The following is a 105,880-nucleotide window of genomic DNA, read 5'->3' on the forward strand; positions in this document are numbered from 1 at the left end:
AGTGGCCGGTGCTGAGCTCATGGAACAATTAATCGACCCCGATAAGCCTCAAATTATTGGTATTGGTTCAGGTAGAACATTACGCAGTATTATTGATGCCCTTCCTTACCTAGAAACCTCCCAGCACCAATGTGTTTCATTAATAGGCGCTATTGCCCGTGATAGCTCAGCAACACGCTATGATATTCCATTACGTTTTGCAGAAAAATTACAATGCCGACACTATATTCTACCTGCGCCACTGTACGCCGATAGCCCAGAAGATAAAGCAATGTGGTGCCAACATCGCGTGTATAAGGAAGTCACGGAAAAAGCCCTGAATGCAGATATTACCTTTATTGGTATTGGTGAAGTCGGCAAAGGCTGTCCACTCAATTCCGAAGGTTTTGTCACAGATGAACAATTGGAAATGCTATTAGAAAAAGGGGTAGCCGCGGAGTTATTGGGGCATTTTATCCAAGCTAATGGCGAGCGACTTTCTACAACTTTGGATGACACTCACACCAGTGTACCACTGTTCCCCTCCCCGAATAAGCCTGTGATCGCATTTGCGGGTGGCGCGCACAAAACAAAAGCAATTCAAGCTGTTATGAATGGCAGTTGGGTAACAGGCTTAGTGACCGATGAAGCCACTGCACATCAATTATTAGCAAATAAATAAATTATCCCTGTGTCAGCCAGTTATGGCACAGCATACCGAGTAAGGTAAAAATCAACGCCCCAATTACGTGGATGGCGATGGTACTAATGGCGAAGCCCAATTTACCTTCTTGGATTAGCACCAGCACTTCGAGTGAAAAGGTCGAAAAGGTGGTAAATGCACCACAGAAGCCCGTCACAATGAATAATTTATAGGCAGGACTAATATTTGCATTGGCAAAATACGAAATGGCAAAGCCAATGACAAAGCCACCAAGCAAATTGACCGCGACAGTGCCTAGTGGAATGTTTGGGTAAAGGTGATTGAGTCTTAAGCTAACAAACCATCTTAGCCATCCGCCAAGCACTGAACCAATCGCTATTGCAAATAATGAGGCATACATAGAAACTTCCTTTAATGTTTGGCGGGATAAATGAAAGGAAAGTCTCCCAGTTATACTCGAAGTATGACGAGTATAGATCATTTATGCCCTAAATTAGGGCACATAATACCTACGTACCCTATCTAATCAATAGGTTAACGTAGGCATCATTAGCCCTCTACGGGCGGTTTTGTAAAAAGGAGGAATGCCATCTCCCATATATATTTTAAAATAATAAGGTAACTCATTAGGTTATGTAAACCCATTTTATAATAGATGGCATGAATGATTCTAATTACACAAGTGAATGAGTCGTTAGGAGCATACACAAGTATGTGACTAATGCGAATGAGCGTAGTCAACAACGCGACAGCTTGAAGTATGACGAGCTATTGGGACATCTTCAAAATCGTCCGCACATTACTCGCACTCGTTGCGATAATATCAATCGCTCCCGTACGCAGTGCCCCCATAATGGCCATAGCCTTAGAGGATTCGGAAGCAATCGCTATTACACAAGGGATTTTCTTGAGTTCGTCTATGCTTAGGCCAATCACTCTGTCATTCATCACTGTATCAACATGCTGCCCTTGCGCATTAAAAAAATCATAACCGGCAATATCGCCAATTACCCCTTGATTTAAACTCGCATCAACAATTTCACGCGGTGTAAACCAACCTAGTTTGACCATATAGCTGTCTTCATTCATATCGCCAATACCAATTAGGGCTATATCCGCTTTACGGGCGCGATCGAGCGTTTCCTTAATCGTGCCGTTTTTCATAAATGATTGTTTTAATTCATTATTTTCAACATAAGCAGGCGCATATAAAGTTTCACTGGTTCCACCAAATTTCTTCGCTAAGCGGCGGCTGATATGGTCCGCATTGATGGAATCTCCCGGCCGGTGGGTTCCGCCAATTCCGCAAATAAAACGGCAATCTTTTTCAGGAACTGCCCCACCGCTATCAGCCACTACCGCAACATTGCGGCCTTGGCCGACCGTGACTATCATGTTGTCTCGTAATGTTGTTGATAAATAATTAGCGACTAATGTGCCAACTTGGTAGCGTTGTTCTTCTTCATCGGGATGGTCGAGGGCAATTAACGCACGGGAAATCGGGAAGCGAGAAAGTAGCTGTTGCTCTAGCTGAGTGCTAAAAATAGGGTGATAGCGAACATTGATCTCAACAATCCCTTCTTCTTTTGCTCGCTTAAGTAAGCGCCCTACCTTAATTCGCGATATACCAAACTTATTGGCGATCTCTTCCTGAGTAATTTCATCACGATAATAAGCTATCGCAATTTCAGTCAGTAGCTCGATTTCGGAAGATGTTTGTGATCTATCCATAAGATAGTGGTTTCCTCTTTATTGGTGTTAATCGCAACAAGGATGATAAGGTTTTAGTATAGCGTTTCTAGTGGCAATTAATAAGTGAGTTATAAAAGAGAGTGGATATATAGCAATAGTTTTTGTCTATATATCCACGAAAAGAGTTATATAAAACAATTATGCATTGGTTAATGTGCTTTGTTTTTCAACACTTTGCGCTAATTGACATAATAATAAACAACAAGAAGTCGCGCCTGCATCTAACACGCCCCTTGAACGCTCACCAAGGCGGCTTGCACGGCCAATTTTAGCCACTAAATCTACCGTGGAATCACGGCCTGCAACGGCGGCGGCCTGCATCGCATCAAGCGCTTGTTTAAAGTTTTTTCCTGCTTTTGTTGCCTCTTCAAAAGCATTAACTGCGGGGATCAATGTATCCATTAAGCACTTGTCCCCCACTGTCGCGCTACTGATATCTTGCAGTTCAGATAACCCATTTTTTAACATAGCGAGGAAGTCTTGTTGTGATAACGCATTTTTCCCTGAAATGCTGTCTGACATCCCCATAAAGAAGCTGCCATAAAGTGGCCCCATTGAACCACCAATGCCTTCCATCAATGCATCAGAAATTTCTTCAAACCCTTCACTGAGTGATAATTCACGGTCTGCAATTGCTTTCGCACATAAGTTGAAGCCTTTCGCCATATTGATGCCATGGTCTCCATCCCCTATTGCACCATCAATTTCGCTTAGATATTCACGGTTAGAAACAATAATGTTCACTAAATCAAGGGTAATTTCCTTACCGTTGCCCATTGAAATAACTTGCATAGTTGTCTCCTTATTTGACCTGTGTTAAACCCAATGAATACGCAGGAACATCCATCAACGTTTTCAATTCATCATCCACTTTCATTAATGTCAGTGTTACCCCCATCATTTCTAATGAGGTAAAGTAGTTACCAACATAGTTACGAACAATACGCACACCTTTCTCACTGAGTTGTTTTTCAACCTCTGCATAGTAGATGTACAGCTCCATCACGGGAGTGGCACCTAACCCTGAAACTAATACGACAACTTCATCACCTTGCTTTGCCTGCATATCATCTAAAATTGGCGTTAACATAGTTTTTGCCATTTGCGCTGCGGATTGAATTGGCATAATTTCAATGCCTGGTTCACCATGATGACCAATACCGAGCTCCATCATCCCATCTTCAATATGAAAATTGGGATGACCCACCGCAGGTATGGTACAAGACGTTAGCCCAACACCAATAGAGTGGCAGTTATTAATCGCTTTTTGTGCCGCATTAATCACACCGTCTAAATCATAGCCTTTACTTGCTGCGGCAGAACCCACTTTCCACATAAGAATTTCACCCGCAACGCCGCGACGCTTTTCTTTTTCACTGGCAGGTGCTGAAGCGACGTCATCGGTAGCGACCACGGTTTTGACTTGCATACCCGCTTTTTCGGCTTTTTTCATCGCCATCTTAACGTTCATGTTATCGCCCGCGTAATTACCATATAAGCAAGCAACGCCCGCCCCACTGTCTGCGGCTTTGAACGCATCTAAAAATGCCCCAGCCGTTGGCGAGGAGAAAATTTCGCCAATCGCCACCGCATCTAGCATATTTTCACCTACGTAGCCTAAAAACGCAGGTTCATGACCTGAACCACCACCAGTGACAATGCCCACTTTCCCTTGTATTGGTGCTTTTGGGTATTTTAGAACCCGCGCGTTATCTGTTTGTGCAAAATATTCAGGGTGCGCTTTCAAATAGCCTTGAATTGCATCTTCAACAACAAGATCAGGTTCATTAATGATTCTGTTCATAATTCCCTCTTTTACTTATTTTCTGGTGTTAGCTGCATCTTTGCCGACTGTTCAAGTAATTCTTCCGGCACAGTAATAAATTTCATCAATATCGCACTAAATAAATAGAGCCCCGAGAAAATCCAAATCACGCCAAACGCACCTACGCTACTAATAAAGAGCCCAACAAGTGCAGGCCCGACAAACGTACTTAAACCGGCGCCTAAATTAAGGACTGACATGGCAGCACCTTTATTTTCAGGCGCTAAACTCGGCATGATGGCTGAAAGTGGTACGTATCCTGCGAGGCACGCACCAAATAAGCCAGCGGCTATCATCATCAGGGTATAACTGTGCCCAAAATAATAAGGCACGTAGTAAAACATTAAGGTACAAAGCATACAGCCGACACAACCAAACCAAATTACAATATTGCGCCAACCGATGCGGTCACTGACAACACCAAAGATCAGATTAAAAGCAATGTTCACTGTCCAAAGTGCTGCGTAGATATGTAACCACTCTGTGCGGGAAAAACCAAAGTCAGCAAGAAACATTGGCATAAAGATCACAAAACCATATGCTGCCGAGGTATTAATGGTACGAACAATGCCACCTAAACCAATTTTTGGGTTCTCAAACGCAATAGTGATCCCTTTGAATACATAGCTGAGCGATACTTTTTCTTTCGGTGCCTCTGGTGTATCTCCCGCTTTGTTGCGGTTAAGTGCAATAGCAATAAATGCCCCGATAGTGACAAAAATCAGTCCACTCCATAACGTTGCCATTTCACCTAACACTGGCAGCGCATAACTCGAATACATCACCCCTAAAACACCCAGCCCGCCGCTATAAACGAACCAGAAGATCCCGACAGCAGAGCCCAATTTTTTAATTGGTGCCTCATAGGCTACCCAAACTAAGAAGCCGTAGGCAAACATGGGATAACCAAAACCACGCAGTGCATAGGTCGGGATCATGATAGACAGGCTGTTACTCGGTAAGCCAACAGATAAGAAAATAACCGAGCCAATCACAAACATCACAAAACCAAAAATCATCACACGACGAGCGGTATAAATTTCAGCTAATACGCCGGATAACCACGCGGCCACAGCAGCAAAAAAACCATACACACTAAATAGTAATGAAGATTCTTCAATACTCATTCCACGGCTAATTATAAAAGGTGACAGCCAGCCTTGTTCTAGGCCTTCCCCCATCATAAAGATCAGGACGCCAAAATAGCCAAGTAGTAACTTTGGTGAAAACCCCGTTACTTTAGACAGTTTATTGATTATCATATTGTTGACCTCAGTGCTTATTCGCTGGGTTAGGACCTGAATAACAAGCCTTGGTAGGGTGACATTTATTCAGGTCCAATTTTTATCGTTATATTTTTAATTTCGTCTTTTTTTCAACCCACGACAGCTCTACAGGTTCGGGTCGAGAACCACTTTAATGTGCGGGTCGCCTTTCGCCATCATTGAAAAACCTTCCGCAAACTTATCTAAAGGTAAAATATCCGTCACCACGCCTTTGGTTGGGAAATCACCATTACCAATACCTTCAATCACTAGTGGATAACAATATGGGCCAAGATGAGAACCTAATAAATCCAGTTCTTTACGGTCACTGATAATGCTCCAGTCCACTGTCACTGGGTCTTTAAATACAGAAAACTCGACAAAAGTACCCAACTTACGGATCATCTTCAGGCCTTGCTCAACCGATTTAGGCGCCCCCGTTGCTTCAATGTAAATGTCACAGCCATAACCTTCAGTCATCTCTTTGACAATTTTGTCGACATCATCACGTTTCGGGTTTAATACGATATCAGCACCAAATTCTTTCGCTAATTCAAGGCGTTTATCAAATAAATCCAGAACGACTAACTTACCAGCACCGGATTTTTTAATTGCCCCAATCATGCCTAGGCCTAATGTTCCTGCGCCAGAAAGCACAACGACATCCCCCAATTTGACATTGGCACGCTGCACGGCATGTAAAGAACAGGCGTAAGGTTCAATCAAAATAGCGTCTTCAATTGGCATCTCGACAGGCACATGGTAGTTGATGGCTTCTTTGGTGAATTTCATATATTGCGCCATACCGCCATTTACATTGTTTTGGAAGCCATACAAGTCATGTTTTTCACACATCCAGTATTCGCCGCGTTTACAGAAACGGCATTCCCAACAAGGTACGATTTGTTCAGAAATAACACGATCACCTAATGCAAAACCTTCCACTTTTGACCCAAAGCCTACGACATGGCCAATAAATTCGTGCCCAGGGATCATTGGCGCCTTGATATAAGCGGGCTGTTCTGCATCTCCCCAAAAACTAGGGGCACCCTCAAAAGCTTTCACATCACCCGCACAGATGCCACAAGCCTCTACGCGAACCAAAATTTCTTCTTCACTAATTTTAGGGACATCGACAGTTTCTAAACGGTAGTCTTTTGGTGCATAAGCAACCACGGCTTTCATTTTTTCTGGAATGCCTGCGCTCATCGTTGCTTTTGAATCACAGTGTTCACACATAGTTCTATCCTCGGCGGTTTGTAAAATGAACATAAGTTCAATGAAGATACAAATTAACCATACCTTCTTTTCTTCATCCTTGCCCATAGTGAGAGTGTCAAAGTGTGATTCAGTGCAAAAATTCTCATAAAATCGCCTTAAAACGACTGTTTTTTACCTTTTTTGCAAAAAAAATTAAATTTAAAGCTGTAGATCACAGAATTCATCATCATAAAAATAAAAACATATGTTCAACTATTGATTATTTGTTCATGAGATCCTATTTTCTAAATAGTACATTTGATTGGTTTATGAACTTTTGTTCAACAATAAGGATCTCTATCATGCTATCTATTGCTATTGGCGCGGATGACGCTGCATTTGAAATGAAAGATTTGATTAAAGCTCACTTAGCAGAACTAAACATTGAAGTGACTGATTACTGTTTAAACACTGGGGTTGCAGACGAAATGTACCCTGATGTTGCCCATGCGGTTGCCACTGCGATCGTACAAGGCAAGCACCAGCGCGGTATTTTAATTTGTGGTACCGGAATTGGTATGTCCATTGTTGCCAATAAAGTCACGGGAATTCGTGCAGCACTGTGCCATGACACATACTCCGCTGAACGAGCTCAAAAAAGTAATGACGCACAAATTATTACCTTTGGTGCACGAGTAATTGGCCCTGAATTAGCAAAAAGCATTATTGATACATGGCTGGCTTCCCATTATGAAGGAGGACGTTCGGCACCAAAAGTGGCTCGAATCAGTGAGTATGAAAATGGGGAACGTTAGTTTTACTTTAGGCGCTTTTACTTTGGGAGCTTTGTAATGTCCACTCAACCACAAAATAAATTAGCCAATGCCATTCGATTTCTTTCAATAGATGCCGTACAACAAGCTAATTCAGGCCACCCCGGAGCCCCAATGGGAATGGCTGATATTGCTGAAGTTCTTTGGCGAGATTATTTACAGCACAACCCCGCGGACCCGCATTGGCCTAACCGTGACCGCTTTGTATTATCAAACGGCCATGCCTCAATGCTGCTCTATAGCTTGCTTCATTTAACAGGCTATGAGTTATCCATTGATGATTTAAAACAATTCCGACAACTCCATTCCAAAACACCGGGTCACCCCGAATTAGGCTATACCCCCGGTGTTGAAACCACGACAGGCCCGCTGGGGCAAGGCATCGCCAATGCGGTTGGTATGGCAATCGCAGAAAAAACCCTAGCAGCTACATTTAATCGCTCTGGTTTCCCCGTTGTCGACCACTATACCTACACATTTTTAGGTGATGGCTGTTTAATGGAAGGGATTTCCCATGAAGTGTGCTCATTAGCGGGAACGTTAAAACTCAATAAGCTCATTGCATTTTATGATGATAACCGCATTTCTATTGATGGTAACACGCAAGGTTGGTTTACTGATAATACAGCAAAGCGTTTTGAAGCCTATGGTTGGCATGTTATTCGCCAAGTCGATGGCCATTCTAGACCCGCAATCAAAGCGGCCATTGAACAAGCTCACCAACAAACTACGAAACCAACACTCATTATCTGTAGAACCACAATTGGTTATGGTTCTCCTAATAAAGCAGGTACAGCGGATTCTCATGGCGCGCCACTCGGACAAGATGAAATAGCTCTGACTCGCCAACAACTGGGTTGGGAGTACCCTCCTTTTGTGATCCCTGATGACATATATGAACCTTGGAATGCCCTAGAACGTGGTGCTGAGCAACAATTACGTTGGGAACAAGCATTACGAGAATACACAAAACAATACCCAGAACTCGCTGAGCAGCTAACTCAACGATTATCTAATCAACTCCCTGAAAAATTTACAGATATCATTGATAATTTTATTCAAAAATTAAATGATAACCCTGCAACGATAGCTACACGTAAAGCATCACAAAATACCTTAAATATTATTGGCCCTATTTTACCTGAGTTAATCGGGGGTTCCGCAGACTTAGCCCCAAGCAACCTTACCTATTGGTCTGGTTCACTGCCGATTAATAAACAACCTGCTGGCAACTATATTCATTATGGTGTCAGAGAATTCGGTATGACCGCCATCGCAAATGGGATTGCATTACACGGCGGTTTCCGCCCTTACACGGCAACCTTTTTGATGTTCTCGGAATATGCACAAAATGCCGTGAGAATGGCCTCATTAATGAAATTACCGCAAGTGCTTATTTATACCCATGATTCAATTGGCTTAGGTGAAGATGGCCCAACACATCAACCTGTTGAGCAACTTGTGTCACTACGTGCAACACCTAATTTGTCAGTATGGCGCCCTTGTTGCCAAGTAGAAACCGCCGTGGCTTGGAAGCAGGCTATCATTCATCAACAGAACCCAACAGCACTTGTGTTATCCCGTCAAAACCTAATACAGTATTCGCGCACTCCCGAACAGCTCACCAATATCGCTCGAGGCGGATATATTTTACGCAGTAATAGTGAAGCCCCTGAATTACTATTAATTGCGACAGGCTCTGAAGTCACGTTAGCGGTTGAAGCATGGAAACAACTGACAGAACAAGGTTTTAATGTGAATGTCATTTCGATGCCATCAACAGATACCTTCGACCAACAACCCTTAGAATACCAGCAGCGTGTTTTACCCAATCACGTTCGCTATCGCATTGCGATAGAAGCCAGTATTAGTGATTACTGGCGTAAATACGTAGGAATTGATGGGTTAGTTATGGGTATGAATAGCTTTGGTGAGTCGGCTCCTGCGGACCAATTATTTAAACATTTCGGTTTCACCGTAGAAAAGCTTATTACTATGTCGCTTTCATTATTAAAACCTAATGATTAATTGATATAGCAATAATTAATATCTGTTATCCTACTTTGTAATTTCCTATTACAAGCCAAATAATACCTATGTTATTTGGCTTATTTTTTATTTAAATAATAATCATGAAACAATAAAAAAGCGAATATCTAATTATACTCGCTTTTTTTATTATTGATTTAATATCATTATTGGATGCTGTAGCCACCATCAATCACTAAATTATGACCTGTAATCATATCGGATGCATCGCTGGCCAAAAATAGTGCACATGCCGCAATTTCAGAAGGTTCGGCAAAGCGTCTTGCAGGGATTTTTCCTTTCATTTCATCTCCTTTTTCACCTTCCCACGCTTTTTTACCTAATTCTGTCATGACAATGGTTGGTGAAATGGCGTTAGTTTGTATGCCTTTCGGGCTCCACTCCAGTGCTAATACTTGGGTTAAACCAATAATTGCCGCTTTACTCGCACAATAGGCCGCATGCTGGTCTAAGGCAATCACCCCCGCTTGAGATGCCATATTAATAATTTTTCCTTTTCCATTATTAATCATAACATTACCCGCAGCTTGGCAAACCAAAAAAGTCCCTTTTAAGTTCACGTTCATGGTTAAGTCCCAATCGGATTCACTTAAATTTTCAGCGGGAGCCAGTGCTACAATTCCAGCACTATTGACGACAATATCTAGCCGACCATAATGCTCAATGACATGTTCTACCATCTGAGAAACCGCCGTAGAATTTGTGATATCACATTGAATACCAATTGAATTGCCTAATTTCTCTGCAGTCGTTATTACGTTATCTGACTTATCGATTAGGGCAACTTTAGCCCCTTTTTCAACATACAGTTGAGCAATCGCCAACCCAATACCTGCTGCTCCCCCGGTAATTAAAGCGACCTTACCATCAAGTGAAAAGTTGGTGTTATAGCCACTAAATTTTTTCATTTTAATTCCTTAACATCATGATGTGATATTGAATATATAGATGAAATAAATATAGTGCTGTCTTAGAGAGACAGCAAAATATTAAACGAAGATTAAATTACTTGGTATTATTAATATAATATTATTGCCGATTAAGTTCTATATTATTCATGTAAAAAAAAGAGATATCTCTCAAATTAAATACCTCACTAAATTCCGAATGGGCATATGTTCAAAATAATAATCTAAATGAATATTTGTACTTTATCTTTAACTGTAAAAATCTTCTAAAAACCCCTCTATGTTGTAACTGCTCCGTAAAAATACATTTTTTCATTCCCCTATAAATTTTTGGTTAATTGGCGCATAATATTAGTTATATCTAAATTGATATTAAACAATATCAGCACTGGGTTATTGAGTAAGATATTGAAATGAATATCATTCACACTAAATACTGCACATTTAATTTATAGGTTATTGATAATATGGAAGAAAGTAACTTACTACTACAACTTAATAACATTGGGTATAGCATTGAGGAAAAAACAATTCTTGATAATGTGCAGATTAACTTACAGGCAAGTGACTTCAAACTGATTACAGGACCTTCTGGCTGCGGTAAAAGTACTTTATTAAAAATAATCGCCTCGTTAATTTCACCAACTCAAGGAACTATTCAGTTTCAAGGGAAAGATATCAATACCATCTCACCAGAAACTTATCGGCAGCAAGTTTCATACTGCACTCAAACGCCCACCTTATTTGGACAAACCGTGTATGACAACCTCGTTTTTCCCTATCAAATTCGAAAATTGCCGCTTAATAAAGAGAAAGTCATCAGTGATTTGCATCAATTTTCTCTGCATGAATCTATTTTAGATAAAGGGATCAACGAACTCTCCGGTGGAGAAAAACAGCGTATTTCTCTTATTAGAAACTTACAATTTCTTCCACAAGTCTTACTGTTAGATGAAATCACCAGTGCCCTAGATGAAGAAAACAAAATTATAGTGAATGAATTTATCCATCATTTAACGAGTGACAAAAAAATAGGCGTGTTATGGGTAACCCATGATCAAGATGAAATCGCTCATACCAATGAAGTTATTACCCTTCCTGTTCATCACAACGAATCATAGGATATCACTGTGCATCAACCAACTATTTCCAATGAATCATTAACCTTTTCTATCCTGTTAGTCCTTGTGGCTATTTTTATTAGTCATAAAGAAAAACTGTCCCTTGAAAAAGATATTATCTGGAGTACTTGCCGAGCGATTATTCAACTATTGATCGCTGGCTACATTCTAAAATATATTTTTAATGTTGATCACGAATTGCTCACGATTGCCTTGGTGATGTTTATTTGCGTCAATGCCGCCTGGAACGCTAAGAAAAGAAGCAAATATATTGATAAAATTTATGTTACCGCATTAATTGCCATTACCTCTGGTACATTTCTTACATTGTTAATCTTAATATTAACTAACGCCATCGCATTTACACCCATGCAGGTAATTCCTATCACTGGAATGATTGCAGGTAATGCCATGATTGCAGTAGGATTATGCTTTAATAACCTCGGCCAACGGTTTTCAAGCCAACAACAACAAATTCAAGAAATGTTAAGTTTAGGGGCAACCCCAAAAATTGCTTCTGCTGCTATTATTCGCGACAGTATCCGAGCATCATTAATCCCAACGGTGGATTCAGCCAAAACAGTAGGAATTGTCAGCTTACCGGGTATGATGTCTGGCCTGATTTTTGCTGGAGTTGACCCGTTACAAGCAGTTAAATACCAGATTATGGTGACTTTTATGCTGTTAGGTACCGCAAGCCTTTCAACCATACTGGCTGGGTATATGACTTATACAAAATTCTATAACCAACGCCATCAATTATTGGTTACCACACTGAATAAATAATAACCTTCCGCCGCTTATTTATCATCAACGATAAGCGGCACTTACTTAACATCACTCTTTAACCACGCCCACAGGTAATACTTCAATTAACTGTGCTTTGCTATTTTCATTATCTATCAACTTAAAAATATGATTTAGCATCGTTGGCACATCCTGTTTAACCATTTCGATGTCATTACCTAATAGTGCAACAAAAGGGTCCCAGTCAAAACAGCCTAAATGAGGTTGACGCGAACCGATATAGCCTTTTTTACCTAACCAATCAATAACCCCTTCTAATGAAATAGTTGAATTAATAAATAAACCACATTTCACTATTTTCTGTGGATCTTCATTATTCTGTTCAAAAAATCGTGAAAGTGCTTTTTCCGCTTTTTCGGGAGCATAACCGCAGGCCAAGATATTTTCTTGTGGAACTGTGATACCTTTTTCATTATGTGCATCAATAAACCCACGAATACGTTCTCGTGTATTGTGGTCATGTTCACGACCACCAATAAAAATTAAAGCTTCATGTGTTGATGTCTGAGATTTATTTTTGCTTAAAATACGTTGTGTTAAATTTTTTGCACCAAGATAGTTGTCTGAAATAACAGAAGGCGCCAACAAGCCTGGTAAGTCTAAATTCAAGGTTGAGACACCGGAAGCTTGGCAAATTTCAGTGATTTTATCCGGATTGGTTGCCCCTGTTGAAACCAACCAATCAACCTGATAAGAAATCATTGCACGTGCGGCTTCTATTTCTAATTCAGGGTCACGCCGCGTGCAGGTAATGATAGGAAATAACCCTCTTTCACGCGCCATTTCCTCAAAATGTTCGACAATAGAACCAAAATAGCGGTTGTCATACTTCGGAACTAACATACCGATTATTTTGGATTTATTACTGCGCAATAAGCTGGCTTGCTTATTGACTGCATAATTTTGTTCTTCGGCGATGCGGATCACTTTTTCAGCAAGTTGTGCACTAATTCGCCTTTTTTGCCAATTACCATTGAGTATTGCACTCACTGCACTCGCTGAAACCCCTGCTAATTCGGCAAGGTCATAGATCGTTGTTTTCTTATTTTGTCTGATCTTTGTCACAGATTCTCATCTCCATTTTTTACTAGCTTGACACCAAAGTCGAAAAGTCGCAATACTGCTACATCGATTGAGCAATATTGAAATTGATGATGCATGAGTTGATATACTGCAAAATAAATACTATCAACCCATCGCATGTAGCCACCTATCCATCCCCGTGACTCATTGCTGTTTCATTAATTTCAGGCGCTTTTCATTCTTACATTTCGCTAAAATATCCGATTGGAGTAAATTATGGCCATTTCTATTGAAAACAAAGTCGCAGCAATTACCGGAGCTGCCTCAGGTATTGGGCTTGAATGTGCACGCACACTGATCAAAGCAGGTGCAAAAGTCGTTCTAATTGACCGCGCAGAAGAGCGATTAAACCAACTTGTTGAAGAATTAGGTGAAAATGCAATTCCATTAGTTATCGATTTAATGAAACCGGAACAAGTTGATGGAATGTTAGATGCCATTTTACAAAAAGCAGGCGGTTTAGACATTTTCCATGCTAACGCTGGTGCCTATATTGGCGGCCCCGTTGCTGAAGGTGACCCTGATGTATGGGATAAAGTTTTAAATTTAAATATTAATGCAGCTTTCCGTTGTGTTCGCGCGGTATTACCTCATTTTATTGCTCAAAAATCAGGCGATGTGTTATTCACCAGTTCAATTGCAGGTGTTGTTCCTGTGATTTGGGAACCGATTTACACCGCATCAAAATTTGCTGTTCAAGCCTTCGTCCATTCAACACGCCGTCAAGTCTCTGAGCATGGTGTGCGTGTTGGTGCGGTATTACCCGGCCCTGTGGTTACTGCCTTACTTGATGATTGGCCAAAAGAAAAAATGGAAGAAGCCTTAGCAAATGGTAGCTTAATGCAACCAATTGAAGTGGCTGAAGCGGTATTATTTATGTTAACTCGCCCACGTAATGTCACTATTCGTGACCTTGTTATTGTGCCTAACAGTGTTGATCTCTAACTTGTCATCTCGCAATTCATTGCAGTTAGCACCTTGGAGGGAAAATGAATAATTCACATGCACCATTAAAAGATAACGATAAAGTCGTTATTGGTATCGATGTTGGCACAGGTAGTGCACGCGCAGGTGTCTTTGATATGTCTGGCAATATGTTAGCGTCTGCCAAACATGATATTACACTATTTCGTGACAACGCCAATTTCGCGGAGCAATCAAGTAACGAAATTTGGGAAGCGGTTTGTTATTGTGTCAAACACGCAATGGCATCATCAAAAGCAAAACCACAACAAGTGACTGGTATTGGTTTTGATGCAACCTGTTCACTAGTTGTCATCGGAACAGATACACAACCAATTACAGTTAGCCCATCGAATGACCCTGAGCGCAATATTATTGTGTGGATGGATCACCGCGCGACAGAGCAAGCTGAACGTATTAATCAATTAAAACATCCGGTTTTAAACTATGTTGGCGGTAAAATTTCGCCTGAAATGGAAACGCCTAAGATTTTATGGCTAAAAGAAAATTTACGTCAATCCTATGATAATGCATGGCAATTTTTTGATTTAGCCGATTTTTTAACTTGGAAATCGACTAATTCTTTGGCTCGTTCAACCTGTACGGTAACCTGTAAGTGGACATATCTAGCCCATGAAAAGCGCTGGGATGCAGATTACTTTCAACAAATTGGGTTATCTGAACTCGCAGATGAAAATTTCGCGCGTATTGGGCAGCTTATTGTCGAGCCAGGAACGCCTTGTGGTGAAGGCTTGACGGAAACCGCAGCTCAGCAAATGGGCTTACTAGCAGGAACTCCTGTCGCCGCAGGTATGATAGATGCTCATGCTGGCGGTATTGGTACCGTTGGTGTTAATGGCGATGCAACCGCTAATATGGCCTACGTATTTGGTACATCTTCATGCACGATGACGACCACCAAAGAACCCGTATTTATACCCGGTGTATGGGGGCCTTATTTCAGTGCAATGGTGCCAGGTATGTGGCTAAATGAAGGTGGCCAAAGTGCGGCAGGTGCTGCAATTGACCAGTTACTTTCCTTGCACCCCGCTTCAGCACAAGCAAAACTCACTGCAAAAGAACAAGGTAAACCCTTGCCTGTTATGTTAGCGGATTTAGTATTAGAAAAAGCATCGTCACCATCGCAGTCTGTTGAGCTAGCTGAAAAAATACATGTTGTCCCTGAGTTTTTAGGAAATCGAGCACCTTTTGCTGACCCTCATGCCAGAGCCGTCATTGCTGGCTTAACCATGGATAACAGCATGGAAAATTTACTTTCTTTCTATGTTGCTGGTGTGTGTGGCATTGGCTATGGGTTACGACAAATCATTGAAGCACAAGCAAAATCCGGTGCAGTTATTGAAAATATTGTCGTCAGTGGAGGTGCTGGCCAACACCCGTTGATCCGCCAATTACTTGCGGATGCGTGCGGTGTCCCTGTGATTTCAACACAAGCCAGTGAGCCTGTTTTACTCGGTTCAGCTATCCTCGGTGCAGTTGCAGGAAAAGTCTGTGACGATGTTGCACAAGCCATGGACCAATTTAGTGCAATTGACCTCACCTACCAAGCCAATGAAGCTTATAAAGCACGCCACGATACAAGATTTACCTCTTTCTTGCATTTACAGCAATGTGCTAGAGAATTAAAAGGCTAATCACGCTAATATGACGTTGAGTCATATTTATACTAAAGAAAGCCGGCTTACGGCTTTCTTTATTTAGGATTCGTATTACCTATTGCGTTTAATTTAATAAAAGGCATACGCTATCACTCAGTTTTAAAAACAATATCTTGCCCATAACGAATCAACCATTTCTTTTGGCATTAAATCGTAATCTCCCTCAACCATAGGAATTGACAAGGATACCTTCCCTTGTTTATCACTATAGGCTTTCACAATGAATTTTTTATACCCTTCTAATCTTGCATTCTTAACCCGAAACACTTCACCACAAACGTAGCCTAAATCACCCTTATCCGCAGTTTGGCGAATAAAATTATATTTCACATTTTTAAATGAAGCGGATTCAGGGAAAGATAAATAGTCTTCAACACTACTTTTTGCCATTTTCACAAGATCAGGTGTAGGGGAATAGTTCAATGTCACCCCTAAAATAAAAGAGCCCCCAGTTAACAATAAAATTGTGAGCAACTTTATAATATTCATATTCTTAAGCTCTCATTTATTCAATAACAAGCCAATTGACCTGGATGACCTAATCACCCCGCCCAAAAATACACTTAAGTAGTTATCATTAGCCAATTGTAAGTAAATAATAATTATTTTAATAATATCCAGCCTTATCTATATAAGAATACCTTATTAGATAGCTTGTTTTTTCTAATTACTATCTCCGATAACCATCACCAACAGAGCAAATAAACACAATTAAATTTATAAAGTCTGTTCGTATTTATACTTTATTTTACACATCACATGAGTAAGTATACCAGTATTAAACTAAGAATATAAATAGTACTTGAAACATTAACTGTTTCAATTTGTATTTTTTTAACTAGAGAAGTTTCATTTACCAAAACACAGAAATAATAATAAGCCTTAATTGTTCATCATAGCTTAACAAAAATAAACCCAAATATGTAATAAAACAATTCAATTTAATAATAGCCATGTCTAAATGTTAATTAACTCACTTTGTGAGTATTTAAACTCAATATAAGCGTAAATTAAAATTAAATTATAATATATTCGTTATTTTCAAATAAGCCATCCTTGCTAGATCTCACCATTAAAAAACAAAAAATATTTAAAATTCAACTTGATATAAAAAATACATTAATTCATGCCATTTGCCATCTTAATTTTTAACCTATTGTTCATTAATCTCTTTTTTCAAACTAAATTAGCCGAGTTATCGCTTCCACCTTAAGCGCAATAACGCACAACAAATTGATTAATAAGATAAAAACAAACAAAGAGTTAATTAATGAAATGTTAATGTTATGATACCAAACAGTTAACATCAATAGTCAACCTCAAAATGCATAAGAATATTTAACAATATCCATATAGTAATTTACTATTAAACTTCTCGATATATCTTCTTTTATCCAATTTTTGATATATACCACCAACCTAAATTACAGAATATTCCTAGTAAAAATTGCTTCTTTTAGCCAATACATAAAATTATCCGGCCAAATTTGACAAAATATTTTTTTTATCTCATGTAGCATTGTTTTCCAAAGAAAAGGGTAAACCATGACAAATATTCAATTACTATTACTTGCAACTAATAACATCAAAAACAACACAGAGCTAAGCCACTCTCAGGAGTCTTATGTATACCAATTTTACTATGCTAACGTCGCAGGCCATTTCGATAGCATTCAAGATTTTCTTACCGTATTTAAGCAGCAGACAGATGCAACATTAGATGCATCGCAACAATTAGCCGAACAGAGTCAGCAAATATACTCAACAGTTGAGTCTTATTTGGAAGTAGCCGAAAAACGGTATATTGAAAGGAAAAAATTGCTAGCCAATTAAGTTAGCATTTACAGTTGAAAAGGCCTACAAACTAAATGAGGCCTTTTATCGATAATTTTTCTGTTAAACTTCTATTGCTCTTGTAGCTCTAATTCAGCAATTATAGGTAGGTGGTCGCTAACACTTGACCATTGAAACTCTTTGCTATCTGTTGGGATTTCCATATTTTTCACATCCCAAACTTGGCCTTTAAATGTAAAAATATGGTCAATATCTATCGCTGGGTTTACCGCTGGCCAGCTACGGTAATCAATACCTTTAAATTCAACTGGGTTCCACATATAACGAATTTCTTGGATAGGCTGTTCATTCGCTGTTGAATTAAAATCCCCTGCTAATATTTTTATTGATGCCGCAATATTATCAAATCCCGTATCCGTATCCCCAATACTTGCATCTAAAATATGGCGAACCTGTCCAATGCGAATGGTTGGATCTTTCTGCCAATCAAGGTGCGTTCCCATCACTATAATTGGCGCATCAAAACCTGGTTTTGATATCTGGGATATTAATACAACACGTTGTTCAGCATCACCCGAAGGTAAATTAACTACTTTAGATTTATCGATTTTATATTTTGATAAAATTCCTACACCATATTCTCCACCATCAAAATCCAATGCCTTACCAAAAGCAAAATCCATCTTATTGGCTTTCGCTATTTCTTCTAACTGGTGAACTTTTTTACTGCGGGCTGTTTTATTATCAATTTCTGTTAAAACAATCACATCAGCATCTATTTTCGCAATCGCCTTATTCAATCCATCGAGATTACTGACATCTGATGCCAACTCATTTTTACCAATGTTATAGGTTGCAACTTTAATTGTCGGTTTGTTTGAAGTGTAAGCTTTATTCGACGTTCCTCCATCCTGTACTTTTAAAACTTCAGAACCCGTCATCGATGCCATCGCACCGCAAGAAACTAAAATTATAGTGGAAATAACTGTTTTTAGTAATTTCATTGTTTTCCCCTGTGAATATCTAATATGACAAAATAGTGCAAGTGTTGAATAAAATTCTAGCTAAGCTGAATTCATTAACTTGCAGTTTTCATACATTAACAGAGAATAAAAAAGATGTAGTGACCAAGTCGACAATCTTATTTCGAGAGAAAAAAAAACCACCATTGTTTATACAAAATAGTGAGTTACCGCACTATTATTCACTAAGGACAAGCAAGATATTCAATAAAACGTGATTAATAACAATAAATTAAATTTTATGCACTTTGTCTTGCTTCAAATTTATAGGGGAAAACAACCCCTTCTTTACGTTCAACAAAATCACAATCGACATCGGCAAGCCATTTTTGTAGCCTTTTCGCTGTTTCTCGAGCCATTTTACTGTAATCAATCCGCACAGAAGTCAGTGATGGATGAATGTGATCACAATTTGAAGAACCTTCAACACAAGCGATCGCTAACATTTTAGGTATCTGAATTAAACGTCTCTGGCACTCAAAAATGACGCCAAGCGCAATCATTTCATGGCTGCAAATCACAGCTTCAAGCTCAGGTTGGCGAGTTAACATCTCACTAATTGCCTGACGACCAAAATCCATCGTTGCAACATACGGCGTTGTAATACTTTGATCTGCACTTTGGTTATACGTCAGCATCGCTCGGTTCCAGCCACTTAATTGTTGGCTTTGCATTTTACTGTCCATTTGAGCGCCAATATAGCCTATCTTCTTATACCCTTTTTGTAACATATAGTTAGTTAAAAAATTAACCGCATCACCAACGTTACTCTTGATATTCAACGTGACTGGATGGTTCGACTCCCCTGCAACACTGACAACTGGAATATCTAAATTCTTTAGATAATTAGACACACTTTCTGAATTTATTGCCCCAAAAATAATCAATGCCGCGGGGTTACTCTGTAATAGTGTCGATAAAACTTCAGACTCTTTTTTTTGCTGGTAATCATGGCTACCAATAACAACTTGATAATTATTTTTGTTCAGCGCTTCTTGTAAAGATTGCAGAAAAACTGAACTGGCATTATCACGCAGAGACGGAATTAAAACAGCAACAGTACGGCTTTGACCAGAAGCCAAAATACCTGCCGCAGAATTAGGTATATAACCAAGTTCTTCAACCGCAGCATTAATTTTTTCACGTAATTTGTCGGATACTAATTCAGGTGTACGCAGAGCTCGAGAGACCGTCATGGACCCAACGCCTGCAAATTTTGCGACATCCTGCAACGTGACTCGCCCTGTATTTTTTCTTTTTCGTATTTTTTGCATGTAATACTTTTACTTAGCCTAAACTCATTATTAACCCTAAGGTTGTTGATCTTCAATGGACAATTTTCATTCGAATCAAGCGTGTTTTTTTTGCTTTTTTCGTGTTCTAGATTAAATGAGCTAAAAATAGCCAATATGGTTCTCTGAAATCTAAAGAAACACTAAAAATCACCAGCTCAGATTAACTTACCACAGGTTGAATTTGTTAATCAGCCGACAAGTGTACTCATTTTGTTTTTGTTCGCTATATTTTCTTAAAATGATAGCGCTATCACGAAAATGAAAGATTCAGCTAGATAGCGCTACCATAGAACACTACTATTCATTCAACCATTACAAAGATAATAATTTCACTCTACCAGGAGCAACCCGATGCTAACGACATTACTGACCCCTAACGTCATTCAAGTCGTCGACAGAGCCAGTGATTGGCAAGAAGCGATAAAAATCGCCTGTAACCCATTAATTAATAATAAACTCATTGAACCGAGATATGTTGATGCAATAATTCAATCGCACGAAAAAATCGGTCCTTATTATGTATTAGGTCCAGGAATTGCCATGCCTCACGCACGCCCTGAAGATGGCGTGAACCAATTATCCCTTGGTTTAACCGTTCTTAAACAAGGGGTTGAATTTGGTTCTGAGGGCAATGACCCAATCAAATTATTAATTGTACTCGCAGCAACCGATAGCAATAGTCATATCGGCGCCATCGCAAAATTAGCTGAACTTTTTGATAATCAAGAAGATATTGACAGCATCATGCAATCAGAAAACGTAGATGACATTCTTAAAATCATCGCTAAATATGAATAATTAGATATTAAGGTAAATATTATGAAAATTACTGTTGTTTGTGGAAATGGCTTGGGCACAAGCTTAATGATGGAAATGAGCATTAAGAATATTTTAAAAGATCTGCAAGTCAGTGCAGATGTTGACCATGTGGATTTAGGTTCCGCAAAAGGCACCGTAAGCGATATCTTTGTTGGTACAAGCGATATTGCAGAACAATTAGTTGCTCAACAAGTTGTTGGTGAAATCGTTGCTCTGGAAAATATGATTGATAAAGTTGCAATGAAAGAGCGCCTGACTGTTGCTTTACAAAAACTTGGTGCGATGTAAGCGGAGGCACTATGTCATTTTTTCGTTTTCTGATGCAGGATGTTTTATCTGAGCCAGCCATTCTTGTGGGCCTAATCGCACTTATTGGTTTGATCGCGCAGAAAAAACCGGTAACTGAATGTATTAAAGGCACCATCAAAACCATCATGGGTTTTGTGATCTTAGGTGCTGGCGCAGGCTTAGTCGTCAGCTCGCTAGGCGATTTCTCAGCCATTTTCCAACATGCCTTTGGTATTAACGGCGTTGTTCCAAATAACGAAGCTATCGTGTCTATCGCACAAAAAAGCTTCGGCCGTGAAATGGCAATGATTATGTTCTTTGCGATGCTAATCAATATCTTGATTGCTCGCTTAACACCCTGGAAATTTATTTTCCTTACAGGGCACCATACTTTATTCATGTCCATGATGATTGCGGTTATCTTAGCTACCGCAGGAATGGAAGGAACCCTATTAGTGACTGTTGGTTCATTAATTGTTGGCTTTTGTATGGTATTTTTCCCTGCAATTGCCCACCCTTATATGAAAAAAGTGACGGGTTCAGATGACGTTGCGATTGGTCATTTCTCAACGATTTCTTATGTTTTAGCTGGGTTCATTGGTAGCAAGTTCGGTAACAAAGAACATTCAACAGAAGATATGAATGTCCCGAAAAGCTTGCTGTTTTTAAGAGATACTCCTGTCGCTATCTCTTTCACCATGTTCATTATTTTTATCATTACATGCTTATTTGCCGGCGGTGATTTCGTTCGCGAAGTCAGTGGTGGCAAGAATTGGTTCATGTTCTCATTGATGCAATCCATTACATTTGCTGCCGGTGTATATATTATTCTGCAAGGTGTGCGCATGGTTATTGCAGAAATTGTTCCTGCGTTTAAAGGTATCTCTGACAAATTAGTCCCTAACGCAAAACCGGCTTTAGACTGCCCAGTTGTCTTCCCATATGCACCAAACGCGGTGTTAGTCGGTTTTTTAAGTAGTTTCGCTGCTGGTGTTTTGGGAATGTTCGTTCTGTATGCATTAAATATGACGGTGATTATTCCAGGCGTTGTACCGCATTTCTTCGTGGGTGCTGCTGCAGGTGTTTTTGGTAATGCAACAGGCGGTCGTCGTGGGGCTATCTTGGGTGCATTTGCTCAAGGATTACTAATTACCTTCCTACCTGTATTCCTATTACCTGTTCTTGGGGATATTGGTATTGCTAATACGACATTCAGTGACGCTGACTTTGGCGCAATCGGAATTTTATTAGGCATTATAGTTCGCTAAGGTAAGACTCCCCATCGCAAATTTGCGAGTGGGGAGTTGTTTGCGGTTACCCTACTTTCCCAGCCAAGCCCCATCTCTAAATAAAAACTCCTGTAGCATAATTAAATCATCCGGTGTTACGTGGATCATACCTTCTCCGGGAACATCAATTTCCGCAATCATAAATAGTGCTAACGTGGTTAATGATGGCAATATGAGTATCAACCAATTTTTCCCTTTTGTTCCGCGTATATTGTAACCAATAAGAATATTTGAACAGATAGCAAAAAAGCTCAGCAAAAACCAAACCGCATTTAGATTTTCATTCAATATATCAATAAAAATTCGTTCAATCTTAAGATGAAGCGCCTCTAACTAAGGATCATACATAGAAATATGTACGACAAAGGACAGCGCTTGTAGCCCCATAGCTCTATTTATCAAATGCCATAATGCAACTTGTTGCAGCTTACATTAATAACGCGGACTAACCTTATCTTAGTTCTATTGACAATTAAAACGGAGACCTGTATTGTCCTTGTTTATAAATAGATGCTTAGGAACTTTAAATAAATGGCACACATTACTGTCAGTGTTGAATATGGTATCCATTGTCTACTTTGGTTTGTTGATAATCCCGAACGCTCTCTTAGCAGTAGAGAACTTGCAGAGTTACAAGGCATCTCTCCAAGTTTTCTAGCAAAAATTTTGCCTCGGTTAGAAAAGGCTGGGATCGTGAGTTCGAATGAGGGAATTAGAGGTGGATATCGATTGGCATTGCCTCCTGAAAAAATTACATTTCTATCTATAATTGATGCAATAGAAGGCTATAAACCTCTTTTCGAGTGCCAGGAAATACGGCGCCGTTGTGCTGTTTTCGAAGAAAATGGTCTACCACAATGGGCTATTTCTGGTACCTGCTCCGTACATAAAGTCATTCTTCAAGCTGAAAATGCAATGAGAGATGTATTAGCTAACCAAACCCTTGCTGATGTGGCGCAGCGTCTATGTCAAATCGCGCCTAATAGCTTTTATAGAGATGTAAACTCCTGGATGGATCAAAAAATTGAGGCTAGAACAGTTCGTTCAAACAAAGGAGGTCGTGGGAAAACATAACATATAATCCTATAGCCTTACCTTAAATTCACATCGTTTGTATTTAATTAATAACATCTTCACTGGTGCGGGTTTTTATTATTTAAAATTTGCAAATGAGCACTTAAAGTTAATCTTCAAAGGAATTCAATAATGACAGCTAAAATTGTTATTGCAGGATCTGGTTTTGCTGGTTTTTGGGCTGCTATTTCAGCAATGCGGGTAATTTCACAAGCTAATAAAGAAAATAGCATCAAAGTTATTTTAATTTCACCAAGGCCTAACCTCACTATACGACCGCGTTTATATGAAGCAAAGCTGGATAATATGTCCCCAGATATTTCAAAGCAGCTAGCTGCCGTCGGAGTTGAATATATTGCAGGTAAAATCCAAAATATCGATACAGATGCAAAATTATTAACCATTAATCTAGCTAATGGCAACCAAACTTCACTAGTTTATGAGCGCTTTATTCTGGCAACGGGTAGCCAATTAAACGTACCTCCTGTTCCTGGATTTGATAAGTATGGCTTTGATGTTGATTCATTAGAAGCTGCGCATCGTCTTGAAACACATTTACAAGCACTAAAGAACAAACCGGAAACTTTAGCTAGAAACACCGTTGTGGTAGTAGGTGGAGGGTTAACAGGCATAGAAAGCGCCGCGGAAATGCCAACACGCCTGAAAAAAATTCTAGGTGGATCTACAAAGAGCCGAGTATTTATAATTGACTCAGAACCCACTGTGGGAGCCGGAATGGGAGCAGACATCTCTCCTGTAATTCAACAAGCTTTAATTGAATGTGGCGTTGAATTACGCGCGGGATTACGAGTCGAAGCACTAAGCCATGATGGAGTTACTCTGTCAAACGGTGAGTACATAGAATCAAATACTGTCGTATTAGCGACAGGAGTAAAAGCAAGTTCTCTAACGGAACAGATTCGCGGTGAACGTGACGCTAGTAATAGGATTATCTCGGATAATTATTTACACGCACAAGCTGTCTCAAATGTTTTCGTCGCAGGAGATACTGTCAAAGCTCCCACTGATAATCAAGGAAATCATAATTTAATGACTTGCCAACATGCCCTAAGTTTAGGCCGTGTTGCAGGGCATAATGCAGCCGCTGAACTGTTAGGGCTTCCTCTTCATCCTTACAGTCAGCCTAAATATGTAACCTGCCTTGATTTAGGGGCTTGGGGGGCTCTTTATACCGAAGGTTGGCAGAGAGAAATACATTATATTAAAAAGGAAGGGAAAAAAATAAAACAAGAAATAAATACTAAGTGGATATACCCGCCTGAATTAGAAAAAAATGAGCTATTTGCTATCGCCGCTCCAGATTATGTCATCGTTCCTTGAGGTAAAATTTAGATTTAATATATTCAAGTAAAATAAATCGGAATAACCGCATAAAAATACAATAAGTATGATTTGTATTGCTTTGTGTCGTTTATTTTTCAATACTGATAAATAACTAAATATTAATAAGGTTTAAATATGTATATTAAAAAAATTATATTTGCTTTTTCATTACTTACTTTTGGGTCAGTATCACAAGCCCAAGTTGTTAATAATAATAACCCTTTAAAATATAGGCATTTTAAAACAGATTACGCTACGATGGTCGAACTAGCGAATAAAGAACGTTTACCTTGGAGAGTCTTCTATGAAAGCCCTAGTGAAGGCGTCAATGCCGAATGGTTTGATGCCGTAAAGCAGGGAGATTTAGACAAAGTAAAACAAATGGTTACTGAGGGGCAAGATATAGAAGCCAAAGACACCGGTAGCTTAGACCAAACGGCTCTGGGATGGGCGGCCTTTATTGGTGATGAAGCAATGGTTGATTATCTTATATCCCAAAATGCTAATCTTTGGGCAACCGATACAGGTGACGTATATAACGTACTAAAATCCGCGGTACTCGGTAATAATGTCAATGTTGTAAAAAAAGTCCATCAGCTAATGAAAGACGAAGTAGACTTGAATAATCAGCAAATTGAAAGTGATGGTGAAACATTAGTCATGATAGCTGCAAGTAATAATAGAATGGAAACGGTTAAATACTTATTATCGCAAGGCGCAGATATTAACCGAAGTACAACGACTGATGATGTAACCATGTTTTCTTATGACCAAAGTGCATTAACTTATGCATGTAAAAATAATCTTCCAGAAATGCAAAAATTCCTTATTGATAATGGTGCACTAAATCATCGTACCGGTAAACCATCTTGTAATTGATTTATAGGAATATTGGGTAATAACAGAATTATTTTCACCAATCATGCAAATAAGTTATTTTTAGCATAACAAAAGTATTGGACGTACCCTTCTATATATTAAATAGCCTGATTCCGATTATATATCGAAATCAGGCTATACAATCAATTGACTAAAAGTGCCCAACTTTATGTGGTTACTTCAAGCTTAATAGAACAGGTTGTAAATGTAGTCATTCTTTTAATGAAAATTACTGGCTATTACGCATATCCATAATCATTTTGCCATCATAGTCTGCACCAACCACAATATTAGGCACCTCACCTTTATATTTGTGAGCTTTAATTTGTTCAATCTCTAACTGTTTCCAATTGATCATTTCACGGGTAATAGTACGTTGTAATATCGCATTAGCTTCAGCTTCTTTCTGTGCAGCATACAATTTTGCATCCGCTTCTTGGCGCATCGCAAATGAACTTGCTTGTGCATTACGTTCTCTAGCGATGGCTTGTTGTTCAGCAGACTCTCTTTCCGCTTCAGCAATAACAACCTTTTTCTGAGCTAATTCACGCTCTTTTTCTGCCTCTGCTTTTGCTTGGTTAATTTGCTCTTGGCGCATTTTAGTATTAACCACTTGCTCTTGTACAACTTCAGGCAAAGTAATATCTTGGATCATAATTTCTTTTATTGTATAGCCATAAGGGGATGCATACCCTTGAATAGCATCACGAATAGATTCTTGTAATTTTCTTTGTGTATCTGCTGTATAAAGATCTTGCGCATTAGCAACATCTTTACCAAATTCCAAAATCGTTGAAATCAATTTTTGGCGTACATATTTATCTAAAGCTTCACTTTCTGTACCACCATTAATACGTAATACCGGAGCTTTAGAACCATCAAACTGAAGCATTACCGTAATATCAACAATAGATTTTAGTTTATCTTGTGAAGGTACTCTTAGCTCTTTTAGTGATACACGAATATCTTTTGTTGAGTACGTATCAAACGTTGTAAACGGGTTAATTGGAAAATGTAAACCTGCATCATAAGCAACTGGATCGACTTTTCCTAAAAATGTTCCTACCTTAACCGAACCATCTTGGACAATGGTATATGAGTTAATACCTACAAGGCCGATAACTAGTAGTAATGCAGCGCCAACAACCAATTTAATCATTGATTTAAATTGCATGAGTTAATCCCTATCAAATAATAATTATAATAAAGCGCCTATTGTCACTACTTGCTTTCTAACTACAAGTCTAATAATCCTAAATTTAAAAACACTAAATTTACTGTTTCTATCTTGGTAAAAATGTATTGATAAGTCATTACAGATAATTTTTTTATAAAGCTAGTTTTATCCTTTTAAATTATTACTGCTTATTTTCAATCATAAAACATATGAATGATTATTTATAATCACCACCTTAATCAGTTGAGATGACGTTCACCCCATCTTAAAATCAATAAATCGTTATTTTCAACCATAAAAACAGCAATTTTAAGCATGTAACGCCGATTAATAATAAAGGGGATTATTGCGATCTTGATCACTGTTGTTTTTGATTGATTAAATATAATCATTTTGACTAAAATAAATCATGGCGGAGAAAACCATGCAAATAAAAAAATCGATTGAACGTATACCTGGTGGCATGATGGTTGTGCCATTAGTACTTGGTGCCCTAATCAACACCTTTGCTCCTCAAGCTCTCGAAATCGGTGGCTTTACGACATCACTATTTAAAAATGGTGCTCCTGCTCTTATTGGCGCATTCTTGCTTTGTATGGGTGCAGGAATTAGTTTCAAGGCAGCACCTCAAGCTTTATTACAAGGAGGTACAATTACCTTAACAAAATTAGTCGTTGCGATTGCTCTTGGCCTAGGAGTCGATTATCTCTTTGGAATGGAAGGGATTTTTGGTTTAACTGGTGTTGCAATTATTGCAGCAATGAGTAATTCAAATGGTGGTTTATATGCCGCTTTAGTTGGGGAGTTTGGTAATAAACGAGACGTTGGTGCTATCTCAATTTTATCTCTTAATGATGGCCCCTTCTTTACGATGATCGCGCTAGGCGCAGCTGGTATGGCAAATATCCCTTTAATGGCATTAGTAGCGGTTCTTGTTCCGTTAATTGTTGGTATGATCTTAGGAAATCTAGACCCACATATGCGCGATTTTCTAACAAAAGGTGGACCAATATTAATTCCTTTCTTCGCGTTTGCACTAGGCGCAGGGATCAACTTAGAAATGCTATTACAAGGTGGGCTCGCGGGTATTTTACTCGGTGCGCTGACTACGTTTGTTGGCGGCTGGTTTAATATTCGAGCAGACCGTCTAGTTGGAGGCTCTGGTATAGCAGGTGCTGCAGCCTCAAGTACCGCAGGAAATGCAGTGGCAACACCACTCGCTATCGCACAAGCCGACCCATCCTTAGAGGCTATCGCGCTTTCTGCGGCTCCATTGATTGCTGCATCCGTGATTACCACCGCTATTCTAACCCCTATCCTGACCTCTTGGGTTGCTAAACGTCAACAAGCAAGACAACCCCAACAAACTGAAGAGTAAGGAGTTATTTATGAAGCTATTAGTTATTGCGGATGACTTTACAGGGGCAAATGATACCGGTGTTCAATTTGCTAAAAAGCATGCGCGTACAGAGATACTTCTTGATAGTACACAAAAACATTCTTGGTTTGCTGATGTCGTTGTGCTTAACACAGAAAGTCGTGCATTAAATGCACAAGTTGCTTCAGAAAACCTACGAAATAGCCTGAAACCTTTTTTATCTCAGAAGGATAAACCTGTCATTTATAAAAAAATTGACTCAACATTTCGCGGTAATATCGGTGCAGAAATAGAGACAATTATGTCAGAAACAGGCTTAAAATTTGCTATTGTTGCCGCAGCTATTCCTGCGGCAGGACGCGTAACGTTAAATGGTGAATGCCTCGTTCATGGAAAAGCACTTGTTGAAACTGAATTTGCTTCTGACCCTAAAACACCAATAGTTTCATCACGCATCCAAACTATCGTCCATCAACAGACTACCCTGCCTGTTATTGAAGTGTATCTAGACCAAATACGTTCAGGCCAATTCGTAACATGGTTACAAGCACAAAAGCCAACGCAAGCCAGTATCATCGTCACGGATGCTGAAAATGATGAAGATCTAACCCTAATTGCTAAGGCTGTATTTTCAATAGCTCAACCTTGCCTACTCGTTGGAGCTGCGGGCTTTGCAAATGCATTGCCTGAGATTATTTTCATGGATAAAAAGCAAGGGCTACCGTTATTTATTGTCGCTGGCTCAATGAGCAGCGCAACAATTGAACAGGTAAACTATGCACAAACGCATTGTGATGCCAGTGTTATTGATGTTGATGTAACGCAAGTACTTGCAGCCACTACACAAGATAACTATATGGCTGCGCTCATCAAAGAAATTAGTCAAACATTAAACCAACAAAAACACACCATCATACGAACCAGCCGAGATGTGCAAGATAGGCATCATATTGATGACCTATGCACTACCTACGGTATGACACGTAATGAATTGGGAAAAAATATCAGCGACTTTATTAGTTTGCTGACCTTAAAAACGCTGTCTGTTTCCAGCATCGGGGGACTTTTTTTAACAGGTGGAGATATTGCGATTGCGGTTGCCAATACTTTGGGAGCAAAAGGTTATCGAATTCAATCTGAAGTAATGCCATGTATACCTTGCGGCACTTTTATTGACAGTGAAATTGATGATTTACCCGTGATCACCAAAGCGGGAGGGTTTGGTCAAATAACCACTTTATGCGAAGCCATCAAATATATTGAGGAAATTTATTGTGAAAAATAATGTTGTTGCTATTACGATGGGAGATCCTGCTGGTATTGGCCCAGAAATTATCGTCAAATCCCTTGCAGAAGGTGAACTTGCAGGAGCCTCTGCCGTTGTTATCGGTTGTGCATCAACAATGCAGCGATTAATTAAATCGGGGTTAGTTCCTCAGGTAAAAATCAATGTGATACAAAATATCAAAGAAGCTCAATTTTCAGCGGATACCATCAATATTATTGATGAACCCTTAGCCGATCCTAGCGCGCTTATTGCGGGCAAGGTCCAAGCTCAAGCTGGTGACTTAGCATTTCGTTGTATTAAACGTGCGACTGAACTAGCACTCGCAGGCGAAGTGAAAGCGATTGCTACTGCACCTTTAAATAAAGAAGCATTACACCTTGCTGGGCACAACTACCCAGGTCACACTGAACTTCTTGCCCAGCTAACCAATACCAAAGATTATGCCATGGTGCTTTATACAGAAAAATTAAAAGTCATCCATGTCACGACACATATTGCATTGCGTAAATTTTTAGATACATTAAATAGCGAGCGTATCATAACCGTGTCTCGTATCGCATCAGACTTTTTAAAACGCGTTGGTTATGAAAAACCGCGTATTGCTATCGCAGGCGTTAATCCTCATGCTGGGGAAAATGGTTTATTTGGTGATGAAGAAATCGTATATTTACAACCAGCTATAGAACAGGTAAGGTCTGAAGGTATTGATGTTTATGGCCCTTGTCCTCCAGATACTGTATTTTTACAAGCCTATCAAGGGCAATATGACATTGTCGTTGCCATGTATCACGACCAGGGTCATATTCCTTTGAAATTATTAGGTTTTTATGATGGTGTTAATATCACTGCGGGTCTTCCGTTCTTGCGCACATCTGCCGATCACGGTACCGCATTTGATATTGCTTGGACGGGTAAAGCAAATCCTGAAAGTATGGCCATCTCACTTAAACTTGCGATGAATGTAGTATAACTAATGAGCACAATGGATAGATTAGATTTAATACTTGAGTATCTTAAACAGCATAACCTCGTCACTGTTGAGGAACTAGTACAAGCACTATCCGTATCAGCGGCTACTATCCGGCGTGATCTCATTAAACTTGATGAAACTGGGGTTATCTCTCGCACACATGGCGGTGTAACCCTCAATCGTTTCATTCCTGTTCAGCCCACTACATCGGAAAAAAACCAGCGTAATCTAAGAGAAAAACGGGCTATTGCGAAAACAGCAGCCCGTTTAATTGAACCAGGTAGCACAGTTTTACTTGACGCAGGAACAACCATGCTTGAGCTAGCGCGGGAGCTCACTCATATGCCCCTGCGTGTTATCACCTCTGACCTCCATATTGCTCTTTTTCTTTCTGAATTCAAACAAATTGAAGTCACAATTGTTGGTGGACGAATTGACGATAGTAGCCAATCTTGTATTGGTGAGCATGGGCGCGTTTTATTACGTAGTATTTATCCTGATATCGCATTCATTAGTTGTAACTCTTGGAGTTTAGAAAAAGGAATTACAACACCAACAGAAGAAAAAGCTGGGCTAAAACGTGATCTAATAACAAATGCTACACGTTCTGTTATGCTTGCTGATAGTAGTAAATACGGTAAATGGTCATTATTTCGTGTCGCTCAAATAGACGAATTCACAGATATTATTACAGACAACCAACTTCCTCTCGATATTCATCAAAAATTTATAGATTCTTGTCGTACTAATCTAATATTGGTTTCCACAAATGCCACTTAATGCTATTGAACGTGATTTCTTTATAAAATAAAGTAGCGCAACCTTCCAACCAAACCGCACCAAACATTGCATTTTATCTGACAACAAAATATGTAAGGAATCACTCATGAGTGAACTGAGATTAGCCTATTACAATTTATCACCTGAAGCTTATAAAGGGCTTATTGATTGCAAAAATGCATTGGATAAGAGCGGGTTAGATAACGAACTGATAGAACTCATCTATTTAAGAGTTTCACAAATCAATGGCTGTGCATTTTGCCTAGATATGCATGCAAATTCATTGCGTTCAAATGGCGTTAGTAACAAAAAAATTGATACTCTCGCTGGCTGGCAGGTCAGTCATCATTTTAATGCATTAGAACGCGCTGCATTAGCTTGGACAGAAGCGGTTGTTAATATAGCTACCAGTAGTACATCAGATGCTCTCTTTAATGAATTAAAACACCATTTTTCTGATGCTCAAATTTCTGATCTAACCATCGCTATTGGTTTAATGAGTGCATTTAATCGTATAGCAATAGCACTGAGACAATAGTAAAAATTTGCATAAAAAAAGCTTGTTACCATAATGGCAGCAAGCTTATAAACTCTATTTTTAACGCTATTTTTCTTCATCGCGTAGTGTTAAAACTTCATAACCATCTTTAGTAACTAATACCGTATGTTCCGATTGAGCAGATAATTTTTTATCTCGCGTTACGACTGTCCAGCCATCTTTTTTTGTTTTAATTTTCATTCCACCTTGGTTGATCATTGGCTCTATCGTAAATGTCATTCCTTCTTTTAATTCTACCCCTTTCCCTCGTACGCCATAATGAAGAACTTGCGGGTCTTCATGCATTTCACGGCCAATACCATGCCCACAATATTCACGTACAACACTATAACCTTTAGATTCCGCATAATGTTGAATAGCAGAACCAATATCACCTAACGTTGCGCCTGGTTTAACTTGCTTTATGCCTTCCCACATAGCGGCATAAGTATCTTTAACTAACTTACGTGCCAGTGGTGAAGCTTCCGGCATCACATACATTTTACTTGAATCGGCAATGAAACCATTTTTCTCTAGCGTAATATCAACATTAATAATGTCTTTTGCTTTTAAAATTTCATCTGTTTTTGGAACGCCATGGCAAACGACTTCATTTAGAGACGTGTTCAAAACATATTGGTAGCCATATTGCCCTTTACTGGCAGGCCTTGCTTGTAACTCATTAACAATATAGCTTTCAACTTTATCATTAATTTCCATCGTAGAAATACCAGGTACGATAAATGAATCCAACATCTTAAAAACACTAGCCAAAAGTCGTCCAGACTCACGCATCAGTTCAATTTCTTCTGCTGTTTTAATTGTAATATTATTCATGAACCTTTCCTTTTAATTCAATTGACTCTTTCTCTAACATTTCATTGATTAACATAGTAAATGTCTTATTCGGGTTTAATTCAGCTTGCATTCCAATTTTAATCCAAAATTCTGCCTGTGAATTAATCGACCGGGACATAACTTGGCTCGCATGGCGTAGATAATCATGCAATTCATCTGAAATTTTTACGATACCCAAAATAACCTCAACAATATGATATGTATACAAACCATGTATAGATCATATAACAGGAAGGTGATGATTCAAAGTACTCACGTTTTGTATAGCACAAAGCGCATGAAAAACAGCCTATAAATATCACCATTAAGTTTCTTAAGTTAAATCCGCCATCAAAGTATTTATTTTGTTGATCCGCTATGATGGAGCCCGAGGTATGTAATTCCTATGTGTAAATTAACATTATTTTGATTGACTCGGCCATTTACTAATTTAACAGCTCTACTCTTTATAAACTAACGACCCGATTACTGCATGAACTCAATAAATAAAAGCTGGAGAAAAATATGTATAATAAGATTTTGGTTCCGATTGATATAACAGAAAAAAGCTTAGCACATTTAGTTATGGCACATATTCAATACCTTGCTGAATATGAAAAAGCACACATTCATTTTTTAGCGATTATTCCTACTATCCCTTTCTATACCACGATGGGATTTGGTTTTGCTGAAAAAGCGGATAGTGAACAAGATAATGTAACAAGACAACTCACTGAGATTATTAAAGAATTTAATCTTTCAAGTGATAAGTACAGCGCGCAAGTTTTAATGGGAACACCAAGAGATGAGATTTTACGCGTTGCTGAAGAAATTTCTGCTGATTTAATTGTAATTGGCTCAAAGCGTCCCGGTATGTCCACATATTTTTTAGGTTCGACAGCATCAATGGTTATTCAAAATTCAAAAATTTCTGTTTTAACGGTTCGATAACCACTATCAATTATAATAACCTAGGTAACCTATTATTGGGTTACCTTGTTTTTTCGTGTTAAGCTTACATATCGACATTATTCACTCTACTAGGCTATATATTACAGGTTTATTTTTCACTCAAGGAATGTAATGAAAAGATACTTTCTCTGGATCAGTATAAGCATCAACATTATTCTTGCTATCGCCTTAATTACATCTATTACCTTGTTTTTTAACATGAAAAATCAGGTAATGACTATCGTTGAGCAAGTAAAAACAGGAAAGTATATCGAGCAGGTACAACAGCAAACCAAGCAACTGATTCCAAATACGCTAAATGAATTAAAAACCTTAGAAATTGATGGTGACTCCTGTGGCCAATTTTATCAAAAAGTTGATGAAGTTATTGAATACTTAAATAATAATCCAGAGATTATTGGGGCACAAACCTACACAGATCAACTGTCTTCAGTAAAAATGGCTATTGATAAAACTCCGACTATATTAAAAGACAAGGCCTGCAAAAAGGGTGTTTCAAGTATTAATTATATCGTTAATGCACTGCAGCCTGATGAGCTATAACGGGTTTATTTATTAATACTATTAGAGCGCTCACAATCTAACCAATTGATAAACTGGATTAGTTTCCCCACGAATTGCTCATCAGCAAACGGAACAGTTCCTTGATATAAAAAATAATTTATCTCAAATTGCCGTTCAGGATAACGTTGGACTAATTTCTGTGTATATTCAGATAATGTTTCTGGCCAGTCATTGTCTTTTTTCCAACGTAAAATGTTGGTCGAACGAATGAGTTTTCTCGATGCCGCCCGATATAATAACTTTAGTTCAGCGTCATCATTACAATGATTAATTTGGTCAATATAATCATTGAGTACATTAACAAAATCACCATTAACTGCTTCTGCTATTTCCCGCGAAGGGATAAGTTGGCTAAAATATGTAGCTAAATCATGCCCATAAATGCAACGGCAATGATGCTTAATCCAATATCCCCAACTATATAAATTAGCCTCACTCATCACATCCGTAAGTATACCAATATCAAAATCAATTTTGCTTATCTCGGTGTGACTAATCGTTAGTTGTAGTTGTATTTCATTAAGTCTGGTTGTCTCAAATTGGGTAAGATCGTCACGTAATATGATGCACAGATCTAAATCTGATTGTTGAGGTTTTGCACAGCCCTTTGCAACACTGCCATAAACATATAGGCTATGGAGCTTTTCTTTTAGTATGTGACTCAGCCAGTAAATAGATTCTGTTATTACTAACTGAAATTCCGATTGAAAAGGCCTTTCCTCAAGAACAGGGATATACGCATAATCTTTTAATTTCATAACCCACTAACTCTCTAAGATAAGTGTTTCTGTTTGTACTAACCATTCATAATAGCCAATAACCTCACGACCATTTAACCAGCGAGACAGCATATCTAGTACTAACATTACACTGACTTCTTGCTTTTCTTTCTGCGAATGATTATTTGGTAAATAGTGAATTCTTTGCACATAACACTTATCTGGGGTTGATAATGCAACGTTTAGATACTGCTCCTGATATTCACCAATCACTAAACCAATAGATAAGGGGTGGTTAATCGTTATATTCTGAGCTCTTTGCGCTAGAGTTTCTAATGTTTGCTCCACATCAAGTGGTAAAATTTGACTGTCAGAAATAACGATTCCTGCTGAATCCAATGTCCAATTTAATAACCCAGCACTATATTGTTCACTAGCTATTACGTTTAATTTCTTTTCTTTTAATAAGTTACCAATTTTTTGTGCTAAACCTTCAGTACCTTCAAATATCAGATTATCCCCTACTCCTTGCTTCACGAGTTGCCAATCTCTCTCCATCAATTCTTTTTGTGATGCAGGCCCCGTCAGTTTTAATTCAATAATAGGCATTGAGGAGCGGTAGCCTAAAACACAATTTTCAGGTAAAGGTAAGCTATCAAATTGCTTCGCAAGACTACTTTCACTACGACCAAAACTGGTTAGACGTAAACAAATTGGTGGCTCTGGCAATGTAAACCGTTCACGTAACCTCGGCAAAATTTGCTCATTCACCATAACTTTAAACTCTGAAGGAACCCCCGGTGTAAAAAAAATTAGACAATCATTCAAAACTAATGAAAAGCCACAAGCTGTTCCGACTGGGTTATCAATTAATTCCGCATTGGCAGGAAGTAGCGCTTGCTTACGATTTGTCTCAGGCATAACTCGCCCTCTGGCAATAAAATAGCGCTCCATAACCTCAATCCACTGTGAATGCTCAACTAATGGAACTCCCGCAGCTTTAGCCGCTGCCAAAGCACTTAAGTCATCACTTGTTGGCCCAAGCCCACCATTAACAATCAGAACATCTGCAGATAAACTACGTTCAAGGAAAGTAGCGACTAAACTATCTAAATCATCACCAACAGTTGTTCGGCTACTCAAAGGGAGACCTTGTTGAAAAAAACAGTCTGCTAACCAAGCGGCATTTGTATCAATTATTTGTCCGTGTAAAACCTCATCGCCAGTACTCAACATTTCAACAACTAACATCCATAACTCCCTTATTATGCAAATTACATTAACTTGCTAAATTACCTTATTATTAAGCTGACTAACATTAATATTTATTCAGCAAAACTGCTCTTCAAAAGTCACCTATAATCTATTAGAAACAAATAGTTTAGGATAACTATCACAATATGTGAGTCATAAAAAGGCTATAGTTTTATATGCAATTGAATCCATTATTTTTTATCGTAATAATAGAGGCTACATTTTCAAGCTAAAACTAATTAAGTCTATCGCACTACTTTCTTTATTTTTATTTCCGGATGTCAACTTGGGGGCTCTACAAATTCCAATTCAAACTCAGATTCAAAATTTGGGGAATTAAATGAGTTAAAAACGATAGAGTTTCCTTCCACAGAAACACCTAAAGATCTTGCTGAAGGCGCATTTGAAACTGAGTACGATAATGGCCAGCCAAAATTCAAAACTTGGGTATCTAAAGGATGTCTGGATAAATACATCAAAACCTACTATGAGAATGGCCGTATCGATATCGAATTAACCGCGCTATAAGGCACCATTTAAAATCTACCATAACACTCCAAGTAAAAACCAAGCATTACTGGTACTTTTAAAAATGGAGAACTTGTTGGCACAGTAACTGAATTTGATGAAAATGGAGCGATTATTTCTAAAACACTGATCCGTGATGGTGAGGCCATCGTAGTAGAATAATTTAATGAACAAAATAAAGCAGAAGCATATGATTTACAAGATAGCTAAAAAAGAAACCCGCAATTAGCGGGTTTCTAAGATATTAACAATCAAGGACAAAGCGACTAAATCAGCTCTTTTACTTCAAAATTCACTTCACCGCTAAGGTCAGCATCATAATCAACACCGTTTAGACCGAAGCCAAACAAACGGAGAAACTCAGCTTTATAACCTTGGTAATCTGTTAGCTCATTGATGTTATTATCATTCAACTGCTGCCAAATTTCACGACATGTATTTTGAACATCATCACGCAATTCCCAATCATCTAAACGTAGACGATGCTTTTCATCGGTATCTGGCACTGCGTCATTGAATAATTTAGTGGCAAATAAGCGTTGAATTTGTTCAATACAACCTTCATGGATCCCTTTCTCTTTCATGATTTTAAAGACAATAGAGATATATAAAGGCATTACAGGAATTGCAGAAGAGGCTTGTGTTACGACAGATTTTAATACAGCAACATACGCTGCCCCACCCTTAGCTTGCAATTTTTGGTTAATTGCATGAGCCGCACGGTCTAAATCTTCTTTTGCTTTACCTAATGTACCATGCCAATAAATTGGCCATGTTAAATCTGTACCAATATAAGAATAAGCCACAGATTGTGCATTATCAGCTAAAACACCTGCTTCATCTAATGCATTCATCCACAGTTCCCAATCTTGGCCGCCCATGACTTTTACTGTATCTGCAATTTCTTGTTCATTTGCGGGCTCAACAACGGCTTCAATTAGCACATCTTTGTTGGTATCCAGAGCAACAGATTTGTACGGTTCGCCAATAGGTTTCAAGGCCGAACGTACGATTTCACCTGTTTCAGGCATTTTACGCACAGGTGAGGCCAGTGAATAAACTACTAAATCAATTTGGCCTAAATCTTGTTTAATTAAATCAATAACGGTTTGACGGCATTCATCAGAAAAAGCATCACCATTAATGCTTTTCGCATACAAGCCTTCTTCTTTCGCTGCTTTGTCAAAACCTGCAGAATTGTACCAGCCCGCAGAGCCTGTTTTACCTTCACTGCCTGGCTTTTCAAAAAATACACCGATGGTAGCCGCACCGCTGCCAAATGCAGCATTGATACGAGAGGCCAGGCCATAACCGGTAGATGCACCAATAACTAAAACTTTCTTAGGGCCGTTTTTCAGTTCACCACGTGATTTCACGTAGGCAATTTGCTCACGCACATTGGCTTCACAGCCTGCCGGATGAGCTGTAGTGCAGATAAAACCACGAATTTTAGGTTTGATAATCATAGTCATTTTTTCTTGGTAGCTAACAATCAGGGTCTAATATACCTGATATTATCCATTTACTTAAGACAGAGTGAAAATAAATAGGGAGAACAGACCAGTTTATGGCTTATTTTCTCATTAATTATCTATTTTAAATCGTTAAGCGCTTCAATAACACGACGTAATGAATCTAATTCCCGCTCAAGGCTAGTTTCTTTTCCTCTAGAATAATGGTCATATATTCTAGTAGCGCCAGAGTGGCTATCATAACACTTATTACTAATTTTATGGATTTTCTTCCTGATTTTGGACACTTTGTTTTTATTACCATGGTATGAAGCGTGACGCAGTTGCTGCTCTAAACTCATGAGCGTTTTTCCGCAATCATAGTATTTTGAGCCTGCTTGCGAAGAAAATGGGATAAATAGCGCCAAGAGAGCGACTAATAACGTTTTTCTCATGATAATTTCCTGATATAACTCATAAAATAATTTCTACTAGTCCAACATTTATGAGTATTTTCATCTACGAGATTTATCTTAGTTAAATAATCATCGCACTTATGTATAAAATATTGAAAGATAGGTGTTCTTGAAACATACACTGTTGAGATGAAGGAATTTATAATCATGTCCCCAGATCAATTCCATGACCGCATGTGGGAAATACTGCAAGATATTAACAAAAATGAATTTCATGCTGTTGCAGCTAAACCTCCTACGGATAAAGCAATTGCCAATTTAGCTACATCCACAGGAATAGCATTACCCAAAGATTTTTTAGCCTTTTCGCAAAAAACTAATGCACTTTGCATCATGGCCCGAGAAGAATTATGGCCTGAAGCTAAATTATTCGATGTTGGCCCAGCGTGGACATTTCATCGAGGTTTAGTCATTTTAGGAATCGAAGCAGAAGATCTTCCTGAATGGGCTAATATACAAAATGCCTATGAAAGTTTAGTTGAACTTTATGAGCTAACCGATGTTTTGCCACTATTAAAAATCATGGGTGACGGTAACCATTATTGGGGCGTAAAACAGGATGGAACTTTTGTTGAAGTTTTCGATGGTGAAGCCACCACTCTCGAATGCAGCTTTATCGACACTTATGCGACAGAAATTAAAGAACTCATCCAGCGGCAAAAAGATATGTGCGAGCTGATAACTAAACGAAATAAAAAACATTAGCGTGTGTCAAATAACTTGATAACCGCTTATTGCGGTTTAGTTGGTATTAAATTATGGATAACCATAACTGAGTAAACAATATCTTTTTTATCGTGAATTTTGCGAAAATGGGCATTACTAACAATACCAACCATAATCTGCATGCCATTTTTTTCATAAACTCGCTTAAATGGCGTTGTTTCGTCATCAGATATTTTATCTAAGAAATAAATATCCCGTTTATAACGCTCGATTGTTTGCTTTGGCAAACCATATGCTTCAAACATTTTCTGGTTAATCGCATCATACTCGGCCAAAATGACTGATTGGTCGCGGCTATCTTTTCCTTGAGAAGAAACTAACATTAATGTATTTTTTTCCCGAGAAAACATCAATAAAAACAGTTTATTTGCTATTTGAGGAGAGTTTTCTGATGAACATAAAGCACCTCCCTCTTCAAATTCAGTGCATTGTAATCCTTTTAAATGCAATTTTTTTATATCAACGGGGGTTTGCCCCCATTTGAACCCATAGGGGGCATCCAATTTTTTCGTTGTACAACCAGAAGCAAACACCAGTATTAACGTAAACAAAATCCCTTTATTCATCACTTCTCAAATTCCAATTAAGTCATCTAATTTGATACTACCAAAAACGAATAATTAATCAAAAATTAACTTTTCTATCATTACATTAAATGACTCAATTGATTTCTGCGTAGTTAAGGCCATCTTATTCTTCTTTACTCTCCTGCTGTTTAGCCTTTGCCATAGCAATTTCTTTCAGCCAATCCGCTAATAAAGGTTTTGTTTTTACTGTGTCTAGTAGTGCTCGTTCGTGTTTCGTTAATCGTACAACAACAACTTCAGTTTTCATGTTAGACATAGCTCGATCCTCTTCAAGAATCAAAATAGTGCCACAAAACATCAACAGAACGGTCTGACTTACGGTTTTTTACACGAATTACGCGTTAGCTGACACAACAAAGCAACTTTTGCGCTCTTATAAAAATAATTCATTGAATATAAAGAAGAAATATAACTAACAAACCGATATTAGTTGAGTAGATACAACGAATTTAAAGAGGATTAGATACAAAAAAACCACCTATAGGTGGTTAATTGTTAATTTCAAATCATCACTGATTGAAATTGAGATGGTGCCCAGGGCGGGACTTGAACCCGCACAGCCTAAAGGCCGAGGGATTTTAAATCCCTTGTGTCTACCGATTTCACCACCTGGGCCAAATTGTCTTTCTCACAAACTTGGATAAATTATTAATTTACCCAACTAACCATATATTCAATAACGATGCATAGTGGTTAGCTAACTTAAAATAAAACACTTAATGGTGTTTAATTACTTTAAGATGGTGCCCAGGGCGGGACTTGAACCCGCACAGCCTAAAGGCCGAGGGATTTTAAATCCCTTGTGTCTACCGATTTCACCACCTGGGCTAAATTTTGGAGGCGCGTCCCGGAGTCGAACCGAGCTACACGGATTTGCAATCCGGTGCATAACCGCTTTGCTAACGCGCCTTATCCGAATTTCTTTCGAAATTTGGAGCGGGAAACGAGACTCGAACTCGCGACCCCGACCTTGGCAAGGTCGTGCTCTACCAACTGAGCTATTCCCGCGTAAAGCTTCACTTTTCAGCTTATGCTTTTCAAACTGGCTGATTTACTTATTTATTTTCGTAAACCATGTTGCCGTTCGATGCGTTGCATTCTACTGATTTCACCTATCGAGTCAATACAATTATTGAAATAATTGGATCGTTCGCTGTTTTTTCAATCATTTCGATCACGCTTCGCTCAAATCGCCCCATGCAGCCTTTAAATATTGGAACATTGACCAAAATGTTAAGATAGCAGCCACATACATAAGTGCAATTGAAAGGTTTTCAATTAATGGTGTTGGGCGCCACAATAAACCGACTAATGACATCATTTGAGCTGTTGTTTTAAATTTCCCGATCCAAGAAACAGCCACACTACTACGTTTACCTATCTCTGCCATCCATTCACGTAAAGATGAAATAATGATTTCACGTGCAATCATAGTTGCCGCAGGTAAAGTCACATACCAAACATCATAACTTTCTGTGACTAACACTAACGCCGTTGCAACCATGACTTTATCAGCAACTGGATCTAAAAAAGCACCAAACTTTGTGGTTTGCTTCCACAATCTGGCTAAAAAACCATCAAACCAATCAGTTACCGCTGCGATAACAAAAATAAGCGCACATGCAAACGGCCCCCAAGTAACAGGGAGATAAAAGGCTAATACAAAAAACGGTATTAGGATGACGCGAAATAATGTCAACCACGTTGGTATGTTTAATTTCATCACGCTCACTAACTTTTTGACCAAGTTGGATATTATGAATATGTTGCCCTAAGACACTCACTGTTTCAATGCATTATAAATCTTTTCTGCAAGGGCGTATGAGATCGAGGGCACTTTTGCGATTTCTTCTATACTTGCATTACGTAAAGGCTGTAACCCACCCATATATTTTAGCAACATTTGCCGACGTTTTGGCCCAACCCCTTCAATAGATTCTAATGCGCTAGTACTTTTGACCTTTGCTCGTCGTTGTCGATGCCCTGTAATCGCATGATTATGCGACTCATCTCGGATATGCTGGATCACATGCAACGCCGGAGAATCTGGTGGTAATGAAAAACCTTCACCTTCAGGTTTTAAAAATAACGTTTCAAGCCCCGCTTTACGGTCGCTTCCCTTAGCTACACCAATTAGCAATGGGTGTTTTTTATCCCAATCGACCTCAAGTGAATTAAATACATCCCTTGCCTGCCCTAGTTGGCCTTTACCACCATCAATAAAGATGATGTCAGGCACTTTGCTTTCATCAATATGTTTACCATAACGACGCGTTAAGACTTGATGCATCGCCGCATAATCATCCCCCGGAGTGATCCCTGTAATATTATAGCGCCGATACTCTGATTTAACTGGCCCTGATTTATCAAATACAACGCAAGAGGCGACGGTTTGCTCCCCCATCGTATGTGAAATATCAAAGCACTCCATGCGGTTAATATTTTCTAAATTAACGACTTTTGCTAGTGCTGCCATGCGTTGTTGTACCGTCGAGTGTTGCGCTAATTTTGTAGAAAGCGCAATTGATGCATTCGTTCTCGCTAATTTTAAGTAACGAGCCCTCACACCACGCGGCTGGCTTTGAATATTAATTTTACGTCCGGCTATCTCAGAAAGAGACTCCGCTAATAATTCTTTTTCTGTTAATGCAAAATCTAATAATATTTCACCCGGTAGCGTTCTATTTTCGCTGCCTTGTAAATAAAACTGACCTAAGAAGGTTTGCACCACTTCCTCAAGCTGAGTATCTGCTGGAATTTTAGGAAAATAGCTACGGCTGCCAAGGACTTTCCCTTGACGAATAAAAAGTACATGCACGCAAGCAAGGCCAGACTCAAAAGAAACGCCAATAACGTCTAGGTCATCGCTGTCCCCAGATACATACTGCTCTTCCGTAACAGCCCTTACCGCTTGAATTTGATCTCTAAAACGTGCGGCATCTTCAAAGCGTAGTTCTAAACTTGCCTTTTCCATACGCTCAACGAGACCCGCCAAAACTTGTTTATCTTTTCCGGTTAAAAATAAACGGACATATTCAACTTGTTGATTATAGTCTTCATCGGAAACCAAGCCTTTAACACAAGGACCTAAGCAACGGCCAATTTGATATTGCAGACAAGGCCTTGAGCGATTTCGATACATGCTATCTTCACATTGACGTATCGGAAATAACTTCTGCATTAACGCCAGTGTTTCTCTCACCGCATAAGAACTGGGGAAAGGGCCAAAGTACTCACCTTTCGCATGTTTCGCCCCTCTATGCATCGAAATTCTAGGATGTGTTTCACTGCTCAAAAATAGGTAAGGATAAGATTTATCATCACGCAGCAATACGTTATAACGTGGTTGATACAACTTAATATAGTTGTGTTCAAGTAATAGTGCTTCTGTTTCAGTATGAGTCACCGTCACATCAATAGAGGCGATTTGCTTAACCAACTGCTCTGTTTTACGACTTCCCACATTTTCACGAAAATAACTGGATAAGCGTTTTTTAAGATCCTTTGCTTTCCCTACATATATGACCGTTTCCCCAGCGTCATACATACGGTATACACCAGGTTGATTAGTGACTGTTTTTAAGAAAGCTTTCGGCTCGAACTGTTCTGACACTCGGATAAACCCTGTTTTGCTGTAATTAAACCATAACTGATGGCTATATGAGTTAATTCTACATCACTACAGATATTAAGTTTACTAAACATTCGATATCGATAGGTATTTACTGTTTTAGGGCTTAAGGAAAGCGACTCTGCCACCCGTTTGATAGGTATCCCTTGAGTAATCATTAACATGATTTCCAATTCACGCCCTGATAATAAATCATATATATCTTGTTGATTGCTATAGATTAACCGCTGGAGAGCAAGGTCTTGCGCGATATCCGGAGAGATAATTCGCCGTTTAACACTCACAATCTGGATAGCTTCAATGAGCTCTTCTTCTGTCACATTGATACTTAATAAACCAAAAATACCGATATCTAGTGCTTTTAAAAAAAATGACGGATTATTTCTGACATTGTAAATAATGATCCCAACATCCGGTTGAGTTCTGCGCAGTGTCTGGACTGTTTTTAGTGAATCATAACGGAAGCTATCACTACTGATTAAAATCATATTTGCTTTCTGGCATCTATTCCATGTAATCGCATGTTCCACACCTGGAAAAGAAGCAACAACCTTATAGCGTATATGACGTGAAAAAACTGCCTCAAAACCACGAATTGCAATATTATTATCGTCAATTATTATAATATTAATCAATTAATTCCCCTATTGGATTTTAAAATTAATTGTGAAAATAATAAATGAATAAATAAAAAAGTCATATACACTTTTTAATTTATCTTTGTTTTATTAAAAATAATATTAAATTATAATTTAGGTGAATGACTCATGGAAATTAATAATTAAAGACCACCTTATTAAGTGGTCTTATTATTAAGAGTTAACTGATGCGTTATTTTTTTCCAACTAAACGACAAATAGTTTCTGATACTAGGTAGCTTTTCTCAAAAGAACTGATTGGTAAAAATTCAAAGCATGAGTGGAAATTAAGTGCGCCAGTAAAATAATTTGGGGTTAAGACGCCTCTTGCTGATAAAGCTGAACCATCCGTACCACCACGCATCGGGATCGCTTTAGGCTCAACCTTTTGAATTTTCAATGCATCGAAAATTAAATCAATCGCTGTACGATCATCACCTAACGAGTCACTAATATTGCTATACACATCTACAATGCTGCATTCAATTTTTGCTCTTGGATGACGTGCTTTTATTAATTCAATAGCTTGTTCTATAAAACGTTTTCGAGCTGCAAAACTATGGCGGTCAAAATCACGGATCGCCATTTTAATTTTAGCATTATCAGGGTTTGCGATTAAATCTGTGACATAAAAATAGCCTTCGCGATGTTCTGTGTGCTCTGGGGTATCAAAACGGTCAAAACAGCCAATAAAATCATGCGCAACCCGAATAGGGTTCAATAATACATTCTTAGCTGACATGGGATGTGCGGTAATACCTTTAATTGAAACTTCGATAGAAGCTGCATTAAACGTTTCATACACAACCTCACCAAGCGCACAGCAGTCAATAGTATAAGCAAAATCAACATTAAAGCGGGTTAAATCCATAATTTTAGAACCGCGTAGACCAATTTCTTCATCAGGTACAAACGCAACGTAGATATCCCCACAATCAAAATCGGCATATTGCAGTTTATGCATTAATTCCATAACAACCGTTACAGCGGCTTTATTATCAGCACCCAGTACGCTGGTTCCATCACTAAAAATAATATCTTCACCAATATAAGGTGCAGCTTCAGGGTGCTCGGCAGTCTTAAACCAAATGTTTTCTTTTTCATTTAAACATAAATCCTGGCCTTCATACCTCAAAGTTTGAGGCTTAATGATGGGAGATAACCCAACATCGACAGTATCTAAATGAGTCACAAAACCTATTTTTGGCGCTGAAGGCTTATTTCCTGGACGCATTGCATATAAGATGGCATGGTCATCAATATAAACATTTTTCAGACCATAGTTTTCAAGCTCTTGAGCTAATAATTTTGCTAGTTCACGTTGCCCTTCTGTACTTGGAACAACTATGCTTGCTGCGTCACTTTGGCTTTCAATAGCGAGATAGCGGTAAAAACGCTGCTCTAATTGTTTACCTAATTCGTTCATTTCATATTCCTTGCATTGACTATATTTACCCTATCTACTTACTTAATAGATAAGGTATTGGCCCTACTTACTGTGCAGGATGCCATATGTAACCGCTGTCGAAACCAATTGGGATATCAAAAGCCCAGAACAAATATAATGTTGAAGTCAAAATAATTAATAACCCAACAGTAAACGGGATCATCATTGAGCACAATGTTCCTATTCCTGCATTTTTATAGTATTTTTGACAATACATCAGGATTAACGGATAAAACGGAAACATCGGTGTGCTCACGTTCATTGCTGAGTCACTGACACGAAATGCCGCTTGTGTTAACTCAGGTGAAATTCCCACTGCCATTAGCATCGGTACCAATACTGGCGCCATGATTGCCCATTTTGATGTCGCTGAAGTAATCATGATATTTAAAATAGCGGTTAATAGAATGACGCCAAAAACAGTCATTCCAGATGGCATATCAAGTGTACGTAATAACTCAGCTCCTGAAAGTGCTAATAATGTGCCTAAATTAGAATGTTGAAATGAATATAAAAATTGGGCAGCAAAAAAAGCAAAAACAATAAATGGGATAAGTGACTTAGTAATATTTTCCATTGCCTTAACAACATCTTTTGTTGACGTAAAAGATTTCGTCATATAACCATAAACAATGCCTGGCAAAGCAAAGAAAATAAACAGTAAAGGCACAACGATTTGCATAATAGGTGCTTTAGGGCTAGTTAAGCTGCCATCAGGCCCGCGTAATGGAGAATTCTCTGGCCATAACAATGCAAATAATCCGATACCTAACGCAATTAGCACTAAACCTGAAATACGAAAAGCACGATTCTCAGTGGCCGTAATTTTACCTAAATCTTTTTCAGAATCAGTATCCACTTCGTTTGAATTGATCGGACAATTTTTATTTAACCATGGTTCAACAATCTTTTCAGTGATAAACCAACACGTGAAAATAACCCCGAATGTACCACCCAAACTAAAAAAATAGTTACATAAAACATTTACGCTATAACCTGGCGCTAGCATTTGTGCGGCATCTTGCGTAAAACTTTGCATTATTGGGTCAATAATTGACGGCGTATAACTTGCAGTAAATCCCCCCGCTAAACCTGCAAATGCAGCAGCAATCCCAGCTAATGGATGACGACCACTCGCATAAAACATCATCGCTGCCACTGGCATTAAAATCACATAGGCAGAGTCTGAAGCAATATGAGAAACAATCCCGACAAACACCACGGTAGGCGTTAACATTCTAGGAGAAATAAACGACAACATTTTTTTCAATGCAGTATTAATAAAACCACTGCTTTCAGCAATACCAATACCTAACGTTGCCACTATCGTTATACCGAGAGGAGGGAAATTAATGAAGTTTTTAACTGCCGCAGTAATAAATAATATTATTTCCTCATACTGAAACATATTAACTATAGCAATTTTTTCTTTTGAAATAGGATGGTAATAACTAAAATCTACGAAAGAAAGTAGATAAGATAAAAACCAACATATAATCAGGGCATAAACAAACAGCATAGTCACATCAGGCATAACATTACCAATGCGCTCAACACGGTTTAAGAACCCTTTTTTCTTGGGAAGTGTTTTAGTTGTCATATTTACAAGCTACTTATGTTATTAGAATAGAAACTTTATAACAGTAAATAACCTATATATAAAAGTAAAATACTTTTGTGATTAGTTTTAACAGGATAAACCAGTTGCAAATTAAAACATTAGAATTATTTATATTAATTTTATATTTCAAATATGCTATATCTTAAATTTTATAAACTTATAGATTTAGATGTAGAATATATCACTTAAGTGTTTGGCTTCGTGGTTACGCATACAAAAAAAGGAATAATAATTACACCTTTTTTTGTATGCAAGTAAATTACACTAATGTATGTTATTCACGCTTTAATTTTTCAGTATTTGCAATATAAAGTGCTACAACAAGAACCAAAATCGCCCCTGCATGTAACAGAGTTGTCATTGGGTCACTATGGTCAACAATAATTAAGCGAATAATTGCGGTAATACCTATATATATAAAATACCTTAGTGGAAAGTGATAGCCCGACATAAAATACTTTATTATCAAAGCAATAAACTCAAAATACAGAAAATAAATGACAATACCTTCTAGTAACTCATAAGCCGTTGCTCCTTTTGAGCTACCAAACATTAATGAAGCCATTGTCACTGTTTCTTTAGCTAAGAAGAATACAAGTACAGCAGCGAGTGCTATCAAGCCTATATTTAATATCCATTGCAGTACCCACGCGATATTACTCGCATGACGCATTCCTTTCATACTGTTCATTTTTTATCCCTCTGAACAACTTCTAAGTCTATTTATTACCTTAATTGTAAAACAAATTTAAGTCATTCGCATGACAAATAAGAACTTAATTTAACCAATAAAATCAAAAAATACAGTCTGAATAGCTACTGCCGAATTGCCTATTTCTTGCTATTAATACTATAACTAGAAACTTTAGTCAGATGATGGGGACATCATTTCCATAATATCCTTCTCTGTCAACATAGGTGTTTTTTCTACAAAGTTATAATACTTAGGCTTGCTATCGATGTAAATTTGCATACTCATTTGCGCATCTTGGCTCTCTTTAAATAAAGCGGCTGATGCATAATATGTTGAAGGTGAAAGTAAATGATAAAAAAGGTGTGAACCACAATTTTTACAAAATGCACGTTCTCCCCATTGAGATGACGCAAAAATTGTCACAGCTTCTTGCCCCTCAATTATTAAATCGTTACCACAATCAACACTAAAACCTGGGCCGCCATTCCATTTTTGGCACATTCCGCAATGGCATACACTGACATGACTAATATCTTTTGTAGTTGTGATTTTTACAGAACCACACAAACATTGGCCTTGATGCATAGAATCCCCTTTATTTTGATCGTAGATTTATAATCTCAATATGAACATGTCCGCAGAAAAGTTAAGTGATGATTTACCTTTCATCTATTCTGAATTGTCGCCCGCTAAAACGTTTATCGTTAACAATACTGCGCAGCTGTGAACTATCAAATTCTTTCGTTTCCCGTTCAAATTCAATATCTGCATCATTTCCATCTGTGTTTTGTAGTACATATTCATACGTCACTTTATTATGCATTGCAATTTCTGTTAATACCGTATTACTCGTAGCTTGGGCAGCTATTGAAAAACCAGTCAAAATAACAACCATAATAAATATACGAGCCAGTAATGTTTTTTTCATCATCATCTCCTATTCTGTTAGAACTGTTTTAGCGCAAATCCCCGTCAGAAAAAACAGACTACAAGTAAGAGTTATCATGATTAAGTAAAGAGATGTCAAAACTGTCAACGACGTAAATTAATACCAAATAGGGAACCATTCCCTATTTGGTTAATAAAAATCTAGTTATAGCTCTTCATTATTTGTTTTATCTGAAGAGTTAACTTCTCTTAATAAATACCAGCAAAAATACCCTAATACTAATATTCCAATAAATAACAATACCCATAAGGTAATTGTCAGCCAGTTAAAATTATCATCAACTGCGTCTGTTGCAGTTAACCTATCTACACCACCCAATTCAATGACTGTATTATCAAGAAAAAGCTGAGGGTAATTCGTCATTAGTTCATCAATGCTATCTGGTTTCCCTATCAGCTGGCTTGTGGTCAATTTATCAAAGCTTGCTTGTTTATTCCCCCAAACAAGCAAATACGGAGCGGGACCTTGTAAATTAAAAATAAGGTTATAAGCATCTCGTTTCCCCGTTAGCCTTGGTGGTTGGTCCTCCCAACTGCCTTTGAGTGCAGAAATTCTTACTTTACCTACCATTTCGCCATAAAGTGTAGTGCTCGGATTACTAACTAATTCACCATCTATTATTTGATTATATGCAACAATATTAGTGAGTAATTTCCAACTTTCACCTCTATCAGATGAATACTCTATTTTTAGTGGGATCACGCGATTTGATTGCTGCAATTGTATTTGTAATTCACTTAATGGCTGAGCTCTTGGCAATTGATATATAACATGGTCTTTTGAAACTCCATCATTGGTCATTTCAAAATGGAATAATTCCTGGCGATAAGTTGAATTAAGTATACTAGAAGTAGCATTTACTTTTAATAAGTCAGGGATAACAATATCAGGGCCACTGACAATCACAGCCATAAGATAAGGTGCATTCAATGCCTTTGAATTACCATTTAATAATTCAATATTATTACTTGCAATAGTTTCAGAATTTAACTTCAAATTCATAATTGGCTGGTTTGTTGCTATATTTAGCCAGTTTTCTTTGTCATCACTGGAAAAAACAAATACCTTTGCCTGCCATTCATTCTCACTTTTAGCCCAGTCTAATGTCAGGTTTTTAATTGGCGTATCTTTGGTTTGACTTTGATTTCTCGTTAATAAATAAGCCTGATAAGCAACATTGTCTTTTACCTGCATACTAGGCAACTCAATTCTATCTACCTTGCCTGGAATAGATTCAACTAATAGATGTTGCCTTTCTCTACGCACATCATCATGAGAATTAACGCTATCAACCTGCGTCACTAAACGTTGTGGCGTAAAAGTCACCTTCTCATTAGAAATGGACTTTTCCGTATCAGAAAATAAGACTGAAGGAATTTCATTACCCGTACCGTTAAAGACGCGAACATCTTGCAAGGTCTTGGGGTACGCTGAATTAATGTATGCATTTACAGGGAGCTCTAACCAATAAAAAGGAGTCGATGTATCGAGTACATTTATTTCTGAGCCTTGATAAAAGCTATAAGGTGTAGCCTCTTCTACTGTCTGCGCATTTAAGTAACTTGAAAACAATAATGACAAAGAGAAGACTGCAAAAAACCTTCTTAGCCCGGTATTTTTTATTAAACTCATGATTGTTTCTCCTGTTCGACTTTCCCTTTTGTTTCTTTTGGTGGTAATGGTGAAAAATACCCAACAATTAAAATTAATAATGCAACACCAATAAATGAAATTGCGCGAGAAATACCACCCTGCCCATAAATATCAATTAAGAATAACTTGGCAATAACACAAGCAAAAATACCGGCTCCCATAAACCACCAAATACGATTTTTCTTAATAGCGGCAATAGTGATACAGGCTAGTGCAGCCAATGCCCAACTGATAGAAAGCACAGTTTGCAATAAGCGCGAATCATAAAGAGTATCATAGTTCCAATTTAGCTCAGCGAAATCTGCTATTGCACGAATTAAGATACCGTTAAACCAATAAGCAGAAAGTGCAATTATAGCCACTAATAAACTACGTAGAATCCAAAAATTAGCCACTGTCATGTTGCGTATTTTTTGAGTGAAACCTTTACGTATTAAAATTAGAGTCGCAATACTAAATAACCCAGCTTCATCTAATGGGTTGATTAACGGCACATAACTCCAAAAGGTCAATTTGCCATCTTCTAAATTCGCATAGCAAGATAATACAATTAACCCCACTGTCACAGGGAGCATTGCATACCAGTAAATTAACCCATTACGTTTCATTGGTGGCATTCTATTTTGTTGTAGCCAATAAAGAATAATCACGGTTAGCGTTATCGCCATGACATAAATAAAATACCCCACTTCGTGCATTCCCCATGGCAAAATGGAGACAAACCAATTCACCTGAGTACCAATAAATGCAAGAATTAGCCATAAATTAGCGCTATGAAGTACTCTTTGCATCCAGCGATCACGAAGTTTATACGCATGAATAACAAATAAAACAGAACTACCCAATACAACTGGCCATATAAGAGAACCTTCGCCACGCCCCATCGGGTTTTGGTCGTTTAAGAAATCTAAACCAAGATAATAATATCCCGCAATCCATAGGATGGATTGGCAAAGTAGCAATGGCACCCAATTTATATGGATAGCATATAAACGCCAGAACCAAACAGAAATAACGACCAAAACTAAAATAATAAAGCCTTCAGATTCACGGCTCCATGATAAAATATCCGTAAATAAGGGGAGCCAGCAAAACCAAGTCACCAAGCCAATAATTAAGAAACCGTAGCTAAATAAAGTAAAGTTGCTGTCTTCATGACGACGAGTATGGAAAAGCCCTCCGGCCATAAAACATGCGATTAATAGCACTGGCACCATATAAGTACTACTGCGACTCCAATATAAATAAGGATAATCACTTAATAAGGTTATTGCACTAATAACAATCAATAAAGAGCCAATAGCCGCCATTTTTTTCTGGTTTTGCTGTAAACCGAACCAAAGAATTAACAGCCCTTCTAATGACCAAATAATGGAAGTCCACTCAAATGTTAACGCTAGTGGAATAGCTAAAGTAATAAAACCAGCACCAATAATAATATTCGCTAATGCCATATTTTTGCCAGCAGATTTATAGCGCTTATGTACTTGTGATCCAGTAATCAGATATAACAAACCAACAATCAGTGAAATAAAGGCTGGTAATAGACCTTCCCCTTGTGAAATAAAGAATTGAAGGGCAATACTAATAAAAGGTGGAACAAACAGAAGTGTATTATCAACAATCAGTTGCTTGCTATGTTCAAAACGCAGTGAAAACAGTTGAGTTAAGGCATTAAATACAACTAAATTAGCGATGATAAAGAGTTGGCAAGATAAATAATAGCCTAGTTGGTAATTTTCTAATCCCCATAAAATGGCAACACTATAAGTCATCACCATACCAACTAAATTTAAAGGGCGCCAAGCTTGCCACACACTAATAACCAAAATACCAATGGACAGCATCAGGTAATAAGAGAACAAGACAACATGACTTCCACCGCCAGTAGAAAGCAATACCGGTGCTAAATACCCACCTATTGATGCTAAAACGGCTAAATTAATAGTTCGCTGCAATAATGCCAAAGCAATACTTGCTGCACAAATAAGTAACATAAACGCGAATGCCATTCCATATGGCACCATCGTATATAATTTAAAGGCAGCAAAAATAGTGATATACAAGCAGCCTATCGCCCCTCCTTGTAAAATCAACCCAAATAATGCCTTTTTATTTCGTAACCACCAGCCAACCCCTAGTAAGGCTAAGCACCCTACTGCACTGAAAATTAACCGCATTTGCGGTGAAATAATTTCATTTTGCACGCTGTAATTCAGTAAATATGCCACACCTAGGAATAACAGCAGGATACCTATTTTCGCAACCGGGTTTCCTTTAAATAGCCAACTAAAGAAATAGCTGAATATTGATTTATCGTGACTAACCGAATGCTGATTGTTTTGATTTGTATTAGACTTATTACGATTAAATCGATTTGGGTCAATTTGCTGTACTAGCGTGTTATCAAACCTATTTGGATTGGTATTTTCATGAGTAGATTGCTCCCTCATCGGAGCTGAATTCACATTATCAGATAAACCATGTTCTTTTTCAGCTTGCTGGTAAGCAACATGGCTCATCGAGGCAAGCTCTTGAGTTGCTCCCTGTTCGTTGTCTAATTTAACGTCCGCACTAGAAGAGAATTCATTTCCCTCTTGCTCTACAGGCGCATCCTGTATTTCATTTAAAACTGGTTGAGGAGATGCCACACCATAAACGGATATACTCTGCGTATATTTTGCTTTTGAAAGCAAAGTCTCTAATGAGGAAACCTTCTGATTTAACAGCGAAATTTGGTACTGCAACCGACCTGTTCGATTGATGGCAATGATAGCAAGAATCGGAGCTAGCACTAGCAGAAAAACTAATACGAGTCCTACTAGTATCCAAGTATCCACAAATAGGTTTCCTCATAATAAAATTCACAATTGAGAATCTGGAAAATAATGACCACGATTACTGCTAGTGTAAATAGCATTGATCCCCTTGCCAACTAAATGTAATAAACTGTTACAAAATAATTCGTTACATGCTGCTTTTAGGTATACCTTAGACAAAAAAGAAGCGATATTTCCCTTCTTTTATGTATGACTTATTAATACTCCCATTAGTTATTTTAGTAACTAAGAAAACCCTTAATCATCATTTAATGATAATTTCATTCATAAAGAATAGGTAACTGATATAACTATCTATTCTTAATGTTCCTTTTTAGATGCTCAAAAAATTAGTCATTAAAATTTTATTAGTACAATTTTTTTTATTATGTTATCTATATAATAGCTTTATCTGCAAACATTACTCTAATACTTATTATCCTTAAATGACTAAAGTCATTTATAATTATGTTAATTAGTTTCTTAATTAAGCACTGATAAAAACATAAATGTTTTAATTTAAATAAAGTTAACACACGGGAAAATGTTAACTGTCATTCCACAGATTTTTTATTCGACAAAGCCTATCGCATAATATCGGGAGAATTTTTAATGTTAACTCACATTATACTTGCTGCTTTAGGGCCCATTGTTCTTGGATTAGCCGTCGGTTGGCTATCGGGTAAATATGGGTTTATCAAAAGAGAGTATTCCCAAGCCTTTGCTGACTTTGTAGTTAAAATAGCATTACCATTTGCATTATTTCTAGCTGCTGCACAGGCTCCACCCTCGGTATTGCTCAATATTGACTACTTATTAGCATTAGCCGTAGGACTAATTGCAACATACGTGATTGGTTTTATTTTTGGTAAGTTTATTTTTCGTCACAATAAGAAAGATGCTGCAATGCAAGCATTGTCGGTGTCTTTTCCTGATATGGCCTACTGTGGGCCACCTGTCTTACTCGCAACTGTCGGGTCATCAGGCTTAATCGCTATGGTATTAGGCAACCTTATTTATACTGTCATTATTATCCCATTTACTCTCTTAATGATCAGTGGCTCACAACAAGGGCATAGTGTCTTTAAATCTGTTGGGAAAGCCATTGCCCAGCCCTTAGTTTTTCTTCCTATTCTAGGGGCATTATTGGCTATTTTTGGTGTTAAATTACCTGAAATATTACAAAACTCAGTTAATGAATTAGGTAAAACAGCAGGCGGAGTCGCTTTATTCTTCCTTGGATTGCTCCTTTCAGGAATCAAACTGACAATAAGTAAGGAAATTATATTTAACGTCTTTATAAAAAACTTTGTTCAAGCCGCTCTTATTTTAGGGACTGGGCTCGCTTTAGGATTACAAGATGATTTACTTAAAGCCGCGTTTATCATTGGTGTATTACCCACCGCGACCGCTGTTCCTGCATTAGCAATTAGTAATCAGGCCTATACGGAAACCTCTGCTGGAACCGTGTTATTAAGTACACTTGCTGCCTTAATTTCGATTATTGGCGGTATCACTATCGTCGAAATGCTTTAGCTTTCAAATTAATGGTAGCCTAAACATAGGCTGCCATTTCATTGCGGCACTAAATTCTCTGTTGCTTTTATCACCTATAATTTGCCAGACAGATCACAAAAAACGTATCATAGAGATAAGTACTTTTCTTTTATACACCTAGGATACGAACAAAAAATGAAAATTAGTGATGAGTTAGCTTCCGCTATCGCTTCCGTTACTGAAGTCGCTGCTGTAGCTGCCTTCGATTGGGTAGGTAAACAAGATAAAAATGCCGCAGATAAAGCCGCTGTTGAAGCAATGAGAAATCGCCTAAATGAAATTGATTTTCATGGCAAAATTGTCATTGGTGAAGGTGAAATCGACGATGCTCCCATGCTATATATTGGCGAGCAAGTTGGCAAACAATCCGGGTCTGTTGGGTTAGATATCGCAGTAGATCCTATTGATGGAACACGTATGGTGGCTTGTAATGAAAAAAATGCCATTGCCGTACTTGCTGCCGCGCCAACGGGAACACTGCTTCAAGCACCTGATATGTATATGGAAAAACTTGTTGTTGGTGCCGCAGCGAAAGGAGCTGTTCACCTAGCAAATCCCCTAGAAAAAAATTTAGAATTTCTTTCCTCCTCACTGAATAAACCCATTTCAAATCTTTCAATCGCAGTGCTTGATAAACCTCGCCATCAACATATTATTAAAACTATCCGTAATTTTGGTGCGAATGTGATTACCATCCCTGATGGTGATGTACTCGCCTCATTACTTACCATTCTTCCGGAGCATCCCATTGATATGATGTATGGGACTGGTGGTGCTCCTGAAGGCATTATCAGTGCAGCCATCGCACGCGCTTTAGGCGGTGATATGCAAGCAAGGCTAATTTCTCGAGATAAAGCCAAAGGTGATAGCGAAGAAAACAAACAGCTCGCGGCACAAGAAATTTTGCGCTGTCAGCAAATGGGGTTAGAAATTGGTGAGGTGTTATCTTTAGACCAGATGGTGAGTACTTCTGATGTCATATTTGCCGCCACAGCTATCACACCAACAATCTTGATGGATGGTGTATCAATAGATGCTTACAGCCGTATTTCAAATACCATTTTGGTTAATGGCCGTGACCGTTCGCTAAAACTGATTAATAATCGCTATTTTAATTAATGCAACAATACAGTATGTCATATATATCAAAAGGGCTTTTCAGCCCTTTTGATTACAACTATTTAAGATGAAAATTAACGCTCAAGAGTCATACGATTTAACATCGGAGCAGTTAAAACCATCAAAATTGCCATCACACCAGTCACTAAACCAATCTTCAGGAATACGTCACTGTACACAGCTAAAGATTCAACTTTACTAGTAAGTTCACCTTCTGGTGCCGCTGCCATTGAGGCAACATACCCTGCGATAAATGCTGCTGCTGAGTTAGTCAGGAACCACGCGCCCATAATAAAGCCCATTAAACGCTGTGGAACTAACTGAGCTACCATCGCAAGGCCAAGACCTGAGATCATCAGCTCACCAATACTTTGGAAGCCATAGCAGATAACTAGCCATTGAACAGAAACAATCCCAGCTTCATTTGCAAATTTCGCACCTAATGGCAAAACTAAGAATGCCGCGGAACATAGCAACATACCAATAGCAAATTTATGTGGCATCGGTAAGTTGTCGCCCATTTTATTATAAATTGCAGCTAAAATTGGGCTTCCAATCATGATCCATAATGGATTCAGAGCTTGGTATTGTGCAGGCTCAATAGAAAAACCAAAAACTTCATGCTCTACGTTATGTAATGCAAAGAAGTTTAGCGATGTAGGCATTTGGCTATAAAGAACAAAGAATACAATCGCTTCAAGCATTAGAATCAATGCAACAATCATGCGGCGACGCGCCGTACCTTTCAGTGCTAATGTTTCTTTGATAAAGATAACTAAAATACCCAAAGAAATAATCGCTAATGCTGTACGAGCAATACCGAGGTTATGCAATAGCCATGTTGAAATCGCAATGAGTGCAACAACACCAGCGACAGTTGCGACCAACCTTGAGATCACGACAGGAGCGAAGTCAGGCTTTGAGCCATGTTGAGAAACCCATTTTTTACACATATAGAAGTTAATCAATGTGATAATCAGGCCTACAACACTAAGAGAGAACGCAACATCCCAGCCATAATGTTTTGCTAACCATGGTGTTGCAATCATTGAGAAGAATGAGCCGATATTCACGGACATATAGTACATGGTGAATGCACCGTCCAAACGAGGGTCGTCTTTTTCATAGCAGGTTGATAACAGTGATGATGGGTTTGCTTTAAACAAACCATTACCAACTGCAATAGTCGCTAAGCCAACATACACCATCGACACGTCATGCCCTGAGAAAGCAACAAATGCGTACCCCGCAATCAGTGTTATCGTTCCAAGAACAATAACACGTTTTGTTCCGAGAACTTTATCCCCTAACCAACCACCTACCGCAACAAAACCATAAACTAATGCTGCAAACGCCGAGAAAAGTGTAATTGATTCTGTTTCTGACATACCCAGCACTTGGCTTAGGTATATTGGAAGGATCCCTTGAAGACCGTAGTAACCAAAACGTTCCCAGAGTTCGATAGAAAAAATAAGATAGAATGAGCGAGGTTGCTTAAACGCGTTAAGACTGACTTCCTCTTTGTTATTTGTTGTGGACACAAGTTACCTCTAGTACAACCTGTACATATGCAAAAAAACCACGGAACGCTCTATGCGCTCTCGCATTGTTATGATCTCAAGAATTCAAAGTTGAAAAGATTCACTTTTGGTAGGAGGAGTATCATTCCCTGACCTCAAAACAAACAATACTGTGTGTAGACTTGTTTATGGATCTCAAACATAAATTCAATGAGTTAAAGCACATTTGATTATTTATTCAACATTAATTGGCAGATAACCCGCCCAGAACCCAATAATCAATTAAGCCATATACGTTATTTATGCACCAAAATTAAAGAATTAGCTAGTATTAATTACTGCTTGAATTGAATTTAATCGTGATTTACTTCAATTTTTTACAAAATCACCAAATTATTATCGATTACTAATTAGTCATTTGTTTATTAAATGTTAAGAACATTATTCTATAGTGAAACTATAACACCCTGTTTATAACTCTATGATTTATTGCTTTAAACGTTATGGGAAACTAAAAATATCCATAACAAATGAACACTTTTTTCTTTTATGATCTTTTATGATAAGAAAGGATTTAGAGAGTCGCAGCTAAAGAGACATTCAAACTGGAATTTTGGATAAAAAAAAGCCCAGTTAAAAACTGGGCATAATGCATTCTACTCAAGGATCTTTTTGCTAAATTCAAACTATCACTACGTAGGTGCATTATTACATTACTTCGTGTAAAGAAATGAATGATGAGGGTAAATATATGAATGTTTACGCAAGCAAACAGTATATAGATACTACTAAGACACAGTATCACTGAAAAAAGTTCATCTTTTTTTAAATTATTTATGTATTTTTTGCTCTATGCGCTAATAGCAACAATTAACCATCTGATTTAGTAGAATTAATATAAAATGTCCTTCATATCATTGCAGGAACTTATCTAACAAGATAACGTAGCCGTTAAGAGCTTAGTCCAAAGGATGTCATGTGAAAAAAGTATTTTTACTGTTTTTTATCTTTATTAACGTATTTTTCTCTCCTGCCTTTGCAGAAGAAGCAACGCCACTAATTAATGAAAAAACGCTAATTGCACTTGCGGAACAGGGCCAAGCCGAAGCTCAGTTTAATTTAGGTATGTTTTATCAGTATCACCATCAGTTTGACCAAGCTTTACATTGGTATCTTCTCTCTGCTAATCAAGGCTTTACAAAAGCACAAATTAACCTTGGTTTGATGTACCAACAAGGTACCGGGGTTAAGTTAGATGAGAAACAAATGCTGCACTGGATGAGCAGAGCAGCCGAAAATGGTGATCCTATTGGCCAAATGAATATGGCCGAATATACCTTATACGGCCTTGATAATTTATTAGAGAAAAACCCAGAAAAAGCAGAACAGTGGCTAGAAAAAGCGGCCGAACAACATTTCCAACCTGCTATGCTCACCCTCGCCTATTGGTATGAAGAGGGAAAAGCTGTTACAAAAGACCCGCAAAAAGCCCAAAAAATATATCTTGCTCTTGCTGAAAAAAACCATCCTCAAGCACTCTATTTATTGGGTTATCAGGCTGCTGTAGGCATGTATGATAAGGTGAACTACCCTCTTGCCTTTCAATATTTTACCCGTGCCGCAGAATTGGGCTTTTCCCCCGCCCAAAATAGCTTAGGTATGCTGTACCTAACCGGGCAAGGCACCCCAAAAAATACCCAATCAGCCATAAAATGGCTAACCCAAGCCGCTGAACAAGGTGAAGTTTCGGCTCAATTTAATGTTGCGCTTATCTATGCACGCGGTGATGGTATCAAGGCTAACCAAGCAAAAGCGTGTCACTGGTTTATAAAAGCCGCTCAGCAAAATAGTGTCGATGCGCAATATGCAGCAGGAGCTTGCTACCAATATGGTATGGGTGTTGAAGCCGATGATAAAAAAGCCCTACGCTGGTATCAACTCGCAGCCGCTAAAGGCCATGAGCGGGCTGAAAAGAAAGTGTTAATTTTAGAAAACCAGCAACAATAAACTCTATTTTTCCAACTTACTGTTGTACCACTAATATAAGTAAGATAAAGAAAATCTGCATTGTTTATAGCCAATGCAGAGCTTCTATAGGCATATACTTATTAGTTCAGACACTCACAATTTAGCGCGATAAATTCGCTGCGGTCGGCCAACTTTGCCATACTCAATTTCGGCTTCAATTTTATCCTTCGCTAAACAATACTCCAAATAACGCCTTGCCGTGGTCCGACTGAGTTTGATGGTTTCAGCAATACTTTCTGCCGTATATTGCACATCAGGTTCAGTGAACAAAGCGAGTATTTTTTCAAGTGTAATAATATCAATGCCTGTTGGAAGTTCTTCCTTTGATTCCCCTCGCGCATAGGTATTGAACATATCATCAATTTTACTTTGGTTGGTTTTGCTATTGTCCTGTACAACAGATTTACGTTGAATATACCTATCCAATGTTTGGCCTAAACGCTCATAGGCAATTGGCTTCACTAAATAGTCAAAAACGCCTAAACGAATAGCTTCAGAAACCGTATCCATATCACTTGCAGCCGTAGTGAATACAATATCTGCATTATTCCTTTCTTGTATTAACTCATGGACCAGATCAATCCCTTTACCATCTGGTAAATAGTTGTCTAATAAAATCAGGTCTGGTTTCATGTATTCAATCATTTTTCTCGCTTCAGCAAGGTTACCTGCAAGCCACACTTTCTCACATGCGGGATAGGCTTTTATATACTCACTGTGCATTTCAGCAAGTAGTAACTCATCTTCCACAATGAGGATTTTTATCTTAATCATTTTATATCTTCACTTTCGGAATAAAAATTGAAAATACTGTACCATGCGGTTGATTTTCTTCAATAATAACCGCACCATTACAGCGTTTAACATAAGACGCAACAAGATATAACCCGATACCATGGCCATCTGTCACATCGGTTTTCGTTGTCACACCGCGCTCGAACCATTTATCTTGCATTTCTGATGGGAAACCACACCCCTGATCCGCGACTTCAATGACAATCTCCTTCCCTTCATCAGAAAGGTATAATTCCACTTGTTTATTACCCTGATTATTTTTCAAACTTGCTTCAAATGCATTATCAAGTAAATTTCCCAATATGGCACAAAATTCCGTACTATTTAACGAATCAGGTAATTCATGCAACTGACTACCGGCAGTAAATTTTAATTGTAGCCCTAATTCTTTGGCTCGATGGTGCTTACCAAATAGTAAACCTGCAACCTGCTTATCAAAAAACTGCCCACGGAGTGTATCAATTAATTGCTGCTGAGATTCTGATTCCCCTTTAATCAAAGCCAACGCTTGGTCATATTCTTTCATTTGCAATAACCCACTTAATGTTGACATCCAATTAAGATGTTCGTGCCGTAAAGTGCGTAAATTTTCAATATATTGACGAACTTGAGTCAACTGAGAGTTTAACGATTCAATATCGTTTTGACTACGAAAGCTAATAACCGCCCCCACCAGATGCTCACCATCACGAATCGCAACCCGGTTTGCAATCACATTTAAACCATTAAACTCGCCAATCACATCATGCTTAGTTGTTTCAAGGTCGGTAATAAAAAAATCAGCTGGCGATATATGCTCTGACACAAATGTTCCTGTTAACTGGCCCAATGGCTTACTTAGGGATAACATTTTTCTCGCATTTGAGTTGATATTGATAATTTGCCCTTGTGTATTTACCGCAATCACACCTTCAAAAACGGCTTCAAATATTCCTTTTTGTACTAACACCAGTTGAGTAATCTCTTCAGGTTCCATTCCCAACATTTGTTTTTGAATTAAACGTGAAAACCCCCAAGATAAAAACAGCAAAATAATCAATATTCCTAAAAAGGTAGCACCTGTTTGCACAAACAATTCACTGCGTGACGTATCAATTTTGTTGGATAAGTAACCAATAGAAACAACGCCAATCACTTTACCTTGTTCATCAAAAATAGGGGTCTTGGCTCTAACAGCATTTCCCATCGAGCCTTCGCCATTAATGAAATAGCTTTCCCCTTTCTCTAAGGCGCCTGGTTTGTTCCACTGCATTTCAAAACCAATTTTTTGGCTATTTGGGTGATATAACCGAATTGATTTTTCATCACCGATAACTACATAATCATAGTTGGAATCTTGGTTTAGTTTGTCAGCAATAACCTTCAGTCTCGGAATATCTCTATTCTTTACTGATTGCACCACACCATCAATAGAAGCAATCAGCTTTGCTTGGCTCATCGCTAACGATTGAATGTTTGCAATCAATCGATTTTCAGCCGTATCCGTGAAATATTTGCCCAACCCGAACGTTAAAAAAACAGAAACAATCAATAACAGAAAAAAAACTCGTACTGAAAATGAAACTGAATTTACTTTTTTCAATGAAGAGAATGCATATTCTTTTTTCATGTTATATCTCGTTACTGGCTGAAAAGTAAAAAATTTGTTAATTCAAAAAAGGTAGGATAACCGATAAATCGGATTCAAGCCAAAGGTATAATACACATATTAATAATTAAACACATTAAAACCAAGCAATAAAAAACATATCCAATAATTAAAAACTTTAAAACCATTAAACAAATACAATCTCATTTAAGAAACATGAAATAGGTCAAATATATTAAATACAGTATCTTTAATATAAATATCAGAGAGGATAATTAAATAAGAATTTATATTTACTTTTATAAGAATAACCAAAAATATTTATTTAATTAACTTTAACATTAGCAACATTTTAAAAACATCTCTAAATGAGATGCAGGATACTATTATGTTCGAAAACATAACGTTTAACCAAGTAAAACGTCATGAGAACAGGAAACTTGCTGAAATAACTCAGTTTTTAAAGGAAAACGATTTAGAGCTTGATTCAAGCATTGACGTTTTTATTACAATCTCACGCAATGAAAAATTAATTGCGTGCGGAGGCTTAGCAAAAAATGTTATTAAATGCGTTGCTATTAGTGATGATGCTCGAGGTGAAGGCCTTGCATTAAAATTAGCAACAGAACTGGTTAATCTTGCTTACGAAAATAATACAACGCATTTATTTATTTATACTAAATTTCAAAATGAAAGCTTATTCCAACAATGTGGCTTCCATACTATTGCCACCGTTCCTGATATTATGGTGTTGATGGAAAACAGTTGCTGTTATCTAAAACGTTATATCGAAAGTTTAAAAGCACAACGTAAGGAAGGAAAAAAAATTGGCGCAATCGTCATGAATGCCAATCCCTTCACCCTTGGCCATCGCTATTTAATAGAACAAGCCGCGAAGGCCTGTGACTGGCTACACCTATTTGTTGTCAAAGAAGATACCTCTCGTTTCCCTTATAAAATTAGATTAAATTTAATCGAAGCTGGGACTAAAGGAATAGAAAATCTCACTATCCACAAAGGCTCCGAGTATATTATTTCTCGCGCGACTTTTCCTTGTTACTTTATTAAAGACAAAACGGTTGCCAATAACTGTTATACCGAAATAGACATTAAGATATTTCGTCAATATATCGCCCCTGCTCTGGGGATAACCCATCGATTCGTAGGCTCGGAACCATTTTGCCAAGTCACCAACCAATATAACCAAGACATGCGCTTTTGGTTAAAAACCGATGCTATGAATTTTCCACCTATAGAACTCGTTGAATTTCCGCGAACAATCATCAATGGAACGGCAGTTTCTGCCTCACAAGTTAGACGATTGCTCGCTAAAAAAGATCTTGCGGCGATTAAGCCGATTGTACCTGAGGCAACCTATCAATATTTACAAGAGATGGTCGCCAATCAAGTCGCATCCGCTCAAAGCCACACCGAAAGTTCTGAATTAGCCATAGGTGAAATATGAAGATAAAACACGCAGCAGTAGCTGGCACACTTGAATCAAGTGATGTCATGGTTCGTATCGAACCGCTAGAAGACACTCAAGAGGTCTCAATACAAATTACCAGTAGTGTTGAAAAGCAGTTTGGGGATGCTATCGCAAAAATCGTACAAGAAATGATTCAGCAGCATGATATTCAAGGAGCACAAATCATTGTAGATGATAAAGGTGCACTGGAATGCGTACTTAAAGCGCGTTTAGAAGCCTTATTGGCTCGCGCCTGTGATATCGACTATCTGCCTTGGGAGGATAAATAATGACTCCAGAACAAAAATCACGTACACGCAGAAGTATGTTATTTGTGCCCGGTTCCAATGCAGCCATGTTAAGCAATTCCTTTATTTATAAAGCGGATGCTTTAATGTTCGACCTTGAGGACTCTGTAACTTTACGCGAAAAAGACACTGCTCGTCGCTTGGTTTACCATGCATTACAGCACCCGCTTTATCAAGATATTGAAACCATTGTGCGGGTCAATGCATTAGATTCCGCCTTTGGTGTTGCTGACCTTGAGGCCGTTGTTCGTGGTGGTGCAAATATTGTCCGCCTTCCTAAAACAGATACTGCGCAAGATGTTATTGATATTGAAAGTGAAATCTTACGTATAGAAAAAAGTTGTGGCCGCGAAGAAGGTAGCACGGGTTTGCTCGCCGCTATCGAATCTCCAATGGGCATCACTCAAGCAGTCAATATTGCTCATTCATCACCAAGACTTATAGGCATCGCATTAGGTGCCGAGGACTATGTCCGCAATTTGCGCACCGAGCGGTCTCCAGACGGCGTAGAACTCCTCTATGCTCGGTGCGCCATTTTACAAGCCGCTCGTTCAGCCGGTATTCAAGCGTTTGATACCGTATATTCTGATGCGAATAATGAAGAAGGTTTCCTACGCGAAGCCGCTCACATTAAACAGCTCGGCTTTGATGGCAAATCATTAATTAACCCAAGACAAATTGAGTTACTTCATAATTTATATGCACCAACTCAAAAAGAAGTCGACCATGCACAGCGTGTTGTTGAAGCCGCTGATGCCGCAGCCCTTGAAGGTAAAGGTGTGGTTTCATTGAACGGAAAAATGGTCGATGGCCCAGTTATTGACAGAGCTCGCCTCGTGTTATCACGAGCAGCATTATCAGGAATTCGGGAAGAGTGAGGCAATAAAAATGACAAATAATACTCAGCGCCAGGCTCGCGTATCAGCCTACTTACAACCAAATACTGACGATGTACTACGTGAATTTAAAGATATCGGCAAAGTACAACAACAGGTACAAAAGCCGAGAAATCGCAAATTATGTGATGACTTACAAGTCGCGATCCGTCGTTCTGGTCTTAAAGACGGTATGACTATTTCTTTCCATCACGCCTTTCGCGGTGGAGATCTTACGGTCAATATGGTGATGCAAGTCATTGCTGAAATGGGTTTTCGCAACTTAACACTTGCATCAAGCTCATTAAGTGCTTGCCATTCACCACTTGTTGAACATATTCGTCATGGTGTTATCCGCAAAATTTATACCTCTGGTATCCGAGGCCCACTCGCTGAAGCTATTTCACGTGGTGAATTAGAAGAACCTGTACAAATTCATTCGCATGGTGGAAGAGCCAATCTAATTCATAGCGGTGAACTAGTTATTGATGTGGCGTTTATTGGGGTTCCTTCTTGTGATGAATACGGCAATGCCAATGGCTACACTGGCAGTGCGAGTTGCGGTTCTTTAGGTTATGCCAAAATTGATGCTGAGACCGCGAAAAAAGTGGTGATGCTCACTGAAGAGATATTAGATTACCCCCATAACCCATCCAGTATTAAGCAAGATGAAGTCGATTACATCGTCAAAGTTAAACGGGTGGGTGATGCCGATAAAATTGGGGCTGATGCGACACGTATGACGTCGAACCCTCGTGAACTTCTGATTGCTCGTACTGCAGCTGATGTTATCGAAAAATCGGGTTACTTTAAAGATGGTTTTTCATTACAAACCGGTACGGGCGGTGCTTCTCTTGCCGTCACTCGCTTCCTTGAAGACAAAATGAGACGCCATAATATTCAGGCTGGCTTCGCACTTGGCGGCATTACCTCAACTATCGTTGATTTACATGAAAAAGGATTAATTCGTAAATTATTGGATGTCCAAAGTTTTGATAAAGCGGCAGCAGAATCACTTGCTCGCAACCCGAATCATATTGAAATCAGTGCTAACCAATATGCGTGCTTTGATTCAAAAGGTGCTTCCGTTGATATGCTTGATGTGGTTGTGCTCAGCGCGTTAGAAATCGATACTCGCTTTAATGTCAATGTGTTAACGGGTTCTGATGGCATTATTCGTGGTGCATCTGGTGGCCATAGTGACACAGCTGTTGCATCAAAATTATCTATCATTGTTGCACCACTGGTACGTGGCCGTATTCCAACATTAGTGGATGAAGTGCTCACGTGTGTTACACCTGGTTCCAGTGTCGATATTCTTGTCACTGACCATGGAATTACAGTTAACCCTGCTCGTCCTGAATTAAAACAGCAACTTGAAAGCCAAGGTATTAAAACCGTTTCAATGAACTGGTTACGAGAACGAGCACAATTATTAACTGGTACTCCTAACCCAATTGAATTTACAGATAAAGCTGTTGCGGTTGTTCGTTATCGTGATGGCTCAGTCATTGATGTTGTTCATCAAGTGAAGGAGTAAATATGTTTTACCCACTGCCTGATACTCAAGAGCAATTTGATATTTCTTTACCTGAACTGTTGGATAGCCGAGATGCCCGTCAGGCTCGCCAACAAGCGTGGATTGGTCTCCATCAGGTAACCTTGATTTCATTTACTGTCGTTTTTCCTGGAGCTGTCAAAGACAACTCTCTTGTTAGACATGTGTTTAATCAGGGCCTAAATGCGCTTAAACAAATTGCTTCATGCGGGCAGTGGGTGTTTTTATCACAACAATCTTGGGCATTAAAAACGGGGCCGGAATGCTTGGTTGCCGTTGACGGAGATGCTATCGAGATTAAAAAAGCGTTAATTCGCATGGAAGAATCGTCTGCTGTTGGTCGGTTATGGGATTTTGATGTGTTTGATGCCAAGGGGCAGCAATATTCACGTAGTCAATTAAATCTGCCACCAAGACAATGCCTAATTTGTGAAAATGAAGCGAAAATTTGTGCTCGTCAGCGGACACATTCATTGGTTGAGATACTTAATCGTATCGAGGAGTTAGCGTATGCAACCCATTAAACAACTCAGCCATATAAATGATAAATTAACCCACTATTACAGCCAATTAGCATGGCAGGCGATGTTAGCTGAAGTAAACTTAACCCCTAAACCTGGGTTAGTGGATAAACATAATACCGGTGCCCATAAAGATATGGCACTGACAGATTTTCATTTAAGTGCCAATGCCATCGCGACACATTTTCCTCAATTTTTGCAAGCAGGCGCTCAATACAAAAATTGTCCTATAGAGCAACTATTACCCCATATTCGCCCTATCGGAATGGATTGTGAAAAGTCGATGTTCCGTGCAACAAAAGGGGTTAATACCCATAAAGGCAGTATTTTTTCCTTGGGTTTAGTCTTAACCGCAATAGGCCGTTTGATTGCACAACAACAATGTGTCTCACCTGAAAATGTCAGCTTATTGGTTGCTAGTATGTGTAAGGGAATTACCAATGAACTTAAACAAAAAACCGAAAACCCTACCGCTGGCCATCGCTTATATCAGAGACATGGGTTAACAGGTGCAAGAGGTGAAGCTGAAGGCGGTTACTCGTTAGTAATCAAACATTCACTTCCTTATTATTTGCAGCAACTTGCTAAAGGCAAACTCGCCGATATCGCTCTACTTGATACCTTAGTTTTACTCATGAGCCTGAATGATGATACGAATATTGTCAATCGTGGAGGTATCAAGAGCTTAACATGGATAAAGCAACGTGCAGAACAGCTTTTAACCGCAGGTATCAATACCCATGATGACTTAGTTAAGGTTAAACATTTCGATAATGAATGTATTCAGCTAAATGTGAGTCCTGGGGGAAGTGCGGATTTACTAATTCTAACTTGGTTTTTTGCTCGATTACCCAACCAATCCTTTATTTAACATTACGTAATTTTTTAACATTAATAAAACAGGAATAATTTAAAAATAAAACAATTTAACCAAATAAAAACCAATTAATTATTTAACTAAATTATACACCTTAGAGTGAATTATTAATGAAAATTAAAATCATTATATTTCATTCAAGATACAGCCATATTAAAAATTATCATTTTAACAAATTCCTAATATTAAAGTTCATTCAATTTAATATTAAATAAATTTAATATTGATTTAATCAAGGAAATTGGCTTATGCAAAAAGAAAAAATATGGAAGCTATTCGTGTTAATAGCCATTCCAATTATTATTGCTTTAATACCTACACCAGCGGGGCTACCACATATTGCGTGGTTGTTATTCGGTCTTTATCTTGCCGCTATTGTTGGTTTGGTACTTAAACCATATTCAGAGCCTGTTATTTTATTAGCCACTATTGCTGCAAGTGCAGTAATTATTGGAGTAACAGGTACTAAAGATGTCAAAGCAAGTGAAGTTTTAAGTGGATATGCATCCGGTACGACATGGCTTGTATTTGCTGCATTTACTCTGAGCGCTGCCTTTGTTATTACTGGTTTAGGTAAACGTCTTTCTTATATCTTGATTGGTAAGTTAGGTGGTACAACGTTAGGACTCGGTTATGTAACCGCAATCCTTGATTTAATTATCGCGCCTGCAACGCCATCTAATACCGCACGTGCAGGAGGGATTGTTTTCCCAATCATCAATAGTGTCGCCGTTGCTTTAGGGTCTGATCCAGAAAAAAGTCCACGTAAAGCAGGCCACTATCTCCTCGTCAACGTTTATATGGTGACTAAAACCACCAGCTATATGTTCTTGACCGCAATGGCGCCAAATGCACTCGCTCTTGCCATGATGAGTGACATTATGGGAATCCATTTAAGTTGGGGTGGATGGGCACTTGCAGCCTCTGTACCGGGTTTAATCATGCTGATTTTGACACCGTTAATGATCTACAAACTGTATCCACCTGAGTTGAAAAAGGTGAATAACAAAGAGATCGCGGCCAAAGGCCTGGAAGACTTAGGCCCAATGACTATGCGTGAAAAATTGCTGGGAATTGTCTTCATTATCGCGCTGTGTGGCTGGATTTTCTCTGACCTTATCGGTGTCAGCGCTTCTAGCGTCGCGATTGCGGTCATGGCATTAACCCTGATCCTAGGTGTTGTAACTTGGGATGACGTACTGAAGAATAAAGGCGGCTGGAATACCCTGATTTGGTACGGTGGTATCATCAGTATGTCTGGTGTTCTCACAAAAGCAGGCTTCTTCAAGTGGCTCGCCGATACCATGAGTCAATATCTCTCCTTCGGTGACCAAGCGATGCTAGCTTTCTTTGTCATCATGTTCATCAGTGTTGCCATTCGCTACTTATTTGCCTCTGGTGGTGCGTATGTTGCAGCCATGGTTCCGGTATTTGCCACTGTCGGTATGGTTGCAGGGGCTCCTCCGATGTTACTCGCTCTAGGTTTGCTGTTCTCGAATGCTTACGGCGGAAGCGTAACTCACTATGGCGGCGCCGCAGCACCTATCGTATTCGGTGCGGGTTATAACGATATCCGTTCTTGGTGGATCATTGGCGGGTTAGTGGCCTTCATTAGCTTATTCGTTCACATGACTATCGGTTTAGGTTGGTGGGAGATCTTGATTAGCATGGGGCTGATTTAATGCGCTCTATTCTAATCTCTCATTAAATTATTCCATGGGGCGCAATGCAAATTGTGCCCTAAACCCAAATATAACGGTAATTCACGCTAATCCTCTAAATAGTTCGGGTTGTAACAAGGCGGCAAAACAAAGGCATCCCATGGAGCATACAAAAGTATGTGACTTGGGTAACTGAGCGTAGCCAACACCGCCACTGCGGGAAGCTGAACGGGTTTACCCTAAATAGTTCACGTTGTGGCAAGGCGGCAAGTGAAGGCATCCCATGGAGCATACAAAAGTATGTGACTTGGGTGACTGAGCGTAGCCAACACAGGCACAGCGTGAAATATAACGGGTAAACAGATGAAAAAAATTCCTTGTACCTTAATGCGTGGCGGCACCTCGAAAGGCGTATTCCTTTTAGCAGACTCCCTTCCTAAAGACATAAAACAACGGGATGAGCTGATCCTAGCGATTATGGGGTCTGGTCATGCTTTGCAAATTGATGGCATTGGTGGTGGCAGCCCACAAACCAGTAAAGTCGCTATTATTAGCCCTTCAACTCACAGTGATGCTGATATTGATTATTTATTTGCTCAGGTTTCTATTACTGAGCGCATTGTTGATACGGCACCAAATTGTGGCAATATTCTTTGTGCCGTAGGTTCTTTTGCTATTGAAAAAGGCTTGGTGCCCATCACAGGAGAAACAACGACTGTGAGGATCCGTAATGTCAATACAAACACCTTCGTCAACTCTACTGTACAAACGCCTGATGGCCATGTCGATTATGATGGTGACACCGAAATTGCGAGTGTACCCGGTCATGCCGCGCCTGTTGCACTGACATTTTTAAATGCTTGTGGAACTAAAACAGGAAAATTGCTCCCGACTGGCCATGCAATTGACACCATTGAAGGTATTGATGTTAGTTGTATTGATATGGCGATGCCTGTGGTGTTAATTGATGCCCCTCAGCTTAACAAAACTGGTTATGAAACCGCGGAACAGCTTGAAGCCGATGCCGAATTTATGCAAAAGCTCGAAGCTATTCGTATACAAGCAGGCGCAGTGATGGGACTTGGTGATGTTAGCAAAAAAGTTATTCCTAAACCTATATTGATTTCACCAGCCATTCACGGTGGAACAATTAATGTCCGTTATTTTATGCCACATAAATGCCATGGCGCACTTGCCGTGACTGGTGCTATCGCCATTGCGACAAGTACTATTGTTCCTAATAGTATTACTCAGCAATATATTCACTCTGTTGATATGCATAATATTTCCATTGAACATTTAAGTGGAAAATTTGACGTATCGTTAAACCAGCAAGGCAATTCACCGGAAGGGATTCAGGCATCAATTATTCGTACAGCGAGAAAACTCTTCGAGGGCGATGTGTACGTTCCTTAAAACTAATATCACGTCCTGCCTCTAGCTAAGAGGCAGGCGATTAATTTTACTTTTCTGTAAGTAACGGTTCAAAATTACCGTCAATATAATAGGAAACCTGATGGGCTTCATCTGGCGTTGGTAATTCTAACTTCCCTGCCATTTTTTCCATAACCAGCTCTGGAACCGCATATTTACGCTGTTGATTTTGTTGTCGCCACTGTTTAAATGGCACTTCCAAATAAACTAAATGAACTTTGGCTTGGTAGCGTTCAAATAAACTGATCATACTGGCACGTAACGAAGCACTTAATGAGGTCGCATTCCATATAAAATCCGTTTTCGTTCGCAAAAAAACCTTAGCCTGTTCTTTCACTTGCTGCGCCACCCAGCCTTGGGCATTTTTATCTGCTGGGTTAATTTTATGTTCTCGGCGAACATCATCTAAACATACCACCGGAGTTCGTGGGTAAAACTGTTTGATAAAATGGTCTTTTCCCATCCCCGGCAAACCACATAGCATAACGACTTCGCTCCCAGTTTCTTCAAAAGGTTGATAATCTGTAGTACCCTTTTGGTGATGAAAATAATGGAAACGCCCAGCTTGCGAAGCAAATGATTTAGGTTGATCCCAACAACCCTGCTCACGACAGAACAACTCAAATAGTTCGATTCTGACCAACAATTCCGCTTTATCTTCACACGTACGCCCTATCGCATCGGCTTTCGCTAGCATACACAATAAAGACATTTCAACGCGCAACGAGGCGGCAAATAACGTGCGTTCAGGATCTGGCTTTTCCATTAACCAAAGCGGTAAACCATGAAATCGAACTAAAGCTGCAATTTGTTCACGAATAGCAAAAGGAGTTTCTATTTGTCGAAATAATATATTGCGTACCGATAACTCGCCTTTTTTGGCATGTCCAGGCGAATGAATTCGCCCTTCTTCATCTTCTTTTGTTGTAGTGCGTTTTTCGACGTCATGTAGCAACGCTGCCGCCCAAACGATTTGTTGTTTAAGTTCTGGAAGCTGTTGATATTCAGGTAACCCCTCCAAAGCCGCTAACACCATTTGAGTGTGAATAGCCACATTGCCTTCCGCATGGTGCAAACGGTCTTGCTGCACATATTGCATATCACGCACAAAATCTAACTCTCTTTCAAGCTGTGCCCAATCACGATATTGGGTTAATTGCCAACTCATGGTTGTTCTCCTTGTAATTCAAAGGCCAGCTTGGCTCGCTGCCAATGCCGCTTCCAGTGGATATCCGTTTTGACATGGTTTTTACGCACATATTTAAAAACATGTGCCATAAAATCATCCACATGAAACCCTTGGCTATCACGGCTCACAATCCCTTCCATGCTACAGGCTTTCCCTGTGTGAGTATCACGCGCAATAAATTGGCTATCTAATGATGCAGCAGTAATTAATGAACTTGCATATTCTTGCTTGTCCATATGTTTACTGAGTGATAAATCTAATTGGGGGACAGTTGGAAAATCAAATAAAGCCGCATAAAATTGCACCTCTTCCCAACTAAGCCAATACTCCCCTTGCCTAACAGCAAACACATAGAAATAATCTTCAATATGTTGATATTCAATGGAATGTATTGCGTAAAGGTTTTCACCGAATAGTTCAATATCCCCTAAATCGTCTTTAATCAACTGCCAACGTTGGCGAATTTGCTGGCTCCATGCCGATTGAGTTGGAGCCCCATGAGAGCGCGCAAAAACCCCATAACGGTTTAAGCAATTATTTTCACCGTCCAGTTTTTCTGTGTGAACCAGTTTGTCTATATTTTGGATGTGCGACCACCAATCGCGATTAATGCGATCATCACTAGTCGTACCAGGGGAGAACGGATAGTGATACGTTCTACCATACTTTCTTGATTGCATATTCATCATGCTTTCTCTAAAGAAATAGAAATAACCACAAATCTTTTTGCTAGATTTGCGTCTTTAATTGTTGAGAAATCAAGTGTAGGTATTACATATCTATTCCGAGTAACGGCCTCATTTTTACTTAGCTAAGGGTCAAAATTAGCGAAATTGAAGGAAAACAGTTGAATTTTAGTCTAATTGTCAAGAAAAAGGCTATCAATTTATTCCTAATCTCATTGCTAGCGATATTATTCAACCACTATCTGGCTTTCATCTAAGGAATATTTCACTATCACCTTATTACGATACAAACAATTATCCTGCAAAGTACTAGGTTCTTGTCCTTTAGTTGTCACTTTTTGCCAAATTTCGTTATGCCGGTATATAACTCCATTTTCTCGGGTAAACTTATGGTTTTTCTCATAAATATGGTATTTATGTTCACGTGAGGTACAACTCAATAATTCCCCTTCGAGTTGATGCTCAGCGATATTAAATACCAATTGAAAAGCACTTTGTGTCGGATTATAGAAAACCAAATCGATATAATTATAAAAGATTGCCGCCCCTGAACCAAAAGGCAATACACGACCTTCATCTGGAAATGGGTCAAAACTATGATTAGCGCGCTCAACCACTTGCAATGGAGAATGCAATACCATCCAATGAATTAAATTACTTAGTTGGCAAATTCCCCCGCCAATCCCTGAACGAGCTTCACCAAATGAAAGTTCCATACCTTCAAGAAAACCTCTGCGCGAAGTCGGTTTTCCTACGAGACGACAAAATGAAAAATATTCTCCTGGGTAAATAATAACCCCATTCATCGCTTCGGCAGCAATACGCAAGTTCGTTACTTTGTTGTATTGCAAACGTAGGTCTGATTCACCTAATTTACGGATCAGCTTAGATGTATGCTTGTTGTAGCGATACTCAAGGCGTTCACTGGATTTTGACTTCGCATAATGCTTGGCAGAACATACCCAATGCAATCTTCGAACTAAGCGCTTTTGAGTCACGCGCAGCCAATAGAGAATAGGATGATAGGAAGAAAGTGGCCTACGCATAACAAACCTTATTGATATAATTAACCAATAAATCATGTCATAGCCATTCGTATTACGACATAGTAACTATCTGATAGTTAATACGTGATAGTTGAATAGCTAAAAAATAATCAAACCCTAGTTACCTATCACTAGAATTTACTTTTGAAGCCAAAAACGCGGTGGCAAGCAAGATGGAGATGGTTTGATATAAGGATTTAAGAAGAGATAATTTGCTCTAAGGATTTCATGTCACAGCTAGGCCGCAAAAAAGTAAATCCCTAGGAGCATACACAAGTATGTGACTAGGGTTTACTTTTGAAGCCAACGAGCAAATTAATACAAGCCGAGTAGCGCCCCAACTGCTAACAAAAAGAAACTAAACAACCAAATCCAACCAAATGAATAGCGTAAGTGACGGCCCATATCAATTCCAGCCAAACCCATTGCTAACCAAGCTGCTGGTGAAAATGGGCTCACGAAGGTTCCCGCGTTGTTACCTATCGCCATGGCGTAAACAACGGAAGATGGGTCAACACCAACTGTGGCTGCAATTTGTTGAATTATTGGTAATAAAGCAAAATAGTAAGCATCTGTACTCGTAAAAATATCCATCGGTACACCTAAAATACCGACAAAAATATGGACTTTAGAAACCCATTCTGTTGGTAAAATAGCCGTTAAGTCTGTTGCAATTGACTCAAGCATCCCACCTTCAGATAAAATACCTAAGAATGCTCCCGCTGCTAATATTATGGCCACCATTCCCAACGCTTGCGGTGCATGGGCTGCCAAAATTTTCATTTGGTCCCTAGGGTTAGGGAAGTTAACCATTAAAGCAATGGAAAGTGCGATCATAAAAACATAAGGCGCTGATAATAATCCGAATGCTAAACAGATAACAGATGCGATGATTAACCCACCATTGATAAGTGGTTTTTTGGGTTTCTGAACTGTATCGCTTATATCTGCAGTGTCATCACTAACAGGTAGTAAAGAATCCATTTCATATGGCGTAGTGCCTTTCAAACTTGCCGCTGCAATACGTCTTTTCTCACGTAATCCCATCAGAATAGCAAATACCACTGCGCCAGCCATGCCAATTAATTGTACAGGGATCAAATGTTGCCATAGAGTCGAGGCGTCAATTCCAGTGACTGCCGAAGCTCGACCTAATGGGCCCCCCCAAGGTACCATATTCATGACCCCCATACTGGCGCACATCAGCAATAACATTAAATAAGGGCTCATCCCTAGTTGGCGGTATAAAGGTAATAAGGCAGGAATAATAATTAAGAATGTCGCAGCGCCTGACCCATCTAAATGGACAACCCCCGCAATTAACGTTGTCATAATACAAACAATAATAATATTTCCACGCGTCATTTTTACCATAAAACGAATCAACGGATCAAAAATGTGCAGGTCTTTCATTAAGCTAAAAAATAAAATCGCAAATAAAAACATCGCAGCGACTTTTGACACTTTATTAATACCACTTTCAAAGAATACTGAAATTTCAGCAACAGAGTAACCAGCAAATAAAGCACCAATAAAGGGGATACAAGACATTGCGATAATTGGGCTAACTTTCCCCATCATCAATAATGTTACTATCGATAAAATGATTAAAATACCAATAATTGTCAGCACATCTACTTCCTTCTTAGAATTATATTTTTCAGGTGAACACAAAATTTAGCTTGGCTCGCATTAGCTTAACAAGCTTGTTTCTTATATAAACCATTGAATATAACCGCAAGGAATATTTTATATTTTTGCTTCACAAACAATGCATTAATTCTTATTTAAATTATCATTTAAAATAAAAAAATAGCTTTATTCTCTATTAGAACCATTAAAACCATAAGCATAAATTAACGCCACTCTAAGTTGGTGGTAATTAATTTTATTTATAAGTTACAGAATTATAACAATCAAAAAATAATAGTTATTATTATATTTTATTTTTTATCTCATTTTTTTATATTTTTTCCCTCTTTTTTCATTATGTTGCTAGGGAAATATACTTTTTTTGGTTTTGATCAAATATGCAAAATTTTACTTGATTTTCTATCAACGATCCGTCTAAAAATAAAATTTCCCCGTAAAACCACACCATCTCACAAAAAAAACTTGGCTAACCGAGTATAATATTAGAATAATTTAAGTTTGCTAATAAGGAATGTTTCAATGAGCCGCCTTTTTTCACCTGTATCAATAGGCCAAGTTTCTCTGAAAAATCGAATTATTGTTCCCCCTATGTGCCAATACTCCGCAGAAAATGGCATGCCAACAGCATGGCATAAAGCCCACTATATGAACCTTGCTTTATCTGGTGCCTCTTTAGTTATTGTAGAAGCTAGCGCTGTTGTTCCTGAAGGGCGTATTACCTACAAAGATCTTGGTTTATGGAATGATGAACAAATGACTGCAATGCAACAAATGCTCAACGATATCAGGCAGTTTTCAGATGCACGCTTAGGGGTACAAATCGCTCATGCAGGCAGGAAAGCATCAACTGATTTACCTTGGTTGGGAGGTAAAAGTATCCAGCCCACACAACCTAATGGTTGGCAAACTGTTGCACCATCTGCGCTCGCTTTTGGTGATAATGCGGTACCACATGCATTAACCATTGAAGAAATTTTACAGCTAAAACAACAGTTTACTGATGCAGCTATTCGTGCTGAAAAAGCAGGTTTTGACGTTATTGAGATCCATGGCGCTCATGGATATTTACTGCATGAGTTCTTATCACCAGTATCAAACTTACGACAAGATGAATATGGTGGATGCTTTAAGGGGCGTACTCGATTACTTATCAATATTTTCCATGAAATGAGAAAAGCGATTAACCCTAATATTGCAATTGGCGTGCGGATCTCTGCAACAGACTGGCTTGAATCGGGTTGGAATACACCTGAATCTATTGAGCTTACTGAATTACTAGAGGATTTGGGTTGCGACTACATTCACGTTTCGTCAGGTGGGCTATCACCAGAGCAACAAATACCATTGAGCCCAAATTACCAAGTCCCTTTAGCCCAAGCTATTCATGAAAATACCATGATGCCTGTCATTGCTGTAGGTCTTATCACTGAACCTTTACAAGCTGAAGCCATTATTGCAACCCACCAAGCAGATTTGGTGGCTATTGGCAGAGGGATCCTATTTGAGCCACGTTGGCCTTGGCGAGCAGCGAGCGAATTGAATGAACAGATAGATGTTGCGCCACAATACTTGCGCAGTGCTCCACATCAATTTAAACATTTATTTAAATAAAAATAATAAACTCGCAGCTATTGTTGATTGATAATAAATAGCTGCGAGTAATAAACAATTAACGCGCGTTAGTCGAACACTGTTGAACAAATTCAATCATGGTTTTTTGGAATTCAGGTTCTGCAGTACCTGATTTTTCTAATTCCGCATCCATACGTTTAAACTCAGCTAAACCATATTTTTCAATTGTTTTATCGTAGGCACAACCACAAATTGCACTGACCGCATTTGCCGTTTCACCTTGCGGGTTTCCTGATGCAACAACACAGGTATTCACAAAATTCTCTTTGTACTCCGCAATTTCTGATTTTTCATCAGAACATGCAGACAACACAACCATCGCTCCCGCCATACCTAATATTAATGCTAATTTTTTCATTTTATGCCCATTTCCTATTCAGCTTTAACTAAGGTGATAATAATAAACCGCTATTATTCCTAGTTCACGCTATTTTGGATATATCGTTTATATTTTCAATACCATTAATCTTAATACGCAAAATAAGACGCTCTTATTAAGATTAATATCCCTATCACTGACTATTCATAACAATCATAGCTGTTTTCTGGTAAAAAAGCTGTATTAACCCATTTTTTATTATGTATATTCTACCTTGGCAATGAATTAGAACAGCGCCATCGATAGTAGAATAATGATGATAAAATTAGCACACAACCCACAATTTGGATAAAAGGCATTCTTTCATGGTACCAAATCGCCGCGACAAAAACGGTCATCACGGGTTCAAGGATCATAATAATTGCCGCATTTCCTGCTGTGGTATTTTTTTGACCAATAAGCTGTAACACAAAGCGCAAACTCGTTGCTATCACCACACTAGCAATAAACCACATCATGGTAGGCGTTGTCATGCTGCTCGGCCATTCTTCTAAAAAGAATGACAAGACTAGCCCTGTCATTCCTGTACAAGCAAGTTGAATGGCCGTTAACGGTAAAAGAGGAATTGTTCGGGTATATAAACTGGTATAACAAAAATAGATAGCTTGGACAATTGCCGCGCCAAGAAACCACAGTTGACTTGCTTTAAATTCAAGCTGAGCCTTAAATAGGGTTAAGCATGCCAGCCCTAATACCGCAACAGGGAGTGCTTCCCAGAAATAACGGACAGGTTTATTTTTTAAAATGACCCATGCAACTAACGGAACAAATAACATAGCGAGGCTCATAATAAAAGCCCCTTCGCCAATTGAGTCTGTTATTGCCACCGCGTGGATCCAGAGCGCCATATTTAATGACATCCAACCGCCTGTCATTAATATTTTTGGTAATTGCTTCAGCGTTATTCTATTTTTTTTCCCTCGGCAAAAAGGGGCTAAAATGATAGCAGCTAGTAAAAAACGGCTACCAAGAAAGGCAAATATTGGCATTCCCTGCACAGCTTCTCGGGAAAATACCCATCCCCAAGCTGCAATTATCGTGGTAAGCACCAAGAAAAATTCTGCCTTCCTTTGTGAATACATGTGTTCCTCTGAATGAATTAACTGACTCGCAGCTACATCATACTGGCTTTTGCATGTAAACCAATCACATTTATGGCCTTTATCTCCGACTTCTCTAAATAAAAAATATCTCGCCCAAAAATAATAAATGTAACCTTAAATCAAGAGCCATTTCCTCTTAATAAAGAGGATTTTTCTCTTAAGCTACCTTTTTCCTTATTAAATAGATTAAATCTCATTTCAAATAGGATAAAAGAGGAAGTTTGCATAAAATCTCATCAATTTTTCTTCTTGTATGACCTGAGATAATTAAGACAGGCGAACAGTGTCAATCTTACCGATTGAAGTTTCATCTTCAACTTAATGGAAGGTCATAGCATGGTTATTCAAAAAACATTACCGATAGATAACGATACAATCAAAAAGGTAAAGGCGGCGATCAATAAAAGAAAGTATGCACATGCCAACGAAATAAGTCTGTTATGGCAACACGCATTAAAATCATCATCAGTCTGTAGTTGGGGGAAAGTGATGTTGATTTCTATAATAGGTGGCCTTGTTGTCACAATAGCCACTTCTTTGTAGCAAGGGATATTAAAAAGAAGAAATCGAGCCGATAGCCCGATTTCTATTGGTTGTTTTTAATAACTAATTCAGCTAATTACCAATAACCTAAGAATTTCCACCAAACGCTACCAATGAAGAACCAAATGGCTAAGTTAACCACACTCATGACAAAACCAGTTTTCCACCATTCAGCAAGAGTGGCATAACCTGACCCAAAGATAATCGGGGCTGTTCCTGTACCATAATGTGTTAATGACATCATTAGTGATGATGAGAATGCTAACGTTAAGGCCAATAACATTGGTGGAGCACCAAGCGCTAAACCCGCGGAGAAAAATGCCGCATACATTGCCGTAATATGCGCCGTTGTACTCGCGAAGAAATAATGGGAATACACATAAATTAAAACAAGAATTAACATTCCCCATACCCAGCTAATGCCCATTCCATCAATGGTTGCACCAACTGTTAATGACATCCATTTAATGAGACCGAGTTTTCCTAAGAAACTCGCCATCATCACTAAAGCGGAGAACCAGACAACCGTATCCCAAGCCCCTTTGTTTTTTAGCACGTCATCCCAATTAATGACCCCTGTCGCTAATAGAATACTCAACCCAATAAAGGCAGCAGTGGTAGCATTAACACTATATGCAGGCCCAAAAATCATTGCAGGTACACCGGCCCACATCAAAAGTAATAACCCAAAAACACCAAGCGTTATTTTTTCAGGCAATGAAACTGGACCTAATTGCTGCAAACGTTCTTTGGCGAAATTTGGCGCATCCGGTGTTGAGGTAATTTCTGGTTTATACATAAAATAGATAACCAAGGGCATTAATATTAATGACACGATGGCTGGAACAAATGCGGCAATAGCCCACATCCCCCAAGTTAATTCATTTTCTTGGCTAGTCTCGCTAATTATCAAGCTAACAATTAATGGATTGGGGGCTGTCGCCGTAATAAACATTGCGGAAGTAATCGGGTTAATATTGTAGTTAACGAGTGATAAGTAGCGCCCTATTTTACCTGCGGTTCCATCTTCGGCCTTTGACCCAAAACTATCTGAAATCGAGCGCATAATTGGGTGAATAATTCCCCCACCTCGCGCAGTATTACTTGGTGTGACAGGAGCCAAAATTGTTTCTGCTATTGCCAATGAATAAGCAATACCCAATGTTTTTTTACCAAATAAAGAAATGACATAATAACCTATCCTCGCCCCTAAACCTGTTTTATTCAAGCTCATGGAAACCATGATAGAAATACCAATTAACCAGATTAGGTCATTGGAAAAACCACTTAAGGCATCCGCAATTGCCCCTTTGGTTGATTCAGGATTAGTGACTCCTGTAGCTGCAACTAATGAAATTGCGACAATAGAAACACCCCCTATCGGTAAAGCTTTACCAATAATGGCAGCGATTGTGCCGACAAATAATGCCAAAAGGTGCCACGCATTTGGATTAACACCTTCAGGAACAGGAATTAAAAACCAAATAATTAATGTTATTGCGACTGCGATTAGAGTTGGAACAGGTTTTAAAGGTGTCAGTTTATTCATAAGGTTATCCATACACGTTTAAAGATGGAAATACAGAGTAATTTCAGTTATATATTCTAATTTTATCTTTAGATTAACAATATATAGCTCAAAAACCTTGATATTTATCAGTACGTAGATTCTTTTATGATAAAAACTCAAACTAATTTGTAACAATACGTAATATATTATTTCAGCAATTAATCTTCTGATATATCTTGCACACAAAAACAAGCTTATTCTTACATTAATAAGAGTAAGAATAAAACTGGGCTTATTATTTGCTTTTTTACTAGGCTAACAGCACATAAACTCGCATTTTTCGTCTAATCAATTTTTTTCTTAATATACTAAAATTTCAATTATTTTTATAGAGCGTCATCAATTTATGATTGCTGAATCGAATTAATAAAATAAAATCAAGAAATATTCTAAATTGTGTTGAATATATAAAAAATTATAATAATGATAACAACTGATTAAAAAACGCACACTTTACTATTGAACCCATACTCTCTGCTTAATTTATATTAGTTATTATCTAATCTGATAATGCTAAAAAACACTTATAGTGATTATCCTTTGTTCTCATACTCTTTTTATCACTAATCTAATATGAGTAACAAAGCCCATCTAAATATGACTAATAAGGAAATAAAATGTCTACTGATAACATTTACACCACAAATGCTCAACGCCCATGTATTGTGTTATGTACGACCAATAGCCATGAAAGTGCAATTAAAATAACTCAACATTTGTTAGCTAATCGTTTAGCTGCATGTATTTCTCTACTCCCAGAAATAACATCAGTTTATCTATGGCATGGTAATATCACACAAGATAAGGAGATCTTACTATTGATCAAAACGACTCAAGGAAATCAACTCAATTTATTTAATGAGATAAAAAAAATACACCCATATGAAACCCCAGAACTCATTCGCTTAGACCCAAGCCAAATTGAAGATAATTATCTACAATGGCTGATTAATTCTGTTAAATAATAGATGTTCATCTAAATTGAATAACTAAAACGCTATAAATTGTGAGCTAATGTCGTTTTTGTATAAATTAATTCAACTGGTCGGCTATGGTTTACCGTAAATTAATGTTATATAAATAGGCTCGCTTTATATTTATTTTCCCTCCTTAAATATTTGGAGGTTTTTTTTGTCTAAAATTGACTAGTGCATATTCCTTAAACCCGAAGAAAAAAGTCATAAAAAGCGCAACTAATAAACAACATTACACACTGTTTTATTTAAATTATCATAAAAATTAATCTATTAAAGCCATATAATGAATTCTATATTACCTTAGGCTAATATAAACCTAAGGTAATAATCACGAAATTAACTAAAATGTTGCTTCGACGCCAAGTCTAAACGTTCTTCCTGGGATAGGCATATAAATCACAGTTCCTGGGTCAAATGCATAGCGATTAGTGAGGTTATCAATGTTAAAATTCACATGAATATTTTTCGAAACATGATATTTGCCTAACAAATCGAATGTAGTGGTTGAATATAGCTTAGTTACTGGGGCCGCAGCGGTTCCCACTAGCCACTCATGAGGGTAGTCTTTGCCTGAGTTATAACGAACTCGCAAACCTGTTTGTAATTTTTGGTCAAACATTTTCACCCCAACAACTCCGGTCACAACCTTTTTCGGTGGAATACGTGAAGGCGATAACCCCCAAGCAAACCCAACTGAATTACATGCCGTTGGAAGGCGACCTAACTCCATTTCGTCTCGTGAACATAACTCAGAATTGTTATAAAATGTCGCATCGAAGGAACCAAATGCATAATTAGAATCGTATTTCAGTTCGATTTCATAACCTGAGAGCTTGAAACTATCGTAGTTTTTCATCACGATATAAGGGTGATATACGCCCGTTGGGTTCACTCCTTGAGAGAGATAGCTTTTTATATCATTATTAAAATAAGCCACACGTATTTTAGTTTTATCTTCATCAAATATAAGATTTTCTTTTTCTAAATTCATTCCAACTTCAAATGATTTAGCATGTTCTGGTTTTAATGGAACATCAGGAGAATAAGAGTAGGTTTGCCCTGATGCTGTGGTCTCGAATAAACTCGGTTCTCTATAGCTATCAGAATATTTGGTATAAATATCAAATTCGTCAGTCACATGAAAACGTAGCTCACCCATTAAATCATTTTTCGGACCGTAGCTAATACTTTTACCTAAAACATGGTCATCAACATCAAAAGCGTGAATACGCCACCCGACTAAAGTACTCACCCATTCCCCTTTATATGCCATATTGGTAAAGGCTGATTTATTCGTTCCTTTAGCATTACGCGTTACAGGATCTAACTCCTCACCGGGTATGGTTCCTTCTGGCGTCCAAATCGGTTGATAGGTTTTAGTCAATGGCTTTGATTTTTGTTGCATATATTCCACACCATAAGTGATATCGATAGGATAATCTGCAAACTCAGACGTATTTTCTAAGTTAAAGCCCATTCGTTCATCGGTATAGCGATGCTGATATTGATTACCGTAGTGCGCGGTAACATCATCCGTTGTGCCATTACGTTGTTTAAATTTACCTTTTGTCCACCAAAGGCCTAAATTCATGTCTACCCATAATGAATCGGGTTTATAAGAATAGTTTAAAGAGGCAGTATCAATATCTGCGCTACCTAATGACCACTGCGGCATTTTCCCATCGAATTGGTACCAATACGCCGCTAAAACCTCGCCTGCTTTTTGTTCATGATGTCGGTAATTTAATTCAATACTTGAGTATGGGTTAAGATAAATATTAGTTTTTAATAATGTTGACTGACTTTCATAGCTGGTATTAACGACTTCTTGCCCAGGTTTAATAGGAGCATCTGTATTTGCGTATTTATGATAACCATTTTTACCGGCAAAGAAGTTCCCTTGTTTTCTATCACTATGAGCCAACAAAATGTCAAATTTATCATTTCGATATGCAACCCCAGTCGTGATAGAGCCATTATTAAAATGTGAATTCTTAACACCGTTTGAAACACGATACCCAGACTCGCCTTTTTCATCTGAAGCGATAGTCGGGCGTCGGTTATTATTGTAAATATTCCCCTTAAATAAGAAACCAAATTGGTCACCTTGAGGAATAATACTATTTGCTGATAATGTTTTTAATTTAACCGTACCTCCGATGGCTCCTCCTGAGAATTTACTCATCGAAGCCCCTTTTTCGATCTCAATTGTATCGATTAAATCCATATCCACATAAGTTCTATCTGTACTTCCTTGGTAACCACGCCAAGTGTTGGTTGATTGCAAACTGCCATCAATGATAATGGGGACTCGACCATTACCTTGTAAGCCTCGAATACCGATATCCAGTGCACCCGCTTCATTTCGTGCATTATTAACTTGCAATGAAGTTTCATTGGCAAATATATCTGAATTGGTCGTTCCTCTTACGGTAGAAATATCATTGGCGTCTATTTGCTTGCTATTTGACTTTATTTTGCTGGCTGTGACGAGAAGTTTATCTTTTTGAGTTGTGGTATTGGTTTGATTCGCTAATGCTGTGCTTGAAGAACATATAATAATTAAGCTAATTATGTTTTTATTTTGAAATATCATTTAAGTAATGCCTTCATTAATTAATGATGATTAGATAGACGTGAAGAAATAGCGTATAAAAGATGTGAGGATACATTTTTTATACTTTTCCATTTATGCATTTAAAGTAAATTTAAGTGCTATGCCATAGATGTAACTAGTTCGAAAAACCTTATTTATTGAATGGTTACGTACTCATTTCCCTTGTGAATATTATTAAGCCTTGGAATATACACCAATGATAATAATGATCAAGATCATAATGAATATCATTTGCATTATCATTAATATTATTGGTGTTAATTGACTTACCTTTATTCTTTAATCACATAAAAAAGCGACTGATATGAATATCAATCGCTTTGTATATAAAAATTGCGTGAATAAACTAATCTCGTAATGGCTGTTTTCTCACTGGCCTATCACCTGCAACATAATAATCTGCATCACTTGTGGGTAATGGAGGACGGTTTCGAATTTTATCGGCAATTTTCTCCGCGATCATGATGGTCGTTGCATTTAAATTCCCCGTAATAATCAACGGCATAATCGATGCATCGATAACCCGTAAATTTTCAACACCGTGAACTCGCCCTGCACCATCAACTACCGCCATATCATCATGACCCATTTTACAGGTTCCGCATGGGTGAAAAGCGGTTTCTGCTCTCTCGCGGACAAATGCGTCTAGCTCTTCATCCGTACTAATCTGTTTTCCAGGGCTTATTTCCTCTCCGCGATATGGGTCAAGTGCAGGCTGAGCCATAATTTCACGGGTAATACGAATAGCAGCACGGAACTCTTCCCAATCCTGTTCCGATGACATGTAATTAAACAAAATGCTCGGATGTTGCCTTGGGTCTAAAGATTTTAAGCGAACACGACCTCGACTAGGCGAGCGCATTGAGCCCACATGAGCTTGAAAACCATGCTGATTGACTGCATTACTACCATTGTAGTTAATCGCCACAGGCAAAAAGTGGAATTGAATATTTGGCCATGCAAATTTTTCACTGGTACGAATAAATCCACCGGCTTCAAATTGGTTACTTGCTCCAATTCCGGTACCTTTAAATAGCCATTCGGCACCGATTTTGGGCTGATTAATCCATTTTAATGCAGGATATAATGAAACAGGCTGTTTGCATTCATACTGCAAATACATTTCAAGGTGATCTTGCAGGTTTTGCCCAACACCGGGTAAGACATGGACAGGCGAAATATTAAATTCAGCTAAAACATCTTCAGGCCCCACGCCAGAGCGCTGCAGGATTTGCGGTGACGCAATCGCCCCCGCGCACAATAATACTTCTTTACGGGCTTTCACCACCGTAGGTGCCGTGCTCTGGCCTTGGTAATACTTCACACCAACCGCTTTTTTCCCTTCAAACTCAATGGTATCTGTTGTCGCATGTGTCACAATGGTGATATTTCTTCGCCCTTTCGCTTGGTCCAAATACCCTCTTGCGGTGCTAGCACGTCGCCCTTGTGGTGTGACTGTGCGATCCATCGGACCAAAACCTTCCTGTTGAACCCCATTTAAATCATCTGTTTTTGGATAGCCCGCTTGTACACCAGCTTCCACCATCGCATGGAATAACACATTATTGCCATTCTTCGGTGTGGTCACACTAACGGGACCATCTCCACCGTGGTAATCATTAGGGCCAATATCACGCGTTTCCGCTTTCCTAAAATAAGGTAAACAATCGAGGTAACGCCAGTCTTCTAACCCTGGTGCCTCTGCCCAACCGTCAAAGTCTAGAGCATTCCCTCGGATGTAACACATCCCATTAATCAATGATGAGCCACCAAGCCCCTTTCCACGTCCACACTCCATGCGGCGGTTATTCATATGCGGTTCAGGGTCAGTTTCATAAGCCCAATTATAACGTCGCCCTTGTAATGGGTACGCTAATGCCGCTGGCATTTGTGTGCGAAAGTCGAACCGATAATCCGGTCCACCTGCTTCAAGGAGCAGCACAGTAACATCAGGATCTTCTGTCAGGCGGGTAGCAAGAACGTTACCGGCTGAACCAGCACCGATAATAATATAGTCATAGACCATTGTTATCTCCTCTGTTTCAGTCAAATTAAAATGATGTGATTAAAATACGGATGAAAACTCCCCGAGTTCTACTTGGATAGATTTGATTTGCGTGTAATTTTGTAGCGTCATAATGCCATTTTCACGACCAACGCCGGAATGCTTATATCCGCCCACAGGCATTTGAGCAGGTGATTCACCCCATGTATTAATCCAACAAATTCCTGCTTCTAATTGATGGATAACCCGATGTGCACGCGTTAAATCTTGTGTCACGACCCCAGCTGCAAGCCCATATACGCTATTGTTTGCACGAGCAATCACTTCATCTTCTGATTGATAACTCAAAATACTCATGACAGGACCAAAAATTTCTTCCTGCGTGATCTGCATTTCATCATGGCAATCGGTGAATACCGTTGGTGCAACATACGCACCTTGCGCAAAATCACCTTCCATTAAGCGTTCACCACCACACAATAGTTTCGCGCCTTGCTGTTTACCTAACGCAATATAACGCAATACATTTTCCATATGAGCAAAGCTGACTAATGGCCCAAAGTTAGTATTTTCGTCAACAGGTGAACCTATGTTAATCCGAGCTACACGCTCAATGATCTTGTCTTCAAACTGCGATTTAAGCGATTCAGGAACAAAAACCCTTGTTCCATTGGTACACACTTGGCCTGAACTATAAAAATTCGCCATCATGGCAATATCCGCGGCTTTATCTAAGTCTGCATCATCAAAAATAATGAGAGGTGATTTACCACCTAGTTCCATCGTCACCTCTTTTAATGAAGAGGCTGACGCATTCGCCATCACTTTTTTACCCGTTGCGATCCCCCCTGTGAATGAAACTTTGGCAATATCAGGGTGCTCTGTTAACCATTGGCCCACTTCACCGCCTTGCCCGGTCACCACGTTAAATACTCCTGCAGGCACGCCCGCTTCCGTATAGATTTCAGCTAACTTTAAGGCCGTTAACGAAGTGATTTCACTAGGTTTGAATACCATAGCATTACCAGCTGCCATAGCAGGTGCAGATTTCCATAACGCGATTTGGATGGGGTAATTCCATGCGCCAATCCCTGCCACCACTCCTAGCGGTTCACGACGGGTATAGGCAAACGCGCTATCACGTAGAGGGATCTGCTGCCCTTCTAACATAGGGATTAACCCTGCATAATATTCAAGGACATCCGCTCCTGTAACGATATCTACATAACGAGTTTCAGAAAGTGGTTTCCCCGTATCAAGCGTTTCTAGGTAAGCCAGTTCGTCGTTACGTTCCCGTAAGATATCCACCGCACGGCGTAAAATACGTGAACGTTCTATTGCGGTCATTGCCGCCCATACTTTCTGGCCTTGTTTGGCGCTTTCTACCGCCCATTGGATATCTTCAAGCGTTGCAGACTGCAAATGCGCGATAGTTTCACCATTTGCAGGGTTGACTGCAGGAAATTGCCCGCATTCAGGTTGTGAACTGTCGACATAGCCACCATGAATATAAAGCTTATGTATCGGTGGATGTTGCATATTATCTCCTCTGAATTGGTCATTAGGTTCCGATAACCTCTGCACGTTTCAGTTGCATATCGATATACTCGTTGGTGATCTTGAGTGCATCCTTGACAGGAAATTGCTCATTACTCAAAGCACTCCGTAACCATAAGCCATCAATTAAAGCAGCTAGTCCCTTCGCAGCCATCCGCGCATCCACTTTGCTTAACACTCGCCCAAACTCATAACTTAAATTTGAATACAAACGCCGGTCATTGACCTGCTGTAAACGGTTTAAATTTGGTTGATGCATACTGCTAGCCCAGAAGGCTAACCATGTTTTCATCGCCGCCTCACTGGTTTGCGTTGGGTCGAAGTTACCTTCAACAATCGCTTGAATGCGTAATTTTGGCTCCGCCCCAGCTAACATGCGTAGGCGTATTGCTACCGCAAACCCCAATTGATATTGAATATGGCGCATAGTGGCTTCAAGTAAGCCATTTTTATCACGAAAATAATGACTAATAATTCCTGTAGAAACCCCGGCTTTACGGGCAATTAACACAAAACTGGCTTCCTGCATTCCAACTTCATTAATCACTGCCAACGTGGCTTGGATTAACTGCTGTTTACGTATCGACTGCATTCCTATCTTCGGCATGGTATTTGAACCTAAAAAATACATTGATCCCTTGTATTAAACGTTTTTTTAATTGAATGTTCAATCAATATTAACTATTGTTTACAACAATTCGTTCACAATTAGCATAAAGGAGAGGATAACGAAAATCAAATCTTAGCTGATAAATCAATTAATTAGCTTAGAAAGTAATTTTAACCTGTTAAATAAATAAAATGTGGAACTACCAATGACAACTCAAAATAGTCCAAAAAATAAGCAGAAGGATAAATTGAATTCTGTGGTTTTTTTTACTTCCGCCGGCCTTATTCTGGCGTTTTCTTTTTTCACCATCTTGATGACCGAAACAGCAAATCAGTGGATCGTTGCCGCCCTTGGGTGGGTATCCAAAACCTTTGGTTGGTATTACTTGTTAGCAGCGACGCTGTATATTGTTTTCGTCATTTTCGTTGCCACTTCGCGCTTTGGTAATATCAAGCTCGGCCCCGAGCAATCTAAACCTGAATTTAGCGTACTAAGTTGGTCTGCGATGCTATTCGCCGCAGGAATTGGTATCGATTTAATGTTTTTCTCTGTCGCTGAGCCGGTCACTCAATACATGCTGCCGCCAACGGGTGAAGGCGAAACCATAGAAGCAGCTCGTCAGGCGATGGTGTGGACCCTGTTCCACTATGGCCTAACGGGCTGGTCTATGTATGCCTTAATGGGGATTGCACTGGGTTATTTCAGTTATCGTTATAACTTGCCGTTAACCATTCGCTCCGCACTTTATCCTATTTTTGGCAAACGGATTGACGGCCCGATTGGCCATACCGTGGATATTGCTGCAGTACTAGGGACGATTTTCGGTATCGCAACAACTCTGGGGATCGGTGTTGTTCAGTTAAATTATGGACTCAAAGTATTATTCGATTTACCCCAAGGGCTTCCCGTGCAAAGTGGATTGATTCTGCTGTCGGTGATTATGGCAGTGATCTCCGCTACATCAGGGGTAAATAAAGGTATTCGCGTGTTATCAGAGCTCAATGTGCTTTTGGCACTTGGCTTGATTTTATTTATCTTATTTGTCGGAGATACCGAGTTCTTACTTAATGCCTTAGTACTGAATGTGGGGGACTATGTCAATCGCTTTATGGGGATGACTCTCAACAGCTTTGCCTTTGATCGCCCAACCGATTGGATGAATAGCTGGACGCTGTTTTTCTGGGCTTGGTGGGTCGCATGGTCGCCATTTGTTGGCTTATTCCTCGCGCGTATATCTCGCGGTCGAACGATTAGACAATTTGTGATTGGCACTTTAATTATTCCGTTTGTTTTCACACTATTGTGGTTATCTATTTTTGGTAATAGTGCATTGTATGAAATCATTCACGGTAATAGCGAACTTGCTAAAACCGTGCTCGACGCACCCGAAAAAGGCTTCTATTCACTACTTGAGCTTTACCCCGGCTTTGGCCTAACCGCTTCCGTCGCCACAATTACTGGGTTGTTGTTCTATGTCACCTCAGCGGACTCCGGTTCTTTGGTGTTAGGCAATTTCACCTCAAAACTCAGTGATATTAACAACGATGCGCCCAATTGGTTGCGGATTTTTTGGTCTGTCGCGATTGGTTTACTCACCTTAGGGATGTTAATGACAGATGGCGTCGCTGCGTTACAAAATACGACAGTGATCATGGGCTTACCATTCAGTTTTGTTATCTTCTTTATTATGGCTGGGCTATATAAGTCATTAAAAGTTGAGGACTTTAGACGAGTTAGTTCGTTAAATACCAATGCGCCAGCACCACTGTATGGCAATGGAACACTCAATTGGAAACAGCGTTTGGGACGAGTGATGAATTTCCCTGGAACAACGTATACCCAGCGAATGCTTGATTTAGTCTGTATTCCAGCCATGCAAGAAGTGGCAAAAGAGCTCAGTTTAAGGGGAGCAAAAGTGGAATTTAACACCTTACCACCGATTGCTGATGAGCGATTAGACCATTTAGAGTTAACGGTCGACCTTGGCGAAGAACAAAGCTTTATTTACCAAGTATGGCCTCAGCGCTATTCGGTTCCTGGTTTTACCTATCGCGCACGTTCAGGAAAATCCCATTATTACCGCTTAGAAACTTTCTTATGGGAAGGCTCGCAAGGGAATGATTTAATGGATTACACTAAAGAACAAGTGATCAGTGATATTCTCGACCAATATGAAAAACATATGAATTTCATCCATTTAAGCCGTGAAGCTCCCGGTGCAACCTTAACATTCCCTGAATCTGTATAATATGAACTCTAAGGGGGCTATGCTCCCTTAGAGCCAACACATAAACCAATAATTAATAAGGACGACCTGCTTGCTCCAGCATTTTTTTCATTTGCTCGCGGTCATTCATCCAAGCCATTGAATTAGGGCACCCTGCTCCCGTCGGGTTAACATCACACACATTAAAACGCTGTGGAAACGCGTTTTCATCTGCATTTCGCTGTTCTAACAACGCTTGATAACTTTGTTCTTCTTGAGAAAGTTTCTTTTTGGGATCAAAGACAAACTTTTGTTGTGCCTGTAATTCTTTAATTCCTTGGTAGTTTTTATCAAACTCGCGATCAGCGGGTGACTTTTCTTTAAATGTAAAGTCGCTGGCAAAGCCATAAGAAGTGAAACAAAGAAAAATAATAACAATAATCTTTTTAAACATATCAATTTCCTGCTGTGTCCATAAGCGAATATTATATGTCAGCAGCAACACTGAATGTTGAATAATAATAAGTGAAATTTATAAAAACCTTAATATTCAAATAAGTAATTTACATGAGTTATTAAATCAATTGATTGATACATCGTTGTTATTGACTTATCTGAATACTAAGGGTGTTTTTTCACCAACTATCCCCCACATTAACCCATTAATTTCTGTTACTTTTCAACCTTGTTATCCTCTTCAATTTTGTCCAAGTATATAAGCTCAACTTCAAAACAAATCAGAATAATTAATTAGTTCCATTATGGGTTTATTTTAAATCTGTTGGTTGTTTTTATGGCAATGCGAAGATGAAATATTAATCTCAAAAAGGGTGTTTACACAGCATATGATGATGCAAATGGCAATCTAAGCGTCTCTGCTAATTGGGGTAATACAAATTTGAAAGAAGGCAAAGCGCCAGCTCCTAGATAAAAAGTGGAGGTAGGCGAATAAGCAAATATCAGTATATGATCCGGCTTTCTGAACGCAGTCGACAGCGAATCACTTCCATTTCCATGCTCATAACCGACCTATAACCTATTAGGTTACTAATAATTTTTGTTCTTGTTACAGAGTCAATTTTCTATAAAAGTGACCTTGTCCTATCAATTACACCGTAGAGCATAGGCTAAAATTTCCTTTTATAAATTAATAAACTAAGGGTATACAATGCATAAAACTTATTTTGGTCCTTATATGGATGTCAGTGTTGATGCAACTTGGAATGATTGGCAAAATTACCCAAATGGCAGGCCTAATGCAAAATATAGCCAAGCCGCTATTAAGTATGGGGTAGATATACTGTCTCTTGGTTTTTTAACCGCCACATTAGATAAAAAAGCAGCATGGTCAGCCCAGCCATCCATGCCAATTAGCTGGGCTAAACCTTTGTGTGATGAACTGATTGCTGGCGGTGTTAAAGTTGCTGTTTCATTTGGGGGAGCTGCTAACCAAGATGTTTCATTGGTACAAACACAAGAACAACTCATCAACACCTACCAAGAAGCCATTGATACACTCAATGCCTCACATATTGATTTAGATTTCGAGAATGGTCTGTACGATGCTGATAATGCATTTTATGCCTTAAAAGTCATTGTAGATAATAATCCACAAATCACCCTCAGCTTAACCTTGCCGACTATGCCAACAGGGCTAACCAGCACAGGCTTAGCACTCGTGAAAAAATCGGTTGATGCGGGTTTAATGATGAAGGTTAATGGGATGGCAATGGACTACTACGACCCGAATATCACGAGCCTTGGGGATGCAGCGGTAAAAGCCGCCAATAGCATCAAAAACCAACTAAAACCGCTATATCCAGGGATAGACGATAACGAACTATATAATTATGTACAAATTACACCCATGATTGGTCTCAATGATGACCTCACCATGTTTAACTTTAATGATGTCAATATTCTCGCTGAATTTGCTAAAAATAATGGCCTTAACTTGGTGTCAATGTGGAGCTTAACCCGTGACCGCCCGGGAAATAAACCTTTCCCAGAGGCCATAAGCTCTGGCAACCCAGAACAAACCTATGAATTTGAATATACCGATTTATTTACTCAACAACTTAATTCATAAATAGCCCATATCACCAATATTATGGATATTGGTGATAACCCATTTTCTGTGAAATATTACGCCCGGCTGTTTTCAGTAATTCGACATAATCGCCAATGCGGTGTTCATCAAAACGAATAGTTGGGAATGAAATCGATAACCCTGCAATCACATGGCCTAACCTGTCATACACTGGTACTGCAATGCAGCGCAGGCCTAACTCCTGCTCTTCTCGGTCCTGCGCATAATGGCACTCACGAACTGTGGCTAATTCCGCCAGCAAGTCCTCTAAGGTTAAAATCGTCGTTGCTGTTTTTTGGCTAAAGGTTTCATCTTTCAATGCTAGACGAATCGTTTGTTCATCTTGCCAAGCGAGTAAAATCTTACCGATTGCAGTGCAATATAATGGGTTACGACGCCCAACTCGTGAATACATACGCAAATTATAACTCGAGTCGATTTTATGAATATAAATAATGGCGTCTTCATCTAATGCACCCAAATGCACCGCTTCATTCGTCAGTTGGCCTATATGGCGCATTTCCTTATCTGCAATTTCAATTAAATCAACATACTCGAGGGATTTCGCACCTAATTCGAAGAGCTTCAAGGTCAGTGAATACTTATCTGCCTCACCTTCTTGTTCGACATACCCCAACTGCTTCATCGTTTGCAAAAAACGAAATGTAGTGGCTTTTGACATCAACAAACGTTGGGACAATTCAGATACGCCAATCTCCTTTTGCTCTCCAAGGGCACTAAGAATACTAAATACCTTTACTACCGCTGACACGGCATCCGTTTGTGTTGTCTTATCCATTACCTTTCCATCATCCTATAAATTGCATCCTATAAATTGATAGCAATATTATACCCCAAATTAACGAAACTAACTGATATCACCTAAGTTTGAGTAGCATAATTGTCTCTTCATACAAAAACAAGAACGATGATTCGATATTTTTAAAACGGTGTTTCATTTTTATTGAAATTGGCAATGAAATGCGCTTTAATAGCACTATCAAGTCAGCAATAGTTTACTAATTCGGTGGTGAAAATGAGTGCATATCCGCAAGTTGCCGTTATTGGCGAATGCATGGTTGAGTTGCAAAAATCGGGTGAGCTTTATAAACAAACGTTTGGTGGGGATACACTAAATACCGCACTATACCTGTCTCGTTTAACCAAAGATCACAGTGTGATAACCCGTTACATCACCGGTTTAGGCAAAGACCCATTCAGCCAACAAATGCTAAACAGTTGGCAACAAGAAGGCATCAATACTGAAGAAGTGTTTATTTCAGACAAACATTTGCCCGGGATGTATTTGATCGAAACCGCTGCTGATGGCGAGCGCCGTTTTTTCTATTGGAGAGATAATGCCGCGGCAAAATTTTGGCTTGATGCAGTGTGCCTTGATCAAAACAGCAAAGCCCACACACAGCAAATTCTAAATTCACAACAATTTATCTATTTAAGTGGCATCAGCCTAGCCATTTTGCCTGACGCTTCACGTCAGTTACTATTTGAAATGTTACAACAAGCTAAGCAGAATGGCGCCAAAATTGTATTTGATAATAACTATCGCCCAGCACTTTGGCCATCGAAACAAGCCGCTCAACAAGCATACCAGCAAATTCTCACGTTAACCGAGATCGCTTTTCTGACCTTTGATGACGAACAACTGCTTTACGGTGATATTGATGAAACCGATGCAATTGCCCGTACCCAACAATATGGCGTGAATGAGATTGTGATTAAGCGCGGTGCCGATGCCTGTTTTGTGGTTATTGATAACGAACGCATTGAAGTTCCTGCCAATAAAATAAGCCATGTGGTTGATACCACTGCCGCAGGGGATTCTTTCAGTGCCGGCTACCTTGCTTGCCGTATTTTAGGTGGCAGCCCATGCGAAGCGGCAAAAACAGGTCATTTACTGGCTGGAACCGTCATCCAGCACCGGGGAGCGATTATTCCATCCGAAGCTATGCCAACCACTGCTTTAGAAACATGTTAAGAGGCTTTAACCATGAATCAATTACTTGAAAGAATTAAGAAACTCAATGTTGTTCCTGTTATCACCATTAATAGTGCAGAGCATGGTGCGCCATTAGCAAAAGCCTTAGTGGATAATGGCCTACCATGTGCAGAGGTCACCTTCCGCACCCCGGCCGCGGTACAAGCGATTAAAAATATGCGTGCTGCCTACCCTGAATTACTGATTGCTGCAGGTACCGTATTAACCACAGAGCAAGTTGACCAAGCCATTGAAGCGGGTGTGGATTTTATCGTCAGCCCGGGCTTTAACCCCAAAATTGTCGCCTATTGCCAACAAAAGAACGTGATTATTATTCCTGGTGTGAATAATCCAAGTTTAGTAGAACAAGCCCTTGAATTTAATCTCACCACGTTGAAATTCTTTCCAGCCGAAGCCTCTGGCGGGGTTGCCATGCTCAAAGCACTCAGCGCCGTTTACCCGGTTAAATTTATGCCAACTGGCGGTATTGGTGTGAAAAATATTAAAGAATACACAGCACTACCTTCTGTATTAGTGTGCGGCGGTTCATGGATGGTGCCCAATGACCTTATTGATAGTGAGAACTGGCAAGAGCTTGGTAAGTTAATTGCTGAAGCTGCAACCATTTAATTAACAATAAAAAATCTCGTTGTCGTTATTACGCCCTTACTGGATGGTAAGGGCTTTTTTGTTGTTCGTGTTCATTAAAATATTATTTAATTATTAGCTTTATCAAATTAATCAAAAAATATAATACAATTTACTAATAATTTAGATTTTAGATGTAATTATAACCACCACAAACCCAATTTTAGTTATTAAGGCTCGTGGTGGTGAACAATTAAACTATTAGCTAACTAACCAATAAAACGTTTTAGTTGTAGCCGCAGCATCTCATTTTCACGCTGAAGCCGCTCATTTTGCTCCATCAAGCTCATTGCCATTGCAATTCCCGGCCAGTCAATTTCGAGCTCATGGTAAAGTCGCACTGCCCTTCTCACGATGATCACAGCGTGGTCATCAAATAACCATTCATTAGCAGTTTCAATGGGTTGAACTATCCCAAGGCCGACAATTTCCCGTAATTCCTCTTCCGCAATACCCGTGTGAATACAGAAATCAATAACGGTTAATGATGTGAACTGTTCCATTATTTGCCTCCCCAATTTTTACGTGGGTCAAAACTCTGCTGAGTCTCCGCCAATTTCTGCCACAGCGCATCCGCTTCTGCATTACTGCTATTTGGCATCACGATTTTTATAATCGCATACAAATCCCCTGCTGTACCTTTATGTTTCAGTCCTTTACCTTTAATACGTAATTTTTGTCCGGCTTGGCTATTAGCAGGAACAGTGATCACAATTGGGTCTTTTAATGTTGGAATGGTGACTTTAGTTCCGAGGGCTGCCTCCCATGGAGCAAGCGGCACGACCACTTCTAAATCATGGCCTTTGATATCAAATAATGGGTGTGGTGCAATGCGGATGGTTATCCACAAATCGCCATTTTCACCGCCATTTTCCCCCGCAGTGCCTTGCCCTTTTAAACGGATGCGTTGCCCGTCAATCACGCCTGCTGGGATAGTGACATTAAGTGTTTTGGGAACTTCATTTTCGATAAAACCAAAAGCGTTATAGACCGGTAGGTTATAACTGATGGTACGCTTATGCGACTCTTGACTTTCTTCAAGGAAAATAGCCAATTCAACTTCTAAATCCTGCCCACGATGACTGCGCGCCTGTCTTGTGCTGCCACCCCGTGCTCGTTGAGAAAACATCGATGAAAAAATGTCATCAAAGCCGCCTGCATCAAACCCTTGCTGGGAATAGGTGTGGCTCTGTTGGCCTTGGTTAGCTTGGTTAAAATAAGGATCATTCCTGTGTTCCCACATTTCATCGTATTCTGCGCGTTTTTCTTTGTCACCAAGTACCGCCCATGCCTCTGCAATTTCTTTAAAGCGCGCTTCGGCATCCGGTTCTTTACTAACGTCAGGATGATATTTTCGCGCTAAACGGCGATACGCAGTCTTAATGGTTTTTAAATCATCAGTGCGTTTAACACCCATGATGCTGTAATAATCCTTTAGTTCCATAGTCATATCTCGTTCACTTGTCTGTTGAATAGAATTCTTATGGTATTTACCCAGTTGGGCTAAACATCACAACTACCTTGAATTTAACTTAGGACATTTACGCAGTAATTGGAATAGCTAGGCTATGATAAAATTCCACAAAAAACAGGAAATTTACGTTATTTCAGGCTAAACCTATAAGAGTGTCGTTTGATTACAAAGGGAACTCTATGGATGCTATTGCCAGTCGCCTGAACTATAAAGTCAATTTTGCCATCTCTATTGAGGATTTTATTCGGTTAATTCGCCAGTCTCCATTTAAAGAAATAGTGCCAACCGATAATCTTACCCAATTAGATGCGATGCTGAATAATGCGGATTTATTGGTTAGTGCATGGGATGGCGAGCAGGTGGTAGGGTTTGTCCGCACAGTAACGGATTTTAGTTCTTGTTGTTATATCTGCGAACTGGCCGTTGATGCGCATTATCAAAAACACGGCATCGACCGCCAATTAATGCGCCTCGCCGCTGAAGAGCTCCCCGCCGACTGCCAGATTTTATTTTTTTCCACCGACAGTAACCTCACCGAATATTTAAAACTGGGCTTCACCCAATCCCCAAGAGCGTGGCATACCACGGCAGAGAACTATTTGGCTAGATCGACAGAACTGGATGAATAATAGAAAGTAACATCGTTAAAAGCGTAGAAATATAGTAGAAAAAACAAATTTAAATGAGCTTTAAAATACCCCTCTGCGTATGCTCTAAATAATTCGTATTGTGGGTAGGAAGCCGGAGCAGACATAAGTCTAGAAAGCAGCGATGTGCTTGAAGTATAAAAAACTTAAATATCAACAGCCTAACCAATTCATCCTATAATAGAAAAAACAAATTTAAATAAGTTTTAAAAGTACTCAATACTGATGCTCTAAATAATTCGTGCTACAGCTAGGCGGCAAGCTAGTTTAGCCCTAGGAGCATACACAAGTATGTGACTAGGGTGAACTAGTGAAGCCAACAACGCTGTGGTGCGAAGTATGACGAGCATCTATCTGAGGCGGCCGCGGAGACGCTTAATAGCCTGACTATGCAGCTGACTCACCCTTGACTCCCCCACATCCAACACCGCGCCGATCTCTTTGAGATTCAGCTCTTCTTGGTAATACAGTGTCAGCACCATTTTTTCGCGTTCTGGTAATTGATTAATCGCCGCCGCGATTTGGTCACGTAGGCTAGAATCCAGCAACAAACTCAGCGGGTTGCCGCCATCGTCTTCATCCATTTGCGGTTCACAGCTTTCCCCGTGAATTTCATGCCACTCATCGTAGGAAAACAGTTGGCTATTATTGGTGTCTAGTAACGCTTGGCGATACTCCGCAAGGTCGATATCCAACGCTTTGGCGATTTCCGGCTCGGTGGCGCTGCGCCCTAACGATTGCTCCAGCACACCAATGGCTTTGGTCATTTCTCGTGCTTGGCGGCGCACACTGCGCGGCACCCAGTCACGGCTACGCAATTCATCTAACATCGAACCACGAATTCGCTGCACTGCATACGTGGCAAACGATGCCCCTTGGGTAACATCGAAACGTTCCAATGCATGCAGTAAACCAATGCCCCCCGCTTGAATTAAGTCGTCGATATCAACACTGGCGGGTAGTCTGACTTGCAGTTTCAGGGCTTCATGGCGTATTAGAGGGTAATAACGCTCCCATAGGCTATTTTTATTAATCACACCTTCGGCAGTATACAAATCACTCACAACCTGAATCACCCTTCAAGCTTTATAAAAGGTATTCATTATCTGTGTTGGTTTTGAATTCAATCCGTAGAGTAAGGCACTAAATGTGGCTTTATTTGCCTTATCCTAAATAGGTCAAATTTGAATGATTACCAGGTTAATGATTGTTTTAACACAATTTTCAGAGGATTTTACTGGTAATACAAGTGGGAGTGGTTGTTTTGTTGAGTTGTGATTGTGTCATCATATTGCAATTTTGGGCTTTAGACTTTGCTATTGATTGTCGATTTAGCTAACCTCCTTTAAAACAAATGAAGTCATCGATGAACTACAAGCTCCTAAGCATACCAAAGCTGGTTTTATTACTTTTTGTTAACGACAAGACAGCTCTGTTTATCCACTTCGTTAAACAGCTCAATTCAATGGTTATCACACCGTATAGTGGCCACTTATTTTGGTGTGAGTTTTTAAAGTATGAACAACAACCTTAGTCTTAGTGTGTAAGGCTCTGGCAGTATCACGTTTACATCAACTTTGGCTAAGAATAATTCTCCGGCAAATAACCTTATTTTACAGACTATTCACCGGATTAAATACATGACCAATTAAGCAGTAAAAATTCTGATGCGGTATATAACAATATACTATAAACAGACCTAACTCATTTTTTCGAAATAATTTTCGATATCCTTATGGGTATCCTTTAATTTCATATCGAAAAGTTCATCTTGATGATTATTTAATTGAAATCTTACTTCACTAAAAAAGTCACCAAAATCAAAGTCTAAGACAAAAAGAATACTTAATAATGTATCTACCGAAATGCGACTTTTACCACACTCATACCGTGAATAATGCTGTTGTGAAATCCCCAATTGCTTGGCAACCTTTGCACCAGAAAGCCCTTTTCCTTTACGAATACGCCTAAGTTCCTTACCTATTATGGATGAATAAATATTATTTTCTGGTTTGCTACCTTCATCTACATTTTTCATATTTTAGATATCTCCCTACACCTGAACAGTAAAATCAAGTTATTGACTCTCGTTCCAGCTGATAGATAAAACATTACTCCTTATGAGTTACTTTTATTATATCGTCATTTGAATTTTTAAATCCGTAACGGCTTAAAGGTGAAATTACCAATTCTTGCGCCTTACTTTTCACGTCAATGGTTTTACTTTCATTCGGTCTTAAATAAAATTGCTCAATTGAATAAGCCTCATTGCTCGGCAACACCTTCACAGATGGAGATAAACGAACAACTTGGTTACCTATATTAGTCAACGTCAGTTGGTTATTTTTTTGGTTAACCGTAATATTTTTCCAAGGTGTTTGGCTTAATAAACCATTAGATGGTGTAATTAACATTGCTACATCTTGACGAATCGGCATTTTTGCAGAGTTTTGCTTAACGGCTCCGACACCTTGGAAAGAAACACGTAAAATTTCCTCTTGTTTTAAATCTAAACCTTTCTTTAAAACAAAATTAATTTGTTGGCTTTCATTCGGTTCAATACGCACAATTGGTGGAGATACCATTACCTCTTTTGCCATTGGCTTTGAACCATCCAGATCAGAAACCTTCGTCGATAGTAAGATAGGCTCTTTCGATGTGTTTTTTACGCTAAAGACTTTACGTTCTTCATCCGCATCTAAAATAACGGTCATTGTTTCTAATTGGAAACTTGCTTTAGCAGACATGCTAACTAAACTAATTAAACCTAAAATTGTTGCATAAATTAACTTTTTCATCAAAACCTCAAACTTGTATTTGATACTACTAAGATTAATGGCAGATAGCATCTGCCTCTTCATAAAGTGATTCAGCGGAAAACTCTTTCGGTACAATATATTTAATAATGCAATCATCGGTGTTAGGTGAACGCAAAATAATGTCATCGCCAATTTGCTCATTACTTAATAATAGATTCCCTTCCCCCATGATAACCCCCATATAGTCACCTCTTTTATTTAGTACACTGGCGCCAAAAGGAACGGCATCACCATTCGCCATTTTGATACTCAGTAATAATTGCTTCATCGTCGTTGCATTAATACGCTTAGTAATGACTGAACCTCTTGCGGCCGCCACATCAAATGAAGTGGTATCTAACCGCACATTCAATGGCAATTTCTCTGTATTTAATTGCACTGACGATTTTTGGTTTCTCGGCAAGGATGAGATAGCCGCAGTACCAAAATGATTCGTTATCGTTGTTCCACTTCCCATGGTATTCACTCTAACACCGGGCTCATTAGGAACATAAACGATACCAAAAGTGTCTCCTAACGGGACTGAGGACGTTGCCAACAATCCATCTGAGTACGCCAATCCACCAGATGCTGCTACTGTGACTGAATGTGTATTATTCTGAGACATAGAGCCATTCAACGAAATATTGCTATACGCGTTAGAATTATTAATACTTCCATTGACAATATTAACGCCATCATTACGACTAGCGCCGACCGAATACCTTAAATTATCACTGACTTGCTGATTATAATTTGCCATTACCCGGTTTTTATCTTGATAGTACTGGCTTTGCATGCTAATACTTTTTTTCTTACCTAGCGGCATTGATGCATTAATAAATATTCGGCTATCTTGGTCATCGCCAGCTTGATAATTCACATTCAAAGATACATCAGCTATTTTTCTGCCATAACCGATAGAATAAAAAATCGTATCGGATTTATTGCCATAAAAATGGCTATGGTTGACATTAGCACTCAAGCGGCCCCATGTAACATCTCCCCAACTGGCAAATAATGAGGACGATGTCTGTACTTCCCCACTAAGCCATCCATCCGTTTCTTGTTGTTCGTCCTGAGCTATCGGCTTTTTTAATAATGAGCTATCCAACATAGGAAACTTATTTGTTCGATATAAAGCAGAAGCACCTAATGTCATTTTTTCAAACGCTATATTGCTATTGAAATCAATTTGATCCCCACGCTTTTCATTATTACGAGCACTTTGCACGCCAATACCTGTAGAAATGGGCGTAGCAATATCAAAATACGAATTCAGTCGCCCACTCACCGCCTGAAATTGATCTGAATAAAGAACCCCCGCGGCATAATTTGACATACCGTGTTGCTGACTTATCTCCGCACTACTAATAATCGGCTTTTTCGTTTGCTGATCATTTCGGCTACGATATCGCCCAATTGCCAACTGATAACTCATTGGTGAAACAGCATTTTGTTGGTTTGCCGTTATTACCTGAAACTGTTGCTTTTCACCATTATCTTGTATCACCGTAATATCTAACGGCGAGCCAATCACCACATTGTTAATGCGGTTTAACTCGAAAGCCCCCGCAGGTATCATCGTGCGGTATAACAATCGGCCATTTTGCTGTACTTCAACCGTTGACGGTGTACTGGCAAACCCAGTTACTGGAACAACTAAAGCATTCGTCGTTTGCAAAGAACTGTCTGAATAAAGTTGAACACCATCAATCGAGGTTCCACCAAAAAACGCACCTTGGGTATTAAGCTGACCAATATCTAACAAAGAGTGTAAAGGCTCTATACTCTTTGACAGCACTGTTTCATTAAATTGATATTGAGAATCTGAGCCTCCAACAGAGACACTGCTGTTATTTCTCAAAACCCAATTTTGCCAATTAACCCCTGTTTCGAATTCGCCTTGGTAAAAACGTTGGCTGTAATTTCCGCTAATATTCATACCATATAATTGGTAATTACTGACAACACCAAATCCACCGTAAGTTAATTCACTGCCTTGCAGTTTTTGGTCAATATTTTCTTCAGAAACCACCATGTCGATGCGATATGAGCTAGGATATAATGCAATCTTTGCATCTGGATAGACCTGCTTGAAAGTATTGCACCCATTAACTAGGTTAACCTTTTTTAATCTCAGCCTATTCATCAATCCATCAGTAAGGCATAGCTCACCGCTTTCATTAATTTCAACATTCGCAGTATATTCATTACCGCCATTTAATTTTATGGTGACATCATGGTGACCAGGTAAAAATTGATTACCCTTCATAAAAAACTCTGCAACTTCTGGTCCATATCCTAGTGATTTTAAAGAGTCGATATCAAAATTAATTGTCGATGGTGTTTCACTCTTTGTTGTTTCAGATGCAACGGAATTATTTACATGCAGTACGATAAAAATTAAAAATAGCTGGTAATAAGAAAAATTGTTTTTCTTATACATTAATATTTTTATTTCCAATATAAATTATTAAAAATTAAAACTATATTCCAAATGAAAATATAATATCTGCACTCCCATCTAATTCCATTGCCTCAATAATTGGACCGTTTGTCTCTTTAAGGTTATTTAAGATAGGTTTCACCGCAATATTTACAGAGAAATTTTTCCCACTAGATAATACATTTTCATTTGTAAACCATGCATATTGTTTGTTTTTTAATACCGCCTCCCCTTGAGTTGGCAGAAATCCCCCAACACCTTCCAAGATTCGAATTCCGACAGATTGCCCATCAACTTTAGGCTGATTAAGAATGAGCTGATAGTTACCTAGTCGCCCTTGGTTATTTACTTTACCTAACCCAAAGTAGCTTTCATTTCCCATCTGCGACGTATCACTTCGATTATCAGAAAACTGGACAAGTAACTGAGTCGGAGTATTACAGGAAACTTGCCATATTTTCGAAATCTGCAGAATTTCGGTCGTCTTAACTAAATTAAACTGGCGGGCATGCAATTGATTAAACTGGTATTGCCCGCCATCAGGAATAACGATGTCACACGTAGGAGGTGATTCAACCTGTTCAATAATATTTCTACTTGAGAAAGTATGCGAATATACAGCCTCACTAAAAAATAGACTACAAAATGTGTATAATAATGTAGCTTTAGCTGATTGAGTAATAAATAAACGCATACGTTCTCCTAAATCACTTTTGACTAACGCTTAATTAGATACCGAAGTTAAAAGCCAGCACAGCTTCTGCCTGATAATCAACATTAGAAGTTAAATCGATACCTGCTGAAGTTAATTGATTGATTGAGCTAATATAAACGCTGTTTGTTAAAAAATCCGCAGAAAATACTTTTCCTGCTGTTAATTTATTAGCAAATACTGATGAGCTTTTTGTGCCAAAACCATTAAGTATTTTTTTACGCATGACAATATTATTTGCTGTAAAACCATCACTTGCAATAAAAGCCGTTTTAGAATCAATAGTGATATCAGAAACAGTAAACATAACTGCCCCAACTGATTTATCTGGGTTATCTGAATACACCATAAAAAAATAATCATCAGTATATCCTAAAGACCACGGCGTATTTTGATATGTATCAGTTGTACGATATGTTAAATATGTCTCTGCATCGCAAATAACAGTAACGTTCTTTCTTACTGGTGACTGTAATATTGTATAGGATGTTTGATTCAAATATCTAGGTGACGTTTTTGCTAGTTCAAAAATAATATCCGATTGCTCATTACCATTAATTAAACACGTTGGCATTTTAACGACACCAGATACTTTTATATTTGCAGTTGTCTGTGAAAATACAACAGGAGACATTAATACTGATGATAATATTAAGGTCGTAACTTTTTTAATCATGAAAATATCCCATAATGAATAGATATAACAATATATCTATTCATCTTAATAATGAGTTTACAGTGAGAAGGCGAAAGCTAATGTTGCATAACCATCTAAATTAGCATCACCTGAACTGGTTTTCAGATCAGCGCTTAGGATTGGTCTAACATCAATATCAGCGGAGAAAATTTGTCCTGCTCTTAATGTGCTAGCTGACGTTGCCCAAGCCATTTTCTTCGTTTTATCAACAGCTAATGATGATGCATAAGATGTACCATTTGAAACACCAACAGTTTGAGCTGTGCTTGAGGCATCCTGTTTCACTGTTGCATTCTTCATAGTAATTGTATAGTAACCAACTTTTTTATCCGTATCAAACAGACCTAAACCAAAGTTATATACGCCAGCTGTTAATACAGAACTCGCACGGTTATCTGTAGAAGAGAATGTTAAATAGGTCGAAGCATCACAAACTACTTCAATATTATTTGTTTTTGCATCAAGCGTTAAATTACCAGAAACAGGGAACATTCCCGGAGAAACATCAAATACATATTCTAAATCAACTTCATTTTGACCTTTAACAGTACATGTTGGTGGCGTAATTGATCCTGTTACTTTTAAATTAGCAACTGGGGCCGCTGCTAATGTAGCTCCTGAAATAGAAATTAAAGATAATGCAATTATAGCTTTCTTAAACATGAAATAAATCCTATAAAATAAAGAAAAATAAAATTTAAAAAAACAAAACCCTTATCTCAGAATTTTAAAAAAAAATTCTAAAAATAATACGCTAGATACTTAGCTAGTTTTATTTATTTTTAATATCGATTTATCACTAATGTATTCCATCAGACTAATTAATTCGATGGGCTTATTATAAGCATATATTTTCAGGATTTAAATTGGTCTAAATAAGATAAATAACTTAAATTTACTTTATTACAAAATATTTCCTTATGTTTCATCATAAAAAACAAATGAATAAACCGTATTGCTCTTTTTTTGATTATCTCATAAATGTATATAAACCTAAAACAATCCAAAAAGGAATGAAAATATAGTTAAATATGCCAAATATTCTTATAACGTCACCTTTATCAGAGGCAAATTACATTTTAACTCATATGGAAAGTAAAACTAGAGTGATTAGAAATAACAAAAAAGACGAGGAATAATATAATATCAATATAAATCAATGCATTAAGTAGAATGACATTCATAGACCAGTTTAAATGTATTAATAGGTATTATAAAGGAGATATGCAAATCGATTAAACTCAATAAAAATTACAGCTAGTTTTTTACGCATATAATGAATTGCAGTGATTAGCTAAACTAAATTCTTTCTTGAATCGACTTATTTAGTGCCTACATATAGTGCATAGTCATACAGACTATTCGCAAAATTGAATACATCACCGATTTTCTAGTCAACTACACTCTTATTATTATTTCGTTTATTCTGCTATCAAATATATTAATTTATGCCTGTGCCAAAACGAGTACTAGAAACCATACAGAACTTACCTGAAAATACCAAAGTCTGACCTAACTGAATCCCTTATATAATTTAAGTTGTAGGTAGATGACAAGCTAGGTTATCGCAATGAGTGTACATAGGTACGTGATTCGGGTGACCGACTGAAGGCAACCCCCTGTAGTGCAAAATATGACGGGCAAAGAAAAGGCCAGCAA

General features: G+C 38.7%; 96 protein-coding genes, 4 tRNA genes, 1 pseudogene and 1 riboswitch (1 of these 102 running past the window's edge). Of the genes and pseudogenes, 41 read left to right on the top strand and 60 right to left on the bottom strand.

Annotation, left to right across the window (positions count from 1 at the left end; genetic code table 11):
* A protein-coding gene (locus tag PR725_RS08785) for a sugar-binding transcriptional regulator (RefSeq protein ID WP_004910281.1) crosses the window boundary here: on the top strand, positions 1 to 661 show its 3' portion. The gene continues 290 nt to the left of window position 1, outside the view; the window shows 661 of its 951 coding nt (coding positions 291-951); the start codon falls outside the window, past its left edge; its stop codon occupies positions 659 to 661.
* A 1-nt stretch (position 662) separates the two neighbouring features.
* On the opposite strand, the gene crcB is transcribed toward PR725_RS08785, so the two are convergent.
* The 6 genes from crcB to PR725_RS08815 form a co-directional block, all read right to left on the bottom strand.
* Positions 663 to 1,043, bottom strand: a complete 381-nt coding sequence (gene crcB, locus PR725_RS08790; protein WP_004910278.1) for a fluoride efflux transporter CrcB — start codon at positions 1,041 to 1,043, stop codon at positions 663 to 665.
* Between the two features lie 133 nt (positions 1,044 to 1,176).
* Positions 1,177 to 1,247, bottom strand: a riboswitch (Fluoride riboswitch).
* Positions 1,248 to 1,411: 164 nt separating this feature from the next.
* Positions 1,412 to 2,374, bottom strand: a complete 963-nt coding sequence (locus PR725_RS08795; RefSeq protein WP_004910275.1) for a sugar-binding transcriptional regulator — start codon at positions 2,372 to 2,374, stop codon at positions 1,412 to 1,414.
* A gap of 159 nt (positions 2,375 to 2,533) precedes the next feature.
* On the bottom strand, positions 2,534 to 3,187 hold the full coding sequence (gene dhaL / locus PR725_RS08800; protein ID WP_272568558.1) for a dihydroxyacetone kinase subunit DhaL: 654 nt from the start codon (positions 3,185 to 3,187) through the stop codon (positions 2,534 to 2,536).
* A 10-nt stretch (positions 3,188 to 3,197) separates the two neighbouring features.
* Positions 3,198 to 4,199, bottom strand: coding sequence for a dihydroxyacetone kinase subunit DhaK (locus PR725_RS08805; protein ID WP_004910269.1), 1,002 nt, complete (start codon positions 4,197 to 4,199; stop codon positions 3,198 to 3,200).
* An 11-nt stretch (positions 4,200 to 4,210) separates the two neighbouring features.
* A complete protein-coding gene (locus tag PR725_RS08810; protein WP_109911229.1) occupies positions 4,211 to 5,482 on the bottom strand; it encodes an MFS transporter in 1,272 nt (423 codons plus the stop codon).
* A 129-nt stretch (positions 5,483 to 5,611) separates the two neighbouring features.
* Positions 5,612 to 6,724 (bottom strand): MDR/zinc-dependent alcohol dehydrogenase-like family protein, encoded by a 1,113-nt coding sequence (locus PR725_RS08815; RefSeq protein ID WP_004910265.1) that lies wholly within the window; start codon positions 6,722 to 6,724, stop codon positions 5,612 to 5,614.
* Between the two features lie 323 nt (positions 6,725 to 7,047).
* On the opposite strand from PR725_RS08815, the gene rpiB reads away from it, so the two are divergent.
* Together rpiB and tkt are read left to right on the top strand one after the other, a co-directional pair.
* Complete coding sequence (gene rpiB / locus PR725_RS08820) at positions 7,048 to 7,500, top strand: ribose 5-phosphate isomerase B (protein WP_109911228.1); 453 nt, start codon at positions 7,048 to 7,050, stop codon at positions 7,498 to 7,500.
* Between the two features lie 36 nt (positions 7,501 to 7,536).
* Complete coding sequence (gene tkt, locus PR725_RS08825) at positions 7,537 to 9,546, top strand: transketolase (RefSeq protein WP_211888829.1); 2,010 nt, start codon at positions 7,537 to 7,539, stop codon at positions 9,544 to 9,546.
* A gap of 167 nt (positions 9,547 to 9,713) precedes the next feature.
* Here tkt and PR725_RS08830 read toward each other — a convergent pair whose 3' ends face one another.
* Positions 9,714 to 10,475, bottom strand: a complete 762-nt coding sequence (locus PR725_RS08830; protein WP_004910258.1) for an SDR family oxidoreductase — start codon at positions 10,473 to 10,475, stop codon at positions 9,714 to 9,716.
* Positions 10,476 to 10,942: 467 nt separating this feature from the next.
* Here PR725_RS08830 and fetA point away from each other — a divergent pair, with 467 nt between their 5' ends.
* Together fetA and fetB are read left to right on the top strand one after the other, a co-directional pair.
* Positions 10,943 to 11,596 carry an iron efflux ABC transporter ATP-binding subunit FetA gene (fetA, locus tag PR725_RS08835; RefSeq protein WP_211888830.1) on the top strand — a complete coding sequence of 218 codons (654 nt, stop codon included), beginning with the start codon at positions 10,943 to 10,945 and terminating at the stop codon, positions 11,594 to 11,596.
* A 9-nt stretch (positions 11,597 to 11,605) separates the two neighbouring features.
* Complete coding sequence (gene fetB / locus PR725_RS08840; RefSeq protein ID WP_004910254.1) at positions 11,606 to 12,382, top strand: iron efflux ABC transporter permease subunit FetB; 777 nt, start codon at positions 11,606 to 11,608, stop codon at positions 12,380 to 12,382.
* Between the two features lie 51 nt (positions 12,383 to 12,433).
* Here the strand turns inward: fetB and PR725_RS08845 are convergent, their stop codons facing one another.
* The gene (locus PR725_RS08845) at positions 12,434 to 13,468 is read right to left on the bottom strand and encodes a LacI family DNA-binding transcriptional regulator (RefSeq protein ID WP_115167407.1); all 1,035 of its coding nucleotides are present in this window, start codon (positions 13,466 to 13,468) and stop codon (positions 12,434 to 12,436) included.
* A 234-nt stretch (positions 13,469 to 13,702) separates the two neighbouring features.
* On the opposite strand from PR725_RS08845, the gene PR725_RS08850 reads away from it, so the two are divergent.
* Positions 13,703 to 14,431: an SDR family oxidoreductase gene (locus tag PR725_RS08850; protein WP_004910250.1), complete on the top strand. Its 729-nt coding sequence runs from the start codon at positions 13,703 to 13,705 to the stop codon at positions 14,429 to 14,431.
* 44 nt (positions 14,432 to 14,475) lie between these two features.
* A complete protein-coding gene (locus PR725_RS08855; RefSeq protein ID WP_123382041.1) occupies positions 14,476 to 16,104 on the top strand; it encodes an FGGY-family carbohydrate kinase in 1,629 nt (542 codons plus the stop codon).
* Positions 16,105 to 16,227: 123 nt separating this feature from the next.
* On the opposite strand, the gene PR725_RS08860 is transcribed toward PR725_RS08855, so the two are convergent.
* Positions 16,228 to 16,617, bottom strand: coding sequence for a hypothetical protein (locus PR725_RS08860; RefSeq protein WP_004910246.1), 390 nt, complete (start codon positions 16,615 to 16,617; stop codon positions 16,228 to 16,230).
* 1,056 nt (positions 16,618 to 17,673) lie between these two features.
* Here PR725_RS08860 and PR725_RS08865 point away from each other — a divergent pair.
* A complete protein-coding gene (locus tag PR725_RS08865) occupies positions 17,674 to 17,961 on the top strand; it encodes a hypothetical protein (protein WP_004910245.1) in 288 nt (95 codons plus the stop codon).
* A gap of 71 nt (positions 17,962 to 18,032) precedes the next feature.
* Here the strand turns inward: PR725_RS08865 and PR725_RS08870 are convergent, their stop codons facing one another.
* Positions 18,033 to 18,926, bottom strand: coding sequence for an endonuclease/exonuclease/phosphatase family protein (locus PR725_RS08870; RefSeq protein ID WP_272517333.1), 894 nt, complete (start codon positions 18,924 to 18,926; stop codon positions 18,033 to 18,035).
* A 257-nt stretch (positions 18,927 to 19,183) separates the two neighbouring features.
* Positions 19,184 to 20,218: a LacI family DNA-binding transcriptional regulator gene (locus PR725_RS08875; RefSeq protein WP_004910239.1), complete on the bottom strand. Its 1,035-nt coding sequence runs from the start codon at positions 20,216 to 20,218 to the stop codon at positions 19,184 to 19,186.
* A gap of 372 nt (positions 20,219 to 20,590) precedes the next feature.
* Between PR725_RS08875 and PR725_RS08880 the strand changes: the two genes are divergently transcribed.
* The 3 genes from PR725_RS08880 to PR725_RS08890 are packed head-to-tail and all read left to right on the top strand — an operon-like array spanning position 20,591 to position 22,614.
* Entirely contained in the window at positions 20,591 to 21,037 is a 447-nt protein-coding gene (locus PR725_RS08880) for a PTS sugar transporter subunit IIA (RefSeq protein ID WP_109911223.1), read from the top strand.
* 21 nt (positions 21,038 to 21,058) lie between these two features.
* Positions 21,059 to 21,346: a PTS sugar transporter subunit IIB gene (locus PR725_RS08885; protein WP_272517332.1), complete on the top strand. Its 288-nt coding sequence runs from the start codon at positions 21,059 to 21,061 to the stop codon at positions 21,344 to 21,346.
* A gap of 11 nt (positions 21,347 to 21,357) precedes the next feature.
* Complete coding sequence (locus PR725_RS08890; protein ID WP_036958647.1) at positions 21,358 to 22,614, top strand: PTS ascorbate transporter subunit IIC; 1,257 nt, start codon at positions 21,358 to 21,360, stop codon at positions 22,612 to 22,614.
* Positions 22,615 to 22,665: 51 nt separating this feature from the next.
* Here PR725_RS08890 and PR725_RS08895 read toward each other — a convergent pair.
* Positions 22,666 to 22,908 (bottom strand): annotated as a pseudogene (locus PR725_RS08895) (hypothetical protein); the annotation flags it as partial.
* A 258-nt stretch (positions 22,909 to 23,166) separates the two neighbouring features.
* Here PR725_RS08895 and PR725_RS08900 point away from each other — a divergent pair.
* From PR725_RS08900 to PR725_RS08910, 3 genes are all read left to right on the top strand, one after another.
* A complete protein-coding gene (locus PR725_RS08900; RefSeq protein ID WP_004910219.1) occupies positions 23,167 to 23,709 on the top strand; it encodes an RrF2 family transcriptional regulator in 543 nt (180 codons plus the stop codon).
* 132 nt (positions 23,710 to 23,841) lie between these two features.
* A complete protein-coding gene (locus tag PR725_RS08905; protein WP_109911222.1) occupies positions 23,842 to 25,050 on the top strand; it encodes an NAD(P)/FAD-dependent oxidoreductase in 1,209 nt (402 codons plus the stop codon).
* Positions 25,051 to 25,188: 138 nt separating this feature from the next.
* A complete protein-coding gene (locus tag PR725_RS08910) occupies positions 25,189 to 25,932 on the top strand; it encodes an ankyrin repeat domain-containing protein (RefSeq protein WP_181937010.1) in 744 nt (247 codons plus the stop codon).
* 229 nt (positions 25,933 to 26,161) lie between these two features.
* Here the strand turns inward: PR725_RS08910 and PR725_RS08915 are convergent, their stop codons facing one another.
* Positions 26,162 to 27,106 carry an SPFH domain-containing protein gene (locus tag PR725_RS08915; protein ID WP_004910213.1) on the bottom strand — a complete coding sequence of 315 codons (945 nt, stop codon included), beginning with the start codon at positions 27,104 to 27,106 and terminating at the stop codon, positions 26,162 to 26,164.
* 427 nt (positions 27,107 to 27,533) lie between these two features.
* On the opposite strand from PR725_RS08915, the gene PR725_RS08920 reads away from it, so the two are divergent.
* From PR725_RS08920 to PR725_RS08940, 5 genes are all read left to right on the top strand, one after another.
* Complete coding sequence (locus PR725_RS08920; RefSeq protein ID WP_109911221.1) at positions 27,534 to 28,487, top strand: 2-keto-3-deoxygluconate permease 1; 954 nt, start codon at positions 27,534 to 27,536, stop codon at positions 28,485 to 28,487.
* 10 nt (positions 28,488 to 28,497) lie between these two features.
* The gene (dtnK, locus tag PR725_RS08925; protein ID WP_110731867.1) at positions 28,498 to 29,772 is read left to right on the top strand and encodes a D-threonate kinase; all 1,275 of its coding nucleotides are present in this window, start codon (positions 28,498 to 28,500) and stop codon (positions 29,770 to 29,772) included.
* Complete coding sequence (locus PR725_RS08930) at positions 29,762 to 30,745, top strand: D-threonate 4-phosphate dehydrogenase (protein WP_109911219.1); 984 nt, start codon at positions 29,762 to 29,764, stop codon at positions 30,743 to 30,745. The genes dtnK and PR725_RS08930 overlap by 11 nt, the downstream gene beginning before the upstream one ends.
* A gap of 3 nt (positions 30,746 to 30,748) precedes the next feature.
* Positions 30,749 to 31,525: a DeoR/GlpR family DNA-binding transcription regulator gene (locus PR725_RS08935; protein ID WP_109911218.1), complete on the top strand. Its 777-nt coding sequence runs from the start codon at positions 30,749 to 30,751 to the stop codon at positions 31,523 to 31,525.
* Positions 31,526 to 31,631: 106 nt separating this feature from the next.
* Positions 31,632 to 32,063: a carboxymuconolactone decarboxylase family protein gene (locus tag PR725_RS08940; protein ID WP_272568571.1), complete on the top strand. Its 432-nt coding sequence runs from the start codon at positions 31,632 to 31,634 to the stop codon at positions 32,061 to 32,063.
* 66 nt (positions 32,064 to 32,129) lie between these two features.
* On the opposite strand, the gene map is transcribed toward PR725_RS08940, so the two are convergent.
* Both map and PR725_RS08950 read right to left on the bottom strand, forming a co-directional pair.
* On the bottom strand, positions 32,130 to 32,900 hold the full coding sequence (map, locus tag PR725_RS08945) for a type I methionyl aminopeptidase (protein WP_004263445.1): 771 nt from the start codon (positions 32,898 to 32,900) through the stop codon (positions 32,130 to 32,132).
* Positions 32,893 to 33,099, bottom strand: a complete 207-nt coding sequence (locus tag PR725_RS08950) for a ParD-like family protein (RefSeq protein ID WP_004910200.1) — start codon at positions 33,097 to 33,099, stop codon at positions 32,893 to 32,895. Before PR725_RS08950 ends, map begins: the two co-directional genes overlap by 8 nt.
* Before the next feature lie 326 nt (positions 33,100 to 33,425).
* On the opposite strand from PR725_RS08950, the gene PR725_RS08955 reads away from it, so the two are divergent.
* Together PR725_RS08955 and PR725_RS08960 are read left to right on the top strand one after the other, a co-directional pair.
* On the top strand, positions 33,426 to 33,851 hold the full coding sequence (locus tag PR725_RS08955) for a universal stress protein (RefSeq protein WP_004910195.1): 426 nt from the start codon (positions 33,426 to 33,428) through the stop codon (positions 33,849 to 33,851).
* A gap of 132 nt (positions 33,852 to 33,983) precedes the next feature.
* Positions 33,984 to 34,415 carry a DUF5339 family protein gene (locus PR725_RS08960; protein WP_042851572.1) on the top strand — a complete coding sequence of 144 codons (432 nt, stop codon included), beginning with the start codon at positions 33,984 to 33,986 and terminating at the stop codon, positions 34,413 to 34,415.
* 5 nt (positions 34,416 to 34,420) lie between these two features.
* On the opposite strand, the gene PR725_RS08965 is transcribed toward PR725_RS08960, so the two are convergent.
* From PR725_RS08965 to PR725_RS08980, 4 genes are all read right to left on the bottom strand, one after another.
* A complete protein-coding gene (locus PR725_RS08965) occupies positions 34,421 to 35,194 on the bottom strand; it encodes a nucleotidyltransferase domain-containing protein (protein WP_109911216.1) in 774 nt (257 codons plus the stop codon).
* A 6-nt stretch (positions 35,195 to 35,200) separates the two neighbouring features.
* Entirely contained in the window at positions 35,201 to 36,406 is a 1,206-nt protein-coding gene (locus PR725_RS08970; RefSeq protein WP_115167414.1) for a nicotinamide mononucleotide deamidase-related protein YfaY, read from the bottom strand.
* Positions 36,407 to 37,203: 797 nt separating this feature from the next.
* The gene (gene fabV, locus PR725_RS08975; protein WP_109911334.1) at positions 37,204 to 38,403 is read right to left on the bottom strand and encodes an enoyl-ACP reductase FabV; all 1,200 of its coding nucleotides are present in this window, start codon (positions 38,401 to 38,403) and stop codon (positions 37,204 to 37,206) included.
* 125 nt (positions 38,404 to 38,528) lie between these two features.
* Positions 38,529 to 38,843 carry a DUF1090 family protein gene (locus PR725_RS08980; RefSeq protein ID WP_115167415.1) on the bottom strand — a complete coding sequence of 105 codons (315 nt, stop codon included), beginning with the start codon at positions 38,841 to 38,843 and terminating at the stop codon, positions 38,529 to 38,531.
* Positions 38,844 to 39,011: 168 nt separating this feature from the next.
* On the opposite strand from PR725_RS08980, the gene PR725_RS08985 reads away from it, so the two are divergent.
* Positions 39,012 to 39,569, top strand: coding sequence for an SMI1/KNR4 family protein (locus PR725_RS08985; protein ID WP_196719035.1), 558 nt, complete (start codon positions 39,012 to 39,014; stop codon positions 39,567 to 39,569).
* A gap of 26 nt (positions 39,570 to 39,595) precedes the next feature.
* Here the strand turns inward: PR725_RS08985 and PR725_RS08990 are convergent, their stop codons facing one another.
* The 16 genes from PR725_RS08990 to PR725_RS09065 form a co-directional block, all read right to left on the bottom strand.
* Positions 39,596 to 40,156, bottom strand: coding sequence for a hypothetical protein (locus PR725_RS08990; protein ID WP_109911212.1), 561 nt, complete (start codon positions 40,154 to 40,156; stop codon positions 39,596 to 39,598).
* Positions 40,157 to 40,280: 124 nt separating this feature from the next.
* Entirely contained in the window at positions 40,281 to 40,433 is a 153-nt protein-coding gene (locus PR725_RS08995) for a hypothetical protein (RefSeq protein WP_042851570.1), read from the bottom strand.
* Positions 40,434 to 40,705: 272 nt separating this feature from the next.
* Positions 40,706 to 40,792: transfer RNA gene (locus PR725_RS09000), tRNA-Leu, on the bottom strand.
* A gap of 126 nt (positions 40,793 to 40,918) precedes the next feature.
* Positions 40,919 to 41,005: transfer RNA gene (locus PR725_RS09005), tRNA-Leu, on the bottom strand.
* Between the two features lie 7 nt (positions 41,006 to 41,012).
* Positions 41,013 to 41,086 (bottom strand) — tRNA-Cys (locus PR725_RS09010).
* 23 nt (positions 41,087 to 41,109) lie between these two features.
* Positions 41,110 to 41,185, bottom strand: a tRNA-Gly gene (locus tag PR725_RS09015).
* A 166-nt stretch (positions 41,186 to 41,351) separates the two neighbouring features.
* On the bottom strand, positions 41,352 to 41,900 hold the full coding sequence (gene pgsA / locus PR725_RS09020) for a CDP-diacylglycerol--glycerol-3-phosphate 3-phosphatidyltransferase (RefSeq protein WP_004263394.1): 549 nt from the start codon (positions 41,898 to 41,900) through the stop codon (positions 41,352 to 41,354).
* Positions 41,901 to 41,957: 57 nt separating this feature from the next.
* The gene (uvrC, locus tag PR725_RS09025; RefSeq protein ID WP_109911211.1) at positions 41,958 to 43,790 is read right to left on the bottom strand and encodes an excinuclease ABC subunit UvrC; all 1,833 of its coding nucleotides are present in this window, start codon (positions 43,788 to 43,790) and stop codon (positions 41,958 to 41,960) included.
* Positions 43,757 to 44,443 (bottom strand): LuxR C-terminal-related transcriptional regulator, encoded by a 687-nt coding sequence (locus tag PR725_RS09030; RefSeq protein WP_109911210.1) that lies wholly within the window; start codon positions 44,441 to 44,443, stop codon positions 43,757 to 43,759. The genes uvrC and PR725_RS09030 overlap by 34 nt, the downstream gene beginning before the upstream one ends.
* Before the next feature lie 196 nt (positions 44,444 to 44,639).
* Positions 44,640 to 45,872: a peptidase T gene (gene pepT, locus PR725_RS09035; protein ID WP_123382045.1), complete on the bottom strand. Its 1,233-nt coding sequence runs from the start codon at positions 45,870 to 45,872 to the stop codon at positions 44,640 to 44,642.
* Between the two features lie 67 nt (positions 45,873 to 45,939).
* Entirely contained in the window at positions 45,940 to 47,493 is a 1,554-nt protein-coding gene (locus PR725_RS09040; protein WP_272568609.1) for an AbgT family transporter, read from the bottom strand.
* A gap of 295 nt (positions 47,494 to 47,788) precedes the next feature.
* Entirely contained in the window at positions 47,789 to 48,196 is a 408-nt protein-coding gene (gene psiE / locus PR725_RS09045) for a phosphate-starvation-inducible protein PsiE (RefSeq protein ID WP_371021253.1), read from the bottom strand.
* A gap of 183 nt (positions 48,197 to 48,379) precedes the next feature.
* Complete coding sequence (locus tag PR725_RS09050) at positions 48,380 to 48,793, bottom strand: GFA family protein (RefSeq protein WP_109911206.1); 414 nt, start codon at positions 48,791 to 48,793, stop codon at positions 48,380 to 48,382.
* Between the two features lie 73 nt (positions 48,794 to 48,866).
* A complete protein-coding gene (locus tag PR725_RS09055) occupies positions 48,867 to 49,136 on the bottom strand; it encodes a hypothetical protein (protein ID WP_109911205.1) in 270 nt (89 codons plus the stop codon).
* A gap of 165 nt (positions 49,137 to 49,301) precedes the next feature.
* Positions 49,302 to 50,789 carry a DUF3999 family protein gene (locus PR725_RS09060; protein WP_210783343.1) on the bottom strand — a complete coding sequence of 496 codons (1,488 nt, stop codon included), beginning with the start codon at positions 50,787 to 50,789 and terminating at the stop codon, positions 49,302 to 49,304.
* The gene (locus tag PR725_RS09065; RefSeq protein ID WP_272568614.1) at positions 50,786 to 53,650 is read right to left on the bottom strand and encodes a DUF2339 domain-containing protein; all 2,865 of its coding nucleotides are present in this window, start codon (positions 53,648 to 53,650) and stop codon (positions 50,786 to 50,788) included. The genes PR725_RS09060 and PR725_RS09065 overlap by 4 nt, the downstream gene beginning before the upstream one ends.
* Positions 53,651 to 54,241: 591 nt before the next feature.
* Here PR725_RS09065 and PR725_RS09070 point away from each other — a divergent pair.
* On the top strand, positions 54,242 to 55,165 hold the full coding sequence (locus PR725_RS09070; protein ID WP_004910140.1) for an AEC family transporter: 924 nt from the start codon (positions 54,242 to 54,244) through the stop codon (positions 55,163 to 55,165).
* 162 nt (positions 55,166 to 55,327) lie between these two features.
* Positions 55,328 to 56,305: a class II fructose-bisphosphatase gene (gene glpX, locus PR725_RS09075; RefSeq protein WP_196719069.1), complete on the top strand. Its 978-nt coding sequence runs from the start codon at positions 55,328 to 55,330 to the stop codon at positions 56,303 to 56,305.
* A 74-nt stretch (positions 56,306 to 56,379) separates the two neighbouring features.
* On the opposite strand, the gene dtpA is transcribed toward glpX, so the two are convergent.
* Positions 56,380 to 57,846: a dipeptide/tripeptide permease DtpA gene (gene dtpA, locus PR725_RS09080; RefSeq protein ID WP_109911202.1), complete on the bottom strand. Its 1,467-nt coding sequence runs from the start codon at positions 57,844 to 57,846 to the stop codon at positions 56,380 to 56,382.
* A gap of 957 nt (positions 57,847 to 58,803) precedes the next feature.
* Here dtpA and PR725_RS09085 point away from each other — a divergent pair.
* Positions 58,804 to 59,832, top strand: coding sequence for an SEL1-like repeat protein (locus PR725_RS09085; protein WP_272568617.1), 1,029 nt, complete (start codon positions 58,804 to 58,806; stop codon positions 59,830 to 59,832).
* 114 nt (positions 59,833 to 59,946) lie between these two features.
* Here the strand turns inward: PR725_RS09085 and dpiA are convergent, their stop codons facing one another.
* Positions 59,947 to 60,627, bottom strand: coding sequence for a two-component response regulator DpiA (gene dpiA, locus PR725_RS09090; protein WP_004910133.1), 681 nt, complete (start codon positions 60,625 to 60,627; stop codon positions 59,947 to 59,949).
* Between the two features lies 1 nt (position 60,628).
* Positions 60,629 to 62,257, bottom strand: a complete 1,629-nt coding sequence (gene dpiB, locus PR725_RS09095) for a sensor histidine kinase DpiB (RefSeq protein ID WP_109911200.1) — start codon at positions 62,255 to 62,257, stop codon at positions 60,629 to 60,631.
* Between the two features lie 367 nt (positions 62,258 to 62,624).
* Between dpiB and citC the strand changes: the two genes are divergently transcribed.
* The 9 genes from citC to PR725_RS09140 all read left to right on the top strand — a co-directional run bounded on the left by citC (position 62,625) and on the right by PR725_RS09140 (position 70,920).
* Entirely contained in the window at positions 62,625 to 63,701 is a 1,077-nt protein-coding gene (gene citC / locus PR725_RS09100) for a [citrate (pro-3S)-lyase] ligase (RefSeq protein WP_004910073.1), read from the top strand.
* A complete protein-coding gene (citD, locus tag PR725_RS09105) occupies positions 63,698 to 63,994 on the top strand; it encodes a citrate lyase acyl carrier protein (protein ID WP_004910070.1) in 297 nt (98 codons plus the stop codon). Before citC ends, citD begins: the two co-directional genes overlap by 4 nt.
* On the top strand, positions 63,994 to 64,890 hold the full coding sequence (gene citE / locus PR725_RS09110; protein WP_004910068.1) for a citrate (pro-3S)-lyase subunit beta: 897 nt from the start codon (positions 63,994 to 63,996) through the stop codon (positions 64,888 to 64,890). The genes citD and citE overlap by 1 nt, the downstream gene beginning before the upstream one ends.
* A 10-nt stretch (positions 64,891 to 64,900) precedes the next feature.
* On the top strand, positions 64,901 to 66,427 hold the full coding sequence (citF, locus tag PR725_RS09115) for a citrate lyase subunit alpha (protein ID WP_004910067.1): 1,527 nt from the start codon (positions 64,901 to 64,903) through the stop codon (positions 66,425 to 66,427).
* Positions 66,428 to 66,429: 2 nt separating this feature from the next.
* Positions 66,430 to 66,969, top strand: coding sequence for a citrate lyase holo-[acyl-carrier protein] synthase (gene citX, locus PR725_RS09120; RefSeq protein WP_117162035.1), 540 nt, complete (start codon positions 66,430 to 66,432; stop codon positions 66,967 to 66,969).
* On the top strand, positions 66,956 to 67,837 hold the full coding sequence (citG, locus tag PR725_RS09125; RefSeq protein ID WP_117162036.1) for a triphosphoribosyl-dephospho-CoA synthase CitG: 882 nt from the start codon (positions 66,956 to 66,958) through the stop codon (positions 67,835 to 67,837). The genes citX and citG overlap by 14 nt, the downstream gene beginning before the upstream one ends.
* A 254-nt stretch (positions 67,838 to 68,091) precedes the next feature.
* Positions 68,092 to 69,525 (top strand): anion permease, encoded by a 1,434-nt coding sequence (locus PR725_RS09130; protein WP_109911196.1) that lies wholly within the window; start codon positions 68,092 to 68,094, stop codon positions 69,523 to 69,525.
* Between the two features lie 158 nt (positions 69,526 to 69,683).
* On the top strand, positions 69,684 to 69,863 hold the full coding sequence (locus tag PR725_RS09135; RefSeq protein WP_162598824.1) for a hypothetical protein: 180 nt from the start codon (positions 69,684 to 69,686) through the stop codon (positions 69,861 to 69,863).
* A 4-nt stretch (positions 69,864 to 69,867) separates the two neighbouring features.
* A complete protein-coding gene (locus PR725_RS09140; protein ID WP_272568626.1) occupies positions 69,868 to 70,920 on the top strand; it encodes a 4-oxalomesaconate tautomerase in 1,053 nt (350 codons plus the stop codon).
* 46 nt (positions 70,921 to 70,966) lie between these two features.
* On the opposite strand, the gene PR725_RS09145 is transcribed toward PR725_RS09140, so the two are convergent.
* From PR725_RS09145 to PR725_RS09160, 4 genes are all read right to left on the bottom strand, one after another.
* A complete protein-coding gene (locus PR725_RS09145) occupies positions 70,967 to 72,106 on the bottom strand; it encodes an AAA family ATPase (protein WP_272568628.1) in 1,140 nt (379 codons plus the stop codon).
* The gene (locus tag PR725_RS09150) at positions 72,103 to 72,813 is read right to left on the bottom strand and encodes an RNA ligase family protein (protein ID WP_123382178.1); all 711 of its coding nucleotides are present in this window, start codon (positions 72,811 to 72,813) and stop codon (positions 72,103 to 72,105) included. Before PR725_RS09150 ends, PR725_RS09145 begins: the two co-directional genes overlap by 4 nt.
* A gap of 227 nt (positions 72,814 to 73,040) precedes the next feature.
* On the bottom strand, positions 73,041 to 73,859 hold the full coding sequence (locus tag PR725_RS09155) for a VanW family protein (RefSeq protein WP_110731862.1): 819 nt from the start codon (positions 73,857 to 73,859) through the stop codon (positions 73,041 to 73,043).
* A gap of 315 nt (positions 73,860 to 74,174) precedes the next feature.
* Entirely contained in the window at positions 74,175 to 75,491 is a 1,317-nt protein-coding gene (locus PR725_RS09160) for a CitMHS family transporter (protein WP_109911191.1), read from the bottom strand.
* A gap of 540 nt (positions 75,492 to 76,031) precedes the next feature.
* Between PR725_RS09160 and PR725_RS09165 the strand changes: the two genes are divergently transcribed.
* Entirely contained in the window at positions 76,032 to 77,123 is a 1,092-nt protein-coding gene (locus tag PR725_RS09165; protein WP_272568632.1) for an NADH:flavin oxidoreductase/NADH oxidase, read from the top strand.
* Positions 77,124 to 77,181: 58 nt separating this feature from the next.
* On the opposite strand, the gene PR725_RS09170 is transcribed toward PR725_RS09165, so the two are convergent.
* From PR725_RS09170 to PR725_RS09180, 3 genes are all read right to left on the bottom strand, one after another.
* Positions 77,182 to 77,502: a hypothetical protein gene (locus PR725_RS09170; protein ID WP_004910043.1), complete on the bottom strand. Its 321-nt coding sequence runs from the start codon at positions 77,500 to 77,502 to the stop codon at positions 77,182 to 77,184.
* 230 nt (positions 77,503 to 77,732) lie between these two features.
* Positions 77,733 to 78,605 carry a DMT family transporter gene (locus PR725_RS09175; RefSeq protein ID WP_109911189.1) on the bottom strand — a complete coding sequence of 291 codons (873 nt, stop codon included), beginning with the start codon at positions 78,603 to 78,605 and terminating at the stop codon, positions 77,733 to 77,735.
* A gap of 640 nt (positions 78,606 to 79,245) precedes the next feature.
* Positions 79,246 to 80,718 (bottom strand): anion permease, encoded by a 1,473-nt coding sequence (locus tag PR725_RS09180; protein WP_004910038.1) that lies wholly within the window; start codon positions 80,716 to 80,718, stop codon positions 79,246 to 79,248.
* A 638-nt stretch (positions 80,719 to 81,356) separates the two neighbouring features.
* On the opposite strand from PR725_RS09180, the gene cutA reads away from it, so the two are divergent.
* The gene (cutA, locus tag PR725_RS09185) at positions 81,357 to 81,704 is read left to right on the top strand and encodes a divalent-cation tolerance protein CutA (protein ID WP_004910033.1); all 348 of its coding nucleotides are present in this window, start codon (positions 81,357 to 81,359) and stop codon (positions 81,702 to 81,704) included.
* A 352-nt stretch (positions 81,705 to 82,056) separates the two neighbouring features.
* Here the strand turns inward: cutA and PR725_RS09190 are convergent, their stop codons facing one another.
* From PR725_RS09190 to betI, 4 genes are all read right to left on the bottom strand, one after another.
* Positions 82,057 to 84,312: a TonB-dependent receptor domain-containing protein gene (locus tag PR725_RS09190; protein WP_109911187.1), complete on the bottom strand. Its 2,256-nt coding sequence runs from the start codon at positions 84,310 to 84,312 to the stop codon at positions 82,057 to 82,059.
* Between the two features lie 367 nt (positions 84,313 to 84,679).
* A complete protein-coding gene (gene betA, locus PR725_RS09195; RefSeq protein WP_272568638.1) occupies positions 84,680 to 86,359 on the bottom strand; it encodes a choline dehydrogenase in 1,680 nt (559 codons plus the stop codon).
* A 39-nt stretch (positions 86,360 to 86,398) separates the two neighbouring features.
* Positions 86,399 to 87,877: a betaine-aldehyde dehydrogenase gene (gene betB / locus PR725_RS09200; RefSeq protein ID WP_272568642.1), complete on the bottom strand. Its 1,479-nt coding sequence runs from the start codon at positions 87,875 to 87,877 to the stop codon at positions 86,399 to 86,401.
* 22 nt (positions 87,878 to 87,899) lie between these two features.
* Positions 87,900 to 88,502 carry a transcriptional regulator BetI gene (betI, locus tag PR725_RS09205; protein WP_164528940.1) on the bottom strand — a complete coding sequence of 201 codons (603 nt, stop codon included), beginning with the start codon at positions 88,500 to 88,502 and terminating at the stop codon, positions 87,900 to 87,902.
* 208 nt (positions 88,503 to 88,710) lie between these two features.
* Between betI and PR725_RS09210 the strand changes: the two genes are divergently transcribed.
* Positions 88,711 to 90,753: a choline transporter gene (locus PR725_RS09210; protein WP_272568644.1), complete on the top strand. Its 2,043-nt coding sequence runs from the start codon at positions 88,711 to 88,713 to the stop codon at positions 90,751 to 90,753.
* 52 nt (positions 90,754 to 90,805) lie between these two features.
* Here the strand turns inward: PR725_RS09210 and PR725_RS09215 are convergent, their stop codons facing one another.
* Complete coding sequence (locus PR725_RS09215) at positions 90,806 to 91,165, bottom strand: hypothetical protein (protein WP_272568646.1); 360 nt, start codon at positions 91,163 to 91,165, stop codon at positions 90,806 to 90,808.
* Positions 91,166 to 91,879: 714 nt separating this feature from the next.
* Between PR725_RS09215 and PR725_RS09220 the strand changes: the two genes are divergently transcribed.
* Positions 91,880 to 92,800: a chitinase gene (locus tag PR725_RS09220; protein WP_109911183.1), complete on the top strand. Its 921-nt coding sequence runs from the start codon at positions 91,880 to 91,882 to the stop codon at positions 92,798 to 92,800.
* Positions 92,801 to 92,819: 19 nt separating this feature from the next.
* Here PR725_RS09220 and kdgR read toward each other — a convergent pair whose 3' ends face one another.
* Complete coding sequence (gene kdgR, locus PR725_RS09225) at positions 92,820 to 93,599, bottom strand: DNA-binding transcriptional regulator KdgR (RefSeq protein ID WP_109911182.1); 780 nt, start codon at positions 93,597 to 93,599, stop codon at positions 92,820 to 92,822.
* Between the two features lie 237 nt (positions 93,600 to 93,836).
* Here kdgR and PR725_RS09230 point away from each other — a divergent pair, with 237 nt between their 5' ends.
* Both PR725_RS09230 and PR725_RS09235 read left to right on the top strand, forming a co-directional pair.
* A complete protein-coding gene (locus tag PR725_RS09230) occupies positions 93,837 to 94,796 on the top strand; it encodes a sugar kinase (protein ID WP_109911181.1) in 960 nt (319 codons plus the stop codon).
* A gap of 12 nt (positions 94,797 to 94,808) precedes the next feature.
* Positions 94,809 to 95,426 carry a bifunctional 4-hydroxy-2-oxoglutarate aldolase/2-dehydro-3-deoxy-phosphogluconate aldolase gene (locus PR725_RS09235; RefSeq protein WP_004910004.1) on the top strand — a complete coding sequence of 206 codons (618 nt, stop codon included), beginning with the start codon at positions 94,809 to 94,811 and terminating at the stop codon, positions 95,424 to 95,426.
* A gap of 227 nt (positions 95,427 to 95,653) precedes the next feature.
* On the opposite strand, the gene PR725_RS09240 is transcribed toward PR725_RS09235, so the two are convergent.
* Both PR725_RS09240 and cbpA read right to left on the bottom strand, forming a co-directional pair.
* A complete protein-coding gene (locus tag PR725_RS09240; protein WP_004910002.1) occupies positions 95,654 to 95,947 on the bottom strand; it encodes a chaperone modulator CbpM in 294 nt (97 codons plus the stop codon).
* Positions 95,947 to 96,888, bottom strand: coding sequence for a curved DNA-binding protein (gene cbpA / locus PR725_RS09245; RefSeq protein WP_123382179.1), 942 nt, complete (start codon positions 96,886 to 96,888; stop codon positions 95,947 to 95,949). Before cbpA ends, PR725_RS09240 begins: the two co-directional genes overlap by 1 nt.
* Positions 96,889 to 97,070: 182 nt before the next feature.
* Here cbpA and PR725_RS09250 point away from each other — a divergent pair, with 182 nt between their 5' ends.
* On the top strand, positions 97,071 to 97,547 hold the full coding sequence (locus PR725_RS09250) for a GNAT family N-acetyltransferase (RefSeq protein WP_272568654.1): 477 nt from the start codon (positions 97,071 to 97,073) through the stop codon (positions 97,545 to 97,547).
* Positions 97,548 to 97,915: 368 nt separating this feature from the next.
* Here the strand turns inward: PR725_RS09250 and PR725_RS09255 are convergent, their stop codons facing one another.
* From PR725_RS09255 to PR725_RS09285, 7 genes are all read right to left on the bottom strand, one after another.
* Positions 97,916 to 98,629: an RNA polymerase sigma factor FliA gene (locus PR725_RS09255; RefSeq protein ID WP_109911178.1), complete on the bottom strand. Its 714-nt coding sequence runs from the start codon at positions 98,627 to 98,629 to the stop codon at positions 97,916 to 97,918.
* Positions 98,630 to 99,264: 635 nt separating this feature from the next.
* A complete protein-coding gene (locus PR725_RS09260; protein WP_004909988.1) occupies positions 99,265 to 99,603 on the bottom strand; it encodes a helix-turn-helix domain-containing protein in 339 nt (112 codons plus the stop codon).
* A 73-nt stretch (positions 99,604 to 99,676) separates the two neighbouring features.
* On the bottom strand, positions 99,677 to 100,363 hold the full coding sequence (locus PR725_RS09265) for a fimbria/pilus chaperone family protein (protein ID WP_042851796.1): 687 nt from the start codon (positions 100,361 to 100,363) through the stop codon (positions 99,677 to 99,679).
* Positions 100,364 to 100,397: 34 nt separating this feature from the next.
* Positions 100,398 to 102,812 (bottom strand): fimbria/pilus outer membrane usher protein, encoded by a 2,415-nt coding sequence (locus tag PR725_RS09270; protein WP_117162042.1) that lies wholly within the window; start codon positions 102,810 to 102,812, stop codon positions 100,398 to 100,400.
* A gap of 40 nt (positions 102,813 to 102,852) precedes the next feature.
* On the bottom strand, positions 102,853 to 103,506 hold the full coding sequence (locus PR725_RS09275) for a hypothetical protein (protein WP_272568659.1): 654 nt from the start codon (positions 103,504 to 103,506) through the stop codon (positions 102,853 to 102,855).
* Positions 103,507 to 103,540: 34 nt separating this feature from the next.
* A complete protein-coding gene (locus tag PR725_RS09280) occupies positions 103,541 to 104,200 on the bottom strand; it encodes a hypothetical protein (RefSeq protein ID WP_004909978.1) in 660 nt (219 codons plus the stop codon).
* 57 nt (positions 104,201 to 104,257) lie between these two features.
* Entirely contained in the window at positions 104,258 to 104,884 is a 627-nt protein-coding gene (locus PR725_RS09285; RefSeq protein WP_004909976.1) for a hypothetical protein, read from the bottom strand.
* Positions 104,885 to 105,880 lie beyond the last annotated feature (996 nt).

This window comes from Providencia sp. PROV255 (assembly GCF_028478065.1).
Taxonomy (GTDB): domain Bacteria; phylum Pseudomonadota; class Gammaproteobacteria; order Enterobacterales; family Enterobacteriaceae; genus Providencia; species Providencia rettgeri.

Coding starts and splice junctions, on each gene's coding strand:
- crcB (WP_004910278.1), bottom strand. CDS start 1,043: ATGTATGCCTCATTATTTGCAATAGCGATTGGTTCAGTGCTTGGCGGA.
- PR725_RS08795 (WP_004910275.1), bottom strand. CDS start 2,374: ATGGATAGATCACAAACATCTTCCGAAATCGAGCTACTGACTGAAATT.
- dhaL (WP_272568558.1), bottom strand. CDS start 3,187: ATGCAAGTTATTTCAATGGGCAACGGTAAGGAAATTACCCTTGATTTA.
- PR725_RS08805 (WP_004910269.1), bottom strand. CDS start 4,199: ATGAACAGAATCATTAATGAACCTGATCTTGTTGTTGAAGATGCAATT.
- PR725_RS08810 (WP_109911229.1), bottom strand. CDS start 5,482: ATGATAATCAATAAACTGTCTAAAGTAACGGGGTTTTCACCAAAGTTA.
- PR725_RS08815 (WP_004910265.1), bottom strand. CDS start 6,724: ATGTGTGAACACTGTGATTCAAAAGCAACGATGAGCGCAGGCATTCCA.
- rpiB (WP_109911228.1), top strand. CDS start 7,048: ATGCTATCTATTGCTATTGGCGCGGATGACGCTGCATTTGAAATGAAA.
- tkt (WP_211888829.1), top strand. CDS start 7,537: ATGTCCACTCAACCACAAAATAAATTAGCCAATGCCATTCGATTTCTT.
- PR725_RS08830 (WP_004910258.1), bottom strand. CDS start 10,475: ATGAAAAAATTTAGTGGCTATAACACCAACTTTTCACTTGATGGTAAG.
- fetA (WP_211888830.1), top strand. CDS start 10,943: ATGGAAGAAAGTAACTTACTACTACAACTTAATAACATTGGGTATAGC.
- PR725_RS08850 (WP_004910250.1), top strand. CDS start 13,703: ATGGCCATTTCTATTGAAAACAAAGTCGCAGCAATTACCGGAGCTGCC.
- PR725_RS08855 (WP_123382041.1), top strand. CDS start 14,476: ATGAATAATTCACATGCACCATTAAAAGATAACGATAAAGTCGTTATT.
- PR725_RS08860 (WP_004910246.1), bottom strand. CDS start 16,617: ATGAATATTATAAAGTTGCTCACAATTTTATTGTTAACTGGGGGCTCT.
- PR725_RS08865 (WP_004910245.1), top strand. CDS start 17,674: ATGACAAATATTCAATTACTATTACTTGCAACTAATAACATCAAAAAC.
- PR725_RS08870 (WP_272517333.1), bottom strand. CDS start 18,926: ATGAAATTACTAAAAACAGTTATTTCCACTATAATTTTAGTTTCTTGC.
- PR725_RS08875 (WP_004910239.1), bottom strand. CDS start 20,218: ATGCAAAAAATACGAAAAAGAAAAAATACAGGGCGAGTCACGTTGCAG.
- PR725_RS08880 (WP_109911223.1), top strand. CDS start 20,591: ATGCTAACGACATTACTGACCCCTAACGTCATTCAAGTCGTCGACAGA.
- PR725_RS08885 (WP_272517332.1), top strand. CDS start 21,059: ATGAAAATTACTGTTGTTTGTGGAAATGGCTTGGGCACAAGCTTAATG.
- PR725_RS08890 (WP_036958647.1), top strand. CDS start 21,358: ATGTCATTTTTTCGTTTTCTGATGCAGGATGTTTTATCTGAGCCAGCC.
- PR725_RS08900 (WP_004910219.1), top strand. CDS start 23,167: ATGGCACACATTACTGTCAGTGTTGAATATGGTATCCATTGTCTACTT.
- PR725_RS08905 (WP_109911222.1), top strand. CDS start 23,842: ATGACAGCTAAAATTGTTATTGCAGGATCTGGTTTTGCTGGTTTTTGG.
- PR725_RS08910 (WP_181937010.1), top strand. CDS start 25,189: ATGTATATTAAAAAAATTATATTTGCTTTTTCATTACTTACTTTTGGG.
- PR725_RS08915 (WP_004910213.1), bottom strand. CDS start 27,106: ATGCAATTTAAATCAATGATTAAATTGGTTGTTGGCGCTGCATTACTA.
- PR725_RS08920 (WP_109911221.1), top strand. CDS start 27,534: ATGCAAATAAAAAAATCGATTGAACGTATACCTGGTGGCATGATGGTT.
- dtnK (WP_110731867.1), top strand. CDS start 28,498: ATGAAGCTATTAGTTATTGCGGATGACTTTACAGGGGCAAATGATACC.
- PR725_RS08935 (WP_109911218.1), top strand. CDS start 30,749: ATGAGCACAATGGATAGATTAGATTTAATACTTGAGTATCTTAAACAG.
- PR725_RS08940 (WP_272568571.1), top strand. CDS start 31,632: ATGAGTGAACTGAGATTAGCCTATTACAATTTATCACCTGAAGCTTAT.
- map (WP_004263445.1), bottom strand. CDS start 32,900: ATGAATAATATTACAATTAAAACAGCAGAAGAAATTGAACTGATGCGT.
- PR725_RS08955 (WP_004910195.1), top strand. CDS start 33,426: ATGTATAATAAGATTTTGGTTCCGATTGATATAACAGAAAAAAGCTTA.
- PR725_RS08960 (WP_042851572.1), top strand. CDS start 33,984: ATGAAAAGATACTTTCTCTGGATCAGTATAAGCATCAACATTATTCTT.
- PR725_RS08965 (WP_109911216.1), bottom strand. CDS start 35,194: ATGAAATTAAAAGATTATGCGTATATCCCTGTTCTTGAGGAAAGGCCT.
- PR725_RS08970 (WP_115167414.1), bottom strand. CDS start 36,406: ATGTTAGTTGTTGAAATGTTGAGTACTGGCGATGAGGTTTTACACGGA.
- fabV (WP_109911334.1), bottom strand. CDS start 38,403: ATGATTATCAAACCTAAAATTCGTGGTTTTATCTGCACTACAGCTCAT.
- PR725_RS08980 (WP_115167415.1), bottom strand. CDS start 38,843: ATGAGAAAAACGTTATTAGTCGCTCTCTTGGCGCTATTTATCCCATTT.
- PR725_RS08985 (WP_196719035.1), top strand. CDS start 39,012: ATGTCCCCAGATCAATTCCATGACCGCATGTGGGAAATACTGCAAGAT.
- PR725_RS08990 (WP_109911212.1), bottom strand. CDS start 40,156: ATGAATAAAGGGATTTTGTTTACGTTAATACTGGTGTTTGCTTCTGGT.
- PR725_RS08995 (WP_042851570.1), bottom strand. CDS start 40,433: ATGTCTAACATGAAAACTGAAGTTGTTGTTGTACGATTAACGAAACAC.
- pgsA (WP_004263394.1), bottom strand. CDS start 41,900: ATGAAATTAAACATACCAACGTGGTTGACATTATTTCGCGTCATCCTA.
- pepT (WP_123382045.1), bottom strand. CDS start 45,872: ATGAACGAATTAGGTAAACAATTAGAGCAGCGTTTTTACCGCTATCTC.
- PR725_RS09040 (WP_272568609.1), bottom strand. CDS start 47,493: ATGACAACTAAAACACTTCCCAAGAAAAAAGGGTTCTTAAACCGTGTT.
- psiE (WP_371021253.1), bottom strand. CDS start 48,196: ATGAAAGGAATGCGTCATGCGAGTAATATCGCGTGGGTACTGCAATGG.
- PR725_RS09050 (WP_109911206.1), bottom strand. CDS start 48,793: ATGCATCAAGGCCAATGTTTGTGTGGTTCTGTAAAAATCACAACTACA.
- PR725_RS09055 (WP_109911205.1), bottom strand. CDS start 49,136: ATGAAAAAAACATTACTGGCTCGTATATTTATTATGGTTGTTATTTTG.
- PR725_RS09060 (WP_210783343.1), bottom strand. CDS start 50,789: ATGAGTTTAATAAAAAATACCGGGCTAAGAAGGTTTTTTGCAGTCTTC.
- PR725_RS09070 (WP_004910140.1), top strand. CDS start 54,242: ATGTTAACTCACATTATACTTGCTGCTTTAGGGCCCATTGTTCTTGGA.
- dpiA (WP_004910133.1), bottom strand. CDS start 60,627: ATGATTAAGATAAAAATCCTCATTGTGGAAGATGAGTTACTACTTGCT.
- dpiB (WP_109911200.1), bottom strand. CDS start 62,257: ATGAAAAAAGAATATGCATTCTCTTCATTGAAAAAAGTAAATTCAGTT.
- citC (WP_004910073.1), top strand. CDS start 62,625: ATGTTCGAAAACATAACGTTTAACCAAGTAAAACGTCATGAGAACAGG.
- citD (WP_004910070.1), top strand. CDS start 63,698: ATGAAGATAAAACACGCAGCAGTAGCTGGCACACTTGAATCAAGTGAT.
- citE (WP_004910068.1), top strand. CDS start 63,994: ATGACTCCAGAACAAAAATCACGTACACGCAGAAGTATGTTATTTGTG.
- citF (WP_004910067.1), top strand. CDS start 64,901: ATGACAAATAATACTCAGCGCCAGGCTCGCGTATCAGCCTACTTACAA.
- citX (WP_117162035.1), top strand. CDS start 66,430: ATGTTTTACCCACTGCCTGATACTCAAGAGCAATTTGATATTTCTTTA.
- citG (WP_117162036.1), top strand. CDS start 66,956: ATGCAACCCATTAAACAACTCAGCCATATAAATGATAAATTAACCCAC.
- PR725_RS09130 (WP_109911196.1), top strand. CDS start 68,092: ATGCAAAAAGAAAAAATATGGAAGCTATTCGTGTTAATAGCCATTCCA.
- PR725_RS09140 (WP_272568626.1), top strand. CDS start 69,868: ATGAAAAAAATTCCTTGTACCTTAATGCGTGGCGGCACCTCGAAAGGC.
- PR725_RS09145 (WP_272568628.1), bottom strand. CDS start 72,106: ATGAGTTGGCAATTAACCCAATATCGTGATTGGGCACAGCTTGAAAGA.
- PR725_RS09150 (WP_123382178.1), bottom strand. CDS start 72,813: ATGAATATGCAATCAAGAAAGTATGGTAGAACGTATCACTATCCGTTC.
- PR725_RS09155 (WP_110731862.1), bottom strand. CDS start 73,859: ATGCGTAGGCCACTTTCTTCCTATCATCCTATTCTCTATTGGCTGCGC.
- PR725_RS09165 (WP_272568632.1), top strand. CDS start 76,032: ATGAGCCGCCTTTTTTCACCTGTATCAATAGGCCAAGTTTCTCTGAAA.
- PR725_RS09170 (WP_004910043.1), bottom strand. CDS start 77,502: ATGAAAAAATTAGCATTAATATTAGGTATGGCGGGAGCGATGGTTGTG.
- PR725_RS09175 (WP_109911189.1), bottom strand. CDS start 78,605: ATGTATTCACAAAGGAAGGCAGAATTTTTCTTGGTGCTTACCACGATA.
- PR725_RS09180 (WP_004910038.1), bottom strand. CDS start 80,718: ATGAATAAACTGACACCTTTAAAACCTGTTCCAACTCTAATCGCAGTC.
- cutA (WP_004910033.1), top strand. CDS start 81,357: ATGTCTACTGATAACATTTACACCACAAATGCTCAACGCCCATGTATT.
- PR725_RS09190 (WP_109911187.1), bottom strand. CDS start 84,312: ATGATATTTCAAAATAAAAACATAATTAGCTTAATTATTATATGTTCT.
- betA (WP_272568638.1), bottom strand. CDS start 86,359: ATGGTCTATGACTATATTATTATCGGTGCTGGTTCAGCCGGTAACGTT.
- betB (WP_272568642.1), bottom strand. CDS start 87,877: ATGCAACATCCACCGATACATAAGCTTTATATTCATGGTGGCTATGTC.
- betI (WP_164528940.1), bottom strand. CDS start 88,502: ATGCCGAAGATAGGAATGCAGTCGATACGTAAACAGCAGTTAATCCAA.
- PR725_RS09210 (WP_272568644.1), top strand. CDS start 88,711: ATGACAACTCAAAATAGTCCAAAAAATAAGCAGAAGGATAAATTGAAT.
- PR725_RS09215 (WP_272568646.1), bottom strand. CDS start 91,165: ATGTTTAAAAAGATTATTGTTATTATTTTTCTTTGTTTCACTTCTTAT.
- PR725_RS09220 (WP_109911183.1), top strand. CDS start 91,880: ATGCATAAAACTTATTTTGGTCCTTATATGGATGTCAGTGTTGATGCA.
- kdgR (WP_109911182.1), bottom strand. CDS start 93,599: ATGGATAAGACAACACAAACGGATGCCGTGTCAGCGGTAGTAAAGGTA.
- PR725_RS09230 (WP_109911181.1), top strand. CDS start 93,837: ATGAGTGCATATCCGCAAGTTGCCGTTATTGGCGAATGCATGGTTGAG.
- PR725_RS09235 (WP_004910004.1), top strand. CDS start 94,809: ATGAATCAATTACTTGAAAGAATTAAGAAACTCAATGTTGTTCCTGTT.
- PR725_RS09240 (WP_004910002.1), bottom strand. CDS start 95,947: ATGGAACAGTTCACATCATTAACCGTTATTGATTTCTGTATTCACACG.
- cbpA (WP_123382179.1), bottom strand. CDS start 96,888: ATGGAACTAAAGGATTATTACAGCATCATGGGTGTTAAACGCACTGAT.
- PR725_RS09260 (WP_004909988.1), bottom strand. CDS start 99,603: ATGAAAAATGTAGATGAAGGTAGCAAACCAGAAAATAATATTTATTCA.
- PR725_RS09265 (WP_042851796.1), bottom strand. CDS start 100,363: ATGAAAAAGTTAATTTATGCAACAATTTTAGGTTTAATTAGTTTAGTT.
- PR725_RS09270 (WP_117162042.1), bottom strand. CDS start 102,812: ATGTATAAGAAAAACAATTTTTCTTATTACCAGCTATTTTTAATTTTT.
- PR725_RS09275 (WP_272568659.1), bottom strand. CDS start 103,506: ATGCGTTTATTTATTACTCAATCAGCTAAAGCTACATTATTATACACA.
- PR725_RS09280 (WP_004909978.1), bottom strand. CDS start 104,200: ATGATTAAAAAAGTTACGACCTTAATATTATCATCAGTATTAATGTCT.
- PR725_RS09285 (WP_004909976.1), bottom strand. CDS start 104,884: ATGTTTAAGAAAGCTATAATTGCATTATCTTTAATTTCTATTTCAGGA.